The 114,137-nt window shown below is 65.7% G+C and carries 97 protein-coding genes and 3 pseudogenes (2 of these 100 cut by a window edge); 24 read left to right on the top strand and 76 right to left on the bottom strand.

What is annotated here, in order from left to right:
- The 5 genes in view from HPA01S_RS03190 to HPA01S_RS03175 are tightly spaced (at most 25 nt apart) and all read right to left on the bottom strand, a layout consistent with a single transcriptional unit that may run on beyond the window.
- Positions 1-810, bottom strand: the 5' portion of a protein-coding gene (locus HPA01S_RS03190) for an enoyl-CoA hydratase-related protein (protein WP_066266552.1). Its footprint begins 12 nt before the window's first position; the window shows 810 of its 822 coding nt (coding positions 1-810); it begins with the start codon at positions 808-810; its stop codon lies beyond the left edge, outside the window.
- Positions 807-1,352 carry a DUF2889 domain-containing protein gene (locus tag HPA01S_RS03185; protein ID WP_169801494.1) on the bottom strand — a complete coding sequence of 182 codons (546 nt, stop codon included), beginning with the start codon at positions 1,350-1,352 and terminating at the stop codon, positions 807-809. Before HPA01S_RS03185 ends, HPA01S_RS03190 begins: the two co-directional genes overlap by 4 nt.
- Before the next feature lie 25 nt (positions 1,353-1,377).
- Positions 1,378-2,391, bottom strand: a complete 1,014-nt coding sequence (locus HPA01S_RS03180; RefSeq protein WP_306307106.1) for a CaiB/BaiF CoA transferase family protein — start codon at positions 2,389-2,391, stop codon at positions 1,378-1,380.
- Positions 2,391-2,558, bottom strand: a complete 168-nt coding sequence (locus HPA01S_RS23780; RefSeq protein WP_306307105.1) for a CoA transferase — start codon at positions 2,556-2,558, stop codon at positions 2,391-2,393. The genes HPA01S_RS03180 and HPA01S_RS23780 overlap by 1 nt, the downstream gene beginning before the upstream one ends.
- Positions 2,559-2,570: 12 nt before the next feature.
- On the bottom strand, positions 2,571-3,731 hold the full coding sequence (locus HPA01S_RS03175) for an acyl-CoA dehydrogenase family protein (RefSeq protein ID WP_066266547.1): 1,161 nt from the start codon (positions 3,729-3,731) through the stop codon (positions 2,571-2,573).
- Between the two features lie 144 nt (positions 3,732-3,875).
- On the opposite strand from HPA01S_RS03175, the gene HPA01S_RS03170 reads away from it, so the two are divergent.
- Positions 3,876-4,466 carry a TetR/AcrR family transcriptional regulator gene (locus HPA01S_RS03170; protein ID WP_066266544.1) on the top strand — a complete coding sequence of 197 codons (591 nt, stop codon included), beginning with the start codon at positions 3,876-3,878 and terminating at the stop codon, positions 4,464-4,466.
- A 29-nt stretch (positions 4,467-4,495) separates the two neighbouring features.
- Here HPA01S_RS03170 and HPA01S_RS03165 read toward each other — a convergent pair whose 3' ends face one another.
- From HPA01S_RS03165 to HPA01S_RS03135, 8 genes and pseudogenes are all read right to left on the bottom strand, one after another.
- The gene (locus HPA01S_RS03165) at positions 4,496-5,677 is read right to left on the bottom strand and encodes an ABC transporter substrate-binding protein (protein WP_066266542.1); all 1,182 of its coding nucleotides are present in this window, start codon (positions 5,675-5,677) and stop codon (positions 4,496-4,498) included.
- Between the two features lie 40 nt (positions 5,678-5,717).
- Positions 5,718-7,844: a 3-hydroxyacyl-CoA dehydrogenase NAD-binding domain-containing protein gene (locus HPA01S_RS03160; protein ID WP_066266540.1), complete on the bottom strand. Its 2,127-nt coding sequence runs from the start codon at positions 7,842-7,844 to the stop codon at positions 5,718-5,720.
- Positions 7,845-7,878: 34 nt separating this feature from the next.
- On the bottom strand, positions 7,879-9,087 hold the full coding sequence (locus HPA01S_RS03155; RefSeq protein ID WP_066266536.1) for an acetyl-CoA C-acetyltransferase: 1,209 nt from the start codon (positions 9,085-9,087) through the stop codon (positions 7,879-7,881).
- Positions 9,088-9,118: 31 nt separating this feature from the next.
- The gene (locus HPA01S_RS03150; protein WP_066266531.1) at positions 9,119-9,910 is read right to left on the bottom strand and encodes an enoyl-CoA hydratase/isomerase family protein; all 792 of its coding nucleotides are present in this window, start codon (positions 9,908-9,910) and stop codon (positions 9,119-9,121) included.
- Between the two features lie 154 nt (positions 9,911-10,064).
- Positions 10,065-10,796, bottom strand: a complete 732-nt coding sequence (locus HPA01S_RS03145) for an alpha/beta hydrolase (RefSeq protein WP_066266529.1) — start codon at positions 10,794-10,796, stop codon at positions 10,065-10,067.
- A 67-nt stretch (positions 10,797-10,863) separates the two neighbouring features.
- A pseudogene (locus HPA01S_RS23790) lies at positions 10,864-11,082 on the bottom strand (2-hydroxy-acid oxidase); the annotation flags it as partial.
- A 108-nt stretch (positions 11,083-11,190) separates the two neighbouring features.
- Entirely contained in the window at positions 11,191-12,156 is a 966-nt protein-coding gene (locus HPA01S_RS03140; protein WP_066266527.1) for a Bug family tripartite tricarboxylate transporter substrate binding protein, read from the bottom strand.
- Positions 12,157-12,194: 38 nt separating this feature from the next.
- Positions 12,195-12,788: a cupin domain-containing protein gene (locus HPA01S_RS03135; protein ID WP_169801493.1), complete on the bottom strand. Its 594-nt coding sequence runs from the start codon at positions 12,786-12,788 to the stop codon at positions 12,195-12,197.
- Between the two features lie 75 nt (positions 12,789-12,863).
- On the opposite strand from HPA01S_RS03135, the gene HPA01S_RS03130 reads away from it, so the two are divergent.
- Entirely contained in the window at positions 12,864-13,808 is a 945-nt protein-coding gene (locus HPA01S_RS03130) for a LysR family transcriptional regulator (protein ID WP_066266523.1), read from the top strand.
- Here the strand turns inward: HPA01S_RS03130 and HPA01S_RS03125 are convergent.
- The 16 genes and pseudogenes from HPA01S_RS03125 to HPA01S_RS03055 form a co-directional block, all read right to left on the bottom strand.
- Entirely contained in the window at positions 13,777-14,913 is a 1,137-nt protein-coding gene (locus HPA01S_RS03125) for an acyl-CoA dehydrogenase family protein (protein WP_066266518.1), read from the bottom strand. The two genes, HPA01S_RS03130 and HPA01S_RS03125, sit on opposite strands and share 32 nt — an antisense overlap.
- Positions 14,914-14,943: 30 nt before the next feature.
- A complete protein-coding gene (locus tag HPA01S_RS03120) occupies positions 14,944-17,703 on the bottom strand; it encodes a winged helix-turn-helix domain-containing protein (RefSeq protein WP_066266516.1) in 2,760 nt (919 codons plus the stop codon).
- Between the two features lie 114 nt (positions 17,704-17,817).
- Positions 17,818-19,002 carry a lipid-transfer protein gene (locus tag HPA01S_RS03115; protein ID WP_066266514.1) on the bottom strand — a complete coding sequence of 395 codons (1,185 nt, stop codon included), beginning with the start codon at positions 19,000-19,002 and terminating at the stop codon, positions 17,818-17,820.
- A 42-nt stretch (positions 19,003-19,044) separates the two neighbouring features.
- Positions 19,045-20,232: an ABC transporter substrate-binding protein gene (locus HPA01S_RS03110; RefSeq protein ID WP_066266511.1), complete on the bottom strand. Its 1,188-nt coding sequence runs from the start codon at positions 20,230-20,232 to the stop codon at positions 19,045-19,047.
- A gap of 124 nt (positions 20,233-20,356) precedes the next feature.
- Complete coding sequence (locus HPA01S_RS03105; protein ID WP_066266507.1) at positions 20,357-21,514, bottom strand: ABC transporter substrate-binding protein; 1,158 nt, start codon at positions 21,512-21,514, stop codon at positions 20,357-20,359.
- Positions 21,511-21,927, bottom strand: a complete 417-nt coding sequence (locus HPA01S_RS03100) for a nuclear transport factor 2 family protein (RefSeq protein WP_066266505.1) — start codon at positions 21,925-21,927, stop codon at positions 21,511-21,513. The genes HPA01S_RS03105 and HPA01S_RS03100 overlap by 4 nt, the downstream gene beginning before the upstream one ends.
- Before the next feature lie 32 nt (positions 21,928-21,959).
- The gene (locus HPA01S_RS03095) at positions 21,960-23,120 is read right to left on the bottom strand and encodes an ABC transporter substrate-binding protein (RefSeq protein WP_084360423.1); all 1,161 of its coding nucleotides are present in this window, start codon (positions 23,118-23,120) and stop codon (positions 21,960-21,962) included.
- 33 nt (positions 23,121-23,153) lie between these two features.
- A complete protein-coding gene (locus HPA01S_RS03090; protein WP_066266503.1) occupies positions 23,154-24,275 on the bottom strand; it encodes an Rv3169 family protein in 1,122 nt (373 codons plus the stop codon).
- Positions 24,272-24,772 (bottom strand): hypothetical protein, encoded by a 501-nt coding sequence (locus HPA01S_RS03085; protein WP_066266501.1) that lies wholly within the window; start codon positions 24,770-24,772, stop codon positions 24,272-24,274. Before HPA01S_RS03085 ends, HPA01S_RS03090 begins: the two co-directional genes overlap by 4 nt.
- Positions 24,769-25,818: a phosphotransferase family protein gene (locus HPA01S_RS03080; protein WP_066266499.1), complete on the bottom strand. Its 1,050-nt coding sequence runs from the start codon at positions 25,816-25,818 to the stop codon at positions 24,769-24,771. The genes HPA01S_RS03085 and HPA01S_RS03080 overlap by 4 nt, the downstream gene beginning before the upstream one ends.
- 61 nt (positions 25,819-25,879) lie before the next feature.
- Entirely contained in the window at positions 25,880-27,733 is a 1,854-nt protein-coding gene (locus HPA01S_RS03075) for an AMP-dependent synthetase/ligase (protein WP_066266497.1), read from the bottom strand.
- 8 nt (positions 27,734-27,741) lie between these two features.
- Positions 27,742-28,485, bottom strand: coding sequence for an ABC transporter ATP-binding protein (locus HPA01S_RS23435; protein WP_281192869.1), 744 nt, complete (start codon positions 28,483-28,485; stop codon positions 27,742-27,744).
- A 72-nt stretch (positions 28,486-28,557) separates the two neighbouring features.
- A pseudogene (locus tag HPA01S_RS23485) lies at positions 28,558-29,352 on the bottom strand (ABC transporter ATP-binding protein); the annotation flags it as partial.
- A gap of 118 nt (positions 29,353-29,470) precedes the next feature.
- Entirely contained in the window at positions 29,471-30,547 is a 1,077-nt protein-coding gene (locus HPA01S_RS03065; RefSeq protein ID WP_066266494.1) for a branched-chain amino acid ABC transporter permease, read from the bottom strand.
- 4 nt (positions 30,548-30,551) lie between these two features.
- A complete protein-coding gene (locus HPA01S_RS03060) occupies positions 30,552-31,427 on the bottom strand; it encodes a branched-chain amino acid ABC transporter permease (RefSeq protein ID WP_157084881.1) in 876 nt (291 codons plus the stop codon).
- Positions 31,428-31,661: 234 nt separating this feature from the next.
- Positions 31,662-32,819 carry an ABC transporter substrate-binding protein gene (locus HPA01S_RS03055; RefSeq protein ID WP_066266490.1) on the bottom strand — a complete coding sequence of 386 codons (1,158 nt, stop codon included), beginning with the start codon at positions 32,817-32,819 and terminating at the stop codon, positions 31,662-31,664.
- A 344-nt stretch (positions 32,820-33,163) separates the two neighbouring features.
- Here HPA01S_RS03055 and HPA01S_RS22520 point away from each other — a divergent pair.
- Both HPA01S_RS22520 and HPA01S_RS03050 read left to right on the top strand, forming a co-directional pair.
- Positions 33,164-33,331: pseudogene (locus tag HPA01S_RS22520) on the top strand (IS481 family transposase); the annotation flags it as partial.
- A 97-nt stretch (positions 33,332-33,428) separates the two neighbouring features.
- A complete protein-coding gene (locus HPA01S_RS03050; RefSeq protein ID WP_157084880.1) occupies positions 33,429-34,364 on the top strand; it encodes an MBL fold metallo-hydrolase in 936 nt (311 codons plus the stop codon).
- Between the two features lie 12 nt (positions 34,365-34,376).
- Here HPA01S_RS03050 and HPA01S_RS03045 read toward each other — a convergent pair whose 3' ends face one another.
- From HPA01S_RS03045 to HPA01S_RS03000, 10 genes are all read right to left on the bottom strand, one after another.
- A complete protein-coding gene (locus HPA01S_RS03045; protein ID WP_066266488.1) occupies positions 34,377-34,775 on the bottom strand; it encodes a nuclear transport factor 2 family protein in 399 nt (132 codons plus the stop codon).
- 18 nt (positions 34,776-34,793) lie between these two features.
- Positions 34,794-35,216 (bottom strand): nuclear transport factor 2 family protein, encoded by a 423-nt coding sequence (locus tag HPA01S_RS03040; protein ID WP_066266485.1) that lies wholly within the window; start codon positions 35,214-35,216, stop codon positions 34,794-34,796.
- A 7-nt stretch (positions 35,217-35,223) separates the two neighbouring features.
- Positions 35,224-35,676 carry a nuclear transport factor 2 family protein gene (locus tag HPA01S_RS03035; RefSeq protein WP_066266483.1) on the bottom strand — a complete coding sequence of 151 codons (453 nt, stop codon included), beginning with the start codon at positions 35,674-35,676 and terminating at the stop codon, positions 35,224-35,226.
- 32 nt (positions 35,677-35,708) lie between these two features.
- Positions 35,709-36,890 (bottom strand): ABC transporter substrate-binding protein, encoded by a 1,182-nt coding sequence (locus tag HPA01S_RS03030; RefSeq protein ID WP_084360419.1) that lies wholly within the window; start codon positions 36,888-36,890, stop codon positions 35,709-35,711.
- 54 nt (positions 36,891-36,944) lie between these two features.
- Entirely contained in the window at positions 36,945-37,991 is a 1,047-nt protein-coding gene (locus tag HPA01S_RS03025; RefSeq protein ID WP_066266479.1) for a branched-chain amino acid ABC transporter permease, read from the bottom strand.
- On the bottom strand, positions 37,991-38,863 hold the full coding sequence (locus tag HPA01S_RS03020) for a branched-chain amino acid ABC transporter permease (RefSeq protein ID WP_066266476.1): 873 nt from the start codon (positions 38,861-38,863) through the stop codon (positions 37,991-37,993). The genes HPA01S_RS03025 and HPA01S_RS03020 overlap by 1 nt, the downstream gene beginning before the upstream one ends.
- Positions 38,863-40,731 (bottom strand): AMP-dependent synthetase/ligase, encoded by a 1,869-nt coding sequence (locus tag HPA01S_RS03015; RefSeq protein WP_066266473.1) that lies wholly within the window; start codon positions 40,729-40,731, stop codon positions 38,863-38,865. The genes HPA01S_RS03020 and HPA01S_RS03015 overlap by 1 nt, the downstream gene beginning before the upstream one ends.
- A complete protein-coding gene (locus HPA01S_RS03010; RefSeq protein WP_066266470.1) occupies positions 40,724-41,515 on the bottom strand; it encodes an ABC transporter ATP-binding protein in 792 nt (263 codons plus the stop codon). Before HPA01S_RS03010 ends, HPA01S_RS03015 begins: the two co-directional genes overlap by 8 nt.
- A complete protein-coding gene (locus HPA01S_RS03005; RefSeq protein ID WP_066266468.1) occupies positions 41,512-42,303 on the bottom strand; it encodes an ABC transporter ATP-binding protein in 792 nt (263 codons plus the stop codon). The genes HPA01S_RS03010 and HPA01S_RS03005 overlap by 4 nt, the downstream gene beginning before the upstream one ends.
- Before the next feature lie 156 nt (positions 42,304-42,459).
- The gene (locus tag HPA01S_RS03000) at positions 42,460-43,725 is read right to left on the bottom strand and encodes an NAD(P)/FAD-dependent oxidoreductase (RefSeq protein ID WP_066266466.1); all 1,266 of its coding nucleotides are present in this window, start codon (positions 43,723-43,725) and stop codon (positions 42,460-42,462) included.
- A gap of 116 nt (positions 43,726-43,841) precedes the next feature.
- Between HPA01S_RS03000 and HPA01S_RS02995 the strand changes: the two genes are divergently transcribed.
- The gene (locus HPA01S_RS02995) at positions 43,842-44,435 is read left to right on the top strand and encodes a TetR/AcrR family transcriptional regulator (RefSeq protein WP_066266458.1); all 594 of its coding nucleotides are present in this window, start codon (positions 43,842-43,844) and stop codon (positions 44,433-44,435) included.
- An 11-nt stretch (positions 44,436-44,446) separates the two neighbouring features.
- Here the strand turns inward: HPA01S_RS02995 and HPA01S_RS02990 are convergent, their stop codons facing one another.
- The 15 genes from HPA01S_RS02990 to HPA01S_RS02920 are packed head-to-tail and all read right to left on the bottom strand — an operon-like array spanning position 44,447 to position 60,539.
- Positions 44,447-45,664, bottom strand: coding sequence for a CoA transferase (locus HPA01S_RS02990; RefSeq protein ID WP_066266455.1), 1,218 nt, complete (start codon positions 45,662-45,664; stop codon positions 44,447-44,449).
- Positions 45,661-47,334, bottom strand: coding sequence for an acyl-CoA dehydrogenase family protein (locus HPA01S_RS02985; RefSeq protein ID WP_066266453.1), 1,674 nt, complete (start codon positions 47,332-47,334; stop codon positions 45,661-45,663). Before HPA01S_RS02985 ends, HPA01S_RS02990 begins: the two co-directional genes overlap by 4 nt.
- Positions 47,334-48,662 (bottom strand): phytoene desaturase family protein, encoded by a 1,329-nt coding sequence (locus HPA01S_RS02980; RefSeq protein ID WP_066266451.1) that lies wholly within the window; start codon positions 48,660-48,662, stop codon positions 47,334-47,336. The genes HPA01S_RS02985 and HPA01S_RS02980 overlap by 1 nt, the downstream gene beginning before the upstream one ends.
- Positions 48,659-49,570, bottom strand: coding sequence for an HpcH/HpaI aldolase/citrate lyase family protein (locus HPA01S_RS02975; protein ID WP_066266450.1), 912 nt, complete (start codon positions 49,568-49,570; stop codon positions 48,659-48,661). The genes HPA01S_RS02980 and HPA01S_RS02975 overlap by 4 nt, the downstream gene beginning before the upstream one ends.
- Complete coding sequence (locus HPA01S_RS02970) at positions 49,567-50,418, bottom strand: HTD2 family dehydratase (protein ID WP_066266448.1); 852 nt, start codon at positions 50,416-50,418, stop codon at positions 49,567-49,569. The genes HPA01S_RS02975 and HPA01S_RS02970 overlap by 4 nt, the downstream gene beginning before the upstream one ends.
- Positions 50,415-51,944, bottom strand: a complete 1,530-nt coding sequence (locus HPA01S_RS02965; RefSeq protein ID WP_066266446.1) for a 3-hydroxyacyl-CoA dehydrogenase — start codon at positions 51,942-51,944, stop codon at positions 50,415-50,417. Before HPA01S_RS02965 ends, HPA01S_RS02970 begins: the two co-directional genes overlap by 4 nt.
- A gap of 4 nt (positions 51,945-51,948) precedes the next feature.
- Complete coding sequence (locus HPA01S_RS02960; RefSeq protein ID WP_066266443.1) at positions 51,949-52,722, bottom strand: enoyl-CoA hydratase-related protein; 774 nt, start codon at positions 52,720-52,722, stop codon at positions 51,949-51,951.
- A complete protein-coding gene (locus HPA01S_RS02955; protein ID WP_066266441.1) occupies positions 52,719-53,513 on the bottom strand; it encodes an enoyl-CoA hydratase/isomerase family protein in 795 nt (264 codons plus the stop codon). The genes HPA01S_RS02960 and HPA01S_RS02955 overlap by 4 nt, the downstream gene beginning before the upstream one ends.
- Complete coding sequence (locus HPA01S_RS02950) at positions 53,513-54,715, bottom strand: acetyl-CoA acetyltransferase (RefSeq protein WP_066266440.1); 1,203 nt, start codon at positions 54,713-54,715, stop codon at positions 53,513-53,515. Before HPA01S_RS02950 ends, HPA01S_RS02955 begins: the two co-directional genes overlap by 1 nt.
- Positions 54,716-54,718: 3 nt before the next feature.
- Positions 54,719-56,197: a hydroxymethylglutaryl-CoA synthase family protein gene (locus HPA01S_RS02945; RefSeq protein ID WP_066266438.1), complete on the bottom strand. Its 1,479-nt coding sequence runs from the start codon at positions 56,195-56,197 to the stop codon at positions 54,719-54,721.
- Positions 56,198-56,233: 36 nt separating this feature from the next.
- Positions 56,234-57,130, bottom strand: coding sequence for an alpha/beta hydrolase (locus HPA01S_RS02940; RefSeq protein ID WP_066266747.1), 897 nt, complete (start codon positions 57,128-57,130; stop codon positions 56,234-56,236).
- Positions 57,127-57,873 (bottom strand): SDR family NAD(P)-dependent oxidoreductase, encoded by a 747-nt coding sequence (locus tag HPA01S_RS02935; protein WP_066266436.1) that lies wholly within the window; start codon positions 57,871-57,873, stop codon positions 57,127-57,129. Before HPA01S_RS02935 ends, HPA01S_RS02940 begins: the two co-directional genes overlap by 4 nt.
- Positions 57,874-57,875: 2 nt before the next feature.
- Positions 57,876-58,721 (bottom strand): enoyl-CoA hydratase/isomerase family protein, encoded by an 846-nt coding sequence (locus tag HPA01S_RS02930; RefSeq protein ID WP_174525274.1) that lies wholly within the window; start codon positions 58,719-58,721, stop codon positions 57,876-57,878.
- A 31-nt stretch (positions 58,722-58,752) separates the two neighbouring features.
- Complete coding sequence (locus HPA01S_RS02925; protein ID WP_066266435.1) at positions 58,753-59,247, bottom strand: aromatic-ring-hydroxylating dioxygenase subunit beta; 495 nt, start codon at positions 59,245-59,247, stop codon at positions 58,753-58,755.
- A complete protein-coding gene (locus HPA01S_RS02920) occupies positions 59,244-60,539 on the bottom strand; it encodes an aromatic ring-hydroxylating oxygenase subunit alpha (RefSeq protein ID WP_245638556.1) in 1,296 nt (431 codons plus the stop codon). Before HPA01S_RS02920 ends, HPA01S_RS02925 begins: the two co-directional genes overlap by 4 nt.
- A 165-nt stretch (positions 60,540-60,704) precedes the next feature.
- Here HPA01S_RS02920 and HPA01S_RS02915 point away from each other — a divergent pair, with 165 nt between their 5' ends.
- Positions 60,705-61,025, top strand: coding sequence for a 2Fe-2S iron-sulfur cluster-binding protein (locus tag HPA01S_RS02915; RefSeq protein WP_066266433.1), 321 nt, complete (start codon positions 60,705-60,707; stop codon positions 61,023-61,025).
- Between the two features lie 14 nt (positions 61,026-61,039).
- On the opposite strand, the gene HPA01S_RS02910 is transcribed toward HPA01S_RS02915, so the two are convergent.
- From HPA01S_RS02910 to HPA01S_RS02900, 3 genes are all read right to left on the bottom strand, one after another.
- Complete coding sequence (locus tag HPA01S_RS02910; protein ID WP_066266431.1) at positions 61,040-61,921, bottom strand: acyl-CoA thioesterase; 882 nt, start codon at positions 61,919-61,921, stop codon at positions 61,040-61,042.
- A 3-nt stretch (positions 61,922-61,924) separates the two neighbouring features.
- The gene (locus HPA01S_RS02905) at positions 61,925-62,677 is read right to left on the bottom strand and encodes an NAD(P)H-dependent oxidoreductase (RefSeq protein ID WP_066266429.1); all 753 of its coding nucleotides are present in this window, start codon (positions 62,675-62,677) and stop codon (positions 61,925-61,927) included.
- A gap of 206 nt (positions 62,678-62,883) precedes the next feature.
- Positions 62,884-64,296: an aminotransferase-like domain-containing protein gene (locus tag HPA01S_RS02900; RefSeq protein ID WP_066266423.1), complete on the bottom strand. Its 1,413-nt coding sequence runs from the start codon at positions 64,294-64,296 to the stop codon at positions 62,884-62,886.
- Positions 64,297-64,554: 258 nt separating this feature from the next.
- Here HPA01S_RS02900 and HPA01S_RS02895 point away from each other — a divergent pair, with 258 nt between their 5' ends.
- The 6 genes from HPA01S_RS02895 to fahA all read left to right on the top strand — a co-directional run bounded on the left by HPA01S_RS02895 (position 64,555) and on the right by fahA (position 70,154).
- A complete protein-coding gene (locus tag HPA01S_RS02895) occupies positions 64,555-66,189 on the top strand; it encodes a cbb3-type cytochrome c oxidase subunit I (protein ID WP_066266420.1) in 1,635 nt (544 codons plus the stop codon).
- 4 nt (positions 66,190-66,193) lie between these two features.
- A complete protein-coding gene (locus HPA01S_RS02890; protein WP_084360417.1) occupies positions 66,194-66,901 on the top strand; it encodes a cbb3-type cytochrome c oxidase subunit II in 708 nt (235 codons plus the stop codon).
- A complete protein-coding gene (locus tag HPA01S_RS02885; protein ID WP_066266417.1) occupies positions 66,876-67,481 on the top strand; it encodes a c-type cytochrome in 606 nt (201 codons plus the stop codon). The genes HPA01S_RS02890 and HPA01S_RS02885 overlap by 26 nt, the downstream gene beginning before the upstream one ends.
- Positions 67,482-67,580: 99 nt before the next feature.
- Positions 67,581-68,294, top strand: coding sequence for an SCO family protein (locus HPA01S_RS02880; protein WP_084360416.1), 714 nt, complete (start codon positions 67,581-67,583; stop codon positions 68,292-68,294).
- Positions 68,291-68,935 (top strand): DUF1404 family protein, encoded by a 645-nt coding sequence (locus tag HPA01S_RS02875; protein ID WP_174525273.1) that lies wholly within the window; start codon positions 68,291-68,293, stop codon positions 68,933-68,935. The genes HPA01S_RS02880 and HPA01S_RS02875 overlap by 4 nt, the downstream gene beginning before the upstream one ends.
- A 109-nt stretch (positions 68,936-69,044) precedes the next feature.
- On the top strand, positions 69,045-70,154 hold the full coding sequence (gene fahA / locus HPA01S_RS02870) for a fumarylacetoacetase (protein WP_245638555.1): 1,110 nt from the start codon (positions 69,045-69,047) through the stop codon (positions 70,152-70,154).
- 50 nt (positions 70,155-70,204) lie between these two features.
- Here the strand turns inward: fahA and HPA01S_RS02865 are convergent, their stop codons facing one another.
- Positions 70,205-70,606 (bottom strand): hypothetical protein, encoded by a 402-nt coding sequence (locus HPA01S_RS02865; protein ID WP_157084879.1) that lies wholly within the window; start codon positions 70,604-70,606, stop codon positions 70,205-70,207.
- Positions 70,607-71,104: 498 nt separating this feature from the next.
- Positions 71,105-71,848 carry an SDR family oxidoreductase gene (locus HPA01S_RS02860; RefSeq protein WP_066266411.1) on the bottom strand — a complete coding sequence of 248 codons (744 nt, stop codon included), beginning with the start codon at positions 71,846-71,848 and terminating at the stop codon, positions 71,105-71,107.
- Between the two features lie 100 nt (positions 71,849-71,948).
- Here HPA01S_RS02860 and HPA01S_RS02855 point away from each other — a divergent pair, with 100 nt between their 5' ends.
- On the top strand, positions 71,949-72,845 hold the full coding sequence (locus HPA01S_RS02855) for an AraC family transcriptional regulator (RefSeq protein WP_066266409.1): 897 nt from the start codon (positions 71,949-71,951) through the stop codon (positions 72,843-72,845).
- A gap of 133 nt (positions 72,846-72,978) precedes the next feature.
- Positions 72,979-74,379 (top strand): GntP family permease, encoded by a 1,401-nt coding sequence (locus tag HPA01S_RS02850; RefSeq protein WP_066266741.1) that lies wholly within the window; start codon positions 72,979-72,981, stop codon positions 74,377-74,379.
- Positions 74,380-74,468: 89 nt separating this feature from the next.
- On the opposite strand, the gene HPA01S_RS02845 is transcribed toward HPA01S_RS02850, so the two are convergent.
- From HPA01S_RS02845 to HPA01S_RS02810, 8 genes are all read right to left on the bottom strand, one after another.
- The gene (locus tag HPA01S_RS02845; RefSeq protein ID WP_066266407.1) at positions 74,469-76,397 is read right to left on the bottom strand and encodes an FAD-binding monooxygenase; all 1,929 of its coding nucleotides are present in this window, start codon (positions 76,395-76,397) and stop codon (positions 74,469-74,471) included.
- 64 nt (positions 76,398-76,461) lie between these two features.
- Complete coding sequence (locus HPA01S_RS02840) at positions 76,462-77,433, bottom strand: PDR/VanB family oxidoreductase (RefSeq protein ID WP_066266406.1); 972 nt, start codon at positions 77,431-77,433, stop codon at positions 76,462-76,464.
- Between the two features lie 75 nt (positions 77,434-77,508).
- Positions 77,509-78,240, bottom strand: a complete 732-nt coding sequence (locus HPA01S_RS02835) for an ABC transporter ATP-binding protein (RefSeq protein WP_066266401.1) — start codon at positions 78,238-78,240, stop codon at positions 77,509-77,511.
- Entirely contained in the window at positions 78,237-79,022 is a 786-nt protein-coding gene (locus HPA01S_RS02830; RefSeq protein WP_066266399.1) for an ABC transporter ATP-binding protein, read from the bottom strand. Before HPA01S_RS02830 ends, HPA01S_RS02835 begins: the two co-directional genes overlap by 4 nt.
- The gene (locus tag HPA01S_RS02825) at positions 79,019-80,014 is read right to left on the bottom strand and encodes a branched-chain amino acid ABC transporter permease (RefSeq protein WP_066266395.1); all 996 of its coding nucleotides are present in this window, start codon (positions 80,012-80,014) and stop codon (positions 79,019-79,021) included. The genes HPA01S_RS02830 and HPA01S_RS02825 overlap by 4 nt, the downstream gene beginning before the upstream one ends.
- On the bottom strand, positions 80,011-80,886 hold the full coding sequence (locus HPA01S_RS02820) for a branched-chain amino acid ABC transporter permease (protein ID WP_066266392.1): 876 nt from the start codon (positions 80,884-80,886) through the stop codon (positions 80,011-80,013). The genes HPA01S_RS02825 and HPA01S_RS02820 overlap by 4 nt, the downstream gene beginning before the upstream one ends.
- Before the next feature lie 6 nt (positions 80,887-80,892).
- Positions 80,893-81,981 carry a Rieske 2Fe-2S domain-containing protein gene (locus HPA01S_RS02815; RefSeq protein ID WP_066266389.1) on the bottom strand — a complete coding sequence of 363 codons (1,089 nt, stop codon included), beginning with the start codon at positions 81,979-81,981 and terminating at the stop codon, positions 80,893-80,895.
- A gap of 14 nt (positions 81,982-81,995) precedes the next feature.
- Entirely contained in the window at positions 81,996-83,174 is a 1,179-nt protein-coding gene (locus HPA01S_RS02810; protein WP_066266386.1) for an ABC transporter substrate-binding protein, read from the bottom strand.
- Positions 83,175-83,287: 113 nt separating this feature from the next.
- Between HPA01S_RS02810 and HPA01S_RS02805 the strand changes: the two genes are divergently transcribed.
- Positions 83,288-83,734: a MarR family winged helix-turn-helix transcriptional regulator gene (locus tag HPA01S_RS02805; protein ID WP_066266384.1), complete on the top strand. Its 447-nt coding sequence runs from the start codon at positions 83,288-83,290 to the stop codon at positions 83,732-83,734.
- Positions 83,735-83,917: 183 nt separating this feature from the next.
- On the opposite strand, the gene HPA01S_RS22955 is transcribed toward HPA01S_RS02805, so the two are convergent.
- From HPA01S_RS22955 to HPA01S_RS02780, 6 genes are all read right to left on the bottom strand, one after another.
- Positions 83,918-84,142 carry a MarR family winged helix-turn-helix transcriptional regulator gene (locus tag HPA01S_RS22955; protein ID WP_169801492.1) on the bottom strand — a complete coding sequence of 75 codons (225 nt, stop codon included), beginning with the start codon at positions 84,140-84,142 and terminating at the stop codon, positions 83,918-83,920.
- A gap of 793 nt (positions 84,143-84,935) precedes the next feature.
- Entirely contained in the window at positions 84,936-85,991 is a 1,056-nt protein-coding gene (locus HPA01S_RS02795) for an OmpA family protein (protein ID WP_066266380.1), read from the bottom strand.
- Between the two features lie 19 nt (positions 85,992-86,010).
- Positions 86,011-88,296 carry a porin family protein gene (locus HPA01S_RS02790; RefSeq protein ID WP_066266377.1) on the bottom strand — a complete coding sequence of 762 codons (2,286 nt, stop codon included), beginning with the start codon at positions 88,294-88,296 and terminating at the stop codon, positions 86,011-86,013.
- Positions 88,179-89,114 (bottom strand): hypothetical protein, encoded by a 936-nt coding sequence (locus HPA01S_RS22950; protein ID WP_157084877.1) that lies wholly within the window; start codon positions 89,112-89,114, stop codon positions 88,179-88,181. The genes HPA01S_RS02790 and HPA01S_RS22950 overlap by 118 nt, the downstream gene beginning before the upstream one ends.
- 17 nt (positions 89,115-89,131) lie before the next feature.
- Positions 89,132-97,543, bottom strand: a complete 8,412-nt coding sequence (locus tag HPA01S_RS02785) for a DUF7933 domain-containing protein (protein WP_169801491.1) — start codon at positions 97,541-97,543, stop codon at positions 89,132-89,134.
- Between the two features lie 1,006 nt (positions 97,544-98,549).
- Complete coding sequence (locus tag HPA01S_RS02780; RefSeq protein WP_066266371.1) at positions 98,550-99,002, bottom strand: Lrp/AsnC family transcriptional regulator; 453 nt, start codon at positions 99,000-99,002, stop codon at positions 98,550-98,552.
- Between the two features lie 92 nt (positions 99,003-99,094).
- On the opposite strand from HPA01S_RS02780, the gene HPA01S_RS02775 reads away from it, so the two are divergent.
- Both HPA01S_RS02775 and HPA01S_RS02770 read left to right on the top strand, forming a co-directional pair.
- Positions 99,095-99,706, top strand: coding sequence for a LysE family translocator (locus HPA01S_RS02775; RefSeq protein ID WP_066266368.1), 612 nt, complete (start codon positions 99,095-99,097; stop codon positions 99,704-99,706).
- A 253-nt stretch (positions 99,707-99,959) separates the two neighbouring features.
- Positions 99,960-100,190 carry a hypothetical protein gene (locus HPA01S_RS02770; protein WP_066266362.1) on the top strand — a complete coding sequence of 77 codons (231 nt, stop codon included), beginning with the start codon at positions 99,960-99,962 and terminating at the stop codon, positions 100,188-100,190.
- A 108-nt stretch (positions 100,191-100,298) separates the two neighbouring features.
- Here HPA01S_RS02770 and HPA01S_RS02765 read toward each other — a convergent pair whose 3' ends face one another.
- Together HPA01S_RS02765 and HPA01S_RS02760 are read right to left on the bottom strand one after the other, a co-directional pair.
- On the bottom strand, positions 100,299-101,375 hold the full coding sequence (locus HPA01S_RS02765) for an ATP-binding protein (protein WP_157084876.1): 1,077 nt from the start codon (positions 101,373-101,375) through the stop codon (positions 100,299-100,301).
- On the bottom strand, positions 101,372-102,097 hold the full coding sequence (locus HPA01S_RS02760) for a response regulator (protein ID WP_066266360.1): 726 nt from the start codon (positions 102,095-102,097) through the stop codon (positions 101,372-101,374). Before HPA01S_RS02760 ends, HPA01S_RS02765 begins: the two co-directional genes overlap by 4 nt.
- Positions 102,098-102,267: 170 nt before the next feature.
- Between HPA01S_RS02760 and HPA01S_RS02755 the strand changes: the two genes are divergently transcribed.
- Genes HPA01S_RS02755 through HPA01S_RS02740 form a run of 4 tightly spaced genes read left to right on the top strand, consistent with a single transcriptional unit; the run spans position 102,268 to position 109,581 of the window.
- Positions 102,268-103,431, top strand: coding sequence for an efflux RND transporter periplasmic adaptor subunit (locus tag HPA01S_RS02755; protein ID WP_066266358.1), 1,164 nt, complete (start codon positions 102,268-102,270; stop codon positions 103,429-103,431).
- A 17-nt stretch (positions 103,432-103,448) separates the two neighbouring features.
- Positions 103,449-106,598: a multidrug efflux RND transporter permease subunit gene (locus HPA01S_RS02750; protein WP_066266355.1), complete on the top strand. Its 3,150-nt coding sequence runs from the start codon at positions 103,449-103,451 to the stop codon at positions 106,596-106,598.
- Complete coding sequence (locus HPA01S_RS02745; RefSeq protein WP_066266352.1) at positions 106,595-108,055, top strand: efflux transporter outer membrane subunit; 1,461 nt, start codon at positions 106,595-106,597, stop codon at positions 108,053-108,055. The genes HPA01S_RS02750 and HPA01S_RS02745 overlap by 4 nt, the downstream gene beginning before the upstream one ends.
- Positions 108,052-109,581: an MFS transporter gene (locus tag HPA01S_RS02740; protein ID WP_066266349.1), complete on the top strand. Its 1,530-nt coding sequence runs from the start codon at positions 108,052-108,054 to the stop codon at positions 109,579-109,581. The genes HPA01S_RS02745 and HPA01S_RS02740 overlap by 4 nt, the downstream gene beginning before the upstream one ends.
- 460 nt (positions 109,582-110,041) lie before the next feature.
- On the opposite strand, the gene HPA01S_RS02735 is transcribed toward HPA01S_RS02740, so the two are convergent.
- A complete protein-coding gene (locus tag HPA01S_RS02735) occupies positions 110,042-110,263 on the bottom strand; it encodes a hypothetical protein (protein WP_066266348.1) in 222 nt (73 codons plus the stop codon).
- A 394-nt stretch (positions 110,264-110,657) separates the two neighbouring features.
- Here HPA01S_RS02735 and HPA01S_RS02730 point away from each other — a divergent pair, with 394 nt between their 5' ends.
- The 3 genes in view from HPA01S_RS02730 to HPA01S_RS02720 are tightly spaced (at most 57 nt apart) and all read left to right on the top strand, a layout consistent with a single transcriptional unit that may run on beyond the window.
- A complete protein-coding gene (locus HPA01S_RS02730) occupies positions 110,658-112,703 on the top strand; it encodes a TonB-dependent receptor plug domain-containing protein (RefSeq protein ID WP_066266342.1) in 2,046 nt (681 codons plus the stop codon).
- A 57-nt stretch (positions 112,704-112,760) separates the two neighbouring features.
- Positions 112,761-113,300, top strand: coding sequence for a DUF2478 domain-containing protein (locus HPA01S_RS02725; RefSeq protein WP_066266340.1), 540 nt, complete (start codon positions 112,761-112,763; stop codon positions 113,298-113,300).
- Positions 113,297-114,137, top strand: partial view of an ABC transporter substrate-binding protein gene (locus HPA01S_RS02720; RefSeq protein ID WP_066266334.1) — the 5' portion only. The gene runs 179 nt beyond the window's last position; the window shows 841 of its 1,020 coding nt (coding positions 1-841); the start codon lies at positions 113,297-113,299; the stop codon falls past the right edge of the window. The genes HPA01S_RS02725 and HPA01S_RS02720 overlap by 4 nt, the downstream gene beginning before the upstream one ends.

Below are 114,137 nucleotides of genomic sequence, written 5' to 3'. Positions count from 1 at the left end.
GGAACCATCTCGGAATCTGGGCTGGCGTTTTTCGAGGAATGCCCTGACGCCTTCCGCAAACGCAGGCCGATCCGCCAGCGTCATCTGACGGTCGCGCTCCAGCGCCAGTTGCTCTTCGAATGTGTTGTCTTCGGATTGTTCGTAGAGTGCACGAACCTCTTCAATGGCATGGCCGGGCAAACGCGCCAGACGCTGCGCGATGCCCAACGCGGTGCTGGACAGCTCTGCGTCGTCCACGCAGGCCCAGACCAGCCCCCAGTCGGCCGCATCCTGCGCAGACAGCCTGTTGCCCAAGAGCGTCAAACCCATGGCACGGGCGCGGCTCACGGCGCGCGGCAGCACCCAGCTGGCGCCCATGTCCGGCACCAGGCCCAGCGCCGGTGCAAATGGCAGGTAGAAGAATGCGGAGCGCGCTGCGATCACCACGTCCGCGGCAAGTGCCAATCCCACGCCACCACCGGCCGCAGCGCCGTTGACGGCACACACCACGGGAACGCGCAGGCTCCGCAATCCGCTCACCAACGGATTGCCTGCATCAGCCATCATGTCGCCGATGACGCGACCCGTGCTGCGTTCCGGGTCTGCAGGGCGGTCGGGATGGAAGTCCGACAGCCTGGCGCCCGAACAGAACGCCCCGCCGCTGCCGGTCAGGATCAGCGCACGCACCGAGCCGTCATCGCGCACCCGCTCTACCAGCTGCAGGCAAGTCTGCCGCATGGCCACGCTGATCGGGTTCATCTGTGACGCCTCATTCAGGGTCAAGGTGGCGATGCCATCAACCACGTCGAACAAAACGGCGGGTGCACTCATGTCGGGTGTCCTCCGGACTTGCCGGTGTAGCGTTCAGGAAAATGCAGGCGCACGAGCTCCCCATCTGTCTTCAAGGCATGGCAGCCACCGAGTGGTGAGTTGCGGTGCTCGGGCTGATCCGGGTCGGTCACGTCGTCCGCGCCGCTCCACAACATCTGGAAGGCGGTGGTCGCCATGGGCGGCAACAGCTCGGTCAGGTGGGTGCAGCCCTGCTCGGCACGGAACAGGCGCTTGACCACCATGGTGAATCCCGGCTGGATGCGCTGTCCGATCAGGCGGCGGTATCTCTCCGTGATGGCGCCGCAGACCGCGTGCGGCCCATCCACCGTGGTGGCAACAACGTCGCGGATCAGGCGCTCGCGGTCGATGGTCAGGCACACGGTCATGTGATGGATGGCTTCGTGACCAGCCACCGTCTTCTCCTCCAGCTCGATCGGGAACGGCTTGGTGTCGATCAAGGTGCCCACAATGTCGTACAGACCGTCGTCGCGCTCGAAGCCCTCGCAGCTGATGCGGCGCAGATGCACCTGGCGGCGCTTCACGTTGGGCGACCGCGTTCCGGCCATGTCAATCGTGTGCCAGATGAACCACGCCGGCCGCCACCAGTGCGGCGATCTGGGCATCGTTGCGACCGAGTGCACGCAGGATGCCCACGCTGTCGGCACCTATCGGCGGCGCGGAGGGTGGCAGCTCGGTGAGCGTGCGGTCGAAGCGCGGGGCAGGCGCCGGCTGCACCAGGCCACCCTGCTCCACGAAGGTGCCGCGCGCGCGGTTGTGCGGGTGGACCGGCGCCTCGGCCATGCTCAGCACCGGTGCGACGCAGGCATCGGTGCCTTCCAGCACCTCGCACCACTCGTCGCGGCTGCGGCGCAGGAACAGCGCGGCGAGCTTCTGTTTCAAAGCCGGCCATTCGGCGCGCTCCCACTGCTGCAGGAAATGCGGATCGGTGATGCCGCATTTCTCCAGCAGCAGCCGGTAGAACTGAGGTTCGATCGGGCCGATGGAGATGTAGCGGCCATCGGCGCAGGCATAGTTGCCGTAGAAGTGCGCCGAACCGTCAAGGAAGTTGCTTTCCCGCTGGTCACTCCAGAAGCCTTTGGCCTGGAGGCCGTACTGCGCGGCCATCAGCACGGCAGCGCCGTCCGCGATGGCCGCATCCACCACCTGCCCCTCGCCAGAGCGCTGAGCCTCGTAGAGGGCCGCCACCACACCCAGTGCCAGCAACATGCCACCGCCGCCGTAGTCACCCACCAGGTTCAGCGGCACGGCGGGTGCCCGGTCGGCCGGGCCCATCGCGTGCACCGCACCCGAGAGCGCGATGTAGTTCAAGTCGTGGCCCGCGGCTTGCGCCAGCGGACCGCTCTGTCCCCAGCCTGTCATGCGGCCATAGACCAGCCTGGGATTGCGGGCCATACATTCCTGCGGCCCAACGCCCAGCCTCTCGGTCACTCCAGGGCGAAAGCCTTCGATCAGGATGTCGGCCTTCGCGACAAGTTGGAGCACGGTGTCCACCGCGCGCGGGTCCTTCATGTTCAACGCAATCGACCGGCGTCCACGGTCGACCACGCTGTCGTTGCGCATCAACGCCTCCAGCGGGCTGCCTCCAGCGGGCTGCCTCCACCTGGCGTCGGTATCCGGTCCACGCGGATCACATCGGCGCCCATGTCGGCCAGCATCATGCCGGCGAAGGGGCCAGGGCCGATGCCCGCGAGTTCGATGACGGTGACGCCTTGCAGTGGTCCGCTCATGGTGTGCTCACCTCACATGCGCTTGGCGACTTCTTCCAGCATCACCTCGGTGGCACCGCCGCCGATGGTCAGGATGCGTGCGTCGCGCGCCATGCGCTCCACTGGCGTGCCGATCATGTAACCCGTGCCACCGTGCAACTGCAGGCAGGTGTGCACCACCTCCTGCAAGGTCTCGGCGGCAAAACATTTGAGCATCGAGACCTCGCGCACGATGTCTTTTCCCTCGTCGATCATCTGGGCGCACTGGTAGGTGAGCGAGCGCACTGCCGCCGTCTTCGACGCCATCCACGCCAGCTTGTTGCGCACCACCTGCTGGTCCCACAGCGACTTGCCGAAGGCCTGGCGCTGCTTCACGTATTCCACCGTGAGCTCGATGGCGCGAGAGGCCGTGCCGGAACTCAGGGCGCCGATTACCAGGCGCTCGTTCTGGAACGTGCTCATGATGTAGTAGAAGCCCTTGCCCTCCTCGCCCAGCAGCGCGTCGTGCGGCACATGCAGGTCTTCGAGGTAGAGCTCGGCCGTGTCGGACGAACGCCAGCCATGCTTGTCCAGCTTGCGTGCGATCTTCAAACCCGGGTTGCCCTTCTCGACGATGAACAGGGACAGCCCCTTGCTGCCTTTGGCGTGCGGATCGGTGCGCGCGGCCACGATGTAGATGTCGCCGAACACCGCATTGGTGATGAACATCTTGGAGCCATTGATCACCCAGCCATCGTCGGTGCGTTCCGCACGGGTCTTCAGACCCGCCACATCGGAGCCGGCATGCGCTTCGGTCACGCAGATCACGCCGACCTTCTCGCCGGCGCAGGCCGCGGGCAGGTAGCGCTGCTTTTGCTCGTGCGTACCGCGATGGGCAATGTGTCCGACCGACATGTCGCTGTGCACCGTCAACGCCGATGCCACACCCCCGAAGGTGGAACGCGACAACTCCTCGCCCAGCACCAGGGACGACAAGGCGCCCAGGCCACCGCCCCCGTACTCGACCGGGTGGCGCATGCCCAGGAAGCCCATGGCGCCCAGATCGGTGAAGACGTGGCGCGGAATCTCGCCGCTGGCCTCCCAGGCATCTCCATTCGGAACGATGACCTCGTCCACGTAGCGCCGCAGCTGTTCGCGCACCATGCGCAGGTCCTCGTCAACGATGTCGGGCTCACTGAAGTAGGGCAAGGACATGGGGTGGGTCTCCTGTGTATTTTTTGCCAATTATAGTCCGACACGTCGGGTTATTTAAAGTATTTGTGAACAAGCCGGATGGTTGCGCTCAACGGGTACACTCGCCTCGCCAAGGCCGTCCCAACGGCCGCAGAGGGAACAGACATGCCACGCGTGCGATCAGACGACTACGACACCAAGAGCCAGGCCATCATGGACAGCGCTGCGGCGCTTTTCGCGAAGGTGGGTTATCCGAACGCCAAGATGCAGGACATCGCACAAGCCTGCGGCGCGACCAAGTCGATGCTGTACCACTACTTCCCGACCAAGGACGATCTGCTCAACGCCATGCTGACGGAACACCTTGAGCGGGTGATCGCCAGCGTGGACGAGGCGGTGTCCAGTCGCAACCCGGTCAAGGAAAGGTTCGCGGCCTTCGTGCAAGCCTATGCCCAGAAGTCGGCGCAGTCGCGCCGGCGCCACGTCATTGCCATGAACGACGTGAAGTTCCTGCCCAAGGGCCTGCAGACACCGCTGCGGCAACTGGAAAAGAAGGTCTCCGACCAGGTGGCCGACCTGTTGCGCGAAGTGAACCCCGGCCTTCAGGACAACGTGTACAAACCCTACGCGATGATGCTGCTGGGCATGCTGAACTGGACCGACTACTGGTACCGGCCGGGCGGCCCGATGAAGTCGGACGAGCTGTGTGAGCGCATCACGCGCCTGTTCCTGCTCGGCTTCATGGCCGAGAAGTAAGTCGCCTCGGCGCGCGCCTCACACAGGTCTTACTTCTTCATCTGGTCGTAGTCGAGCACGACCTTCCAGCGCCCGTTCTGAAGCTGCGACAGCCGCACCTCGCTGCTGGCCAAGTGGCTCGTGGGCGACCAGTTCATCGCCGGCATGCCGAACATGTCGCTCGGGACCTTGAGCGACTCCAGCGTTTTCGCCAGCGCATCCGTGCTCACGTTCGGGCCGTTCTTCTGCAGTCCCGTCGCCAGCCGGTCGATGATCACGTAGCCGTAGGTCGAGAACACCGTGGGGCTCTCGTTGTAGGCGGTCTTGTACTTGTTGGCCCAGAATCGCAGCGGTTGTGAGGCGTCATCCTCGTAGGGCACCTGCGCCACCATGGTCGAGTACAGGCCATCCATGCCTTTGCCGCCCAGGCGCGGAATCAGGTCGCTGTAGGCCCCCACTGAGGTGAGGAAAGTCGGGTTGTAGCCGAGCTTGCGCGACTCGGCGATAGCGCCCACGGTCTCGCGGATCACCGTGCCGAGCACCACGAAGTCGCAGTTGGCCGCGCGCAAGCGCGCCACCTGCGAAGAAAAGTCGGTCGCACCGCGCTTGTAGGTTGTGTGCTCGGTGAACTCCACGTTGATGCTCTTGAGGCCGATCTCTGCACCCTTCATCACCTCCTGGCCGTAGTCGTCGTCCTGGTACAGCGTGCAGGCCTTGGTGCCATTCTTTTCTTTGTAGAGGCGCGGCGTGGCCCGTGTCATCTGTTCGATGTAGGAGGACACGAAGGCGAACTTGAGCTTGTCGACCGGCTCGTACATGTCCTTGGCGAGCGCCATCGGGAGGAAGTTCATCACGTTCTTCTGCGCCAGCGTCGGCATGGCAGCGTTGGCACTCGCCGCGCCCAGCATGCCGACCATGATGAACACCTTGTCCTGGTTGACCAGCTTCTGCGCCGCCAATACGGCGCGCTTGGGGTCATAGCCGTTGTCCTCCACCCTCAGCGCCAGCTTGCGGCCGTGCACGCCGCCCTGCTCATTCACCTCGGCGATGCGCAGGTTCATGCCGTTGCGCAGGTCCTTGCCGTAACCCGCAAGCGGGCCGGAAAGGTCGAGGATGGTGCCGATCAGCAACTGGTCCTTGCTCACGCCTTGCTGTTGCGCGTGGGCAGGCACGATCATGGCGGTCAGCAGGGCAGTGGCGGCGGCAAGTCGGTTCAAGGTGAGGTGCTTCATGTCTGTCTCCTGTGGGTGGTGGTGGTTCAAGGGCGAGGCCCTAGACCGGGTGGTAGCGGCCGTTCGTTGCGGCCATGTCACGCAGCGCCTGGGGCGCTTCAAATCGCTGGCCATGGCGTTTGGCCAACCGGTCACACTCCGCCACGAAACTGGCGGCGCCCACCATGTCGATGTGGCTGATGGCACCACCCAGCACAGGGGGGAACCCCCAACCCAGCAAGGAGCCGACGTCAGCGTCGCGCGTGCTCACGATGCCTTCGGCCACACAGCGCGCGGCCTCCAGGGACTGCGAGAACATCAGGCGCTTTCGCACCTCGTCCACATCGGGCTGTTCGTCCGCCAGGGGGAACCGCTGCGCCAGGCCGGGCCAGAGCTTCTTGCTGGCGTCGGCCGGGTAGTCATAGAAACCCTTGCCGGTCTTACGGCCCGGGCGGCCCAACTCGTCCACCATGGCAATCAACACCGCGTCCTGCGGTTGTTCGCGGTAGGCGTCGCCCTGGTCGATGCGAGCTTGCTTCATCGCCTTGTGCAGCAGCTCGATCGAGAACTCGTCGATCAGCGCCAGCGGTGGCATGGGCATGCCGGCGAGGCGCCCGGCGTTTTCGATCAGGTTCGGATTGACGCCCTCGGCCAGCATGGTCATGGCCTCGAAGGGGTACATGCCGAAGGCGCGGTTGGCGTAGAAGGCTGGGCAGTCGTTGACCACGATGGGCGTCTTGCGGATGCGCTTGACGAAGTCCATCGCGTGCGCAATCGCAGCCTCTCCCGTCTGCTTGCCACGGATGACCTCCACCAGCGGCATCTTTTCCACCGGCGAGAAGAAGTGCAGGCCCACGAACTGTGTGGGGCGCGACGACACCTCGGCCAGCCCCGTGATGGGCAGCGTGGACGTGTTGGAGGCGAAGATCGCGTCGGCGTCCATGGCGGCCTCGGCTCGGCGGGTCACGTCGGCTTTCACCGCGCGGTCCTCGAACACCGCCTCGATCACGATGCCGCAGCCCGCGAGCTCGGCCATGTCGGCCGTGGCCTTCACGCGCGCCAGGGTCTGGTCGCGCTGCGCGGCGTCCAGGCGGCCTTTGGCCACCTGGCCGTCAAGAATTTTGGCGCCGTAAGCCTTGCCCTTCTCGGCGGCCTCCACGCTCACATCCAGCAGCACCGTCTCCAGACCCGCCACCGAACACACGTGCGCCAGGCCCGCGCCCATCATGCCGGCACCGAGCACCGCCACCTTGCCAAACTTGCGCGTCGGCACGTCTTTCGGGCGGCCTGCAAGCCGGTTCGCATCGCCCATCGCGTAGAACAGCGTGCGGATCATGTTCTTGGTTTCGGGCGATGTGGCCAGGCGCGCGAACTGGCGCTGCTCGATGCGCAGGCCGGTGTCGATGTCGACCTGGCAACCGTCGTACACGCTGGCCAGGATGGCCTCGGGCGCCGGGTACAGCGCCTGCGTCTTGCCCAGCAGGTGGCCCGAGACGCCAAAGAACACCTGCGTCGGTCCCGGCGACTGCGGCGTACCACCGGGGAACTTGTAGCCCTTGGCGTCCCACGGTTTCACGGTCGCCTGCGCACCGTCGGTGAGCAGCCATTGCTTTGCGCGCGCCAGCAGTTCGCCCGCCGGCACGACCTCGTCGACGATGCCCGCTTCCAGCGCCTTCTGCGGCCCGACCTTGCGGCCTTCCAGCAGGTAGGGCAGCGCGGCCTTGATGCCGATCATGCGCGGCAGGCGCTGCGTGCCGCCGGCGGCAGGCAGCAGGCCCAGCGTCACCTCGGGCACGCCGAGCAGCAGCTTGGCATCGTCCACCACAATGCGGCGGTGGCAGGCCAGACAGACCTCCAGGCCGCCGCCCAGCGCCGTGCCGTTGATGGCGGCCACAAAGGGTTTTCCGGAAGTCTCCATGCGGCGCAGCGTGGAGCTCAGCGGGCCGGTGATGTCCATCGACTGCTGCGCGCTCGAGATGGTGCGGATGAACTCCAGATCACCCCCCGCCAGGAGCTCGGGGCGTGCGGAGGTGACGATCACGCCGCGCACCGATGCGTCTGACACTGCGCGGTTCACGGCCTCGTCGAAGGCTGTGATCGATGCCGTGTTCAGCACGTTCATCGGCCGGTCCGCCACGTTCCACGTCAGGGTCGCGATACCGTCCGCGTCCACCTTGTAATCCACCATGCTTGTGCTCCGCAGTTGCTTGTTGTTGTGGCGCTCAGACGCGCTCAATGACCATGACGGAGCCCATGCCCCCGCCCACGCACATCGTGACCACGCCGGTGCTCAGGTTGCGCCGCTCCAGTTCGTCCAGCAGGATGCCGAGCAGCATGCCGCCGGTGGCCCCCAGCGGGTGGCCCATGGCGATGGCGCCGCCGTTGACGTTGACACGGTCGTGCGGCACGTCCAGCACTTCCATGAAGCGCAACACCACGGAGGCGAAGGCTTCGTTGCACTCAAACAGGTCTACGTCGCGCGCATGCATGCCGGCGCGCTTGAGCGCCGCCTGTGCGGCAGGCGCAGGGCCGGTGAGCATGATGGTGGGCTCGGTGGACACGGTGCCGAAGGCGCGCACGCGGGCGCGTGGCTTCAGACCTTGTGCGGCGGCGGCTTCCTTCGTGCCGATGAGCACGGCCGACGCGCCGTCGACGATGCCGGATGAATTGCCCGCGTGGTGAATGTGCTCAATGCCGCCGAGTTGCGGGTAGCGGTGCAACGCGAGTGCGTCGAAGCCCATCTTCTCGCCCTGCACGGTGAACGAGGGTTCGAGCTTGGCCAGCGTGTCCATGCTGGTGTCGCCGCGCACGTGCTCATCGCGCTCCAGGATCACCAGGCCATTGAGGTCGCGCACCGGCACCACTGACTTGCCGAAGTACCCCTCGCGCCAGGCGTGGGCAGCGCGGCGCTGGCTCTCCACAGCGTAGGCGTCTGCGTCCTCGCGGCTGTAGCCGTACAGCGTGGAAATCAGGTCGGCCGAGATGCCTTGCGGCACGATGCGGTTCGGAATGGTGAGCTGCGGATCGGTGATCCACGGGCCGCCCGAGGTGAACATCGGCACGCGCGACATGCTCTCCACGCCACCTCCGATGACCAGCTCCGCCTGGCCCGATTTCACCAGTGCGGAGGCGAAGTTGCAGGCCTCCAGGCCGGACCCGCAGAAGCGGTTGATCTGAACGCCCGGCACCGCTTGGTCGTAGCCGGCAGCGAACACTGCGCTCTTGGCAATGTCGCCACCCTGCTCCAGCACCGGCTCGACGCAGCCGAGGATGACGTCGTTCACCTGCGAGGTGTCCAGTCCCAGTCGGTCGCGCAGCGCCGCCAGCAGCCCCCCGGCCAGGCGGGCCGAAGGCACCTCGTGCAGACTGCCGCTGGTGCGGCCCTTGCCGCGCGGGGTGCGCACGGCGTCAAGAATGTAGGCTTCCGTCATATTGCAATGAATGGTTGTTGAATGGAGCCGCTCAGCACCCCTGGAAAACGGCTTGGCGCCGTTGCTGGAAGGCGCTGATGCCCTCCTTCAGGTCGGCGGTGGAAAACACCTGGGAAAGTTGGCGGCCTTCGTGCGCAAACATGGCGTCGAAGTCACCGCCCTGCAACAGGATTTCCTTCGACAGGCGCAGCGCCTGCGTCGGGCCGGTGCCGATGGCCTGGGCGGCTTTCGCTACCTCCGACGCCAGCGCGTCGCGCGGCACCGCGCGGTTGATCAGACCCAGGCGGGCCGCGTCGGTGCCGCTGAGCAAACGCCCGGTGTAGATGAGTTCGGCCGCCAGCGGAAAACCCAAACGGCTCAACAGGACGTGGTGGGTGCCGCTGTCGGGCACCATGCCGATGTGGCGGAACGGGCTGCCGAACAGCGCACCCTCTTCAGCGAAGCAGAGGTCGCAGCACAGCGCCAGCCCGAAGCCAAAACCGAGCGCTGGGCCGGTCACGGCGGAAATGGTGGGTACGGGCAGCTCGCGAAGCCGGCGACAGAAGGGGCCGACCACGTCGGCGATCATCGCCATCGGGTCGTCAGCCGCAGGGTTGATGGAGCCGATGTCCCAGCCGGCGGAGAACACCGCGCCAGCGCCCTGGATCACCACGCAGCGCGCGCTCGCTGCCAGCGCTTCTTCCAGGAGCGCGCCCAGCCGCTGCACGTCGCTCGCGCGAAAGGAGTTCTTGGGTTGCGCGAGGTCCAGCACCAGGGTGGCGACAGCGCCTTCGGTGTGCAGGGTGATGCCCGTGGCGGGGCGAATTTCGGTGGCAGTAGGCATGCTCGCCACTCTGCCAGCGGGGGTGCTCCGGAATATCGTCGCCTTGGACGATTGGAGCCTGTCACACCTGTTTTTCGTGCCGCGTTGCGGGCCATGCGCATGGCCCGCAACGCAGACGGAAGGGAATGGGTTTCAAAGATTGCGTGAACAGGCCCTAGTTCACGACAAAGCGCACCAGGTCCGCTAGCTGTTCCTCGCCCATGCGGGTGTGCCCCCCCGGATACACATGAAGGCGCCGATCATCGGTGCCCAGCGCGTCGAACAGCTCCAACTGCCCGTCGCGACTGAACAGCTCGTCGTGCCACTTTTGCTGGAACAGGACCCGCGCGCGCACCGCCTTCGCATCGACCCGCAAGCGGGCCGAGTTGACGAAGCTCGTGCCCCACATGCCGATCACCGCGCTGTGGATGCGTGCCGTCTCCCGCGCCAGCAGCGGCAGGCCATAGGCCGTCCCCATGGACAACCCGACCCAGGACACCTGTTCAGGGTGCCACGCGTCGACCAGCTCGTCGATCAGGCCTCTCCAGGCATCGACATGCACTTCGACGTGGTTCGGCTCGTGTTCCCACTTCTCGAAGAACCGCGCACGCACGTCCAGCGGTTCAAGTTTCTCGCCGCGGGCCAGGCGCGCACCGTGCACAGGCCCGTCCAGGGCAACCAGCCGGATGCCCTCTCGCCTGGTGAGCGCGTGCGCCACGTCCCACACGTCAGCGCCTTCCTTGTTGGAACTACCGCCGTGCTGAATGAGCGCGATGCGGGATGGAGCGGCAGCCACCAGCGGCTCGAACACTGCCCCGGTGGCGGCGCCATCCGCCTGTGACCTGGGCACGAAACGGCGGCAACGCACTTGCCCGACCACCTGGGTGTCACCTTGCCAATTCAACATGCCGTCTCCTCTCAATCCAGGCGAAAGTTGGTCCGCTAGTTGAACGTGAGGGTTGACCATATGCGCCGATCCGTTCCACGCGCGCAATCGACATCCCCATCTGGATCACCTCGATGGAGGTGCGCACAGACGCCTCCAGGCTCGCGAACGAGCAAGCAGCCTCAGGCAACGGAAAAAGCGCGCAGCGTGATCTCGGTCGTCACACCCAGGGCTCCTCGCCGCCCACGAAAAGCCGCTTATGGTCGCAGCCTGTGCTGACTTGCTCTCGCGTGCCGGTGCGGATCAAGTTTTTTTGAGGCGCTCCAACTGTTTGTGGGGAACCCCTGGCTGCAGCGTCACCGTGGGGCAACCACCGGGTCATGTCTTCAGGGGCGTTCATGTCGGTTGGCCCGCCTCAGTCCAGGATGATGTGCTTGTCGCGAATCACCACACCCCATTGGCGGGACTCGCGCTGGATCACGGCGGCCATCTCTTGGGGCGACGAGCCGATGGGCAGCGAGGCGAAATCCTGGATGCGCTTCTGCATGTCCGGCAGCATCGTGATGCGCACGAACTCGGCGTTCAGGCGCGTGATGACCTCGGGCGGTGTGCCCGCCGTCGTCCAGATGCCTTGCCAGCCGAGCAGGTTCAGGCCACGTACGGCCTCGTTCATCGCCGGAACGTTCGGCAACTCGGCAATACGTTTCTCCCCCGTCACGGCGAGGGCCTTCACCCGGCCGGATTTCACCATTGGAATGCCGGACGGAAAGGGCTCAATCACCATGGCCACCTGGCCGCTGATCACGTCGGTCATCTGCCCTTGTTTGTAGGGCACGTGGAGGAGCTGGATCTTCTCGCTGTCCTGGATCAGCTCCATGATCAGGTGCGAGGCCGTGCCCGGCCCATAGCTCGCGTAGGCCAGCTTTCCGGGGTTCTTGCGCGCATAGTCGATCATGCCCGCCAGGTCCTGGGCTGGCAGGTTGTTGTTGCCCGCCAGAACGTAGGCGGTGCCCACGGTCTGCGTGACGGGGGCCAGGTCCTTCGTCGAGTCGTACGCCAGCTTGGTGAACAGGTGCGGGTTCATCGTGAATATCTGGTTGTACCCATACAGCAGGGTGTAACCGTCCGGCGGCGCCTTAGCGACCGCCTCCGCGCCCAGGTTTCCGGAAGCGCCCGGGCGGTTGTCCACCACGAAGGACTGGCCCAAGGACTGGCTGAGGTGCTGCGCGTAGAGCCGCGCCAGCACATCGGGGCTTGTGCCGGCCGCTGCGGGCACGATGATGCGCACGGTCCGGCTCGGGTAATTCGTCTGGGCGGACACCGAGCCCAGCGCGAGGGCCGCCAAACTGGCCACCACGGCGGTAAAAAAAAGTTTGATCATGTTTTTTCCTGTTGTCATGGCTTCGAGGGTGCAGGCGGTCACGCCGTGGACGTCTCTCGCTGGAAGATGCCCGCTTCGATCAGCCGTTCGATACCGCCAATGGAAATCTCGGCCGCCGGGGCGGTGCCGCCGATCACGCCCAGCAACAGACCTTCGGTTTCGCCCGCTGGGGCCTCTACACACTCGAAGCGCCGCTGCACGCCCATAGGGAACGCGACAAAGTCCAAGGGCTGAAGGATGACGTGCTCATCGCCCTGGTCGCCTTCCCATTCCAGCTTCCAGACGCCCTTCATCACCATGAAAGTCTCCACTGTGTCGTGCGTGTGCATGAGAACGCCCTTGCCGGGTTCGGCCGCGATGAAGGACACACCGAAACCGGCCGTCAGATGGGACACGTGTGCCTCGGCGCGGTCGCCGAACGGCGAAAACTTGCCTTCTCCCTTGGGCTGGTCAAAGCCCAGCACGTTGTAGAACGCGCGCTTGCAATCGGGCAGCTGCATGTCGGGAAGGCCGGTTTCGCAGCGCCGAAGATCCTGGAAGCGGGCAACGCAAGCCAGCATCGCTTCTCGGGTCGGTTTGACGGAGGGAATAGTCATGTGGATCTCGGCAAGTTCGTTAGACTTCCGATTCAATCAAGATCAGCGGTCCCGAACAATCAAGGGGATGCAATGTGCTCATTGACTCGCCTGGATAGGAACAAACCCTAGGTGAAACGCAGCAACATCAACCTGCTGGTCTGTCTGAACGCCTTGTTGGCCACCCGTTCTGTCACGCGGGCTGCGGAACGGCTGGAGATGAGCCAGTCCGGCATGAGCAACGCCCTGTCACGCCTGCGCGAGCTCACCGGCGATCCGCTGCTGGTGCGTTCCGGCAACGAATTCAACCTGACGGAACGCGCCCAGTCCATCGCACTGAAAGTCCGCTACGGCATAGAGCTGATGGATGAGATCTTTGCCAACGAAGGCCCGCTGGACCTCTTGGAAACGAAGGCCACTGTCACGCTGGCGGCCGCCGACAACATCGGACTCAACTACCTGCCAACCCTGTCGCACCTGCTGTCCGACATGGCACCGGGCTTGGTGCTCAATGTGCGCGCGCCCGACCCAGACCATGTGAAGGAATGGCTCAGCGAGGGCGAGTGCGACATAGCGATCGGCTACTTTCCAGAAGTCCACCCCGATCTGCGTCGCATCTCTCTGTACTCCCAGCCGATGTCGTGCATCACGGCGCGCGGGAGCTGCCCAGACCTGACGCTGGACACCTACATCGAGCGCCCCCACGTTGTGTTCGGCTCGCCCTTCTCGCCGCGCTCGACGCTGGAGCAAACCTTGATCCATGAACTCAAGGCCATCGGGCACGACCGCATCCGCTCCGTTCGCGTGTCGTCGTTGCTGTTGATTCCCTACATCGTCGCGAGCTCACACCACGTCGCCACATTGCCGACCTGGATCTGCGAGCGGTTTTCCGCGCACCTGCCACTCGACATCTGGCCCGTGCCTTTCGCCCTGGCCGACATCGAGACTGTGATGGTCTGGCACGAGCGCACCCACCGCCTGCCGCTGTTCGTGTGGCTGCGGGAGCTCATCCGCAGCATCCCCCCCCCACCGCTGACCCACCAGGCTAGAGATCCCGGGCGATCAGTTCTTTCATGATCTCGTTGGTGCCGCCGTAGATGCGCTGTGCCCGCGCGTCCACATAGGCGCGCGCGATCGGGTACTCGGCCATGAAGCCGTAGCCGCCGTGCAGCTGCACGCAGGCGTCCACCACCTTGCCCTGCAGGTCACTCGTCCAGTACTTGGCCATGGAGGCGGCCTGCGCATCCAGGGTGCCTCGCAACAGCAGCGACAGACAGTGGTCCACGAAAGTGCGGCCGATCTGAATCTCGGTCTTGAGTTCGGCCAGCACGAAGCGGGTGTGCTGGAAGTCGGCCACGGCCTGGCCAAACGCTTTGCGCTCGCGCACGTAGTCCAGCGTCCAACGGTAGGCCGCTTCCGCGGCAGCGATGGCCGAGATGCCAATCTGCAGCCGCTCCCAGGGCAGCTCGCGCATGAGGTAGAAGAAGCCCTGGTTTTCCTCGCCCAGCAGGCTGTCGGCCGGAACACGCACGTTCTCGAAGAACAGCTCACCCGTGTCCTGCGACTTCAGCCCCATCTTCTTCAATGGCTGGCCCTTTCGCACTCCGGGCAGCGTGGTGTCCACCACCAGCAGGCTCACGCCTTTGGCGCCGGCAGCGGGGTTGGTCTTGGCGACCACGATCACCAAATCGCACACGGTGGCATTGGAGATAAAGGTCTTGGAGCCGTTGAGCACATAGACGTCACCGTCGCGCACCGCCGTCGTGCGCACTGCCTTCACGTCGGAGCCCGCACCGGGCTCGGTCATGGCCAGCGCGCCAATGGCCTCGCCTGTCACCATGCGCGGCAGCCAGCGCTGCTGCAGGTGCTCTCCCGCAAAGTGCAGCAGGTAGTTGGTGACGATCTCAGAATGCATGGTGAGCGAGAGGCCGAAGTTGCTGTAGGGCGCAGCCTCCTCCAGCAACACCGTGGAGTACAGCAGGTCGGCGCCCGCCCCTCCCAGGCTCTCTGGCACGGTGGGGCACAGCAGCCCCGCCACGCCGGCGGCCTCAAAGAAGCCGTGCTCGAAGCCGCCACGCGCCTCCCAGCGTTCAATGTTTGGCGCCACCTCGGCCTGCAGGAAACGGCGCACCGTCTCGCGAAAGAGTTCGTGCTCGGGCTGGAAAATCTCGCGTTGCATCATGGGATCTACCTCTGGGGTGGGGTGCGCCGTTCAGGCGAGCCAGCCCGCGCGCCGGGCGACCTGCACGGCCTCCATGCGGTTGCGGGTGTCGAGTTTCACGTTGATGTTTCGCAGGTGGGTTCGGATGGTGGTTTCGGCCACGAACATGCGCTCACCGATCTGGTCGTTGGAAAAGCCTTCCGCCACCAGGCGCAGCACCTGCAGTTCCTTTTTCGTCAGCGCATCGATGGCGCTGGCCGGGGGTAGCACCGCCCCGGCCACAGTGGGCTGAGGCAGCGGAGCCACCGGGGCGCGCAGCAGGCGGTCGAGGAAGGCGATGGGCGCGCCGCCGTCGGCATCGAGCAGGTCGGTTGGCCCACTGCGCAGGTCCTGCAACATCACCAGCAGCAGCGGCCCCTCCACCAGAAAGGCGCGCACATAGCCTTCAGCCGCGCCGAAGCACACGGCCTTGGCCAGCAAACGCATGGCGCGATTGCGCTCGCCCAGCTTGTACTGGGCCTGTGCCAGCACCAGGCGCAACGTCAAGGCGCGGCGCTCGCGTTGGGCGCGCTCGGCCACGTCCAACTCGGCGCGCAGCTCGGCCACCACCTCGGCCGCGTGCCCCGCCTGCACGGCCCAGCGCGCGTGCGTCAGCGCAAGCGTCTCGACCTCGTTGGCGCGCAGCGAGGAGCGGCTCACGCGTGCCCACAGCGCCTTGTCGCCGCAGTGGTCGATCTCGGCGCGTGCGCGGCCCAGTCGGCCTTCGGTCACCAACATGCGCACGCGCTCCAGCCGCGCGCCGGCCACCACGCGCGGCAGTCCATCGCGGTGGCCCAGGTGCTCCAGCTCGGCCAGCAGCTGCAGCGCGTGATCGGCGTCGCCCTGGTCCTGCACGATGCGCGCCATCACCACATGCGCCAGGATCAACTGATCCGGAATGCCCACGTGGCGAATCAGCGGGATGTAGACCGCGAGCAGGCGCTCGGCCTGTTCGAGCTGGTCGGCCTCGAACAGCGCCTCGGCAAACAGCACGCCGGCCATGGCGTTGCCGTTCGTGGTGCGTCCGCCGTCGTGCGTGCCGGCGTTGACCGCCAGGCGCAGGCGCGCCAGCGCCTTGCGCAGCCGGCCCTGCGTGAGATCCACCGCCGCTTCGGCGGCCTCGGAGAGCGTGAAGTTGAAGCTGCTGCGGTGCTCGGGTTGGTGGCTGCGCGCCGCGTCGGCATAGCGCAAGGCCTCGTGGTAGTGACCCGCGATCATCGCAAGGTTGGCCAGAATGATTTCCAGGAAACCACGAACAAAGCTCACGTGGGTGGGCAGCGCGCCGAGCAGCGCCGAGGCCAGCTCGGTGGCTTCGTCGGTGCGGTCGGTGAGCACCATCAAGAGCGGCTTCATCGCAAGGCGGTGTGCCTTTACCTCCTCGCTCGGGTCGGCGCGCTGCTCCAGCCGTTCCAGCAGTGGCGCGGCCGCCAATGGACCGCGCGCGAAACACACGGCCCAGGCGTGCACCACCTGCAGCATGGGGTGTTCGTCGAGCAAGCCGCATTCCAGCAGCGGATCTAGCCAGCGCGAGAGCAGTCGCATGCGGCCCTGGTCGAGCAGGGCTTGCGCGTGCTCGTTCAGCAACGGCAGTGCGGTGCTGACCTCCCCCGCGGCCAGGGCGTGTTCGATGGCCGGCACCGGCCGGCCCTCGCCGAGGAACCAGCGCGCCGCCGAGCGGTGCAGGCCGGGCACTTCGTCCGGGTATTGCCGCAGAAGCAGGGCTCGCAGGAACTCGGCGAACATGCCGTGATAGCGGTAGCCGCTGCCCTCGGGCTGCAGCGGAATCAGAAACAGGTGCGCCTGCTCCAGCGAACGCAGCATGGCCGCGCTGTCCTCGCGGCGGCAGACCAGGTTGCACAGCGAGGCGTTGAGCACGGTGAGCACGCTGGAGCGCAACAGAAAACCACGCACGTCCTCGGTCTGGCGGGCCAGCACGTCTTCCACCAGGTAGTCAACCACGGCGGCGTTGGAGCCGGTGAAGCCTGCGATGAACTGGCCGGGGTCGTCGCGGTGTTCCAGCGACACCGAGGCCAGCCACAACGCCGCCGCCCAGCCCTCGGTGCTGCGGTGCAGGCGCACGATGTCCTCCGTCTCCAGCACCAGTCTGCGGCGCTCGCGCAGGAAGCCCTCGGCCTCACCGACCGAGAAGCGCAGCTGCGCGGGCTCGACCTCCAGCAAGCGGCCGCGCGCGCGCAGACGGCCCAGGCTCAGTTCGGGTGCGCCGCGAGACCCCACGATGAGCTGGGCACCGCGCGGCAACTGGTCAATGAGTTCATTCACCATGCCCAGCGCCACCGGGTTCTGCAGCGCCTCGAAGTCGTCGAGGAAGAGCGCGAACGGTGCCGGGTGCGCCGCCACGTGGTCGATCACCGAGAAGGCCAACTCCTCCAGATTGCCCGCGGGCGCAGCGCGGGCGCGCGCCAGGCCGGGCACCAGCGGTTCAAGCGCAGCGGCCAGCACGGTGAGGAAGCGACCCACGTCGTTGTCCGCGCGGTCAAGCGTGAGCCAGGCGGTCGGCAGGCCGGCTTCTTCGAAACGGTGGCGCACCTGCAGCATGACCGTGGTCTTGCCGAAGCCGGCGGGTGCGCGCAACAACACCAGCCGGGCCGAGCCGGCGTTGAAGATCTTCTCCCCCACCTCGGCGCGCACAATCTCGAAAGCCGTGGGCATTGGCGGGTTGAGCTTGGCCGCCAGCGGTGAGGCGCGCGCACCCTCGTGCACCGCCTGCGTGGCCGTGCTCACCAGTTTCAGTCGCGGGCCTTCGGTCGTCATGTCTCTTGCTTCATGGCTGCGATGCCTTGTGCCAAGACACCGAGGAGCGGGCCTTGTCGGCCCTCAAGTTTCGCCCTCCATTTCACGCGTGTGACACCCAAGGCGACGGGTGGTCTACACCTTGACATACATCGTAACGACACACGCCCCGCCCAGGCCCAGGTTGTGCTGCAGGGCGACCTTCGCGCCATCCACCTGCCTGGCGCCGGCCTGTCCGCGCAGCTGCCAGACCAGCTCGGCGCACTGCGCCAGGCCGGTCGCGCCCAGCGGATGCCCCTTGGAGAGCAGACCACCGGAGGGGTTGGTGACCACGCGACCACCGTAGGTGTTGTCGCCGTCCAGAATGAATTGCTCGGCTCCGCCATCCCCCACCAGGCCGAGGGCTTCGTAGGTGATGAGCTCGTTGCTGGTGAAGCAGTCGTGCAGTTCGACCACGGGCACGTCGGCCGGACCGATGCCGGACTGTTCGTACACGCGCTGCGCGGCACGTCGCGTCATGTCGAAACCCACCAGCTTTCGCATGTCGTTTTCATCGAAGCTGCTGTTTCCATCGGTCACCAGCGCCTGGCCGGCGATGTACACCAGCCGGCTGATCCAGTGCTTCTTCGCGAAGGCCTCAGAACACAGGATCGCCGCCGCGCCGCCACAGCTGGGCGGGCAGCACTGCAGGCGGGTCAACGGATCGAACACGCTCGGCGAAGCCAGCACCTCGTCCAGCGTGAGTGGATCTCGAAAGATGGCGTTGGGGTTGTTCGCCGCGTGGCGCCGCGCCTTCACCGCGATGCGCGCGAAGGTGTCGGCACGCGTGCCATAGAGCTGCATGTGCATGCGGCCCGCACCACCGAAGAGCTGCGCCGCGATAGGTGCGCGTTCGTCGCGGCCCTGCGTGTCCTCCATCACGTCGAGCAGGCGCTGCGAAGGGTCGGGTCGGTCGGTGAAGTGGGCGGTGATGGCGCCGCGCTGCATCTGCTCGAAGCCCACCACCAGCACGCACTCGGCCTCGCCACTGGCCACGGCCTGACGGCCGAGCCATAGCGCGGTGGACCCGGTGGCGCAGTTGTTGTTGACGTTGACGATAGGAATGCCCGTCAAGCCCACGTGGTACGCCGCCGCCTGGCCGCAGCAGGAGTCGCCGTAGACGAAGCCCGCATACACCTGATCGACCACCTGGTAGTCCACCCCCGCGTCGGCCAACGCGGCCTTGATGACCGCCGCACCGAGCAGGGGATAGGTTTCGCTCGCGCCGGGTTTGGTGAAGGGCACCATACCCACACCGGCGACATACACTTTTCGGCTCATCGGAGGTGTCTCCGCACACAGCAACGGGAGGTCATGGGACATCTACTTGAACTGGTCGTAATCGAGCACGATCTTCCAGCGGCCGTTCTGCAACTGTGACAGCCGTGCCTTGTTGGAACCCAGGTGCTGGGTGGGTGTGAACAGCAGCGGCGGATTGCCGAAGATGTCGCTGGGCAGCTCACCTATGGACTCCAGCGCGCGGCCATAGCTGTCGCCCGTGAGCTGCGGCCCGTTCTTCTGCAGACCCTTGGCGAACAGGTCGATCATCGTGTAGCCGTAGGTCGAGAACACCGTGGGCAGGTCCGTGAACTTGGCCTGGTACCGCGCGGTCCAGTTGCGCACGGCCTCCGACGCGTCGTCCGGATACGGATGCACCGCCGTCATGGCCGCATAGAAGCCGTCCATGGCCTTGCCTCCCAACTTGGGAATGAGGTCGGTGTAGGCCGACGAGGGCGACACGAAGGTGGGCGAGAAGCCGATCTTTCGCGCCTCGGTGATGACGCTGACGGTCTCGCGGATCAGCGTGGCCGTCACCACGAAGTCACAGTCGGCTGCCTTGAGTCGCGCCACCTGTGAAGAGAAATCGGTCGCGCCCCGCTTGAAGCTGGTTTTCTCCGCCAGTTGAGCGCCCGCCTTGCGCAGGCCCGCCTCGGCGCCCTGCACCACCTCATAGCCAAAATCATCGTCCTGGTAGATCGCGCAGGCCTTGCGCGCCTGCGTGCTTTTGTAGAGCGGCGGAATGACCGCCTCAAGTTGATCGAAGTACGGCGACAACAACGCGAACTTGAGGTGATCGACTGGCTCGTACATTTCGCGCGAGAGCGACATGGGAAACAGGTTGTAGACCCCCTTGGGCGCCTGCACCTGCATGGCCGCGAGCGTGTGCACCGTGCCGAAGGTGCCGATGACGGCAAACACCTTGTCCTGGTTCACGAGTTTCTGCGCGGCCAGCACGCTGCGCTTGGGGTCGTACCCGTTGTCTTCCACCAGCAGCTTGAGTTTGCGTCCGTGGACGCCACCCTGGGCGTTGATCTCGTCGACCCGCAGCAGCATGCCGTTGCGCAGGTCTTTTCCGTAACCGGCGATGGGGCCGGACAGATCGCTGATGGTGCCGATGACCACCTCGTTGGCGCTGACGCCTTGCGTCTGCGCAATCGACCCGGCGCTGGCCAGGCCGAGTACGGCCGTCAGCACCGCCGCCGCTGTGCAATTCGAAAAACGTTTGCTCATGCTGGCTTCCTCGTGTTGAACCATCACAGCCACGACACTACGCAAGAGGCCGCGTGCCGGTATCGTCGTACCAGACGATTTGATCGGCCCGCGGCCCCGCCCTACCCGCAGCGAAGGCAGGTACTCAATCGACCACCACCCAGCGGCCGTTGCGAATTTGTGACAGCCGAGCGACCTCGCTGCCCAGGCGCTTGGTGGGTGTGAAGGTGAGTTCCCCGGTGCCATACGGTGTGGCGGGCAACGAACCGGTTTCCAGCGCTTTGGTGAAGGTTTCGTTCGTGAGGTTGGCGCCGGCCTTCTGCGCGGCCTGCGCGAACAGGTCGATCACCAAGTAGCCGTAGCTCGAGAACACCGTCGCATCCTCCGCGAACTTGGTCTTGTAGCCGCTCGCAAACCGGCGCAGCTCGGGTGGTCCGCTATCAACATAGGGCTGCTCGACGGTCATGGTCACGTACAGGCCTTCAACGTCCTTGCCGCCCAAGTCGACCACCGCGCTCGAGTACGCGCCCGGGGAACCCAGGAACACCGGTTTGAACCCGAGCTTGCGCGCTTCAGTCATCACGCCAACGGTTTCGCGCACCACCGTGCCCAGCACCACCAGGTCGCAATTGGCCGCTGCCAGCTTCGCAACCTGCGAAGAGAAGTCGGTCGCGCCGCGCTTGTAGCTGGTCTTCTCGACCATCTCGCGCCCCGCCTCTTTGAGGCCGGCCTCGGCACCGCGCAGGATTTCCAGCCCGAACTCGTCGTCCTGGTACAGCGCACAGACCTTCTTCGCGTTGATCTGTTTGGCCAGGCGCGGCGTGTGCGTGCCCAGTTGCAGGAAATACGGCGCGAGAAAGGCGAACTTCAGCGGCGTCGGCGGCTCGTAGACCTCGCGCGCGGACGTGAGCGGGAAGAAGTTGATGACGTTCTTCTGCGTGAGCAAAGGCACGGTGGCCAACGTTGTCGCCGTGCCGATCTGACCGGCCATCAACATGGCGCCGTCGCGGCCGAACAGCTTCTCGGTTGCAAGCACGGCCTTCTTCGGGTCGTAGCCATGGTCTTCCACCAGCAGCGTGATCTTGCGGCCATGGATACCGCCTTGCGCGTTGATTTCTTCGACCCGCATGCGCATGCCGTTCATGACCTGCTTTCCGGGGCCAGACAGCGGACCGGACAGATCTTGCAAGGTGGCTACACGTATTTCGGTCGGCGAGATGCCCGCCACCTGCGCAAAGGCCGGTGCAGCCGACACAGCGACGACGAGCGCCAGCACGAGCCTGGGTAGAGACGGCGTGCTCATTTGTCGGCCCTCACCAGCAGCGACTTGAGCTGCATGCGGTCGTAGTACACGGTGTCGCGCGAGATCTGCTCGCCACGCACCATCAACAGATCCATGCCCTTGGTCATCAGGCGCTCGGTCGATCCATGGCGCCAGACCTCCATATCCCAGAACACCACGAGGCCGTTTTGTCCTTCGAGGCGGAAGTGCTCGTGGATGGTCCAACGCGAATCCCATTCCTGAAAGTACTTCTTCAGGTAGTTGCGCAGCTTCTCGCGGCTGCCGATTTTCACACCCGCGCCGGGTTCGCTGTACTGCACGTCTTCGGTGTAGTACCGCAAGGTGCCTTCGATGTCGCGCTGGTCCCAACAACGGGTCAGCCGTTCGGTCACATCCAGAAGATGTTCAGTGCTCTGCAATTCGGTCGTGCTCATGGGAGTCTCCTTGGCGGTTGGGGAAAGTTGATCTACTCGGCGCTGATCCAGCGTCCGTCCTTGATGCGTGCCATTCGAATGGCGTCGATGCCGATGCGCTTGGTGGGGCTGAAGCTCATCTCTGGCGTGCCAAACAGCGTGGGGGGCAGGCGCGTGGTCTCCAGCGCTTTGACGAAGCTGGCCGTGGTGAGCTGCGGACCGGCAGCACGGGCGGCTTTGATGAAGCTGTCGATCACGAAGTAGCCGTGTGCCGCGAACACGCTAGGGTCGTCCTTGTAGGCAAGCTTGTAGCGCTGCGCCCAGGCACGCAATTCGGCCCCCCCGCTGTCGACGTACGGCTGATCGACGATCACCGTGGCGTACAGCCCTTCGACACTGTCACCGCCGAGTTTCGGCACCGTCGCCGAATAAGCCGTGACCGTTGAGACGAAAGCCGGCCTGTAGCCGATCTTGCGGGCCTCGGTCATCACGCCCACAGTCTCGCGAATGACGGTTCCCAGCACCACCGCATCGCAGCCAGCGGCTGCTGTGCGTGCCACCTGAGAGGAAAAGTCGGTTGCGCCGCGCTTGTAGCTCACGTGTTCCACCAGCGTCTGGCTGGCCGCTTTCAGACCAGCTTCAGTGCCGCGCAGGATCTCCTGACCAAATTCGTCGTCCTGGTAGATCACGCAGACCTTCTTTGCGCTCACCTGCTTGAGGAACGGCGGCATGACCGTCGCAAGCTGGTCGATGTAAGAGGGCATGTAAGCGAAAACCAACGGTTGCGGCGGCTGGTATGCAAGTGCGGTGGCAGAAAGCGGCATGAAGTTGACCGCATCCTTCTGCGCCAGCAGCGGCGCCGATGCCAGCATCATGGCGGTCCCCATCTGACCAACCATCGCGAATATTCCGTCCAGCTCCAACAGCTTCTGCGTGGCTAGAACGGCCTTTTTGGGGTCGTACCCGTGATCCTCGAAATGCAGCTTGAGCATGCGGCCACCAATGCCGCCCTGCGCATTGATCTCACCCACGCGCATCTGCATGCCTTCGCGCGTGTCCTTTCCAGAGCTTGCCAGGGGGCCCGACAGGTCGAGCAGCGTGCCGATGCGGATCTCCTTGTCGCTCACACCACGCGTCTGCGCCGACAGCGGCGCCTGCACCACCACCAGCGCCGTGACGGCGAGGATGGCCTTGGTTCGATTCGTCCATGTCATGTCGTGCCTCCTGGTTGGTCTTGTCAACCGCTCTCACATCGTCGGCAAGTGCGCCACTTCGCCGTACCTTCCATACCCTGCTGATACACCGCATTGCAGTGCGCCATGTCCCGTGCGCTGGCCGTCGCCGATCTCCAGGACCTGGTCGGCCAGCGAACGCAGTTGTGCACGGTCTTGCGTATCGCCCAGGTTCCAGCGGCTGGAGCCCTCGTGCAGCGCACCCCGGTCATCGCCGTGGTTCCAGCCATTCAGGCCGCCGTAGAGGCCGCCCTTCAGGAAGTAGCGACCGGACAGCGAACGCAGCCGAAGAGACAGATGCGACCCGTCCGCGAACCTCAGCAACATCCGCCCACCTGTGACGGATTGGCTGGGCGCCTGCAGATCCCATTGAAGGTCGTGCGCCACCTCTGTGATGGCCACCGGCGCGCGGCCCTGCCCGCGCAGCCAGCTGCGCGAGCCACCGAGGAAGCGCAGCTGACCCGGTGCCTTTTCCTTGAGGAAGAAATGAACCGCCTCGTCCTCGAACTGCAGGCAGGCGAAGGCGTAGAACATCGGCGGGAAACGCGAAGCGTGAGCATCGCCATCGGTGGTCCGCAGCTCGAGCCGGCGGCCCCACGAGCGGTCACGCCCGCCCCAGCAGGTGCTGGCATACAGTTCGAAGCGGCGGCCGTCCACCGAGATCCAGCCGTCGTAGCGCCCCATCTGCACGAAGCGGCTGACGTCCGAGTAGAGCGTGTCGCCCTTGCGGATGATCTCGCGGCCTTCGTCGTTGGGGTCGGTTCGGCCATGGAATATGAGGTCCATGGACAGGCCCGAGGCATTGGGCCACAGCGTGATGCGATGCCGCCCGAAGCCCTCCAGCACCTCGATTCGCAGCGCGCCTGCCTCGGTGTCGAGCGGCCGCTCCCCGGCGTGCCGGGACACCTGGAAATCGAATTGCCGCCCCTCGAACGACACCCCGACGTAGCCGTCGGTCACGCCACGCCCCGGATACCGACCCATGCCCACGTTGAACACGAAGTCACCGGCCGGAACCACGTGACCGGTGTACCAGAAGCGCTCCGTGAACAAGGTAACGCCGGCGTCGTCCGAAGCCGGCTCGTGCAGCGGCGCCGGTGTCTGGTGACCAAAGAGATCGTCTTGCGGCGTGATCATGCGGACTCCTCGGGGCGGACGTTGGGGCCGGTTTCGCGGGTGAGTTTTCCGAGATGGCTGGGCGCCATGAAGCTCAAGTCCACATCAGCGGCGGCGCGGCAATAGCCGAGCAGCCAGCGTTCGAGCGGCGGCACCGCTTCGCCCTGTCCGAATGCCACAAGCTCCGAGACATAGGCGTCGCACTGGTGAATCGCCCGCTCCAGTGCCACGGCATCGGTCGGATCCACCGCGCCACACCATGGTGCCGGCCGGTTCGGCGCCGCCGTGCGCGGCATGGCCGCCAATGCCGCGCGACGCACCTCAAGCCGACGGGCCAGCGGTGCCGGGGACCAGGCGACGGTGGTGGACAGTTGTGTCAGCACCTGCAACATGCTCTCGGCTGCAGCGCGCGCGGTGGGGTCGATCAGGTGCGGCAACAACTGTTCTTCCAGCGTGGTGACCATGGCGGCCATGATCAACGCCGGTGTCTCCGTGCCCAGGCGGCTGCTGTGGTTCATACGCCGCCCTCCAGCGCCTGGGCCAGGCGCGACATGAACATCGGGATGTTGTTGGACAGACAGACCAGCCGCAGGTCCTGCCCACCCGCCAGAAAACTGGACTGCCCGCCGAGGTTGATGGCCACCATCTTGTAGAGCGAGAACACGCGGTAGTAGGCGAGCGCGTCGGGGTCCACCGTCAATCCGCTGGCGGCTTCGTAGCGCGCGATGAACGCGCTGTGCTCCAGCAAGCCGCGCAAGCGCATGTCGGGCAGCATGGCCCAGGCGAGGTCCTCGTGCGGATCGCCCAGGTGTGTCATCTCCCAGTCGAGCATGGCTCTGATGCGCCCTCCGTCGGCCAGAAAATTGCCCACGCGGTAGTCGCCATGAACGATGACGGTGCGTGCCTGCATCGGCGTGCGGCGCACCAGCCATGCCGCCGCGTAGTCCATCAGCGGATAGGGTTTTGGGCTCCACTGGCGCACACGCTCGCGCCAGAACCGGACCTGCTCGCGCCCGGCCGGCGCGCGGGGGTCTTCACCCTGCAGCGTGGACAATCCCCGCGCTCGCCAGTCGACGCGCTGCAGATCGCCCAGCACCTGCGCGAGGTGCTCTCCCACCGGCGCCAGCACGCCCGCATCGGCAATGCCGTAGTCGCGCGTGAACGGGTTGAGTTCGATGCCCTCGACCCGGTCGGTGATGAGGAACGGCGCGCCCAGGATGCGGGCGTCGTCGCTGTCCCAGCGCATCACCGGCACCGGCACCGCCGTGCCGGCCAGCGCGCGCAAAACCACCGACTGCGGGCGCGACGAATACGGCGCCATCAGACCCGCGGGCGATCCGATCTTGACAATGAAGTCCCGTGCGTCGAGTGCATCGCCGCGGCCGGTGTGCAGGGCGAACGCCGCCGTGATCCACGACAGGCCACCGGTGAAACGCCGAAAACCCTCCACGCGCACCGACGTGCGCAGCTCCTGCGTCAAATACGCGCCCAGCCGCGCGACGATGGCCACGTCGCCCAGATCGGACGGCGCGTCCAGCGCGGCGGGTTCCAGCACCTCGGTCATGGCGATGTCCGTGTGTGTGTCGGTTAAAAAAACCTGGCGGCCTCTCTGCCCGCCCTGCGTCTCAGCGGTACATTTCTTCGATTTCCGGTGCGTACTTCTTCTGGACGAAGCTGCGCTTGAGCTTCATGGTCGGAGTGAGTTCGTCGTCTTCGGCCGAGAGCTGCGTCTCCAGCAGGAAAAACTTCTTGATCTGCTCGACGCGGGCGAACTTGCGGTTGATCTTGTCGATCTCCTCCTGGATCAGCGCGCGGATCTCAGGCGCACGGGTCAGGCTGGCGTAGTTGGAGAAAAGGATGTTCTGGTCTTGCGCGTACTTCTCGACGTTCTCCTGCTCGATCATCACGATGGCCGTCAGGTAGGCGCGGCGGTCGCCGATCACCACCGCATCCGTCACGTACGGACTGAACTTGAGTTCGTTCTCCCATTCGCTGGGCGTGACGTTCTTGCCCCCCGCGGTGATGATGATGTCCTTCATGCGGTCGGTGATGCGGAAGTAGCCCTCGGCGTCCTCGGTGCCCACATCGCCGGTGTGCAACCAGCCGTCGGCGTCGATGGTCTCTGCTGTCTTTTCGGGCTGCTTCAGGTAGCCCATGAACACGTTGGGCCCGCGCACCAGCAGCTCGCCCGTCTCAGGATCGATGCGCACCTCGTTGTATGGGCTCTTCGGCCCGATGGTGCCCAGCCGGATGCGGCCCGGTGGCATGGCGGTGGAGATGCCGCACGACTCGGTCTGGCCCCACGCTTCGAGCATCGGAATGCCCAAGGCCAGGTACCAGCGGATCAGGTCCGGTGAGATCGGCGCCGCGCCCGTGGCCATGCAGCGGCAACGATGAATGCCAATGAACCGGCGCACGTTGTTGAGTGATGCCACACCGGCCAGGTAGTACTTGAACTTCATCCACGGGTTCACGGTCTCACCAGCCAGAACGCGGTCGGCCACGGCATGGCCCTGCGCAATGGCCCAGCGGTAGAGCGCCTGCTGCACGGTACCCGCCTCCTTCACCGAAATGGTGACGGCGGAATAGAACTTCTCCCACATGCGCGGCACACCGCCGAACACCGTGGGCGCGATCTCGCGCACGTTCTCGGGCACGGTGTCGGGGTTCTCGACGAAGTTCATCCGCGTACCGGTGTAGATGGACGCATAGAGTCCCACCACGCGTTCGGCCACGTGGCACAGCGGCAGGAAGCACATGCGTTCGTCGCGATCGTCCTGCGGCAGCGTGGTGTTCTGGCCATGCACCACCACCACCAGGCCACGGTTGGAATGCATCGCACCCTTGGGCTTTCCGGTGGTGCCCGAGGTGTAGATCAGGATCGCCAGGTCGTCCGGGCCGCGCACCTCACGCAAGCGCTCGAATTCGCCCTGGTGGGCGCGGTCGTGCGCAGCGCCCTGCTCGCGCAGCGTGTCGAGCGTGATCACCATCGGGTCGCTGAACTCGGCCAGGCCCTTGGGATCGATCAGCACAATTTTGCGCAGCTTCGGCAACTGCGCACGCACTTCGAGCGCCTTGTCCAGTTGTTCTTCATCTTCGACCACCAGCACAACGGTGTCGGAGTTCTCGCAGAGAAACTCCAGTTGCGGCGAGGCGTCGGTTGGGTAGATGCCGCTGGACACACCGGCGGCGCTCAGCACCGCGAGATCCAGCCAGACCCACTCCACACGGGTGTTCGACAGGATGGACACACAGTCGCCGGGTTTCAGGCCCAGCGACGCCAGCCCCATGGACAGGTCGCGGACGATGCCACCCACCTCGCTCCAGCTCCAGCTGCGCCAGATGCCGAACTCCTTCTGCCGCATCATGACGGCCTCGCCGCGCGCAGCAACGCCGGCCCAGAAGATGCGCGAGATGGTGTCGCCCGGCGTCACGATATCTTCGCGAGGCTTGAGATGATCGAGGTTCCAGAGTGCCATGTGCCGCCTCATCTCCAGGTTTTCTTTTTCTTCCAGCGGTGGTCGCCCCGCGCGCCGGCTTCCTTCATGCCGAGATAGAACTCCTTGATGTCGTCCTTCTCACGCAACCGATCGCAGCTGTCGTCCATGACGATGCGACCGTTTTCCAGCACGTAACCGTGGTCGGCCACGTTGAGCGCCATGTTGGCGTTCTGCTCCACCAGCAGAATGGTGGTGCCGAGTTCGCGGTTGATGCGCACCACGATCTCGAAAATTTCCTTGGTCAGGCGCGGCGACAGGCCAAGGCTGGGTTCGTCCAGCAGGATCATCGCGGGCCCTGCGAGGATGGCGCGCGAGATGGCCAGCATCTGCTGCTGCCCGCCCGACAGCAGGCCGGCGTCCTGGCGCGCACGCTCTCTCAGAATGGGGAAGTAGTTGTAGACCACCTCCAGGTCGCGCGCCACCGCGTCCCGGTCGGTCCGCGTGTAGGCCCCCATCATCAGGTTGTCGTGCACCGAGAGCAGCGAGAACACCTCACGCCCCTCGGGCACATGCACCAGGCCACGCTGCACGATGAGTGCCGGGTCGCGCGCGGTGATGTCTTCACCCTGGAAAACGATGCTGCCTTTGGCCGGGTCGATGATGCCCGAGATGGTCTTGAGAATGGTCGACTTGCCCGCGCCATTCGAGCCAAGCACGGTGGCGATCTGCCCCGGCTGCACCTGCAGGCTGATGCCTCGGATGGCCTTGATCGGGCCATACGCGCTCTCCACGTTGTTGAGCTGCAGACTGGAGTGCAGGCGGGCTGGCGCCACAGGCTGGGCGGTCGCGCATGCCTTCACCTCCGCCGTGCGGCGCAGCGACGCCACGTTGTCCATGGTGCCGAGATAGGCCTCGATCACGCCCGGGTCGGCCTGGACCGCTGCCGGATCACCAAGCGCCAGCACCGCGCCCTGATTCATGGCCAACACGCGATCGGACACCTTGGAGACCAGCCCCATATCGTGCTCGACCATCAGTATGGTGATGCCCAGGTCGCGCCGGATGTCTTCGATCCAGAAAGCCATGTCGCCGGTCTCTTCCACATTCAGACCGGACGATGGCTCGTCAAGCAGCAGCAGTCGCGGCTCGGTGCACAGCGCGCGGCCCAGCTCCACCACCTTGCGCACGCCATAGGGCAACCCCGCTACGTGCGCATCACGGTAGTGGTGCAGCTCAAGCAGGTCGATGATTTCTTCCACCTTGCGGCGTGTCTGGCGTTCGGCTTCGCGCACCTTTGGCAAGAACAGCATCTCGCTCCACACGCTGGTGTTGCGCCGGATGTGGCGACCGATCAGCAGGTTCTGCAGCACCGTCGCGTGCTCGAACAGCTCGATGTTCTGGAACGTGCGCGCAATGCCAAGGTTGGCCACGCCGTAGGGCGCCACGACGTCCAGGGGCTGTCCATCGAATTCGATCGTTCCGCTCGTGGGCGTGTAGATGCGGCTGATCAGGTTGAACACCGTCGTCTTGCCCGCTCCGTTGGGGCCGATGAGGGTGAACACTTCGCCTTGTTTGACGTCGAAGCTCACGTCGTTGACGGCCAGCACCCCGCCAAAGCGGACACTGAGGTTGCGTGCAGAAAGCAAAGGCTGGCTCATACGATGGCAACCTTGGCGTGAACGGATGTCCATTCACGAACGCTGCGGAACTGGCTTTGACAGGCCACAGGCATTGCCCCCCTGAAGGGGCGGCGCGAAGCGACGCGGGAGTGTTCCATCATTTCAAGCGCTCCGACTTGGCATAGGACTTCTGGCGCCGGAACATGCCGCGCCGGTAGAAGGGATAGAGCTCCAGCCAGGTGCGCAGCTTGAGCCAACGGCCGTAGAGTCCCATGGGCTCCAGCATCACGAAGGCGATCAGCACCGCACCGTAGACCACGTTCTGCAGCCCTGCGGCCTGCGCGACGGCCGTCGGCAAATAGTCCTTGGCCAAGGAGATCAGTTGCGGCATGCCGATCAGAAAGATGGCGCCGAAGAACGCGCCATGGATCGAACCCAGACCGCCGATGACCACCATCAACACCAGGTCAATGGACTGCACCAGACTGAACTGATCGGGCGAGATGTACTGCATCTTGTGCGCGTAGAGCGCGCCGCCCAGACCGGCCAGCGCCGCCGAGATGGCGAACGCCAGGAACTTGTAGCGGGCCAGCTGGATACCCATGCTTTGCGCGGAGATCTCAGAATCGCGGATCGCGACGAAGGCACGTCCGGCCGGCGCACGCAACAGGTTCAACACCAGCAGGGTGCTGAGCACCACGCACAACAGACACAGGAAGTAGAGGCTCTCCGTCGACGCCAGCGGCTTGCCGAAGACTTGCGCCGAGACCACCGACTTGCCCGCATTGCCACCAGTCACGCTTTCCCAACGCGCCAGAACCTCCTCGACGATGAAGCCGAATGACAGCGTTGCGATGCCGAGGTACATGCCCTTGACGCGCAATGCAGGCAACCCCACCACCACACCCACCGCCGCCGAGAGAAACATCGAGCAGACCAGGCTGAGCGGCAACGGCCAGCCGCGCGCGGCGAGGTAGGCCTCCGTGTAGGCGCCCACACCCATGAAGGCTGCGTGGCCGATGGAGAACTGCCCGGTGAAGCCGGCCAGCAGCATCAGGCCGACGGCCACGATGGCATAGATGAACACGAAGGTCAGTTGCGCCAGCCAGTATTCCGGCAGCGCCCAGGGCGCTGCCAGCAAGACGAGCATCAGCAGCGAATACCAGAAGAGATGCCCGCCATGCCGGGCCAGATTCATGTCCTGGTCGTAACGGGTTTTGAAGATGAAGCGCATCGGGTCAGACTTTCTTGCGGGCGCGATCGCCGAAGAGCCCGGTGGGCTTGATGGCGAGCATCAGCAACACCACGGCGTAGGGGATGACGTCCTTGAATCCCTCGGGCAGGTAGAAGCCTGACAAGGACTCCACCACGCCGATGATCAGACCGCCGACGATGGCGCCCGGCAGGCTGCCGAAGCCGCCGACGATGGCAGCGGGAAACGCTTTCAGGCCGATGAAACCCATGTTCGCGTGCACGAAGGTCACGGGCGCCAGCAGCAGGCCCGCCACGGTGGCAACGGCTGCGGCCAGGGCCCACACCAGTCCGTTGAGTCGTTGCACCGGAATTCCCATGTAGTAGGCCGCCAGCTGGTTCTGGGAGGACGCCTGCATGGCGATGCCCACCCGCGTGAAGCGGAACAACAACCACAACACGCCGCACAGCAACGCCGTGGCACTGATGACCACCAGCTGCTCGGCACCCAGCGTGACTGGGCCCAACGACAGCGTCGCGCCCTTGTACGGTACGGGCAGCGAATGGGTGTCGGTGCCAATGCCGGGCACCATGGTGACGGCCCCGCGAATGACGTAGCCCACACCAAAGGTCAGCATCACGATGGAGAACTGCGGCTGGCCCAGAACCGGGCGGATGATGGCGCGCTCCAGCAACAGACCCAGCAGCGCCATCGCCACGATGGCCGCGAGCGCTGCCAGCCAGAACGGCCAACCGAAAAAACCCATGCCTGCCAGGCCCGCGAAGGCGCCCAGCATCATCAGGTCGCCCTGGGCGAAGTTGACGGTCTCCGTCGCCTTGTAGATGAGGACGAACCCCAGCGCAATGAGGCCGTATACACAGCCTTGCGCGATGCCCGCCACGATGATTTGAAGGATCAGCAACCCGGTCTCCATCCGCGGCCCTGCGGTGCAGTGCACGCCGGGCATCTTTTATGGGCCCACGCAGGCTGTGCGCGGGAAGTTGCACTGATGGTAGGAAGCGGGTTGCTCTGGAATATCGTCCTATCCGACGAATCCATGCCACCGCATGCCGCGGCCAAAAAAAGAGCCGACGCGAAAGCGTGCGGCTCTGTGAAACCCACGCAGCGGGGCACTGCCCCGCCGCATGGGAGAGAACTACTCCACCGACTTGTAGGTCGCGGCGGCGGGGTCTGCCTTGAGCAGGAACAGCTTGGGCGCGGCCAGGTGGTTGGTGGCGGTAAAGCCGATCGGGGTCATCGCGCCGGTCTCCAGGTTGCTCACCTTGGCCAGTTCGGCGTTGGTGCAATCCCAGGTCAGCGCCTTGCCGCAACGCCCGATGGCGTCGAACAGCGCGCGCGTGGCGGCGTAGCCGGTGTAGGTGTAGCGGTTCACCTTGGCCATCTCTTCGGGGCTCAGGTATTTGCCGATCTTTTCGGTGAAGGCTTTGCCTTGCGGCGAGCTTTCCAGGTACACGTAGTCGACCGTGTAGACGTTCTCGGCCGCCGCGCCCATCATCTTGGCGCTGGCGGGCACGCGCGACACGTAGGTGACGCCGACGGGAATCTTGTGGTTGATGCGTTCCAGCTCCTTCACCATGGTGACGTTCTCGCCGAGCACGCCGCCGGCTATCAGCACCTCTGCACCCGCCTGCTTCACCTTCAAGATCTCCGACGAGAAATCGGTCTGGCCCTTCTTGTAGATCTGCGTCGAGACCACCTGCAGCTTCTTCGCCTTGACCGCGCGATCAAAGCCTTCGCGTACGTTCTCGCCATAGTCGTCGTCCTGCGAGATCAGCGCCCACGTCTTGCCGGGGTAGCGGTCGGCCATGCGGGCCACCAGCTCCTCCACGGCATTGGACATGTCGTAGCCGACGGCGAACACGTTCTTGATGGCCGGCTTGTAGAGGCCCTCGTAGGTGGTGATGGGTGCCATGGCCGGCAGGCCAGTCTGCTGGATCAGCGGCATGGCAGCCTGCGCCTGCGCGGTGCCGGAGACCGATGTCAGGGCAAAAACCTTGTCGCTGTTGATCAGCTTGCGCACACCTTGGATCGTGCGCGAAGGCACATAGCCGTCGTCTTCGGAGATCAGCCGCAGCTTGCGCCCGTTGATGCCACCAGCGGCATTCGCTTCGGCAACCGCTGCCTTCACGCCCAGGTTGTGGGCCACGCCCAACAGCGCCGGCGGGCCGGTCAGCGGCAGGATGTCGCCGAGAACAATTTCCGCGTCGCTCACGCCCTGCTGCGCGCTCACCCCGGTACACGCGCCCGCGCACAGCAACGCAAGCGCAGCGAACTGGCCAAATTTCCGTTTCATGTTGTCTCCTTTTTGGTTGAGAGGTAGCTCCGTCACCAGCGTCCTCGGGGGCACGTGTCATGACACAAGCACTGCTTGTGAAGCGTTGCAACGCCAATAGCCGAATCGATGATAAAAATCCAAACGCCGTGGGAAATCGTCCGATCCGATGAGATGCCACGAAATCCCGGCACCCAAGGCCTGCATGGGAGGCGACTCCGGCCCCGGGTCCACAAGCCAGTCATGAGCGAACGCTCAGCGGACAGGCCGCGATGGCCTCTTCGACTGACGGCCCGATCTTTGAACCGCGACGGGTACGAACTGCCGCAACTCCGTCCACCGTGAGGAACCCCTGAGAAAAGATCATGGATGCCGTACGAGCTGCTGCCGCACACGGCGTGGCTGCGCCAACGGCCAGGCAGTGGCTTGGTCGCTACCTGGGCAGTGGCGAGGCGGCTCTTGCCGAGGCATCATCCAAACCCGCACGCTCCCCGATGCGCATCGACGCAGCCAAGGCCTTGCTCATCGTCGAGTTTCCGACTTGTCAGCCTGTTTATTGGGCAGACTTGGGGCTCATATCCGCATGAACCCCAATTCAACCTCGGAAAAACCACGTGGAAGAACCCCGTCATGACCTTGCATCCGCAACCGCTCCAGCTCTTTGACACACATGGCATGCCAGTGCATGGCCTCCGGCTTGGCTGCGTGGACATCCATCTGGGTGACAAATGCGGCAAATTTCCGGATGGCAACCAAGTGCTTGTGCGAGGGAGCGCAACAGCCGCTTTCGACACGCCCATGATGTCCAACCGAATCCCCGATGTCCTGGCATCTGCAGACATGGTCATCCTGGGCCACGTGCACGAGGACCATACGGCGGGTCTTCACCTCCTGCCCGAGACACCGGTCTATGCACCGGAAGGTGACATCAACGCGCTTCGATCTCTGGAGGGGCTCGCCCGCCACTATGGCTACGCGGATGGCATTGCGCACACCATGGCGGCGAGGGCGCAAACGGACTTCCACTACATGCCAAGACCCGATGCGCAGAGCTACGCGGACCAGACAACATGGGATCTTGGCGGCGTTCAGGTGCGTGCAATCCACATGCCGGGGCACACGGCAGGCCACTCGGTGCTGATGATTGAACCTCTGGACATCGCCTTCATTGGCGACATAGATCTATCCAGCTTCGGCCCGTACTACGGAGACGCTTGCTCGAACCTCGGGGATTTCCGGAGAAGCCTGGCAGCTATCGAAAGCCTGCCGGCGCAGGCGTGGATCACCTCACACCACAAGGGCGTCGTGACAGATCGTGCCAGTTTCCTGGCACTGCTGAGCCAATTCCGCGGCGCCATCGACAGGCGACACGAGGCCATTCTGGCCGCCATCCGCCAGCGCCCGTCGACGCTGCAAGAACTCGTTTCCGCGCGTTTTGTCTATCCGGTCCATTTCAACGATGTGTTTGTCCCAAGCGTGGAATCCCGGGTGATTTCCCAACACCTCGAAGAGATGTTGGCAGCCCAGCTGGTGCATCAGACGGACCACGTTTTCCACGCCAGTTGAACCCCCCTGTTCCTACAGCTGAACCTTCATCAAGTCTGCCAGCACCGTGGTCTCCATGTATGCCTCGTCACGACAGAGCTGATTGCCGCGCACCATGCAGATATCCATGCCGCGAACCCGCCTGGAGGGTCCACCCTCGCGCCGTTGGATGACGCAATCCCAGAGGACCGCCTGCCCATCCTGGCCTTCCAGGCGGTACTCCTCCGTCACCACAAACTGCATGTCCCAGCGCTCAAAGAACTTGCGCAAGTAGCGGCGAAGGTTGGCCTTGCCGATGATTCGCTTCCCCGTCTTGGGGTCGCAATAGATCACGTCGTCGGTGTAAGTGTCGAGCGTGGCCTCCAGGTCGAGGGTGTTCCACATATCAATACAGCGGCGCGTCGCGCTGAAGATTTCTTGGTCTGTCAGCATGCTCGAATTCCTTCCGGCTCAAGCGGTGTTGACCGTTGACACCAGCAACTGGTCGAGCGACGCAAGATCCATGTAGGACTCATCGCGGCGAATCTCCCCGTCCTTGAAGACGCAGATGTTCATGCCACGCTGCATCACGATTTGATCACCGGGTGAGCCATCGTGCAGTCGCCGGCGCACCGCGCACTCCCAAAGCACGATGGCGGCGTCCTGGGCCTCGAGGCGGTGTTCTTCAAGAACGGCGAAGCGCAGGCAAAAGCGGTCGAAGAAGGCGGAAAAATGCGCGGACAGTGCCGCCCTTCCCTTGACGCCAGTGCCTGTCTTCGTGTCCCAGTATTCGGCATCCTCGCTATACAGCGGCATTACCTGAGCGATATCACCGGTTTCATGCGCCGCGAAACGTTGCGTCAAAAGCTTGCTGATTTCTTTGGTCGGCAACATGCTGCCCTCAGGATTTTTTCCAGTTGGCGATCCAGAGCGCCGAATCCCAATAGTCAATGTGCTGGAGGATCTTTCCTTCTTTGTTCACCTTGGCATACGTGACGCCATCCACGGAGAAAGACGATCCGTCCTGCGGTGAAATGCGGTCGTGAAAGCGCATGGCCTTGGGGCCGTCGTACTTTCCTTCCCACACCCATTCGGCTGCGAATCCATCAGCGCCTTTGATGATGCTGGTAAACCTCACGGTGCATTCCGGCGAGAACCCGAAGTAGACGCGCATGAAGCGCTTCATCTGGTCGGGACCCTGGATCACCACCCCCGAGGCCTTGTCTATATATTGGCCCTCCGGTGCGAAATACTGCAGCAAAGTGTTGGTGTCACTCCAGGCCGCACCATACGCGGCGATGTAGTTGGGGTCATCGAAGCTCACGATGTTGGATTTTTCACTGGTAGCGCTCATGGAATTTCCCCTCAATGAAGATAGGACATGGATCAAGGCTGTGCTGGCTTGAAGCTACGGGTGCTGTAGACGCCCTGCATGATGATGGGCTTTTGCGCCGAGTAGTGGGACGTTGCACTGAACGAGATTGGCGCCATGACGCCCGTGTCGAAATCGCGCAGCTTCTCCAGCTGGTCAATGGCACAAGCCCATGTAACGCTGTCACCGCAGCGGCGGATGGATTCAAATATCGTCTTGGTGCCGGCGTAGCCCGTCAACGTGAAACGATTGAACTTCTTGAAGTCTTCTTCTGACACCAGACTCTTGACGCGCTCTACAAACGCCACACCTTTCGGCCCGGTTTCCGCTTCCACATAGTCTGCGTAGTAGATCCCATCGCTTGCTGGGCCAATCAATTCAAGCGTTGCGGGATAGCGCCCCACATAGAACCCACCGGTAGGCACTTTGGTGCCCATGCGTTCGAGCTCCTTCACCATCGCCACGGTCTCGTTGACAATGCCACCGGCAATCAAGATCTCCCCACCCGACTGTTTGAACTTCGTCATCTCCGAAGAAAAATCCTGCTGTCCCCGGGCGTACTTTTGCCGGGATACGACGGTCAGTGCATTGGCCTTCACCGCCCTCTCGAAACCCTCACGCACCAACTCGCCCGACTCATCGTCCTGCGACACGATGCCCCATTTCTTGCCGGGATACTTCTTCGACATGAACGTTGTCAGGTCTGCGATAAGAACGTCGTATGCCTGCCCGATCTGAAACGTATTCTTCTTGTACGGCTCGTAGTATTGCTTTGCAAACCCCATGACATTGAAGGTCAGAACGCCCGTCTGCTCAATGACGGGCAACGCAGCAATACTCTGGTTCGCACCCGACACAGTGGTGATCGCAAAGACCTTGTCGACGGTGGCGAGCTTGCGCACGGCCTGCACTGTTCGTGACGCCACATAGCCGTCGTCTTCGGTGATGAGTCTCACCTTGCGGCCATTGATGCCCCCGGCAGCATTCACTTCCGCGATGGCCAGGCGCACACCCAAGTTGTGCGCCATGCCGGCGACAGCGGGAGGCCCCGTCAAGGGCATGACGTCCCCGATGAGGATTTCAGTGTTTGAAATTCCCTGTTGTTGCGCCCATGCGCCAGATGAAACTACAAGAGATATTGATGCAATGGCGGCGGCGAGCTTCGCCTTTTTCCAATGCGTGTGCGTGTTTTTCATGAGGTTGTCTCCTTGTTTGGCCAAAGCCACCAACTTGCAAACGAAGATTTCATTTCAATATCGCAATGGCCAGAACGTCCACATATGACGGACGTCGTGCCACATGCCGTACAGGCCACGCGGATCCAGTCGCAGGAAGGCGATGATTGCGACCCCATACAACATGCTTTTGATTTCGTGCGCGCTGGTGGTCATGAGATCCGTGAGACGCCCACCGACAACGCTGAATAGCGCCGTCGTGACTTCCGGCAACAGCACAATGAAAACCGTACCCAAGACGGTCCCAAGCACGGAGCCCAGACCACCCACGACAAGAATGGCCAGCGCTTCAATGCTCAAGAGAAACGGGAAGCCCTCGACGGTGACGAAACTCACATACATCGCCATCAGCGCTCCTGCAATGCCGGTCATGGCGGAAGCAATGACAAAGGCCGTCAGCTTGTAGCGCCAGAGGTTGATGCCCATGGCTTGCGCCGCGATGTCGTTGTCGCGGATCGCAATCATGGCCCGCCCTGCCCGCGTTCGGCGAAGATTCAGCGTCGCGAACAAGGCCAGCACGGCAATCAGCAGGCAGAACCAATAGAGCGCCTGGTCGGTCTGCAAGCTGACACCCAGAATCTCGGGGCGCTGAATCATGATGCCGCGACCAGCGCCTGTGAAGTCACCACCGGCCATGATGGCTGCATTCACGATGAATGAGAATGCCAGCGTCGTGATCGCCAGGTAGAGCCCTTTGAGGCGCAACGAAGGAATTCCGACCAGCAGTCCGGCGAGTGCGGGGACGATGGCCGACATCAGCAGCGCCAGCAGCGGCGGCATGCCAAACCGCGTCACTCCGATCGCATAGGAGTAGGCACCCAACACGAGGAAGCCCACGTGACCCAAAGAGATCTGCCCGGTGAAGCCTGTGAGCACTGTCAGTCCGAGCGCCCCAACGAGCGTGAACAGGATCACCGTCAAGTGCGACAGCTGATATGCGCTCAACAGATAGGGCGCGACGATCAGCGCCACAACCAAAGCCATCGACCAGCCTCGAACCAGATTGGAGTCTGTGAGAGCCGTGAGCTCTCCAAACCGTTCCTTGAAGAATCCGCTTCGCATCAGACCCTCTCTATCTCTTTTTCGCCAAACAGCCCGAAGGGTCGAACCATCAACACGACCAGAATCAGCAGGAAGCCCGCAACTTCTTTCAGCGTCGAAGACACATACCCTCCAACAAGGTTCTCGAAAACGCCAATGATCAAACCGCTGGCGCCAGATCCGAGGACCGAATCAAAACCGCCCAGCACGGTCGCGGGAAACGCTTTCATACCGACCGCATACAGCGTGGGGGACAGGTTGTAGATGATCGCGAACAGCACGCCAGCGATGCCCGCAAGCGCCGACGACGCAGCCCAAGCAACGGCCTGTACTTTTGCGGTGGACACGCCCATCAACCTGGAGGTCTTCTCATCTGCGGCCACCGCGCGCATCGCGATACCAAAGCGGCTGTGCTTGAAGAAGAACCAGGATCCCGCGATGGCCACGAGCAGCATCACGATGACCATTACCTGGCTCACCCGGATGCCAATGTCGGCCACGCGAATGACCGCATCAGCCTCCCCTACGTCCAGTCGGTGTGGGGATGCGCCCCAGATGATCATGACCACGGACCGGAGAACAACCGCCAGGCCCACCGTCACCAACACCGCCGAGAACACAGGCTCTCCGAGCATGGGTCTCATGACCAGGCGCTCCACCAGAAGCCCCAGAGCAATGCCGATCAGGATCGCAGCGATAGCCACGGAGAAAGCGCCAGTTCCGAAGGTGGTACTCACCGTCCATGCCGAATAGGCGACCACCATGCCAATTTCACCTTGGGCGAAGTTGACGATCCCTGTGGCCTTGTAGATGACGGAGAAGGCCATCGCGATCAGGCCGTAGATGGCCCCAACCGCAAGGCCGGAGATGACAAGTTCCAGAAAGTACTGCATCACGCTGCTCCGTAGATCTGAACGAGTTCCTTGGCGAACTTCTTGTTCACAAGGCCCCTGCGTACTTTCTGCGTGGCGGTCAGTTCGCCGTCATCCTGATCCAACTCCTTCTCCAGAAGGACGAACTTGCGGATGTTTTCGACCCGGGAAAACCGCCCATTCACATCGGTCACGATGCCGTCAATCAGCTCTTTCACAGCCGGTTCAGCGGTGAGCGATTTGAAGGTGGTGTATGCGATGTCGCGCTCGCTGGCCCAACGGCCCACGGTCTCGAAATCGATCTGTATCAGCGCGCCCAGGAAATTCTTTCCTTCCCCGACCACGATGACTTCACGCACGTAAGGACTGTCCTTCAACGCGTTTTCAATTTCGGACGGCGCAATGTTCTTCCCGCCACTCGTGATGATGATGGCCTTCTTGCGGTCCACCACGACGATCTCGTCGCCGCGCGTTTCGACAATGTCGCCCGATGCCAGCCACTTGTCTCGCGACAACACGTTGTCCGTGGCAGTCTGGTCGTTGAGATAGCCGTGGAATACGCCCGGTGACTGGATAAAAATCTCGCCGTCGTCACCCAGCTTCCATTCACTGCCACGAAGGGCCGGCCCGCAGTTGCCCGCGACCCAAGGTCTGTCTTGCCTTTGTGCGAACGCAAGCCCTCCTGACTCTGTCAAGCCGTAACCCTGACTGACGGGTAGCCCGATGATTTCGAAGAACCGCAAGGTTTCGGGCGAGACCGCCGCCCCGCCGCAGAGTCGACTGTGCGATCGATTGAGCCCCATGTGACGCTGCATGCTGCGAAACAGCACGACGTAGATCAGCCACCATTCCATGGTCTCGAGCGGTGTTCGTGTGCCGCCTCGCGCGGCCTTCGCATCGGACAGCACGCGCCCGCGGCGCATCCCCCAAGCAAACGTCTTTCGTTGCAACCAGCCCGCTTCGCCGATTCGGAAGGTGAAGTTTTGCTGCAGCTTCTCCCAGATTCTCGGTACACCCAGGAAGAAGGTGGGCGCTATTTCGCGGATGTTGTACGAGACGGTGTCGATGGATTCGGCGAAGTTCATTCGACCACCCAGGACCAAGTGCATGATCATCCCGTAGCACCGCTCAGCCGCATGGCAGAGCGGCAAGTAGCACACGGACTCGTACGGCCGGTTCAGCATGCCGACCGCTTCGGCATAGGCGTACGCAGAGTAGATGAAGTTCCTGTGCGAAAGGCGTGCGCCCTTCGGTGGCCCCGTTGTGCCAGAGGTGTACACAAGAATGGCGATCTCGTCGGGAGACAGGTCCTTGATCGATGCCTGAAGGCGAACACCAGCCTGAGGGTCTTCAATCAGTGCGTCTCGTCCCAATTGCATCAAGCTTGCAAAGCTGGCTGGTTTGCCAGGCTCGTAGTTCCGCAGGCCTTTCATGTCGACACAGAAGACGTGCTTCAGGTCCGGCAGCCCGTCGTTCTGGGCGACGGCTTCCAGGACCTTGTCGACCTGCTCCTGGTCACCGCAGATGGCGACACGTGCACCGCAATGCCGCGTGATGTATTGCAGCTCGGGCCACGGGTTGGTTGGGTATATCCCAACTGTTTCAAGGCCCAGCATTTGCGCACCCACATCCGCGTACAGCCATTCCTGCGTGTCCTCGCTCGCGATGACGATGCGGTCGCCACGCTTGAGACCGAGCTTTTGCAATCCCAGGGCAACCAGCTGTGAACGATCATGGTATTCAGCCCACGTCACACATTGCCAGATGCCGAACTTCTTCTCCCGCAAGGCAGTGACGTTTCCCTTCACACTGGCCCAGTGGGCCAGCACCGCCGGGATGGTGCAGTCGCCTCTGATCAGCGCTTCGGGCGTCATGTGTTCTTCAAACATGCCCGCCCCCCTGATCGCCCAGATACGCCTGAAGAACCGCTGGGTTTGCGGCCACTTGCGCTGGTGTTCCTTCTGCAATCAAGGTGCCGAAGTTCAACACATAGATGTAGTCCGACAGATCCATGACCACCTGCATATCGTGTTCGATCATCAAGACCGCCATGCCAAACTCGTCCCGAATGTCCAGCGTGAAACGCGCGATGTCTTCTTTTTCCTCGCGGTTCATCCCCGCCACGATTTCATCCAGGAGGAGCAGCTTGGGCTCACAGGCGAGCGCTCGGCCAAGTTCCACACGTTTCTGTTGACCATACGAAAGCGTGGAGACGGTCTTGTCGCGCAGCTCCTCGATCTCCAGAAATTCGATGATCTGCTCGACCTTCTCGCGCGCGGCGATCTCTTCCTTTGCGGGTCGACCCAGATAGAACAGCGACTCCAGCACCGAGCTTCGAAGATGGATGTGACGGCCGATCAAGAGGTTTTCCACCACGGTGCCGTGCTTGAAGAGCGCCAGGTTCTGAAAGGTGCGGCCAATGCCCAGGCTGGCGAACTGCGACGTGCGCAAGCCCGACGTGCTGGCACCGTTGAAATCAATGTGGCCTTCGTCGTGCGGAAGAATGCCGCTGATCAGGTTGAACAAGGTGGTCTTGCCGGCCCCGTTTGGTCCGATGACGCTGCATATCTGGCCAGGCAGCATCTTGAGCGACACACCGTTCACGGCCTTCAGACCACGAAACGATTTTGAGACCTGCTTGACGTCCAGGATGGGATGGGTGGAGATGGTCATGACAGCCACCTCTTGCGGCGCTTGTAGTGCTTGATGTCACGCATGCTCATGCGGCCTTGGTCCGCATTGATGCCGAGGTAGAACTGCTGGACGTCCGGGTTTTTCTTCAGCGACGCCGAAGAACCGTCCAACACGACGCGGCCGTTTTCCATGATGTAGGCATAGTGGGAAACCGTCAGTGCCAAGCTCGCGTTTTGCTCCACAAGCAGGATGGTCAACCCGCGCTCTTCGCGCAACTTTTGAATGGCAGCGAAGATTTCTGCAACCACTTTGGGAGCGAGACCCAGAGATGGCTCGTCGAGGGCCAGGAGCTTCGGCTTGCTCATCAACGCGCGTCCGATAGCGACCATTTGCTGCTCGCCACCCGACAGATAGCCAGCAATTTGAGTCCGGCGCTCAGCCAAGCACGGGAACAGGCTGAACACATAAGCCCGCGTTTCTTCTGCTGAGGCCTTTTCCTGCAAATGCGCACCAACGGTGAGGTTCTCGTCGACCGTGAGTGAAGGAAAGAGCTTGCGGCCCTCTGGCACCTGCACAACGCCGGACCGCACCATCTGATCTGCGGACGACTTGGTGACGGCGCTCCCGCCAAAGACGATCTCGCCCTTGGCAATCTCACCGTCTTCCGCATCGAGAATCGCCGAAATTGCCTTGAGGACTGTTGACTTCCCCGCTCCGTTGGAGCCCAGCAATGCGACGATCTGACCAGATGGCACCGTGAGTGACACGTCACGAACGGCCTCGATAGCGCCGCCGTAGACGACTTTTATGTTTTGTAGCGCCAGCATGGGTGGCGCACTGGATTCGGGTCTATGCATGGTCTGGAAATTCGGTTCCGTATCGATCTCGACAGCCAGGATGTACCGTTCGTTTTCACTCAATTATTAGACCGTCCCGTCGGTCTAATAATTGAGTGATTATCCAACGCGTATAGCCCTGTCTACTTAGGAATTACCCTTGGTCAAAGCATTCGTGCTGAGCGTTTCTGCAAGAGGAATGGCAAGTTCCGACAACATGCCAGGATCGACCTCCACTCGCGCGGCTACGGCCCTCTTGGCCAGCATGAAGTCGGCCGGGCGGTTCACGGCATCCACCGCGATCAGGCGGCCTTCGCGCAGGTAGAACGCACAGAAGCTGCGGTCGGCGATCGCGCCACGCACCACGCAGGTGTCGTGCCCATCGGCTAGACCGGCCATCTGCAGCTTGAGGTCGTACTGGTCGGACCAGAACCAAGGCACAGCGTGGTTCGGCCGTGGTTTGCCACACAGCCACCCGGCCGCAGCGCGCGCCTGCTCCAGCGCATTGGGCACCGACTCGAGCCGCACGCGGCGCCCATACAACGCACTGTCGTGCACGGTGCAGTCGCCGGCGGCAACAATGTCGGGGTCCGACGTGACCGAGTGTTCGTCCACCACGATGCCGCCCTCCACCCGCAGGCCCGCGGCAACGGCGAGCTCGGTATCGGCCAGCATGCCGATGCCGACGATCACCACGTCGGCGGGCAGGCGCTCACCGTTGCCGCAGAGCACGGCATTGGCAGCGCCGGTGGCATCGCGCTCGATCGCCGCCACCGAGGCATTTGTGCGCACATCGACACCCGCCTCGCGGTGCACCGATTCGTAGAACGCGGACAGCGCGGCTCCGGTCACGCGGGCCAGCACGCGCGGCTGGGTTTCGAGCACCGTCACCTGCGCGCCCAGCTTGCGCGCTGACGCCGCCACCTCCAGGCCCACATAGCCCGCGCCAATGATGACCACGCGCGCACCCTCGCTCAAGCTGCCCGCGATGGCGAGCGCATCGGCTTGCGTGCGCAGGCTGAACAGGTTCGGCGGTGCCGCCCCTTCCATGCCCGGTACCGCGAGTAACCGCGCACGACCGCCGGTGCACAACGCCAGCTTCGCATAGGACTGGGAAGCGCCGTCGTCGAGCAGCACCTCGTGCGCAGCGCGGTCGATGGCGCGCACGCGCACACCCAGCTGCAAGTGAATGTTCGACGCATCGAACGCGGTAGCCTGGCGCAGCGCGAGCGAGTCCACGTCGGAGGTGCCGCACAGAAAGGCCTTGGAAAGTGGTGGTCGGTGGTACGGCAGGTGGGGCTCTTCACCGAGCAGCACGATGGGGCCGGCCCAGCCCTGCTGGCGCGCCGAGAAGGCCAACTCGACGCCTGCGTGACCTGCACCGATGACCAGCAATGTCTCTGGGGTATCCATGCTTTCCCTATGTCGGATGTGGGGCGTCGAGACCTATAGTCCGTCTCGTCGGTCTAATATAGAAGGGAAACGCAAGACATGCAACAGGGCAACTCCGGACGCGGGGGAATTTCTCGATGACGCGCGTGCGAGCCAATGACTACGAGTTCAAGAAGCAAGTCATTCTGGACAGCGCGGTCGCGCTCATTGCGCAAAAGGGTTTCGACGCCGCCACCATGAGCGACGTCGCCGCCGCATGCGGCGCCTCCAAATCGCACCTGTACCACTACTTCGCGAGCAAGGAAGATCTGCTGTACGTGATCGTCAAAGAGCACATCACCGAGCAGGTCGCGGTATTGACGGCCATCGTGAACGAGCCCACGCCCCCGGGCGAACGCTTCAACCGCTTCGTGGGGGCCTTCGTGCAGGAGGGCGCCAAGTCGCGCAACCACCACCTGGTGCTGATGAACGACATCAAGTTCCTGCCCCCGGGTCAGCGCGAGGATGTGCGCAAGCTGGAGCAGGAGCTGATGAGCCTGATGGTCTCCCTGCTGCGCGAGATCAACCCCGAGCGCATGGCCCAGGCGAAAGTGAACTCGGCTTACGCCTTGCTGTTGTTCGGCATGGTGATCTGGACCTTCACCTGGTATGAGAAGACCGGTGCGATCTCGCCTGCAGAACTGGCCGAGCGCATTTCCGACCTGTTCCTCGACGGCTTTCGGCGCGGTTGAGGACGCTCCATTTATCGCCCGACCACACCCCGATCGCACATCGCGCCGTACTGCGCCTGTGTCACGCCCAGCAACTCGAACAGCACCTCGCCTGTGTGCTGGCCCAGCGTGGGCGCCACGCTCGCCGGGATGCGTTCCATGGCCGAGAAATTCAGCGGCAGCGCCGCGGCCAGGTACGGGCCGACGCCCGGCTGGTCGATGGTGCGGAACATCGGGTTGGCGGTGGAGCAGGCCTCGTCCTGCGTCACCAGTTGCGTGAGCGTCTGATAGCGCCCCCAGCAGGCGCCCTGCTTCGTCAGCGCCGCGGCCGCTTGCTCAAACGTGTGCCGGTCCATCCATGCCCTCACCAAGGCGCCGAGTTCCTTGCGCGCCTGGAAACGATGGCCCTCCAGATCGAGGTTCAATCCCAGCCGCTCGCCCAGCGCCTGCACCGCGTCCGTCAAGTCCATCGCCTCGCAGATCGACTGCCATTGCTTGAGCGTCAGGCCCACGACGATCAGGCGCTCACCGTCGGATGTCGTGAAGTCGCGGCCGAAAGCACCGAAGAGTTCGTTGCCATGGCGCTCGCGCTGCTGCCCCAATTGGGCCTCGGCGATCAACCCCAGGTGACTGACCGTGGCCAGGGCCACGTCTTCGAGCGGCAGCTTCACGTGCTGGCCCTGCCCCGTTTTCAAGCGATGGCGTTCTGCGGCCAGCAGGCCGACGGCCGCCATCTGGCCGGTGACGAGGTCCCATGCCGGCAACACATGGTTCACCGCTTCGTGGGTGGCTGCACCCCGTTCATCGCCCGTGATGTACGGAATGCCGACACGCGAGTTGATGGTGTAGTCCACCGCCGAGCCACCGTGCCGGTCGCCCTGCACGGTGAGCTGGATCAAATCGTTGCGCCGCGCCTTGAGCTTGTCGTGGTCGAGCCAGCCACGCGCGGGGAAGTTCGTCAGCAGCATGCCCGCGTCTTCCCCTGGTGCGGTGATGAGCGCCATGGCGATCTCGCGCGCTTCGGGTTGGCTCAGGTCCAGCGCCACCGAGCGCTTGGACTTGTTGAGGCCGCACCAGAACAGGCTGACATCGTCCTTGGTCACCGGCCAGCGTTTGTGGTCCAGGCCGCCGCCGAGCGCGTCGATGCGGATCACGTCGGCGCCCATCTGTGCCAGCGTCATGCCGCCCAGGGGCGCGGCCACGAAAGCGGCTGCTTCGATGACCCGCATGCCGGAGAGAATGGATTTCATGGTGAGAGTGCGTCTTCCAGCAGGCTGCGACCGATGACCTTGAGGGCCAGGGTTTCTTCCGCGCCCTCGAAGATCGAGAGCACGCGCGCGTCGACGAAGTATCGGCTCACCGCGCTCTCTTCGGCATAGCCCATGCCGCCGTGCAACTGCAGGGCGTCGCGGGTCACCATCTCGGCGGAGCGGCAAGCCAGCAGCTTGACCAGACTGGCCTCCATGCGTCCGCCACCGGCGTTGAGTTGTTCGGCGATCGCATAAGCCAGCGTGCGGCAGGCCGCCAGGCGTGCGGCCATGCGCGAGAGCCTGGCGAGCGTGAGCGCGTAATCCTGCAGCGGCGCACCGAACACCTTGCGGTCGGCGGTGTAGCGCATCGAGGCGCGCAGCGCTGCACGCATCACACCGCAGGCGCGGGCCGAGGTCTGCATGCGTCCGCCCACCATGCCGGCCATGGTGAAGTAGAAGCCCTTGCCGAGCCCCTCGGCGCCACCGATCACGTTGGCGTCGGGCACGAAGAAGTTGTCGAAGGCCAGATCGAACGAGTGCATGCCGCGATACCCGATGGTGGGAATCGCCTTGCCACTCAAGCGGCCGCCTTGTGCTTGCTGGAAGTCGAAGGCGTGGCCATCGTACGAAGGCTTCTCAACCAGCAGCACGCTCAGCCCCCGGTACCCGGTGGAGCGGTCAGGGTCGGTGCGAGTGACCACCATCAAAAGCCCGGCCTTGCCGGCGAAGGTGCACCAGGTCTTGGCGCCGTTGAGCAGCCAGCCGCCTTCGGTGCGCGTGCCTTTGAGCGCCAGGCTGGCCACATCCGAGCCGTAGTCGGGTTCGGTGATGGCGATGGCACACAAGGGGTCGCCCGCCGCGATGCGCGGCAGCCAGGTGGCTTTCTGTTCGTCCGTGCCACCGCTGATGAGTGCGCGGCTCAGAATTTCGGGGCGGGTGATCAGGCTGCCGGCTGCGGCCAGCGAGGCCTCGGACAGCGCTTCGGTCACGACCACCATCATGGTCGCGTCTTCACCTTCGTTGGGACCGGTGCCGCCGTGCGCTTCCGGAATCGAGAGGCCGAACACGCCCATCTCCCGCATCGGCTGCAGCAGCGATTCGGGCACGGTTTCGTCGTGCCGGTGAATCGCCTCGGCCTGCGGCGCCACCACGTCGGCGGCAAAGCGGCGGAACGCGTCCTGCGCCATCGCCACCGAATCGTCGAGCACCACGCTGCCCAGTTCCACCCCGTCACCGGCCGCCACCAGCGCACGGCCGGCCGCGGTGAGCGCCTGCGCTCCGCAGGCAGCGCTGCGCAGCGTCGCCCAGGCGGCATCGGCACCCAGGTTCTGCAGGGGCCACAACGGCAGTCCGAGTTCAATGTACAGCGCCTCCAGGCGCGGCAACAACGCGGTGATGGCATCTACCGCGAAGATCAGCGCCAGCCGCGACTGCAGCGCATCGCTGGCGGCACCGAGCCGCGCAAGCGCGGTCTCAGCGGCAAGCAGGTCGGCGCTGGCCCAGGCGATCTCGAAGGTTGCCACCTGTTGCTCATCGAGAAGCGCACCGTCCAGCTTTTCATTGGGGGCGCATGCCTGCGCCAGCGCCGCGACGCTGCCTTCAAACAGCGGGCGCAGCCGCGCCAGCAGCACCCGTGCGTGGTCTACCTGCTGCGTCAGCCCTGCATCCATTACGCCACCACCTCCAAAGGCGCGGCGTTCAGATGGGCTTCGGCCTGGCGCGCGGCCTCGCGGCCGGTGTAGGCGCAGGCCTGAGTGCCGCCGTCGCCATAGTCTTTCACCGCATCGCCCACGTGCCACAGGTTGACCAGCGGTGTGGTCTGCGGCATGTCGAAACCGGCGCAGGAACGCTGGGCCGGCCAACCGTCGCGCATCACGCGCACCGACAGCATCTTCGCTTGGTCGAAGCCGGGGAATTCATCGCGCAGATCCTGCAGACCGGCCTCGATTTCGGTCTTCTCGTCGAACGGCCCGATGGCGGGAATGGGCACCGCATAGGCCACGTACTGGTACCAGCCAGCGGGTGCGAGTTCGGGGCAGGTGGCCGTGAGTTCGCCCATGTTGCACAGGCGGCGCGTCTTGCCGAAAGTGACCAGGCCGGGTACGTCGATCAGGCGTTTCTGGGTCGCGAAGTTGATGACGATGTTTGCGGAGGGCTGCGGCACGCCGTGCGCCTGCTGGATGTACTCGGCGCCGAAGGCTTCGCCGCCAGGCAAGTCGACCGTGGCGCGCGGGCCGATGTTGCTGATCACCGTTCGCGCGTGCACCCGCGTGGCCACGCCGTCTTTCATCACGGTCACGCCAGTGGCAGCACCCGCTTGCGTGTGCAGCTCCGACACCGGTGCGCCGAGCCAGATCTCGCCGCCGGCTTTGCGGATGCCGTCGGCCAGGTCGTTCCACAAGCCTACCGTGCCGCGCGGGCAGAAGCCAAAACGCTTGAACGCGCCCTTGACCGCGAAATACGTGAGGAATGCGCGTGCGGGCACCTCATCGGCATTGGCCGCGAAGATTGCCGCACACAGGTTGCGAAAGATCGCGTGCACGGTGTCGTTCTTGGTGTACTGCGCCAGCCACTCCTTGGTGGTCATCTTGGCCTCGGGCAAGTCGCCTGCGCGGGCGTCGGCAAACTTGGTGCCGATCTTGGCGGCCTGTTTGGTGAAGGTGCCCAGCAGCATGCCCCAGCCGCCCTTGGCGACATTGATCACCTTGCCGTCGATGCGGAACACCGTGGCCGGGCTCGGCTCGCGCACGTCCAGCGGCACATTGAGCAGGTTGAAAGTCTCCTCGAAAACGCCGCCCAGCTCGATGGCGATGGCGCCGATGTTGACGGTGAAGCCGTCGATCTGTTCACTGGAGGCGCGGCCGCCCACGCGGTCCAGACTCTCGACGACCAGCACCTTGCGGCCAACGGCCACCAGGCGCGCTGCCGCGCTGAGGCCACCGGCGCCGGCGCCGATCACGACCGCGTCGTACACGGCAGGGGTTGTTGTTGTATTCATGGGTTTGTCTCCTGTTGGGTGGAAAGGGCGGCGGTGGTGGTGGCGCGGCGCAGGGTTTCCCGCGCACGCAGCACCACCGGCAGATCGACCATCTTCGAGCGGTACTCGGCCGCACCTCGGCCCTCGCGCGCGGCGGCCTCGAAGGCCTCGACGGCACCACGTGCGTTTTCAAGGTCCTCGGCCGAGGGCGAGAAGCCGACGTTCATCACCGCCACCTGCGCGGGATGAATGCACAGCCCGCCCACGAAGCCAAGCTGACGCGCCAGGCGGATGGTCTGCGCGAAGGCGTCGGTATCGCCGTAGTCGGCAATGGAGCCGGGAAATCCGAACGGAAGGATGCCGGCGCGCCGGCAGGCGAACAGCACCAGTTGGTTCGGCAGCATCAGCGCCTCGCGCACCGGCGTCATGCCGGCGGAGGCGGAAAAGTCCTCGGGGCCGAGCATCATGCCGAGCATGCGCGGCGTGCAACGCGCGATGGCGTCGAGCTCGGGCAGGGCCATCACGTCCTCGATCAGCGCGATCAGCCGCGTGTGCCCGGCGGGCAGGCCGCGCTGCGCCTCCAGGCCGTCGATGCGGCGCGCCACCTGACGCACGGTGGCGGCATCGTTCACCTTGGGCAGCACCAGCGCGCTCACCGATGGGCCAATGGCGGCGTCGATGTCGGGCGCGGCCATGTCCCAGGGCTGGTTCACGCGCACCAGCACCGGCGTGCCACGCGCCGCAATGGCCGCGGCAGCTCCCGGCACGGCGTGGCGCGCCTGCGCCTTCTGCGCCAGCGGCACGCTGTCCTCAAGGTCGAGCACACAGGCGTCGGCGCCGCGCGTGTGGGCGCGATCAACGAAGCGCGGCACGTCGGCGGGCACGAACAACATGGAACGCCAGATCGGGTCGTTGTGCATGGCGTTCATCCCAGCGTGGCCCGAGCCGTCATGCCGACCTGTCCCAACGCATCCTGCGTCCAGAGGTCAACCGCATCCCCGTTGGCGGCGGCGCAGAGCTGCAGCGTGTCCGTGTCGAACGCGGGGCGCAGCGCGCGAAAACTGAAAGAGCGAACCGGTACACCGGGGCGGCCTCGTTGCAACAGGTCGAGCAGCGCGGTGGCCAGCAAAGGCCCGTGCACCACCAGCGCGGGGTAGAACTCTTCATGCACCGCGTAGTCGCGGTCGTAGTGGATGCGGTGGCCGTTGTAGGTGAGCGCGGAGAAGCGGAACAGCAGCGCGGGATCGGGCTGCAGCGTGGCCGTCCATTGCGCGGCTTGAGCGGCCTTCTTCCCCGGTGGCAGGGGCGCGGGTGCGGTGGCGGCCTCGCGGTAGACGATGTTCTGCTCTTCGCGGATGCAGCTGCGGCCGTCCTGCTCCAGCAGGTGGTCCACGGTGACGAACACCAGCGGGCCGCTGCGCCCTTCCTTCAGGTCGACGCTGCGCACGGTGGAGCGTTTGCGCGCGACGGCGCCCAGGCGCAGCGGCGCATCGCACTGCACGGTGCCGGCGGCCCACATGCGGCGCGGCAGCGGCACCGGCGGCAGGAAGCCGCCGCGCAGGGGGTGGCCGTCCACGCCGGTGGCGGCGCGCGCGGGCGTCTCCAGGAAATACAGCCAGTGCCAGGGCAGCGGCAGCGCCTCGCCCACGGTGGGTGGCGCGGCGCGGTCGAGCAGGCCGCTCAGGGCCGCGGAGGGAAAGGGCTCCAGCGTCTGCTCGGCCAGCTGCTCGCGGCCGACCCACTCGCGAAGATGTTCGATGTTGATGGTTGTTGTCATGCGCGCGCTGCCTCGGGCGTGAGCAAAGACACGCCCAGCGCCACGCGCCGCACCAGCCAGGGGCTGGGTCGGTAGCGTGGGTCGCCGGTCTGCGCTTGCAGGGTGCGCAGGATCTCCAGGATGCGCGCACCGCCGATGCGGTCGCCCCAGGCCAACGGGCCGTGCGGGTAGCCCAGACCGAGTTTCACCGCGTCCTCGATGTCGGCCACGCTGGCGATACCGCGCTGCGCAATCTGCGCCGCGATGTTGACGATGGTGGCCAGCACGCGTTGCGCGATGAAGCCGGGGCTGTCGTTGATGACGGTGACCGCCACACCGTCGGCCGCCAGCAGCGCCCAGGCACTGTCGCGTGCAGCGGCCGAGGTGAGCGCGGTGAGCATGAGCGTGCGCCGCAAGGCCAGCGGCACCATCGGGTCGAGCGCCACGGTGCGCGTGGCATCCAGACCGAGGCTGGCGGCAGCGTGGCTGGCGTCACCGCCCCAGGGCTGCACGAAGCACACGTCCGCGCGCGCCGCGTCATCGGTGAGCGCGACGCCCGCGCTGTCCATCAGTTCGGCCAAGGCCGCGCGGCCACTGGCCTGCGGATCCACCCACACGGACAGGCCGGCGGACAACGGTGGCACGGTGCGCGGTGGTGCGGCGCGCCGCGTGTCACCCTCGTAGGTGTACCAGCCCTCGCCGGTCTTGCGGCCGAACAGGCCCGCCGCCACGCGCGGCGCCACCAGCGACGATGGCCGGAAACGCGGCTCATGCTGGAACTGTTCGTAGATCGAGGCCATCACCTTGCTCGACACGTCCAGGCCGGTGAGGTCGAGCAGCTCGAACGGGCCCATGCGAAAGCCCACGGCTTCGCGCAGCACGTCGTCCACATCGGCCGGGGACGCGGCCTGCTCTTCCAGCACGCGCAGGCCCTCGGTGTACAGGCCACGCCCGGCGTGATTGACGAGAAAACCCGGCTGGTCCGCCGTTACCACCGCGCGGTGGCCGGCGCCGTTGACCAGATCGCTCAGGGTCTGCACCGTCTGCGGCGAGGTGCGCAGCGCGGCGATCACTTCGGCCACCTTCATCAAGGGCACTGGGTTGAAGAAATGCAGACCGGCCACGCGCGCCGGGTGGCGGCAGGCGGCGGCGATGTCGGCCACGGTGAGCGAGGAGGTGTTGCTCGCCAGCACGGTGTCTTCGGCGACCACTTCTTCCAGCGCGCCAAACAGCTGGCGCTTGACGGCCAGGTCTTCCACGATGGCCTCGATCACCACGTCGCAGCCGGTCAGATCGCCCATCCCGGCACACGCCACGACGTTCGCACGGATCGCCTCGAAGGCTTCGGCACTGAGCCGGCCCTTGTCCACGCCACGGCCAATCATGCCGAGCGCGAATTCCACCGCCTTGGTGGCGGCACCGGGCGCCGCGTCGAAGCAGCGCACGCGATGGCCCGCCTGCGCAAACAGCTGCACGATGCCACGGCCCATGGCGCCAGCACCCACGACGCCCAAGGTGAGCGGCTTCACGTTGATGGGGGTAGTCATGGCGTCATTGACCTTTGAAGTCAGGCTTGCGTTTGTCGAGGAAGGCGCGCATGCCTTCGGTCTTGTCGGCGGTGTCGAACAGCAGCAGGAACTCGCGGTTCTCCAGCGCCAGCGCGCCATCCAGTGGCAGGTCGGCGCCCTGGCGCAGCACATGGCGTGTGGCTTTCACGGCCTTGGGCGGCATGCGCGCGGCCTTGCGCGCCAGCTCAGCGGCGCGCTCCAGCGCTTTCCCGTCCTCTGCCAGTTCGGCCACCAGGCCAAGCTGGTGGGCGCGCTCGCCGATGATCATTTCGCCCGTGAGCAGCATCATGGAAGCCACCTGCTTGCCGAGCGTGCGCACCAGGCGTTGCGTGCCGCCCGCGCCGGGCATGATGCCCACCGCAAGCTCGGGCTGGCCGAAGCGCGCGCTGGCGTCGGCCACGATGAAGTCGCACATCATGGCCAGCTCGCAACCCGCACCCAGCGCGAAGCCGCTCACCGCCGCGATGGTGGGCTTGCCACAGCCGGCCACCGGCGCCCAATACTGTCCCAGGTCGATATCGGCCACGTCCTGAGCGCCCTTGTCCACCAGCAGGTTGAGGTCGGCACCCGCAGCGAACACACTGCCGCCACCGGTGATGACGATGGCGCGCACGGCCGCATCGGCATCGAGTGCGCGCACCGCCTCCGCGATGGCTGCGCGCATCGTCAGGTCGAGCGCGTTGCGCTTCTCCGGCCGGTTGAGCACCACCGTGCCCACCGCACCGTCGCGCCGCAGCAGAACGGCTTCTTCGCTCATCGTTTCACTCCTGGCCGTGCCACGAAATCGGCACTGCGCTTGTTCACATAGGCGTCGTGCCCTTCGACAAAATCCTCGCCGAGCAGGCAGACGGCCTGGTCTTCTTCCTCGCGCGCCAGTTCCTCAGCGAGCGTGGTCGATGGGTGGTTCAGTCGTGCTTTCATGCGAACGAATGCCTCGCGCGGCAGCAGGGCCAGCTGGGCGGCCTGCGCCAGGGCGGCGGGCATCACCTGCGCGTCGGCCACCAGCACGTCGGCCAGGCCGATGCGATGCGCCTCGGCGCCGCTCACCGGCGCACCGTCGCTCAGGATGCGCCGCGCCACCGGCAGGCCCACCCGGCGCGGCAGTGTGAGCAGTTGCCCCCAGTCGGGAACCAGGCCGAGCTTGAGGAAGGGGAACAGGATCTTCGTGCTCTCGCCCACCACGATGCGGTCGCCCATGAGTGCGAGGCCCACGGCCGCACCCGCGCCGATGCCCTCGATGGCGCTGACCACGGGCGCACCGGCCTCGGCAATCAGCTGGCACAAAGTGTGGATGTGCCGCATGCGTTCGCGCGCCTGCGCTTCGCTGAGGCCCACCATGCTGGGTACGTCGCCGCCAGCGGAAAACACACCTTGTGCACCACCGAACACGATGGCACGGACCGAGGCATCGCCCAGCAGCGCGGCCAATGCTTCGGTGAGCTGCTGGCGCACATCGAAGTCGATGGCGTTGCGTTTGTCGGGGCGGTTGATCAGCAGCCGCGCCACGTGCAGCGCGGGACGGTCCACCAGTACCACGGCGCCCGTCATCACACGCCCTCAAGGCCGACGATGGAGACCGAGCACACGTTCTGCGACGGCTGGCCGCCGAGGTTGTGGGTGAGGCCGATCTTCGGGTCCTTGAGCTGGCGCGGGCCGGCGCGGCCCTGCAGCTGAAGGTACATCTCGTACAGCATGCGGATGCCGCTGGCGCCGATGGGGTGGCCGAAGCATTTGAGACCGCCATCGATCTGGCAGGGAATGGCGCCGTCGGCATCGAACTTGCCATCGAGAAAATCGCGCACCGCACCGCCCTCTTCGGACAGGCCCAGGTCTTCCATGGTGACCAGCTCGGTGATGGAGAAGCAGTCGTGCACCTCGGTCATGCTGATCTCTTGCGCCGGGTTCCGGACACCGGCTTCGGCATAAGCCTTGCGCGCGGCAATGCGGGCTGTGTGCACGTAGCTGCCGTCCCACTCGTTGGAGTGCATTTCCCAGCCGTTGGACACCGCGAGCTGAAGCGCCTTGAAGGTGACGAGGTCGTGCTTGCCCAGCGAGCGCGCGATATCGGGCCGGGTGACGATCACCGCCGCCGCGCCGTCGGACACACCGGCGCAGTCGAAAAGGCCCAGTGGCTCCGCGATGATGGGCGCCTTGAGCACCTGCTCCTCGGTCACCGCCTGGCGGAAGTGCGCCTTGGGGTTCTTCGCGCCGTTGGCGTGGCTCTTGATCGACACGCGCGCTATCGCGCGTTTGAGCAACGCAGGGTCGACGTTGTGCTTGCGCTGGTAGGCCGAGGCCAGCTGGGCGAAATTGGCCGGGGCCACCGCGTTGGGGTACCACTGCGGGATGTAGGTGCCCACGGCCGAAACCGGCAGGCCACCGTAGCCGGTGTCTTTGAGCTTCTCGGCACCGAGCGCGATGGCGATGTCGCAGGCGCCGGCAGCCACCGCGTACACCGCGGCGCGGATCGCTTCGGAGCCACCGGCGCAGAAGTTTTCCACCCGCGTCACGCCGATGTTGGGCAGGCGCAGCGCGATGCCCATGGGTGTGCCGCCACGGCCGGTGCCCACATCGTCCATGTGGGTCGAGAACCAGGCCGCGTCTAGCTGCTCGGGCGAGATGCCGGCGTCGACCATGGCCTCGTTGTAGGCCTCCACCATGAGGTCTTCCGGGCTCGCGTCCCAGCGTTCGCCGAACTTGCTGCAACCCATGCCGAGAATGGCAACTTTGTCCTTGATGCCGATGGGCATGGCTTACTCCTTCGATGCGGTTGTGTCGACGCCAGACGCCACGGGCGTGGCTTTCCAGAAATAGCGCGTGAAGCCACGCAGCTCGTCGATGTCCTTGATGCGGAAACTCATCTCGACCTCGGTACCCGAGGCGACGTCGCCCTTGGCCACGTCGGTAAATTCCATCAGGATCCGGCCGCCGCCGACAAAGTCGACCTGGCCGTACTGGTGGGGCGGCGCCCGGTGAAACGAGAGCGATTCGGCCGACCAGCTCAACACCTGCCCGCGGCGCTCTGCGAGCTTGTGCGGCTTCTGCGTGTCCTGCAGCGGCTTGCCCTGGTCATACGAGATGCGCGAAGGTGGGAAGTGCACAGCGCCCGTGACCTCGCAGCGCCCGGCCACCAGGCCCAGGATGGCGGTGCGGTGCCGGTAGGCGGTGCTGAGCGCGGTCTTGCGGTCCTGCTCGCCGCGCATGCCGCGCTCCAGCCGCAACTGCTCGCGGAACGAGAGGAACTTGGTGTAGTTCTTTTCTTCCACACCGCGCGCGAGCCAACCCGACACGCCCCGCGCGGGACGGAAGGCCTGAATGGCCTGCGTCACGCGCAGCACCACCGCTTGCGCCCCGCTGCCAAACTGCGCCAGCAAAATGTGCTGCCCGGGTTGCGCCCGCTCCAGAACCGCCGCCAGCATGAGCAGCGCGTGCGGTGTACCGGTTTCACCCACCGTGGCGGCGAGCGAGTCTGCAATGGCCTCGGCGCGGATGCCGCAGACCTTGGCGAGTTGTGCATCCATCTTGGCGAAGGTTGTCGGGAAGATGAAGTGGTCCACCGCAGCGGCTTCCACGCCCGCTTTCTGCAGAGCGGACGCAATGGCGCGCGGGCCGAGCTTGCCGATGCCTTCGTCGCGCACCCAGCGTTCTTCCCAGTGGTAGTCGATCTCTTCACCAGCCATGCGGAAGTGGTCGACGAAATCCACCGTCAGGGTGGCTCCTCCGAGGTATTCGGCAATCACGTTCTCGCGTCCGATGGTCAGCGCGGCAGCGCCGTCGCCATAGTCGAGCTCTTGTGGGCTGGCGGCGCGGGTCTTGCGGTGGTCGGTTGCAATCACCAGCGCATCGCCGTCACGCGCGTTCACCCGGTCCACCGCGCCCGCGAGCGCGCTCAGGGCCGCACCCATCGAACCACCAAGGTCGCTGGCTTCCACGCCCTCGCCCAGGGTGAGCGCCTCGCTCACAACGGCAGCGTTGAGCCGTTCGGCAAACGGCAGCGTGCTGGAGACCAGCTGCAGGCAGCGAATGTGTCCGCGGTCGTCGCCCGCGCCCAGGCAGTCGCGTGCCGCGGCCACGGCCATGGTGATGCTGTCTTCGTCCCAGTTGGCCATGGACCGTGTGCCTTTGCGGCCGGCGAATTGCGGTGCGTACCACGCATTCGCCTGTGCCACCGCCTGGCGGCTCAGGCGCAGCCGGGGGATGTAGCTGCCGTATCCGGTGATGCCTGCTGTCATGAGTCTCTTGCTCCAGTGGTGTGGGGCGCGTGCCCGTCAGGTGGCGGCGAAGTGGCGCCGCAGGAAGCGGCCGATGTCGTCGATGGCCGTGCGTGCTTCGGGCAGCTCGGCCGGGAATTGCTGGAAGACGTGGATCATGTGGTCCCACACCTGCAGGGTGGCGTCCACACCTGCTTCCCGCGCCCGCGCCACAAAGTCGCGCGAGTCGTCGAGCACGGTTTCGCGGTCGCCGACCTGCGCCAGCAACGGCGGCAGGCCTTTCAGATCAGCGAACAGCGGCGAGACCAGCGGGTCTGCCGCATCGCCGCCCTTGCCCAGGTAGTTGCGGGCCATGGCCACGATCATTGGGCGTTGGTGAATGGGGTCACTGTCGGCGCGCGTGCCGTAGCTCGCCCCCGAAGCCGTGAGATCGGTCCAGGCCGACATCAGCACGGCGGCGGCCGGCAAGGCTTTGCCGGCATCGCGCAAGCGCAGCAGCAGGCTCAGCGCCAGGCCGCCCCCGGCGGAGTCGCCTGCAAGGGCGATGTGACGCGACGCATGGCCCTGGTCGATGAGCCATTGCCAGGCCGCCGCGGCATCGTCCAGCGCCGCGGGGTAGCGGTGCTCGGGCGCTAGCCGGTAGTCCACGCCGAGCACACGGCAGTTGGCGGCGGCCGAAAGACAGGCCATCAGCTCGCGGTGCGAGACCAGCGAGCCGACCTGAAAGCCGCCGCCATGAAAGTAAAGCAGCACACGTGCGGTATCCACGTTCGGCGCGCTGACCCATTGCGCGCGAACGCCGCCGGCATCCACGTCTTCCAGGCTTGCATTGACGGGCACGCTGCCGAACAGCGTGTCCCAATCCTGGCGCATCTGCGCCACGGTGGTGTCGCGCGTCCAGCTGCCATAGACCTTGCGCACGCGTTCGATCACGCCATCCACGCGCGTGCTCATGCGCCACACCCCATGCCGCCAGACACGCCCAGCACTTCGCCGGTGATGAAACCAGCTTCATCTGACGCCAGAAAGGCCACTGCGGCTGCCACTTCTTCTGGAGTACCCAGCCGGCCGGCCAACGTGGCGCCGGTCATGCCTTGCAGCAGCTTGTCGCCACCGTGCTCCAGCGCCTGCCGCAGCAAGGGGGTGTCGATCGGGCCAGGTGCGATCACGTTGGCCGTGATGCCCTTGAGGCCGTTTTCGCGTGCGATGGATCGGGTGAAAGCGATCACGCCGCCTTTGGCGGCGGCGTACACCGCGCCACCGCGCGATCCCAGGCGACCGGCCTCGGAGGCAATGTTGATGACGCGACCAAATCCTTTGGACTGCATGGTCGGCAGGGCCGCGTGCGTGGTGGCGAAGACCGACTCCAGGTTGATGGCAATCAGGCGGCGCCATTCTTCCGGTGTGGTGCGGGTGAAGAACGCATGCTGGTCCACGCCGGCGTTGTTCACCAGGATGTCGAAGGGTCCGAGGTCTGCAATGGTGATGGCCACCTGCGGGAGGTCGGCCACATCGAGCTTCACGGCACGCGCACCGATTTCTTGCGCCAGCGCCTGGGCAGCATCCATGTCCAGATCGGCAATGGTGACCTGCGCACCATCGGAGGCCAGGCGGCGAGCGATCGCCGCGCCGATGCCCTTGGCGCCACCGGTGACGAAAGCCTTGCGCTCCGCCAGGGATGTGGGAGAGTTGTCCATGCTCAGCGCCCCTTGAAGTTGGGTGTGCGCTTCTCGATCACCGCAGACAGACCTTCGCGCGCATCGGCCATACCGGAGAGTTGGGCTTGCATGCGGTTCTCTTCGGGCATGCACGCGTCCACGCTGGACCCGAGGCCGTTCCAGAGCAGGCGCTTGGTGCCGGCCAGTGCCGCCGGTGCGCCCCTGGCCAGCTGGCGGGCCAGCGAAAAGGCTTGTTCCAGCAGCTGATCGTCCGCCACCACCCGGGTGATGAGTCCCATGTCCAACGCTTCTCCGGCGCTGATCACCGGGTTGAGCATCAGGATTTCCGTCGCTTTTCGCAGCCCCACCAAGTGGGTGAGCGTGACCGACACGCCGGCATCCGGCACCATCGCCACGCGCGTGGCGCCGGCCAGAAACTTCGCGGACGTGCCTGCAACCACAAAGTCTGATGAACACACCAGGCCCATGCCACCACCGCCGGCGGCGAACCCATGCACCGCACTCACCACAGGCGCGTCGAGCCGCATCATCATGGACGCCACGATCTGCAGGTAAGAGGTGGCCGTTCGGATGTAGTCCGGCAAGGCTTCACCCTTGGACAGAAACGTGTGCACGTCACCGCCAGCACAGAAGTTCCGTCCCTCGCCAGTGATCAGCACCGCGCGCACGCGGCCATCGCCATGCATCCGGACCATCACCTCGTGCAGGCCTTTGAGCATGTCCATGTCCAGCCCGTTGGCTGCATCGGGTCGGTTCAAGCGTACGTGGGCCACACCGTCGGCGTGCAGCGACAGCAACGCCGGACCTGCCTCGATCAGCATCTCTGGTGGCGGGGCGTTCTTGTTGTCGGTATGTTGGTCAGCCATGCATTTGTCTCCTGAGGGGCCGGTCTGCGGGCTAGATCAGGAAGGCCATCGAATACAGCGCGGTTTCGTTGTTCACGAGCACCACCTTCTTGCGGGCCATGCGCAGCGACTCGCCCTCGCGGCGCAGGATGTACTCGTTTCGAGATGCCCAGACGACATCACCCCGCACGGACGACTCGAACACCATGGCGTTGGATGTGACCAGCATCTCACTTCCCTCGTGCTTGAGGATCTCGACGTTGGAGACGACGCGACGCAGGCGCGACTGCGGTGTCTGGCTGAAACGCTTGCCGGTGTGAAACTGCCGGATCCGCATGGAAATGCGCGAGCGGTTGTCGTAGATGATCGACATTTCCTTTTCTGGGTCGCCGCCTTCGCCGTTTGCCGGAATCCAGTAGACGCCGTCATCCGTCCAGAGCGCCTCCCATTCGTCGTACGCATGGTCGTCCTGGTAGCGTGCCTCGCGGTAGATGAACTGCATGACCTCGTCCAGCAGTAAGCGGGCATCCTGTGCCAAAGAGCTCATGCGGCCTCCATCAGGGACTTGTAATGGCGCCAGATGCCACGTGACGGGGTTTCGTCGGTAGCATCGCCAATGCGGTAGCCGTTCTCGTCGAGGCGTTCGCGGTGCTTGCCGCGCCCGAGGTACAGCCATTCAGGGTTGCTGGCCTGCACACCCAGCTGGGTGCGCTCGTACATGGCGGCGTCGTCGGCGAGCAGGAACCCCGCCGGCCCGACCGATCCCATGGTCTGCTGGCGCAGGCGGCGGTTGATATCGGACGCACCCTTGAACTGGATGGCCGTGACGTGCTGCACGGTGTGGTCCACCGAGAGCGGTTGCAGCACAAAGAGTTGGATCTCGGCAATGAACAGGTTGGGAAAAATCATGATGTGCGGCGTGCCGTCGATCATGATTTCGCGCGCCTTGTCGGGACCGTAGGCGGCCTCCATCTGCGCCACGTACGCGGGCAGCTTCTCTGCGGTGGTGCCGAACCAGCTCAGCGGCACACCGCGCTTGCGGAACTCGGGCCGCAGGTCGTTTTCAGTGTGACCTTTGCCGAAGTCGCGCGAGACGGCGGAGGAATCGCTGTCGTACAGCGTGCCGATGCCGCTTTGTGCCACTTCGAAGATGGAGGCGTGCACGAAGGACGGGTGGTAGCCGTCGGTCTCGTTCTCGACCAGGAACTTCCAGTTCGCCTTGACCTTGTGCTTGAGGTAACCCGCGGTCACCTCGACCTCGCCCTCGGGCGAGTTCTGGCACAAGGCATCGATGGCGGCGGCCGCGGCCCCGAGGTGCTCCAGCAGCGACTCGCCCTCTTCCGCGAACGAGCCGAACACGAAGCCGCGGTGCGAGGCCACGCGCGCCACCTTGCCGAGGCCCAACTCGGAGCGGTCGGCGCCTTCGTAACCGGACGGAAACGGATAGCCGCGCAGGGCGCCGTCATTGCCGAACGTCCAGCCGTGATAGGGGCAGGTGAAGGAGCGGGCGTTGCCCTTCTCCGTCATGCAGACGCGGTTGCCGCGGTGCGGGCAGCGGTTGTGCAGCAGGTTGATCTTGCCGGACTTGTCGCGAGTCATGAGGATCGGCTCGGGGCCGATCGACTTCATCACGAAGTCGTTGGCGTTGGGCACCTCACTTTCGTGCCCCACGTACACCCAGGTGCGGTACCAGATCTTTTTCAGCTCGGCCTGGTAGATCGCGGGGTCGGTGTAAAGAGACCCATGCACGTGGTTGTCGCGGACGAGATCGTCCCAACGCGGGGCCGCACTGCCCGCGGCCACCGGTGCGATGGGAATCACATGGGTGCAATTGCTCAAGGTGTATCTCCGTGGTGTCAGGGGCATGCACTGGGGGGCCCTGTGTTCCCCTGCCGCCAGGCAGGTGAGGGTTGTTTACCGTCTCTGACGGTGAAATAATAGTCCGACGAGACGGTCTATGTCAAGACATCGATCACCGATCCACTTCCAAAGGAATTTCCGCCCATGCCCATCGTCACCTTTATCGACCACGACGGCACCCCTCACCGCATCGACGCGCCCAACAAGCGCAGCCTGATGCAGATCGCGGTAGACAACGGTGTCACCGGCATCCTGGGCGACTGCGGCGGCTCGTGCAGCTGCGCCACCTGCCACGGCTACATTGACACGGCCTGGGCGCCCCGGCTGCCGGCCATCTCAGAGACCGAGGCTTTCATGCTCGAAGGCGTGCCGGAGCCTCGCGACACCAGCCGGCTGTGCTGTCAGTTGCGCATGAGCCCGGAGCTGGACGGGATCGTGGTGCACCTGCCGGCCGAACAGGTCTGAGCGGCAGGCTGCGCCTAGTCCGTGTAGGCCATGAGGCACTCTTGCGTCATCGTGGCCAGGTGGCGGCCCTGCAGGTCGTGCACCGAACCGATCGACAAGCCACGCCCCGCCTGCGCGCACGGGCTGATGGCCTCCACGTGCAGCCACTGGTCGGCACGCACCGGGCGATGCAGCCACAGTGCGTGGTTCAGGCTTGAGATGTAGAGCTTGCGCCCGTTCAAGTCGCGCAGGTGCAGCCCGAGCGCACTGAAATTGAGCCACCAATCCGACAGGTAGGCAAACGCCGCTGCATGAAGGCGAGGATCGTCCGGCAGGCTCTGGCTGGTGCGCATCCAGAAGCGGAAGCACCCGTTCATCTGCGCCTCAGCCAGCTGCTGGGACGCGTTCGGGATCCGGAACTCGACGCCCGGTTTGCGATCCTGCGAGTACCCACCCAGCCGCGTGATGTCCCCGATGCTGGCCCGATCGACTTCGTCGAACCCGGGCAGGTCTTCGGGCCGCTCCCCCCGGGGTGCACTGGTGGGGCTGGCATGGGTGGGCGCGTCCAGTGGAGGAGCGCAGGTCACCTGCGCATCCAGCACGGTGCGTCCGTTGCCTTGGGTGCCTCGCACATTGCGCGAGCTGAACCGCTTGCCGTCCTGCAGCGGAGTGACATTGAAATCCACCGGCTCATCGGGCATCGCCCCCTTCAGAAAGAGAAACTGCATCATGGTTGCGTCGCGGCCTTCGGGGGCCTCCAGCAACGCGGCCATCATGGCCTGACCCAGCAGCTGGCCGCCGTACGAACGGCCATTGAGATTGGCGTCGCCATGCCGACTGCGCCAGCGCCCGGGGCCGGTCGCCCCCAGTGTCAGCAAGGCTTCGATATCCAGTTCGTTCCAACCGGAGCGGTGCATGCGTCAAGCCTTCGTCGAGTTTCGACGGTGGCCAGCGGTGCGCGGCTCCACGTCGGGCTTGAGCCGCCAGTCGGGACCGAAGTCGGCCAGAGGATGAGAGGGCATCACCGGCTCGTGCTCAATACCGCGCAGCCGCGCTTCGTACGCATCCAGCTGCGCATGCCGCTGGGCGTCATCGATGAATTGAATGGAGAAGCCCACAAAAGGCTGCAAAACCTCCAGTCCGGCGTAGCCGAAGGTGCCGTGCTGCAGGTGCCACAGGATGACGTCGCGCTGGCCGAGCAAGCCATCGGGCGCCATCATCTCTGGGAAGCATCCCGTGGTGAATGCCAGCATCGCCTTGCGCCCCTTGAGCCCCCCATTGTCGAATCGCATGCCACCGGCGCCGTAGACCGTGCCATTGACAAACACCCGGTCGATCCAGCCCTTCATGATGGAGGGCACCGAAAACCACCACAGCGGAAACTGAAGGATCAGCAGATCGCATGCCTGCAGCTTGTCAATTTCAGTCTGGATGTCCTGCACAAAGGTGTGGCGCTGCGAAGACTGCTTCTGCTCACGGTCGTACTGCAGTGCGTCGGGGAAACGGCGCTCGGTAAAGTCACCCCCCGTCGCCACGGGTTGGAAGTCCATCTCATACAGATCGGACACAACCACCTGGTGGCCACACGACTGCAAGGTCTGGACGGAGCGCTCGAGCAGCGCTCTGCCGAAGGAACGCGGCTCCGGATGCGCGTAGACGATCAAGACGTTCATTGCAAGGTTTTTAAAACAATCGACGGCGCAAATAATACACCGACCTGTCGGATTATTATTTGATCCGTATGCGAATCCAAGTACGCGCCATCGGGTGCTACCTGCACTGGACTGCTCCCGGACCAGGAGCAGTCCTCTGTTGCCGACAGCGCTGGGGTGGCCGGACAGAGAGCGATGAGGCCTATCGATTGAAGCACGGCATCACGCTAACTCTCCGCCACCAGCTTGCCCAGCGTGGCGAGCGCCTGCTCGCTGCGCGCATCCCAGGCATGGCCGTAGTTCAGGCGCAGGCAATGCGTGTACGAGTGTTTGGCCGAGAAGATGGGGCCGGGTGCGACGCTGATGCCCAGTGACAGGGCGCGGCGGTGGATCTCCAGCGCGTTCACGTGTTCGGGCATCTCCACCCACAGGAAGTAGCCGCCGGTGGGGCGCGTGGCGCGTGTGCCCTTCGGAAAGTAGTGGCCCACGGCCTCGGTAAACGTGGACTGTTGCGTGGCCAGCGTCTGGCGCAGTTTGCGCAGGTGCTTGTCGAAGCCGCCGCGCTCCAGGTAGGTGGCCAGTGCCAGTTGCGCGGGTGCCGATGCGCTCAGCGTGGTGGTGAGCTTTTGCCGCGCCACGGCCTTGGCGTAGCGGCCCGGTGCGGCCCAGCCGATGCGGTAACCCGGCGCCAGGCATTTGGAGAACGACCCGCAGTGCATCACCAGGCCCTGCGTGTCGAAGGCCTTGGCGGGCAGCGGGCGCTTGGCGCCAAAGTAGAGCTCGCCGTAGACGTCGTCTTCGATCAGCGCAATGTCGTGTTGCGTGAGCAATGCAACCAGCGCCTGCTTCTTGTCCTCGGGCATCAGGCTGCCCAGCGGGTTCTGGAAGTTCGCCATGAGCCAGCAGGCCTTGGGTTGGTGGCGCACGATGGCGCGCTCCAGCGCAGCCAGGTCGATGCCTTCGCGCGGATGCGTCGGCACCTCGATCACCTTCAGCCCCATGCGCTCGAGCGCCTGCAGTGCGCCGTAGAAGGTGGGCGATTCGACGATCACCGAGTCGCCCTGGCGGGTAACGGCGGCCAGGCACAGGTTCAGCGCTTCCAGCGCGCCGTTGGTGATGACGATCTCGTCGGTGTGCACATGCACGCCGTAGGCCAGGTAACGCAACGCAATCTGCCGGCGCAACGCCGCATTGCCGGGCGTGAGGTCGTCCACCGTGGTCCACGGGTCCAGCGTCTGCACGCTCGATGCCATCACCTGGCCCAGGCGCGCCATCGGAAACAGCAAGGGGCTCGGAAACGCAGAGCCAAAGGGCACCACGTCGCGCGACATGCTCGCTTCGAGCACGTCGAACACCCGCTCGCTGACGTCAACCGCGGCGGAGTCGTCGGCCGGTTGTGATGCCAGCTCGGGCTCGGGCGGCACGCGGCGCACACCCGCCGACACGTAGTAACCCGAGCGCTCGCGCGCCCGGATCAGGCCACGCGCTTCGAGCAGGTAGTAAGCCTGGAACACGGTCGAGGGGCTGACGCCGCGGCTGGCGCTGGTGTGGCGCACCGAGGGCAGGCGGTCGCCGGGCCGCAGAACGCCGGTGCGGATCGACTCCGTCATGTCTTCGGCCAGGGCCTCATAGCGCTTCATGAAAACACCCCTCTATGGATCGCCATGGAAATCATCTGATGTGGTTTTTTCACCCATTGGACCAAATGCCCCATGTGCATTGGTTGCGGATAGTCGGCCCATAGCTTATCGCCTTGCAACGCGTCATAAATTCCAAAACTGATATGGTTTTTTCCAACACAACTGATTCTTAACCATCTGATCCATTTTGCCTACGATGCCCGCTGATCCACGCACGGCGGCCCAGGGGGGCCGCGTGCGACTGCGACGAGGAATCCCATGAACCCCACCGGCCTCTTACTGGCTACTTTCATCTTGTCGATCGCGGGCCTGTTCGCGTTCATCTGGTCGCTGCGCAAGGGCCTGTTCGATATCGAATCCTCGGGCGCGCGCACCATCTTCTCGCCCGGCGAGATTGGCCAGCCCGAAGAGCCCGCCGCCAGCGCCGCGCAGGCGCGCGAGCTGCAGCAGATGGCCGCACCCCATACCGAGCCCGGCCAGGTCGTTGCACCTGCCGACCTGGCCGAGCGCGAGGCCGCCGACCGCTCCAGCGCCTTCCCGGCCTTTGTGCTCATCGCCTGTTCGGTGGTGTGGCTGCTCGCCGGGTCTGCCGCGGGGCTGCTGAGTTCGCTCAAGCTGCACTGGCCCGACCTGTTGACCGACCAGGCCTGGCTGTCGCTGGGCAGGCTGCGCACGCTGCACCTCAATGCGGTGGCCTACGGCTGGGCGCCCATGGGCCTGCTGGGCCTGTCGATCTGGATGCTGCCGCGCCTGCTCAAGACGCCCATGCTGGGCGGGCGCCTGGCCATCGTCGGCACGCTGATCTGGAACGCCGGCCTCGTGGCCGGCCTGGGTGCGCTCGCCATCGGCGTGAGTGCCGGCATGGAATGGCTCGAAATTCCGTGGCAGATCGGTGGCCTGTTCGCCGTCGGCGGCATGCTGATCGGCCTGCCCATGGCGCTGATGCTGCAGCGCCGCCAGGTGCACCACCTATATGTGTCGGTCTGGTACATGGGCGCGGCACTGTTCTGGTTCCCGACGCTCTACATCGTGGCCAAGATCCCGGGCCTGCACTTCGGCGTCGAGCAGGCGACGATGAACTGGTGGTACGGCCACAACGTGCTGGGGCTGTTCTACACGCCGCTGTCGATTGCCTGCGTTTATTACTTCCTGCCCAAGGTGATTGGCCGGCCGGTGCGTTCGTACAACCTGTCGCTGCTGGGCTTCTGGACGCTGGCCTTCTTCTACGGCCAGGTCGGCGCGCACCACCTGATCGGCGGGCCGATTCCCGAGTGGCTGATCACGCTGTCCATCGTGCAGAGCGTGATGATGATCATCCCGGTGGTGGCGTTCTCGATGAACCAACACCTCACACTCAAGGGCCATTTCAGCGCACTCAAGCACTCGCATGTGCTGCGCTTCATCTTCTTCGGCGCGGTGATGTACACCATCACCTCGTTGCAGGGTTCGGCAGAGGCACTGCGTTCGGTGAACGCCGTCACCCACTTCACGCACTTCACGGTGGCGCACGCCCACCTGGGCATGTACGGCTTCGTGTCGATGGTGATCTTCGGCGGCCTGTATTTCGCGCTGCCGCGCATCCTGGATGTTCGCTGGCCCAAGCCCGCGCTGATCAGCCTGCACTTCTGGCTGGTGGTGGCCGGTTTTGCGGTCTACATCGTGACGCTGAGCATTGGCGGCATCCTGCAAGGCCTGATCCTGCTCGACCCGGCCCGCCCCTTCATGGACTCGGTGGCCGTCACACTGCCCTGGCTGCAGGGCCGCTCGATCGGCGGCGCGCTGATGACGCTGGGCCACCTGGTCTTCGCCTGGCACTTCGTGCTGATCACCGCACGCTCGGGCGTGCTCATCCACGCGGACCGCGCAGCGCTCCGCCCCACCGCCGCCACCTGACACCATGGAAAACGAACTCAAACTCGTCAGCGGGGCCATGGTCACGCTGTCGCTCGCCACGGCCGCCATGATCGTGGTGCCCTTCCTGCAACTCAAGGACGAGCCCGCGCCTCCTGCGCTCAAGCCCTACACCAGCCAGGAGTTGCGCGGACGCGCGGTCTACATGGGCAATGGCTGCATCGCCTGCCACACGCAGCAGCCCAGCACCACGGGCGCCGGCATTGCCGACGCGCAGCGCGGCTGGGGCCGAGCCTCGGTCGCTGCCGACTACCACTACGACAGCCCGCCGCTGCTGGGCACCATGCGCACCGGCCCCGACCTGTTCAACATCGGCGTGCGCCAGCCCAGCGCCGACTGGCACCTGGGCCACCTGTTCCAGCCACGCGCCTACGTGGCGGGCAGCAACATGCCGGCCTACCGCTTCATGTTCGAGATCAAGAGCGAAAAAACCCTCGACAAGGGTGAGCGCGTGGTCACGCTGCCGCCCGGCACCGTGGGGCCTGGCGACATCGTCGTCGCGCGCCCCGAGGCGCTGGATCTGGTCGCGTACCTGCAAAGCCTGCAGCGCGTCTATCCGGTGCTGACCCCGGCGCAGGCCGAAGCCGCCACCGAGCGCCTGCCCGCCGCGCGCCAGGGCAGCGCCCTGCCCGACGATGCCGCCCCCGATACGCCCACAGGAACTTCCGATGCCGCAGCCCCTGCAAACCCGTAACAGCGAACACGCCGACCCGCACGAGCAATACAACCCGGTGCCGCGCGTGGTGCTCGGCCTGGTGCTGGCCCTGGTCGTCTGGGCAATCGGCTACATCGTGCTCGCGCGCCCCGACGGCATGGCCGGCCTGGGCGACCAGCGCGTGCCCGTGGCGCTGGCACCCAACGAGGCGGCTTCCGGCGCCACCGTCAACGGCGGGCAGCTGTTCGTTGCCAAATGCCAGGCCTGCCACCAGGCCAGCGGCCAGGGCCTGCCGGGCGTGTTCCCTCCGCTGGCCGGTACCTCGTGGGTCACGGGCGCGCCAGAGGCGCCGATGCAGATCCTGCTGCACGGCATGAACGGCGCCATCGAGGTTGCCGGCACCTCCTACAGCGGCGCCATGCCCGCCTTTGGCGAGCAGATGAACGACGCCGAAATCGCCGCGCTGCTCACGCACATCCGCAGCCAATGGGGCAACGCCGGTGCCGCGGTCGATGCCGCCGCCGTGCAGGCCGCGCGCCAGGCCTCGGCCGAGCGCACCGAACCCTGGAACGGCGCCGACGAGCTGCTCACGTTCCTGGGCATGGAAGCGCCCCGGTGATGCGGCTCATGCCACAGATGGTGATGGGGTCCTGGCGCGGGTGTGTGCCGGGTTTGCGCACGTCGACCGACCACCGCACAAGCACATCCGGTTGTTGACATGCCTGGATGCCAGCCCCGCCCATCGCGCACCGCGAGCCTCGCCGCGCCGGATGCCACAGTGCACGGCGGGCACTGGCGCAGCGCGCTCGCGGCGCTGTGTATTGCGGCGCTCGCGCTGGCCTGTTTTGCCGGCGTCACGCAGGGCTTTGCCGCCATCACCTCGGACGGCGTGCGCCGCGCCGACATCGCGCGCCAGCCGCGCACCCTGCCCGACCTGGGCCTGGTCGACGCACTCGGCCAGCCGCTGTCGCTGGCCGACTACGGGCAGGCGTCCGAGGCCTTGACCTTCGTCACCCTGCTCTACGTGCGCTGCCAGTCCGTTTGCCTGACGAGTGCGGCCGGCCAATCGTGGCTGCAGGCCGAAATCCGCGCGCGCCAACTGCAGGGCCGCGTGCGCCTGCTCACGCTGAGCTTCGACCCGGCCAACGACACGCCCGAGGTGCTGGCCCAACACGCGCGGCGGCTGGACGCCGAACCCACGCTGTGGCGCTTTGCCAGCCTGCGCGCGGTCGACGACCTGCCGGTGCTGCTGCAACTCTTCGGCACCGTGGTGCTGCCCGACGGGCTGGGCGGGTACTCGCACAACGCCGCGCTGTTCCTGATCGACCACCAGGGGAAACTGGTGCGCGCCTACGACGTGGACCGGCCCGACATCGCACTGGCCGACGTGCTGCGTGGCTTGTCCGGTGCGCGGGGCGCACCCGGCGCATGACGCGGCGCACCCGCCTCGGCACCGTGGTGCGCGACGGCCGCACCCCCGCTGTGTTGCTGGCCGCGCTGGCGCTGCTGCACCCGTGGATGGAGGCCACCATGGCGCGGCACATGGGCCTGCAGTTGCCCCTGCTGTTCGTGCTCGGTTGGTGGGCGGCGCGCTGCGCCGGCCCACGCCTGGTTCGGGCGCTGGCGGCCTGGAACGCGCACGGTGCCAACGGCCTGTTTGCGGCGCTGTGCATCACCAGCCTGTGGATGCTGCCGGCCGCGCTCGACCATGCGGTGCTGCACGCCGGCATGGCGCTGGCGAAAGTGATCAGCATGGTGCTCGCCGGCCTGCTGGCGGGCTTGTCCTGGCCCGCCGCCAGCCAGGTGCTGCGCGCGTTCTTTGTGCTCAACGGCTTCTGGATGATGCTGGCCGCCGGCCTGCTCTACCAGGAGGCTCCGCAGCAGCTGTGCAGCGTCTACCTCAGCGACCAGCAGGGCGCCGCGGGGCGCGCACTGGTGGCATGGGCCACCGTCGGCCTGGTGGCATGGATGGCGCAGCTCGCCTGGTACCTGCAAGCCCAGGCCGCGCGCGAAAACGCCGATGCCAGCGCAGTGTTGCGACGACCCATTGAGCCAGCCCGGCACGGGCCATAACTCGCCCGGGATTTCCGCCGCATCCCAAGACGCGCACGGCTCGGCAAGCGCGTTTGCCTCTGCAGTGGCTTCGGGCCCGCCACGCCGCACGTCACGCACGCGCTCCGCGATGTCGAAGCCGAGCCGGGCCAGCCCCATCATTTCAACAACAGGCTTCTGCCTGTGCCTGTGCCTGTGCCTGTGCAGGCGCAGCGCCCCCTGCATCAGCCCGCGCGAAGCGGAGTTCAAGGCCGCGCTGCGTCCGCAGAGCGGCGTGCGCATGGGCATGCCCTTCGACGTGGGTGACTACACCGACTTCTACACCGGCATCCACCACGCCACCACCGTGGGCAAACTGTTCCGGCCCGACAACCCGCTCATGCCCAACTACAAGTGGGTGCCCATCGGTTACCACGGCCGCGCCTCGACACTGCGCGTCAGCCCCGATGCCTTCAAGCGCCCGCAGGGCCAACTGAGCGCGGGCAACGGCAGCGCGCCCACGCTGCAACCCACGCGGCGCCTGGACCACGAGCTGGAACTCGGCCTGGTGATCGGGCAAGCGAGCCAGCAGGGTGAGCCCATCGGTATCGAAGACGCCGAGCAGCATCTCTTCGGCATCGTGTTGCTCAACGACTGGAGCGCGCGCGACATCCAGGCCTGGGAGTACCAGCCCCTGGGCCCCTTCCTCGCCAAGAACTTCGCCTCCACGCTCTCGCCCTGGATCGTGACCATGGAAGCCCTGGCGCCATACCGCCAGGCCTTCACGCGTCCTGCGGGCGATCCGGCACCCCTGCCCTACCTGGACTCGGCCGCGAACCGGAACCAGGGTGCCATCGACGTCGCGCTGGAAGCCTGGGTGCAGACCGCCGCCATGCGCGCCAGCGGCCACGCGGGCGAGCGGCTGAGCCGCTCGAATTTCACCGATGCGTACTGGACCGCTGCACAACTGGTGACCCACCACACGGTCAACGGCTGCGACCTGCGCCCGGGCGACCTGCTGGGCACGGGCACGCTGTCGGGCGCGGCGCCCGAACAGGGCGGCTCGCTGCTGGAACTCACGCAAGGTGGCCAACAGCCCCTGACGCTGGCCAACGGCGAGACCCTGGGCTTCCTCGCGGATGGCGACACCATCATCCTGCGCGGACACTGTGAACGCGAGGGCTACCGCCGCATCGGCTTCGGAGAATGCCGGGGCACCGTCCTGCCACGGGACACCGCGGCCAGCGCGACAGGCAACTGACGCTCCCCGCGCCCGCGCCGCAGGCCCGGGCCGGGCCGGGCGTCGCACCCCTAGGACATCTGGCGGCTTTCCGGTTGCCATCCCGACATGCGCTGGTCCTTGGGTGTGTCGTCGGGTTGTTCCTTCACGAACCGGCGCCGCTCGCGCTCGCGTTGCGGGTCTTCGATGCCCTGCGCTGCCTTGTCGGCCGGTGGCGCCAAGGTCTCGCTGAGCGGCCTGCCCGGCGCCATGCGCTCGCGTCCAGGCCCATGCGGTTTGGCAGCCGGTGCCGGCGGGATGTCGGTGAGCTCGATCCAGTGCGAACCTTCTCCGAACCGGTCGTTGCCGGCCTTGCACAGTAAGCGCAAGTTGTCGGCCTTCTCCTTGTCCACGATGACCCACGTGGTGCAAGAGTGCGTTTCGCGCTTCATCAAGCGCACATGGTTTTCCCAGCAGAGTCTCATTCGGAACATGCTTCCTCCTGCGGATCACACGAACTCAACGAAGTCGGGGACAAATTTATAGCGCAGCCGCCAGCGGAAAGAAAGTCCCGCCACGCCGGCTTTTCGCCGACCCGCGAAGAATCGAATTCCTCCATTGAAGGCGTGGTTTTTCAGGTGGCTTCAAGCCTGCCCGCTCGCTTGGCTTCGCCTCACCGCGGGCGATGAGACGACACCGGAAACCGCGAACTGGCGCGCTGCAACTCTTGTCGTCGTGCGCCATGGCGCAAGGGTTTTGAGTGCGGGTCTGCCAGGCCTTTCAGCTGGTTTTCTGCAACTCTCACAGAAAAAATTGCACACAGCTGGGGTGGTCCATCGCTGCAGCCGCAACGTCTCAGGCCACATCGGTCTTCATTGAAGCGCACCCTTGCCGCCCTCGAATGGCACCGAACAGGCCAGGTCACCGCCGGTGTAAAGGCAGCCCGAAGGCCCTGAGCAATCCGCCGGCCTCGCCCGCAGGTGGTGCCGGACTCAACTGGCCCCGGCCAGCGCCACCGCATCCGCGCCGGCCGGATAGTGCAGTTGCCCCGACACATCGGTCGCCGCGCGCCAGATGGCTTCCGCCACGTCTTGCGGATGTGTCACGTCACCGACCTGGCCGAAGGCCGCAAACACACTTTGAGCATAGGCTGCATAGGGCTCGGTGATCAGGCCTTGCATGCGCGCGCCGCCGTTCTCGGTAAAGCGCGTATCCGGGCCGTAGCCGGGCTCGATCAGCCGCACACGAATGCCGAAGGGCCGCAGTTCGTGGGCCAGCGAGGCGGTGAAGCCTTGCACAGCGGTCTTGCTGGCGGTGTAGGCAGCCACCAGCGGGAACGGCGCCAGCACCGTGCTGGAGGTGACGTTGATCACAGCGCCCGCACCGCGGTGGCGGAATTGCGGCAGCACGGCATGCACCATTGCCATGGTGCCGAAGGTGTTGGTTTCGAACAGTTCACGCACGGTGTTCAGGGGCGTGGCCTCGAAGGCGCCAAGTGCACCGATGCCGGCGTTGTTCACCAGCACGTCAATGGGCCCGGCCGCCTCGACGGCGTTGGCGATGCTTTGCGCATCGGTGACGTCCAGGGCGAGAACGCGCAGGCGCTCCGAGCGGGGCAGCAGATCTTCGCGCGGCTTGCGCATGGTCGCAACCACGTTCCAGCCACGGTCGAGGAAGTGCTGCGCAGTGGCCAAGCCGTAGCCAGACGAGCAACCGGTGATGAGGATGGTGTTCATGAAGGAATGGGAGGTATGTGTTGAGGAGCCCCAACGATATCGACGAGGAATAGGACTATCTACAATCAACAGTCCGTAAAAAATTTGTGTAAATCCTGAAATGGTGGATCCACTCTCTGAAGTCATCGCGCTGCTGGAGCCCGGCTCCGTGCTCTCCAAAGGCATCAGCGGAGCCGGGCGCTGGGCGGTCCGGTACGCGAAGTTCGGTCAGCCGAGCTTCTGTGCCGTGCTCGAAGGGGCATGCCTGCTGGCCGTCGACGGCGAAGAGCCGATCACGCTGCAGACGGGCGACTTCGTGCTGCTGCCCGCCACGCCGGGCTTCACCATGTCGGGTTTCAAGCCAACGAGACCGAAGCAGCTGGACCCTGCGGCCGAGGCGGGGCGCTCGGCCGAAGTGCGACACGGGCGGCAGGATGGCCCTCCCGACGTGCGCTTGTTGGGCGGCTACTTCGTCTTCGACTCGCCGGACGCGGCGCTGCTGGTCTCCCTGCTGCCACAACTGATTCACGTGCGCTCAGAACCCCGTCTGGCCACGCTGGTGCACATGGTGGGCGAGGAGTCCCAGCAGCAGCGCTCCGGCCGCGAACTCGTGTTGTCGAGACTGGTGGAATTGCTGCTCATCGAGAGCCTGCGTTCCACCACCGGAGCCAGCGCCTCTCCGGGTCTGCTGCGCGGCCTGGCGGATGCCCGCCTGGCAACGGCCATCCGCCAGATGCATGCCCGCCCCGAAGAAACATGGACCGTCGAGCAACTGGGGCGCGAGGCCGCGCTGTCGCGTTCTGCCTTCTTCGAGCGCTTCACGCGCGCCGTGGGCATGCCGCCGATGGAATACCTGCTGTCATGGCGCATGGCGCTGGCCAAGTCGCTGCTGCGCACGGGGAAGCAAGGGATCGCCGATGTGGCGGAGCGCGTGGGGTATGGCTCGGCCAGCACGTTCAGCACGGCGTTCAGCAGACATGTGGGGATGGCTCCGGGAAGGTATGCGCGTATGGGATGAGCGGCCCCCTGCATGGCGCCGTGCAGGTGCGCCATCGCCCTGCACGATCGCCGTCACCGCGCAAGCCTGTGCATCGACACCCACCAGGGCCCTGCTAGAGTCCCCGTCTTTGCACGCAGGAGTACTGGGGATGATGGGAATGCTGGCGATCGTGGTGTCGCTGTTGTTGTTGATGTACTTCGCGTACCGCGGCGTCACGGTGCTGCTGCTGGCCCCGCTGATGGCCGCGCTGGCGGTGGTTCTCTCGGGTGACATGGCGCTGCTGCTGCCGATCTACACCCAGACCTTCATGCCCGCGCTGGCCAACTATGCGATGGCCTTTTTGCCGATCTTTCTGCTCGGCGCGCTGTTCGGCCAGCTGATCGCCGACTCGGGCGCCGCCCACACGCTGTCGGCCTGGATCGTGCGCGTGGTGGGACAGCGCCATGCCGTGGTGGTGGTCGTGGCCGCTTGCGCGCTGTTGACCTACGGCGGTGTGTCGCTGTTCGTGGTGGCGTTCGCGGTGTACCCCATCGCCAAAGACCTGTTCCGCGCGGCACACATTCCCAAGCGGCTGATCCCTGCCTCCATCGCGCTGGGCTCGTTCACCTTCACCATGACGGCGCTGCCCGGCACGCCGGCCATCATCAACGCCATCCCGATCAAGTACTTCGGCACCAACGCGTTCGCCGCACCGGGCCTGGGCCTGATCGGCGCGGCCATCATGGCCGGCGGCGGCCTGTGGTGGCTGCAGTCGCGCGTGGCGGCGGCGCGGCGCGCTGGCGAAGGGTATGGCCAGCATGAGGACGACGCGCAGGACGCGGCGCCGTCCGGCAAGGTGGCCGGCAACGCCACCCTGCCGGTCTGGCAGGCCCTGCTGCCGCTGCTGCTGGTGGTGGGCATCAACGCCCTGTTCACCTACGTGGTGTTCCCGGCCATGGACCTGGGCTTCATGGTGGAGGCCTTCCCCCACCTCAACACCGCCACCAGCACCGGCCTGTGGTCGCTGATCGTGGCACTGGCCGTGGCCTGCACGGTGCTGGTGCTCATGCGCCTGCGCCATTGGGCAGACCTGAAGGCCAGCGTCAACAAGGGCGTGTTCGGCTTCATGCTGCCGCTGTTCAACACGGCGTCCGAGGTGGGCTACGGTGCGGTGGTCGCCAGCCTGGCGGGCTTTGCCATCATCAAAGAGGCGGTGCTGAACGTGTCGCCGCACAACCCGCTGATTTCCGAAGCCATCGCCATGAACATCCTGGCGGGCATCACGGGTTCGTCTTCGGGCGGCCTCAGCATCGCGCTGGAGGCGCTGGGCGCCGACTACCTGCGCATGGCCGAAGCGGCCGGCATCAACGCCGAACTGCTGCACCGCGTGGCGGTGATGGCGGCCGGCGGCATGGACACGCTGCCGCACTGCGGCGCCATCATCACGCTGCTGGCCATCTGCAAGCTGACGCACCGGCAGTCGTACCTGAACGTGGCGGCGGTGACGATGCTGTTTCCGCTGACGGCGCTGGTGGTGGTGATCGCGCTGGGAACCGTGTTCGGGAGTTTTTGAGGGGGGCGCTTGGCCCCGCAGACGGAACATGTGCCCACACATGCTCCTACTGCGTGGCCGGCACCTCACCGGCGCCGAGAGGCCAGCGATCAGACCGGGGTCATGAACGCATTGAAGAACGCGGCCAGCTCTGCGTGCGCCTCAAGGGGCAGCACATGGGCGATGTACTGGTCCGGGCGCACCACGACGAGCGCGCCGCTCTCCCGGTGGATGCCACGCAGGTCAAACACATCCATCCCCGGCTTCGGATCGGGGCTGAACACCTTCTCGTAGTCGTGCAGGGCCAGGCGTCCCTTGCGCGGAAACAGCAGCGTGGGCATCGAGGTCACATCCAGGCCCTGATGCGGCTGCTGGAAGATGGCGCGCAGATCGAACACGCTGTCCAGATCATCACCGGGGCGCGTGAACCTGCGCAGCGGCGAATCGGGCGCAGTCTCCAGATAACGGCACAGCCCGCCGAGCCCGCTTTCGGCTGAGGCGACACCGCCCGCCCCGGCGAAGGCATACAGGCGCCAGCGTCCATCCGCCTTGCCGGCATGGCCGAGGTGCACCGGCCGTGCGTCCGACACGCGGACCACGGGCGCCGAATGGAAACGTGTACCGACCACGAAGCCCCTGGCCAGGTGTTGGTGCCCGGCATCGCCGCAGATGATGGACGGCCGGTAGTGCGTGCCCATGCCGGCGGTGAAGCGGCCGTGCTGTTCGAAGTACCGCTTGAACTCGGCCGGATCGACACCGCCCTCGGGCAGGCCATCGGCGCCCTGCCGGGCCCGGTCGCTGAACATCTTCGCCCACTCGCGGTCGAAGTCGATCAGCTCTTGTGCAACAGGCTGGCGCTCCTGGGAGTAGGTGTTCAACAAGCCGGGGGCGGCCTGGCCCTTCAGCACCGCGGCCAGCTTCCACCCCAGGTTGAAGGTGTCCTGCATGGAGAAGTTCATGCCCTGCCCGGCTTTCGGGCTGTGCGTGTGGCAGGCGTCTCCGGCGATGAACACGCGCGGTGTCTGCGCCGGGGTGTCGCCGGTACCGGCGGCATCGTCATACCGGTCGCAGATGCGTTGTCCGATCTCGTAGACAGACCACCAGGGCACCTCCTTCACCTCCAGCTTGAAGGGGTGAAGAATGCGTTGGGCCGCCGCTATGAGCTGCTCCAGGCTGATGTTCCGGTTGGCCACGCGCTCGTCTTCTGCCAGCTTGTCCATCTCGACATACAGGCGCACCAGGTAACCGCCTTCGCGGGGAATGACCATCAGGTTGCCATGCAGGGACTGCACGGCGGACTTGAAGCGGATGTCCGGAAAGTCGGTCACGGCGAGCACGTCCATGACGCCCCACGCATGGTTGGCCGAGTCGCCCACCAGCTGCAGGCCCATGGCTTTGCGCACCGCGCTGCGGGCACCATCACAGCCGACCACGTAGCGCGCCCGCACGGTTTCCACGCCCACCACCTGCCCGCCCTGCAGCCGCTCCAGGCGCACGGTGACGGGATGGTCTGCGGCCGATGCGTCCACGTCCAGGCTCAGGAAGCGGCGTGCATAGTGCGGCTCCAGGCGGGTGGGTGAGTTGCGCATGAGCTCCAGGTAAAAATCGTGCACGCGCGCCTGGTTCAGCACGACATGGGGAAACTCGGACAACCCGTCCTCGGTGTCCTGCACACGCCCATGGCGCTGGATGAGTTCCGGTTGCGCCGCATCCGGCTTCCAGAAGGTCACCTCGTTGATCCAGCACGCTTCCTTCAGCACCTTTTCACTGAAGTTGAAGGCCTCGAACATTTCCATCGTCCGGCAAGCGATGCCATCGGCTTGCCCGAGCTGCAACGGGCCTTCCTTCTGCTCGACGATGCAGGTCCGGATGCCATCGAAGCCGGCCAGCTGCGCAGCCAGGGTGAGGCCCGCAGGACCGCTGCCCACGATCAGCACGTCGACTTCGGCCGGCAGCGTGGCCGCGTCGTGGGTGGAACCAGGGGCGGCGTCCAGGATGAGGGGATCGCCAGGCCGAAAGCCATTCAGATGGAATTGCATGGTGCGTCAGAAGAAAAGAGAGGGCTGTAAGAGAACAGTTTCAGGGATTCCGGGATGGGGCGGTTCAAAGGTCGAGGACCAGGCGCGCGCTCCTGGATCTGGAACAACACGGCAGGAACTGGTTGTAGGCGGCCTGCTCGTCGGGCGTGAGGTACATGTCCCGGTGGTCCGGTTCGCCCTCCAGCACACGCGTCAGGCAGGTGCCGCACACACCCTGCTCGCACGAGGTGGCCACAGGAACGCCGGCGGCGGCCAGGGCCGCGGCCACGCTCTGGTCTGCGGCCACCGGAATCACGCGGCCGGAGCTGGCCAGCTGCACTTCAAAGCCCCCATCGTCGGCCTTCCTGATCGGCTCGGCGCTGAAGAACTCGCTGTGCAGCTGATGTTCGGGCCAACCCGCCTGGCGCGCCGCAGACAACACGGCGTCCATGAAGCCTTTGGGCCCGCAGGTGTACAGGTGCACGCCACTGGCGGGCGTTTGCAGCAGGCCCGGGATGTCCAGCTTCTGCTCGGCGGCGCCATCGTCAAAGTGAAACGCGACCTGCTCCGCAAAGCGCGCGCCGCGGATGCGTTCAACGAACGCCATGCGCTCGCTGGAGCGCGCGCAGTAGTGCATGCTGAACGGCTGGCCAATGGCGGAAAGCCGTTCGGCCATGCACAGCAGCGGCGTGATGCCGATGCCGCCCGCCAGGAGAAGAGACGATTCGGCCGCGTGCGCCAGCGGGAAATGGTTCTTCGGCGCGCTGATGGACAACGCATCGCCCAGGTGCACCGCACCGTGCATGGCGCAGGAGCCGCCCCGGCCACCCGCGTCCTTCAAGACCGCGATCTGGTAGCGGTGGGATTCCACCGGGTCGTTGCACAGCGAGTACTGGCGCACCAGGCCGTTGGGCAGAAACACATCCACGTGCGAACCGGCCGAAAACGGCGGCAGCGCAGCGCCATCCTCGGCCACCAGGTCGAACAGGGCGATGTCGAGCGCAGCCATCGACTTGCCGGCAACGCGGACCCGAAGTGCGGGGGGAGACGAGCTCATCATTCAAACATCAAAAAATGAGGACAAAGGGCAAAGGCGCAAAGGCGCAAAAGCGCGAAGGGAGCCCGGCGGATTTCAACTGGCATGGCGCGCGTCGCTGTGGCCTTTGGCGAGGCCGATCAAGGCGTCCAGTTTCTCGCGGTTGTCCAGTAGCTCCTGCGCGCGGCCGTCGAAGCGCACCGAACCCTGGTCCAGCACCACCGCCTGATCGCTGACACGCAGAATCGCCTGTGGGTGCTGCTCCACGACGATGGCAGACACCCCCTCCTCCCGCGTGATGCGCCGGATGGCTCTCAGCAGCTCTTCCACGATGATGGGCGCAAGCCCTTCAAGCGGTTCGTCGAGCAGGAGCACGCGCGGGTTGAGCACCAGCGCACGGCCCACCGCCAGCATCTGCTGCTCTCCACCCGACAGCTGCGTGCCCAGGTTCGTCTTGCGTTCCGCAAGGCGCGGGAACATCTCGTACACGCGCGCCGGTGTCCACCGTCCCGGGCGGGCCACCGCAGTCAGGTTCTCGTGCACCGTCAACGACTTGAAGATGTTGCGCTCCTGGGGCACCCAGCCAATGCCTGCCGCCGCACGCTGATGCGACGACAGACCGTGCAGCGCCTTGCCCGACAGGCTGATGCGTCCACCATGCTGGCGCGTCGCGCCCGCAAGGGTGTCGATCAGGGTGGACTTGCCCACGCCGTTGCGCCCCAGCAGGGCCAGCGTTTCGCCCTCCTTCAATGCGAAGGACACGGCATGCAGCACCACCGCCTCGCCGTATCCGGCCGACACCTGGTCCAGTTGCAGCAAGACACTCATGCGTGCTCCTCTTGGTCTTCGTCCTGGTCTTCTTCCTGGGCGTGGCCCAGGTACACCTCGGCCACGCGAGGATCGTGCGCAATCTGATCGGGCGTTCCCTCCGTGAGGACACAACCATTGACGAGCACCGTCATGCTGCGGGCGAAGCTGAACACGAGGTCCATGTCGTGCTCGATCAGGAGCACGGACACATCCTCGGGCAACGAGGCCACCGTGCGCAGAATCTCGTCGCGCTCGCCGGCGGGCACACCGGCCACCGGTTCGTCCAGCAGCAGCACGCGCGGCTCGCAGGCCAGGCCGATGGCGATCTCCAGCAGCCGGCGTTTGCCATAAGGCAACTTCTCCGTGACCACGTGCGCCACCTCTTCGAGATGGAACTGCTGCAGCAGGCGCTCGGCCTTCCGGACCACGAATCGGTCCCGGCCCAGCGGCGCCCAGAAGCTCGCGCCCTGCCCGCTGTGCTGCGCGACCACCAGGGCGAGTGTCTCCAGGGGCGTCATCGACGGAAACAGCTGGTTGATCTGAAAAGTGCGCACCAGTCCGCGCCGCACACGCTCATGCGGGGGCAGCCGGGTGATGTCGCGGCCTTCCAGAACGATCCGGCCCTCGGTCGGATCCAGCACCCCGGTCAAGAGGTTGACGAGCGTGGTCTTGCCCGCGCCATTGGGGCCAATGAGCGCATGGCGGGCACCCCGTTCAAGCTGCAGGTTGACGTTGCCCGTGGCGGTGATGCCACCAAACCGCTTGACCAGGCCCTCTGCGGCCAACACCACGTCCGTCATGCGCCACCTCCCGCCGAACCGGCTGGCCGCGCCACGATGGCCTGCCAGGGGCGCACCAGGCGCTCACGACCGACGACGACCAGCACCACCAGGAACAGGCCCAGCCAGAACGTCCAGTACTGGGGCGTGATGCCCGAGACCACCACATGCAGGCTCTTGAACACGATGGCGCCGAGCACGCCGCCGTACAGCCATCCCACACCACCGATGACCAGCATCAGCAGCACGTCGGCGGACCGATGGAACTCGAACACATCCAGCGAAGCGAACGCGGTGGTTTGCGCCAGCAGCGCCCCCGCCGTGCCGGCCAGCGCCGCGCCCAAGGTGTAGATGGCCGTGAGCCGCGCGTTGACGGGGATGCCGATGGCCGTGGCACGCAGGCGGTTGTCGCGAATGGCCTTCATGGACTGGCCGAATGGCGACGCCATGACGCGGCGCACGAGCAGGAAGCCGATGAACAGGACCACCAGGGCGTAGTAGGCGGCGGTGCGGCCAGCGAGGTCGAACTCGAAACGCCCAAGCACCGGCGCCATCACCACACCCTGCAGGCCATCGGCGCCGCCCGTGAGCCAGTCCAGCTTGTTCGCCATTTCAAGCAGGATCAGCGATGTGCCCAGCGTCACCATGACGCGGGTGAGATCGGTTCCGCGGTGGATCGTGAAGCTGGCGACAAAGCCCAGCAGCAGCGCCGGCAAGGTGCCCATCAACAACCCCAGGGCCGGGTCCGGGTGCACATGCTTGGCAAACAGCGCCGCGGCGTAGGCACCCAGGCCAAAGAAGGCCGCATGGCCCAGCGACACGATGCCCGCGTAGCCCAGCACCAGGTCGAGCGAGACGGCGAACAGCGCAACGATCGCGATCTCGCTGATGGCGGGGGCGTGCTGCGGCATCAGCAGCGGAGAGGCAAACGCCAGCCCCCACAACACGAACTCCCACCCCCGCCACCGGGAAGAACGGAGCAGCGCCTTCTGCGCCATGGAAACCCCGCTCATGCCGACCTCCCCTGCCGCACGAAGAGGCCGTTGGGGCGCCAGAGCAGGAGGGCGATCATCAGCGCATACACGATGAAGGCGCCCATCTTGGGGATGTAGTACTTGCCCGCCACGTCGGCCACGCCGAGCAGCAGAGCGGCCAGCAACGGCCCGGTGATGGACGACGTGCCGCCCACGGCCACCACGATCAGGAAATAGACCATGAACTTCAGCGGAAAGGTCGGGTCGAGCCCCAGCACTTCCGCACCGAGTGCGCCGCCCAGGCCCGCCAGACCCGAGCCGACCGCGAAGGTGGAGAGAAACACCACGTTCACATTGATGCCCAGGCCGGCGGCGACACGCTGATCGTCCACCGCGGCACGCAAGCGGCTGCCAAAGCGCGTGGACGTCAGCATCCACTGCAGCGCCAGCGTCACCGCCGCGCACACCACGATGATGAACAGGCGGTAGTGGCCCATGGCCAGGGTGGCGCCGTCGGTGCCGATCTCGATGCGGCCCAGCAGCCAGTCCGGCAACTGCACGTTCTGCGGCGAGGAGCCGAAGTAGTAGTCAAAGCCGGCCACGGCCATGAACACCAGGCCGATCGAGAACAACACCTGGTCCAGGTGGGTTCTGCGGTAAAGGCGCCGGTACAGCGTGCCTTCCAGCACCGCACCCAGCGCGGCGGCGACCAGGAAGGCGATGGGCAGGCACAGCAGGAAGGGCATGTCGGCACGCTGCAGCAGCAGGACCGTGGTGTAGCCGCCCACCATGGCAAAGGCGCCGTGCGCAAGGTTGATGAAGTTCATCAAGCCCATGGTCACGGACAGGCCCACGGCCAGGACGAACAGCAGCATGCCGTAGGCAAGGCCGTCAAACAGAATGGTCAACATGTGCGCCTACACCATGGCCAGTTCTGGCGTTGTGTCGTCGATCATCAGCTGCGGGCGGTAGACGAAGTTCGGGTCTTCGCTCTCCTTCTTTACCAGTGCCTCCAGCATCCGGCGCGCGCGGATCGGGGCTTCATCCACCTTCAGCGCAACACGCGGCACCGGTCCGCCGAACTTCTCCATCTGGGACTGCTGAATCTTGAGGACCACCGCGTCTTCGTCGAAGGTCTGCTCGATGGCCTTGCAAACCGCCTGCGTCAAGGCTTCGTCACCCAGGCGCTTGTTGCGTGCGACAGACCAGAAGTAGTGGGTGGTCTTTTCGGTTTCGGGGGTGAGCAGGTGCAGCACATGGCTGCGATAGGCGCCGTCCGGAGAACTGCCCACCGGATACACACCAAAGTCGGTCATGCAGATCGATGGCGCGAGGCCCACGGCGGTCTGCCAGCGGTTGATCTTGCCCTGGTGTTCCAGCAGCATCGCGAAGAACGGTGGCGCATCGATGTTCGGCATCTCGCGGTGCGCATGCAGCAGGCCCTCGCCCTTCACCGTGACCTTGACCGGGTAGTTCGGAATCACCTCCTCGTCGTCCTGGCCGATGGTGCGCAAGTGCACCCAGCTTTCGTGGCCGAGGTCCATCAGGTTGTCCACTGACAACTGGAAACTGGCCTCGACGTGGTGGTAGCCCCTCGATGGCGTCCATGCCGGATGGTCGTTCCAGCGGATGTCGGGCACAAGCTCGGGGGCGGCCAGCTCGGGCTTGCCCATCCAGATCCAGAGCAGGCCATGGCGTTGCACCAGGGGATAGTTGCGCACGCAGGCCTGTGTCGGGATATGCGTCTGTCCGGGCGCCAGGGTACAGATGCCGGTCACACCAAACCGCATGCCGTGGTACGCACACTCCAGCTCGTCCCCGACGCGCTTGCCGGCGGACAGCGGCATCAAGCGGTGCGGGCACATGTCCTCCAGCGCGGTGATTCGGCCATCCGAGTGCCTCATCATGACGACCGGCACACCCAGAAAAGTGCGCGCCACCACCTTGGCATCGTCCAGCTCGTTCTGGAAACCTGCGACGTACCAAGCGTTCTTCAACCAGCTCATTCTGTTCTCCTTGCTCAGTTGCCGCGGCCCGGGTCGCGCACAGCCTTCATGACATCGAACTCCACGTTGTAGAGCTCACCATCCTTGCGCTCCACGCGGCGGATGTAGACGTTCTGGACGATGTCGCGCGTCTGTGCGTCGATCTCCACGGGGCCACGCGGGCTGTCGAAGGACTGCCCCTTCATCGCATTCAGCAGCGCTTCTCCGCCTTTTCCTTGCGTGGCCTTCAGTGCGTGCACAAGAACCCGCATGCCGTCGTAACCCGCCACGGCCATGTAGTTGGGCCGCTTGCCACCATTGGCCTTCTTGAAGGCTTCGACGAACGCCTGGTTTTCTGGCGATGGATGCGCAGCGGAGTAGTGATGGGAGGTGACCACACCCATTGCCACGTCACCCATGTCGTTGAGGATGTCGTCCTCGGTCACGTCGCCCGTGCCAATCAGCCGGATACCGGCCTTGTCCAGCCCGCGCGCAGCGAACTGCTTCATGAACTGGGTGCCCACCCCCGCCGGCAGGAAGACGAAAACGGCGTCGGGCTTCTCATCCCGGACCTTCTGCAGGAAAGGCGAGAAGTCAGGGTTGCGCACCGGCACCCGGATCGCCTCTTTCACCACGCCGCCGCGCGCCTCGAAGCGCTTCTTGAAGGACACCTCGGCATCGATGCCCGGGCCGTAGTCGCTGACCAGCGTCACCACGTTCTTGATGCCGTTTTTGGGCGCCCACTCGGCCACGCCGACCGAGTTCTGGGGCAAGGTGAAGCTCACCCGAACGAAATACGGCGACGCGTCGATGACGCTGGAAGTGCCAGCCGACATGACGATGGCCGGCGTCTTGCCCTGGGTGGCAATCGGTGCGACGGCCAGCGCCAGCGGCGTGAGCACGAAACCGCCAAGCACATCCACCTTGTCATTGACGACCATCTCCTGCGCCATGCGCTTGGCCTGGTCGGGAACGCCACCGTCATCCTTGATCACGAACTCGATCTTTCGCCCGGCCGCAACGTCGCCATGCTGGGCGAGATAGAGCCGCGCACCCGATTCGATCTGCTTGCCCGTCGAAGCGAACGGTCCCGTCAACGAGAGCACCAGACCCACCTTGACCGGTGCGGTCTGGGCCTGAGCAGGCAACAGCGTGCTGGAGACCACCAACCCGGCCGCGATGGCCAGGTGGTGCAAACGGAGTCGAATGTTCATGGGGTTCTCCTGTGTGTCGGAAGAAATAAGAAGAGTACTTAACTTCAGTGTGCTGAACTTCAGTATAAGTCTTTTCAGGACCCATAAAATGAGGACTAACCCCAGGGACCGCCATGAAACGCAATTCGCACCTTGAAGTCGACCTCAACGATCTGCCCGGCCATTACGCGCGGCGCATCCACCAGATCGCGGTCGCCCTCTTCACGCAGGAAATGGGAGACATCAACGTCACCCCGGTGCAGTACTCCTCGCTGCAAGCCATCTGCAAGTCACCCGGCATTGACCAGGGCACGCTGGCGCGCACCATCGGGTTCGACACCTCGACCATCGGGAGCGTGATCGACCGTCTCGAGTCAAGGGGTCTGGTGAGGCGCGAGGTGTCGCCAACCGACAAACGCGTTCGTCAGGTCACGGCCACGGCCGAAGGGGAGCAACTGCTGGCCAAGGTGGTACCACCCATGTTGCGTTCGCAAGCGCTGTTCCTTGAACCGTTGCCACCCAAGGATCGCAAGGAACTCATGCGGCTCATGCACAAGCTCATCGAGGCGCACGCCGCCTAGGGCATCGGCTGCGAGCTCGAATCGTCAGCTTGGCATTGGCCCTGTCGCCGATTCGGCATTGCTCGGAATCAGCGGCCTCCGACGCCTCCGGGATCGCTCTTGAAGCACAGCTGCTTTCAATCGCTTCAAACTGCTTGGGCCGGCGAGGCGCGTTTCACAGCACCAGACGCCAGCACCCGGAGTTCAAGGCGCCCGGTACTTCGTCACCTTTTTGAGCAGGCGAAAGAGCGATGCCCGTTCGCAGTCAGAAAGGTGCTCAAGGAGTTCGCGTTCCATATGGTCGGCGACCCGACCGGCTTCTTCGACAAGTGCGACGCCCTTACTGGTGAGCGCAATAAAGCGTTTGCGCCTGTCGTCTTCACTGGGCGTGCGCGTGATCAAGCGACGCTCATCCAGCTTGTCGAGCACCAGCGTAAGGCGGGGAGGCACGACATCCAGAGATGCGAAAGCAGGGACGCCGCATCACGGCGGGAAGCGTCGGTGGCTTTGACGGTAGGGGCGGTTTTGGTCACGGGTGGGAGTGCCGCATGCGATACGGCAAAGTGAAGTAGCAAGCTTGCCGCCACAGCCCGAGCGCGGCCTGCCTTTTTGCGCGTTCAGTATGAACATGCGCGACCAGGAGGCATTGCACAAGGCGCGTTCGCCGAAATCACCGCCCAGATTCTCTCCGTGCTCGGAGTGGAGCCCTCTCGAAAAACAGAACCATGTGGCAGCAGATATCGCCCGCGGCCGGCGTCTCTTCGTCTTGGTCGAGGCCGCGCTCGTCGCTTGGCCAGCCATGAGCGGTTGAGCTCGAAGAACGCAGGGCGCGTAAAGGGGTTGGTGATGGCCAGTGCACTGGCACCCAATTTTTTCAAAACCACAGGCGCACCGACCGGGCGGGCGCCGAAGGCCAGAGGAGCGGTTTCATACCACTGGTTTCACATGGGACGCGGCTCGGGGCATTGCGCGCGCAAGTGTCCAATCGCGAGATCTCCAGACGCACGGGCCTGGTTCGCAACACCGCAAGAAAGCACCTGCGGGCGGGTGATGAAGAGCCGCGCCATGCCAGGTGCGCGCGCTCTTGCATGTTCGATGCCTATGCCGACCGGCGCTCCACCTCGCTGCCAATCAAGGCCACAAAGTCACTGCAGACAGCGGCTCAGCTTGAGGTGGCGCAGGCAGCCCAGCCGCTGCCCCGCCAGTTGATTCGCTGCAGCGCTCAGCGCTTCACCACGGTGCCGCGAATCTCGACTTCCACGCGGCGGTTGTCTTTCAGGCAGTCGATCAGCTCGCGGCGGGACAGATTGTCGGCGCACTGGCGCACGGGCTCACTCGCGCCGCGTCCTTCCACTGCGAACAGCGAAGCATCCAGCCCACGCTGGACCAGATGGTCGCGCACGGTGGTGGCGCGCTTCAACGACAGGCGCTGGTTGTAGCCGGCATCGCCCAGACGGTCGGTGTGGCCCACGAGAACGATGCGCTCGATGTTCTGCAAATTCTTGACGCGTGCTGCGATCTGGTCGAGCCGCGCGCGGCCGTTGGCACCCACGTCCTGGAGGTCGGATCGGTCGAAGGCAAACACCGCGTCGGTGGCGATCACCAGGCGCTCCACCACCCGTTCGGTCACCACCGGCGCCGGCACGGCCGCCACCGGGGCCGCGGCGGGTGCGGCGCAGTTGGCCTGATCGGCTTCCATGCGCGCGGCCATGGTTTCCGCCATGCCGATGTAGGGATTGGCGTGGCGCCAGCCGCCTTCTGCGTACTCGTGGCCCATGGCCACCAGTTGCACCTCAAGGCATGCGGCCTGCGCCGCGACACAGGACGCGCCCGCACCCGTGCGGCCGCGCTCGGCACGCGCCCACAGGTCGTCGCGCAGCTTCACGGCGCCGCCGATCAAGGGGGTGCTCACCGCCGGTGTCTCGCCCTTCTCCAGCGCCTCCACCAGCTTGACCGATTCGGCCAGGGCCTCGCCGATCACCGGGCCGCGGTCGTTCTCATGGTAGTTCTGCCGTGCCATGTCGAGCCAGCACTGCGCCTTGGCCCATGGGTAGCTGGTCACGGCCACGCGGCCGTCTTTTTGCAGTGCGGCCAGGCGGTTCTGCACGGATTGCATGGCCCGGTGGTCGCTGCGCTGTGCCTCGTCGGTGGAGCGTGCGGCTTCTGCAAAAGGCGGCACGGCGCCGGGTGCGCGGTCGGTGGCGCGCGGGTCGGTGACGGCGCAGCCCGTCACGACGGCGGCTGCCAGGAGGGACAAGAGGAAACGTGGTGCGTTCATGGGATGGTCTCGCAACAGATCAAGGACGGGCGACGGAAGCCATCGGGCTCAGCGCGCGGTTGGTTTGGGGATCGGAGCCCCGGAACAAGGTCTCGTCGAACTTGAAACGCAGCCGCAGGTACACGCCCTTGCGGGTGTACGACGCGCCGGTCAGTTCGTCGTCGCGGAAGCCGCGCACGTTGTAGCCGACCGAGACCCACAGGTTGGACTTGATGAGGTAGCCGGCTTCGACACCGACCGAGTCCTGGCGCGCATTGCCTTGCGGGCTCCACATCATGTGGTACTGCATGCCCACGTCCCAGCGCTCGGACAGGTCCCAGGTGATCCGGCCGCCAGCCAGGTAGGCGGTGTAGTTCGACTTCACGCCACCCGGGAACTGCTCGTTCACCCGCTTGCCCGCGAGCCGCCCGGTGAGCCACCAGGGGCGGCTGGGGTGGTAGTCGGCGTGCAGCGATACGGCGTGCGAGGTGCGGCGGTAGTCAACGCCGGGGTTCTCGTCCTTCTCGGCACGCAGCTCGTACAGGCCGAGTGCGTTGACGCGGTTCAGGTCGGTCTGGCGGTAGGCCGCGCCGATCTGGAAGCGGTCTTGCCACTGGTCATAGGCGTCGGCGCGGCGCGCCTGCTGCAGCGAGAGGGTGTTGCGCGCGAGGAAGGACCAGTCGCGGTCGATCTTCACCGTGGTGCCCAGCGTGGAGAGCCAGGCGTCGTGGCGGTTGTCGCGCCGCCACTCCAGCCGGCCGGTGGCGCGCCAGTTGGGGTCGTAGCTCAGCTCGACACCGCCGGTGATGGCCGTGGCCGACGTTGCCTCGCCGGCCAGCGCCTTCTGGTGCTCGATGCTCGCGCTGTAGCGCACGCCCTCGGCCACACGGAAGGTCTGGCGCAGACCGATGGCGTTGACCGCGTCTTCACCCGAGATGGCGTCGCGCAGGCGGTACTCGTTGAAGATCTCGCCGTCGCGGATGGTCTCGCTGGAGAGGCCGGCGACGAGTGCGGTTTCGCGCCCGTCCACCGCCAGGCCGTTGACGCCACCCAGACCGTCGGACACCTCGGCGCGGCCATAGGCGCGGAACTGCTCGTTCAGTCGGTAGTCCGCCCCGAGGGTGATGCGGTGGCCGCCCGAGTTGGACACGTCCTGCTCGTATTCGCCGAGCACGGTGAGCCGGTCGGTGAGCTGGCCTTGCGCGTTGATCGACAGCGCGTCGTAGCTGCGCGTCTGGCCGGGTGTGGCGGCGAACAGCGGGGCGTTGACCTGGAAGGGCGTGAAGCCGGCGTTGCCACCGATGTTCACGCCGGAGGCGGACGATGCATTGGGCACGCCACCGTCATCGCTCACGTGGCGCAGGCCCACGCCCACCACCCACTTCGGCGTGAGCTGGTACTGCGCACCCACATAGGCGGTCTCGCGCACCGCTTCGATGTTCTTGTCTTCGGAACGCATGGCGTCCACGCGCAGCGACCAGTCCTCCGTCATCTTCCATGTCGCCACGGCGCCGGCTTCCGCACGGCCGCCGTTGTAGGAAGAAGAGATGTTGTGGAACTCGCGGTCGGTCTCGCCGGCCCACAGGCGGGCATCCAGCGTCTCGCCCTGGTGGCGCAGTTCAACCCGCGCGCCATCGCCCTTGCCGCTGTCGCCCAGGGCCTGCCGGTCGGAGCGTGCCACTTCCACCAGTGCCCAGCTTTGCGCACCCAGGCGCAGTGTGGCGTTCAGGCCGCTCAAGGTGTAGGGGTTCGCCGGATCTTGCGATTCGACGTAGCTGCCGCCGATTTCCAGCGCCGGCGTGATGCGCCAGCTGCCATCCACGCCACCCAGCCAGTACTTGGGACCGCCCTGCTCCACTTCGTAGGTGACGCGCACCGACATCGGGTTGAGGTTGGCATCCACCGACGGGATCGGCGCACGGAACACGATGTTGCCCGCGAAGGGCTCGAACTCGTAGTCCACGAACCGTGTCATGGGATCGGTGCGCAGGATGATGGACGGTTGGTTGCGGTCGCGCGTGAGGATCTCGACCTTCTCCGAACCCGAGATGCCCTCGCTGCTGGAGAGCCGGTACGGGCCGGACACGCCACGGGCGGGCTGTTCGTCCACCACCTGGGCAACGTTGTCGCGCACCACCCAGGCGTTGGCCTCGAAGGTCTCGCCCTCGTGGTGCAACTGCAGGCCCGAGACCGAGCGGTTCATGCGGCTCAGCTCGCGCGCAGGGCCGCCGGTGCCGGTGTTGAAGTCGCCGAAGAGCACGAAGGACTGTCCCTTGTCCACGCGCACGTAGAGGCGCTGGCGCGACTGGGCGTCGAAGCCGCGCAACGACGAGCGCCGTAGATCGGGTAGTACTGGTCGGGCTGGATGTCGCGGAACAGGCGGCCGCGCGATTCCTTCTCGGAGTCGTAGGCCAGCGTGAGCAGCGTCTCGCCCTTGACCACGCCCTTCAGGAAGAACGCGGTGCGTGCGCCGATGGAACCCTTGCCGTTGTCGAAGCTGTTCGTGTGGCGCTTCAGCTCCAGCTCGAAGCCATCGTCTTCGCGCGCCGGGCTGATCTGGGAGGCCTCCAGGCGGTTGAGGTTGATGGTGCCTTCGACCACACCGACTGCGATCATCGGGCGGCGCTCGGCGACCATGCCGACGTTGCCACGCACCACCACGTTGCCCGACTGCACCTGCAGTTCGGCATCGCCCGGTTCGTAAGAAGCGACCAGCTCGACCACAGCTTCACCACCCCGCACGGAGGCGCGCAGCGACTGGCGCGGTGGCTCATCGATGGCCGCGCCCGGCAGGCGCACGCGCCCCCGATTGGTGCTCACCGTGACGTCGGTTGGCGTGGTCACGGCGTTGCCGTCGCGGTCGAAGAGGCGCAGCTTGAGCAGCACCACCGAGCGGCCGTCGGCGTGCACCTGGTCCTGGGCCACTTCAAGCACCAGCTGCCCGCTGTCGGCCAGGCTGGCGGCGCGCCAACTGGCGGCCAGCGGCAGTGCGGTGGTGGGCTCGGGCAAGGCCGTTGCACCCGGTCCGCGCGCCGGATCGCTGCCCATCTCCATGGGCTTGAAGCGCGGGTCGATGGTGCCGCTCTGCGCGAGCGCCATGCTCAGCGGCAGAAGCAGCAGAACGGAGGTGATTGCAGGTCGCATGGGATGACGGACGTGTTTCATTTCGCACCTCCCACGCGAGCCGGTGGGCCCGAACGGAATACGCGCGGTGGCGAAGTTTTGGGATCGATAACCGGGGCGACGATCTGACCCAGGCGACGGCGGTTCTCCACCTGCTCCAGCACGGCGGGTGCGCAGCTGCCTTCGATGAAGTCGGCGCGGTGCAGCTCGCCCAGCTTGAGATCGAGGAACAGGCTTCCGGCATCGAGCGCATTGCGGTTGCTGCTGGTCACGAGTTGGCTGCCGTCAGGTAGCGTGGTCGGGTCCACGCGCAGCACCGAGGTGCGCGCGGGCAGGCCGCAGATGCTGTACTTGCCTTCGCTGTCGGACACCAGATGGGTGCCGTCCTGCAAATACATGCGCACCCCGGGGATGCCGACTTCTTCAGCGTCCTGGATGCGGTTGCCGTTGCAGTCCACGAACACCTTGCCCATGACGCAGGCTTCCTGGAAGAACACGCCGCTGGTGATGCGGATGCGGGCTTCGGCGCGGTTGGACGACACCGTGACACCGCCCACGGTGCCTTGCGCCAGCGCGCGGTTGATGCCGTCGCCCTGCTGTGCACCCACACCGACACGCACGCGGTAGGTCACCGTCACCGGTGTGTTCGCGGCGAAGCTGCCGATGGCGAAGTTCAGCACCGGGCCGGGCGAACCCGCGGGGTCGGCCACGAGCACGCCGTCCTGCATCACCGTGCCGGGAATCAGGCGCAAGCCAGCGGGCAGATTGTCGGTGATCGTCACGTTGGTGGCCGGGCCGTTGGGGCTGAGCACACGCAGCGTGTACTGCACCGAGTCACCGATTTCGACCACCGTGCGCATGGCCTGCTTCTGCAGGAACAGGGCACCACCGGCAAACGGTTCCAGCGGGATGTGGTTGTGCAACACATCGGGCATGCCCGGCGCCAGGTTCAGGCGCAGGTAATAGGTCGTGGGCTGCGAGCCGCGCGGTGCGTCGGCCTGGGCCTGCACCAGGTAAGGCGTGGAGCCCGATGGCGTGAGCACGCCCGCTGCCGGCGGAATGGAAGCGCTCGGCGCGGGTGCGTAACCCGGTGCCGTCGCTTCCAGGCGGTACTCACCCGAGGGCGCACCCGGCACCAGCAGGAACTGGTAGAAGCCTTGCGGGCCGGTCACCATCTGGGCGCAACCGCCCACCAGGGTGTAGCTCGCGCCACCCACCAGCATGGTCGCCGGGTTGAAGCCGGCCGGGCCGCAGAAGCGCACCGAAGAACCGTCCACCGGGTTGCGGGTGTTGGCGTCGTAGATGACGCCCGTGGGGTCGAGCGGCAAATCCTGCTGCACCATGTTCGCGCCCGCGGCAAGCGTGACGGCCAGGTGGTCGCGCGAGCTGGCCAGGCGCGAGTTGGTGTCGCCACTGGAGTTCTGCGGCGTGCCGTAGGTGAGGTTGTTCGCCGGGTCGCGGAAGGACACCTTGTAGTCGCCGGGCACCAGGCCGATCACACCGTAGGCGCCATCGCTGCCGGTGCGGAACAGGCTGCGGCCGTCGGGCATGGTGACGCAGCCGTTGGTGCTGTTGGGCGGCGCGGCGTGGCAGGCCACGGTGGTGCCGGCGCTGTTGACCACTTCCACGCCCCAGTCGGGGATCGGCTCGTCGTTGGCGTCACGCTGGCGGTCACCATTCTTGTCGCGCCAGACGAAGCCCGAGAGCGCAGCCGGCAGCTCCGAGAGCGGCACGCCGGTGGCGTCGAGGCCCGCGGTCTGGTAAGAGGTTTGCGGCACGCTGCCCGGCGGGATCACGCCCGTGGGCGGCTGGCGCGGACCGCCGGTGGGCGTGGTGTCGTCCACCGCGTCGGTGCGGATGCCCAGCGGGCCGGCCGTGGCCTGGTTGAAGCGCGTGGTGGTGGCGCCGGCCGTGACAAGCACGGGCACGTCAACCGCCACCCAGGCGCCGGCCGGCAGGAAGGCCGAGCCCAGCAGGTCACCGCCAGCGGCGCCGGTGAAGCCGGCATTGGGCGTGAACACACCGCCGTTGCCACCGCGGTGGGTGATGGCGGGCGCGCCGGTGCGCGTCATGTAGTCCGGCAGGGTGTCGCGCACGTCCATCGTCACGGGGTGCGGCGTGTCGTTCTGGTAAATGATCTGCCAGTTCACTTGCGCGCCGGGCGAGATGCCCACGGCGGCAGGTGGCGAGACGATGAACGCCGACTTGTAGCCGAACACGCCGTGGCCCAGGGTTTCACCAAAGTTCGCCTGCAGCGCCGCGCCGGGGGTGGCGTTGAAGCTGAAAGCCATGGTTTCCACCGCGCCACCCAGTTCGCCCACGGCACCGGCGGTGCCACCGGTCACGGGGCCGGGCGTGTTGGCCACGCTGGTGTAGCCCAGCGGTTGCGTCTGGCGCACGGTGTAGTTGCCCGGCGGCAGGCCGGTGAAGCTGTACAGGCCGCTTGCATCGGTGGTGGTGTAGCGCGTGATGGCGTTGCCGAACGCGTCGGTGCCCACCAGACCGATGGTGTTGCCGGGCAGGCCCACGTCGGTGCCGTTGAACTGGCCGTCGAAGTCGCGGTCTTCGTACACGCGCCCGCCGATGCGGATGTCGGACACCAGCGGGAAGTTGTGGTTCGCCGTGCTCTGGTCCGCAGTCAGCGTGATGTTGGAAATGCTGGCGGGTGCCACGCCGGGTGCACTGGCCGTGCCGTTGGGCGTGCCGGCCAGCGTGCCCGCGCTGGTGATGCCGTGCGTGGTGCCGGACGGCAGCGCTGGCATGACCACACGGTAGTTGCCCGCAGGCAGGCCGCTGAAGCTGTACGCGCCGTTGGCGTCGGTGCTGGTGCTGACGATCAGGGCGTTGGTGGCCTGGTCGTACAGCTCGATGCGCTGGTTCGGCACGGGCAGGTCATCGCCCGTGAACGGGCCACCGGTGTTGTCGGGGTCGAAATACACGACGCCGGTGATCTGGCTGCCGGGCAGCGTCTTGGTGAAGTGGTTGTTCACCGATTCGGTCTGCGGGCCAGCCAGGTTGATGCCGGTGATCGCAGGCACGGCCTGGGTGCCGCCCGCGCTGCCGCCAGTGCTGCCGGGCCACGCCAGTGGCGCCAGGCTGTTGTTGAAGCCGGCCGGTGGCGCGCAGGTGGTGCAGGTCACCGTGTAGCTAGTGCCCGGAGGCACGTTGCCGAAACGGTATTCGCCATTGGCATCGGTCGTGGTGGTGAGCGTGACCGGGTTGCCGTTGAGGTCGTTGCCGGTCAGCGTCAGCGTTTGCGGCAGGTTGTTGGCGCCGGGCGCACCGTTGCCCACACCGGCATCGCTGCCGTTGAACTCACCATCGCCGTTGCGGTCGACGAAGATGCGGCCGCTCACGCTGCGGTCGCTGGTGAGCTCACCGAAGTTGTTGGCGGTCGAGTGCGCATTGGATGGCAGCACGATGCCTTCCACACGGCTGGTGCCGGCGGGATAGGTGTAGGTGCCATGCGAGAAAGCGGGCGCGTTGTTCGAGCCTGTGCCCGGCGTACCGGTGGCGCTGCCCGAGCCCAGCTGAGTCACGGTGCCGGCGCTAGTGATGCCGTTGACGGTGCCCGCCGGTTGCGTGCCCTGCGTGATCACATAACCCGGGCAGGTCGGCGCGTTCAGCGGGCTGCAGCTGGGGCGCAGGCCGCTGAAGGCGTAGTCGCCACTGGCGTTGGTCGTGGTGGTGAGATGGACCGCCTGGCCCAGATCGTCCAGGCCGCTCAGCATGATCGGCACACCGGCGATGCCGGGCTCGGTGCCGTTGGGCACGCCGTTGTTGTTGTCGTCGCGGTACACCTTGCCGGTGATCTGCGAGGGGATCAGTTCACCGAAGTTGTTGCCGATCGAACTCGCCACGTTGGCACCCACCAGGTCAAGGCGGATTTCGCTGCGGCGCGAGATGTTGTCCGCGTTGCTGTGGTTGGGTGTCGCCACCTGGCCGGTGCCGCCCGTGATGCTGGCTTCGTCCCTGGTGTCTGGCAGCACCACCCGTCCCTGGAAGCTGCCGCTGCCGGGGTTGAGTGCCGGGGAGCCGGCGGGCGAGGTGTTCTGGCCGATGGCATCCGAACCGCCACGCAGGTAGCGCACGGTGTAGTTCGAACCTTCGGTGGTGGAGTCTCGCAAGCCGCTGAACACGTAATAACCGCCGGCGTCGGTGGTGGTCTTTTGCAGCACCACGCTGTCGAACGCGCGGATCAGGCTCACCTGCTGGCCCGCCAGCGGCGTTTCGCCGGCGTTGTAGACGCCGTTGTTGTTGGCGTCGAGGTAGATGCGACCCGAGATCGAGCCCAACGGGCTGACCACCAGCGAGGCCTCGGCGGGCGTGGGGCTGCTGCCCGCATCGGTGCGCAGCGCGCCGGCCAGGATCACGTTGGGATAGGTGCCGGTCGCGGCAGCGGTCACGTTCACCGAGATCGTGCAGCCTCCGGTCGGGATGCTGGCGCCGTTGGCATAACTCACCCGCGCTGCACCCGCTCCGGCGGTCACAGCCCCCGGGCAGGTCTTGGCGACGCCCGGCGTGGGCGCGACCACCACACCGGCGGGCAAGGTGTCATCCAGTGCCTGCAGCAGCGTCTGCGGCGTCGCGTTGTTGTTGCTCAGGGTGATCGTCAGGCGCGACACCTCGTTGGGCGCAATGGTCGGCGGCACGAAGGTCTTGGTCACCGTGGGCGGCTCCAGCACACGCACAGGTGCGGTGGCCGGATCGGTGTTGCTCACACCCTCGTTGCTGGTGATCGCACCCGTGGGAATGGTGTTGGTGTACAGGCCCGGGATGTTCGACACGGTGTCGAACGCGAAGGTGCACGAGCCCCCCGCCGGCACGGTGGCGCCCGCGATCTGCGCACTGGCCGCCGACGGCACGGCGCTCACGGAACCGCCCGTGCAGGTGGTCGCCGGGTTGGGCACCTGCGCCACGAACAGGCCGGTGGGCAGGTTGTCGCGCAGCGACACGCCCGTGAGGTCCATGGTGGCGTTGGGGTTGTTGATCGTGACCGTGAGGCGGTTCGGCGTGCCGGTGGCCACGGGCGAAGCGGCGAACGCCTTGCTCACGGTCGGCGACTGCAGCACGTGCAGCGTGGCACGCGGCCCCGGCTGCGGGTTCGTGACAGCGCCGTCGTTCGCCACCACGGTGCCGCCAGGAATGATGTTCACGTAAGCGCCGGCCACCGGCACGACGACGTGGACGCGCACCTCGCATGCGCTGGGCCCTGTGGGCAACTGCGCACCGCGGAACGAGACCTTGTCACTGCCGCCCACGGCGGTGACCACCGCGCCTGCGCAGGTGGTACTTGTGTTGGCCGGCGTGGCCACCACCATGCCCGAGGGCAGGTTGTCGGTGGTGGAGATGTTGGTGAGCACCTGCGCCAGCGAGTTGCGCACGCGGATCACCAGCAGCGCGGGCTGACCCGCCGCGACAGCGGGCGGCTCGAAGTGTTTTTCCACACCCAAGCCCGCGAGTGCCGCGAGGTTGGCCGTAAACGGCGAGGCGTTGGTCACGCCCTCGGTGTTGGTAACCGCACCAGCCGGCAAGGTGTTGTTGAGCGTGCCGACGGCCGAGGAGGTGACGTCGACCTCGACGGTACAGGTGGCGTTGCCCGCCAGGCTGCCGCCGCCGAGCGCCACACTGCCACTGCCCGGCGTGGCGGTCACGATGCCGCCAGGACAACTGGTGGCCGCGTTCGGCACCACGCCGACGACCATGCCGGTGGGCAGGTTGTCGGTGACCGCCATGTTGGTCAGCGCGGTAGCGCTGGTGTTGGCGATGCTGATGGTGAGGCGCGAGACACTGCCCGGACCGGCAATGGTGCTGGGCGAGAAGGCCTTGGTGAGGTTCACCGCACTGGTGACCTTGTTCAACTGGGCCGTGGTGGCCACCGTGGTGGCCACGCCGCCATCGGCCGTGACCGCACCGGGTGCCAGCCTGTTGACCGAAGGCGTACCGGTGGTGGTGATGACGTCGAACAGGAAATCACACGTGCTGGTGCCGCCGATGGTCACGCCGCTGATGGCCGCGGTGTCGCCGCCCGGCGGCACGTTGAACACCACGGGGCCGGCGCAAGTGGTGCTGGCGTTGGCAGGGGTGGCGATCGTCAGGCCGGTCCCGACGAGCGGGTCGGTTGCCCTCACGCCCGTGAGCTGCCCGGTGCCCGTGTTGCCCAGCGTGATGCGCACGCGGCTGGTGCCGCCGACCTGAACCGGGTTGGTCAGGAAGGTTTTGGCGACCGTCAACGCCGGCAGGTATTGCAGCGTGGCGGTGCTGGTGTTGAGGTTTCGGATGGTGCTGCCAGGCACGTTGGCCACGGTGCCGGTGGCACTGACAGTGGCGCCCGCGTTGCTGCCGTTGTAGGCCGGGATGCTGTTGCTGTGCGTCGCCACGTCCCCGCCGACGACGGTGACGCGCACGCTGCACTGGCCGGGCGCAAACGGGGCGGTGCCGGCGCGTGGCGGCAACGTACCGCCGCTGAGCGTGAAGCGGTCGCCGCCAGGGTTGGCTGTGACGGTACCGCCGCAGGTGGTGCTGGCGTTGGCCGGGTTGGCCACGCGCAGCGCCGCGGGCAAGGTATCGGTGAAGTTGAGGTCAGAGAGCGCCGAGAAGTTGTTGTTGGTCAGCTCGATCTGCACCACCGAAGGCGTGCCCTGGAAGCGCGTGCGATTGACCACACCGTCGAAGGTCTTGGTGACCACCAGCGGGTTGACCGCCGTGAGGCTCACCGAACCGGCCGTGCCCGTGACCGTGCCGTTGCCCGCGGTGAAGCTGTTGTTGGTGAGCACCGTGTTGGGGGCTGCCGTGGCGGGCACACGCGCGGTGAAGTTCACCACGCAGGTGGTGCCGCCTGCAGCAGCGCCCGGGAAGCCGAAGGTGAAGGTTGGCGCGGTGACCAAAGGCGCGGGCAGGGGTGCCGAGAAGGCGCAACCGCCGGTGATGGTGGGCGTGATGCCGCCGTTACTGGCATCGACGTACACCATGCCTGCCGGCAAGGTGTCGGTGAAGCTCACGTTGATTTGCGGCGTGATGCTGAACGAGGTGACTGCCACCGAGAAGGTGGCCACGTCGCCGGGCGCGACTGTCGTCGGGCTGAACGTCTTGGCCACTGTGAGCGCGTTGTTGCGCACGTCGACCGACGCCGAGCTCTGCGGCGAGACAAAACCCTGGGCGTTGTTGACCGCGTTGACCGGCAGCTGGTTGGTGTGCACACCGGTAACGGTGGACCTGACATTGAACTCGATGCGGCATTCACCACCGGCTACGACAGTCGCATTGGAGAGCACGAAGCCCTTGTCCACGCCACCGTGGGAGCCGGCCACCAGGACACCCGCGCCGCAGCCGCTGAGGTTGGCCGCCCCAATGGAACCTGCGTTTTCCAGCTCGGCCGGCCATGCGCCACCCACAAGGTCGCTCAGGCCGACGATGGTCAATGGGTCTGCGCTGTTGTTGCCGATGCGCACTGTCATCAGCGAGTTGGCACCCGCCGTGAGTGGCGTGACCGAGAAGCCCTTGCCCAGCGTGATCGGACTGTTGACCGTGATGTTGGTGTTGACCGCGGGCGACACCAGGCCGCGCGTGTTGCCCACCGCACCGGCAGGCAATGCATTGGTGCCGGCCTGCGAGGCAGAACCCGGAGGCAGAACGCCCATCACTGTGAACTGCATGTTGCAGCTGCCGCCCGCGGGAATGGCACCGCCGGTCAGCGTGACGCTGCTGGCCGCAAAGCCCAACGTGCCGCCGCAGGTGTTGCCGAGCACAGCGGTGGCCCGCAGGTTGGCCGGCAGGTTGTCGGTGAAGGTCGTCAACGGGATGTTGACGCCCGCGTTCGGGTTGTTGAAGGTGATGGTGGCGGTGCGCGAAAGGCCTTGCGTGAGCGGTTCGCTCCCCAGGTCTTTGGACACCCCCGGCAGCAGCAAGGTGTTGACCAGCAGGCTCTGCTCCGCCGCCGACACCGCGTCGGGCGTGAGGTCGGTCGGGTTGATGACGTTGTTCCAGGTGCCGCCGCCGGTGTAGGAGGTGATGTCGAAGGCGATCGTGCAGGAGCCATCCACGCCACCGGCGTAACCCGGAATGTTGAAACCCGAGATGGTGATGCTGTCGCCGCCCGGTGCGGGGCTGAAGGCCGCACTTGTGCAGGTGCTGCTGGGCGCCACATAGCCAGGATGGCCCGCCGGGTACAGCCGCAGTTGCGCAGGCAGGTTGTTGACCAGCTGCGCGCCGTTTTCCTGCGCCGAGTCGTTGCTGACGGTGATCGTCAGCCGCGTTCGATCGCCCACGTAGATGGTGCTGGTGCTCAACGACTGCGAGACAACCAAAGAGGCCTGGGCCGATGTGGCGGCGAGAACCGTGCCCACCAACGCCAGAGCCGGCAGACGCAAAGCGCGCAGCGCGGTCACCAACACGGCGCCGGCTCGCACGCCCACACACGCAGCTGCGCCACGCGAAATCAATCGAGTCATGGTTTCCTCTTCAGTTGGCAGGTTCCCCCGCCGTTGGCCTTGCACACCCATGGCCGGGAGCCGGCTGTGCTCGACAGCTCCGGACTCACGAGCCCCCACGTGAAGGCGCTTTTAGTTACAGGTCGCGACTATAGGGTCTGTTGCGACCTACCATCAAACTTTCACATGATTAAGTTCATTTTTGTTGTGAATTTAACAAAACAAGAAATCACACCAGGCAATTCTCAGAGCAAGTTATAAAAAATATGTTTGATTTATATCAACAATTTTTTAAATAGTAGACCAGAAGCCAAGCCAGCTTGATGTGAAGCACCAAAATGGGGCCTTTGATTACATCAATAATTGTTAATAATTTGTTAAAAAAAACACTCTGCCCGTCGCTCTTCAACCTCCGTGCGAATCGCTCAGTTTTGTTACATTTTCCAGAATGAATCGGCGACGAGCCACGACTCAAAAGGGCCCCAGCGGTAGCGATGCAGGCGATAGAGAAACCGCGGATCCAGTCCATCGCGGGGTGCATGGAGCGAAGTGACACCAACGCTCTGCCGGCTTGGAAGTGGGCTTGCTTGTGCGCACGATGTGCCTGAGCTTGTTGCGCCATCGACGCGTCGGAAAGCAAGGCAAAGGGCTGGCGACGTGCGCGCCGGGCGGCTCCTTCTCGATGCCCTCTACCCGCTCGACGCGAAGCGCTGCAACAACTCAGCTCTTCGCGCCGTTGGATGGCCGAGTCTGTGATGGCGGATGAAGCCTCAATGCGGCCCACGCTGCGGGGTCGGCTGGAGCACTTGAAGTGCGCGCCGAGCACCCGCTCCAATCCGCCCTGCGGGTGATCAAGTAGTGCTCGTCGTTGCTGATGCCGACGTGTGGCGCACGTCGTCCAGCGTGAAGATCCTCAACTCGACCACACAGAAGAACCGCCGCGAGCAGGCAAGGTGCTGCGGGCCGGTCGAACACCCTGGAAAACAGCCCCAGCCTCACCGTCTGCCGACTCAGGAGCTCGAAAAGATCAGGGCCGGCGCAGCCCGCGCCGGAAGATCGGTGTGGACATGACGATGGCCGTGCGGGTCTCGCCCCAGCGGTTGATGTCGCCCAGAAAAGACTCCAGCGCAGACATGTTCACCACGGCCACGCTCATCATGTAAGAGTCGGCGCCCGTGACGTGGTGGCACTCCAGCACTTCGTTGCGCGCACGCAGGGCCTTGAGGAACGCCTGCTTGTGCGGCTGCCCGACGGTGATGCCGATGAGGGCCTGGATCGGCAGCCCCACCTTGGCGGGATCGAGGTCGGCATGCACACCCCGGACGACGCCGGCCTCCTGCAGGCGCTTCAGCCGTTCGGCTGTGGCCGCGATGGACAGGCCAGCCGCCTCGGCCAAGGTCTTGAGCGGGGCACGGCCATCGGCCTGCAGAGCCTGAAGCAGTTTCCAGGCCTTGTCGTCCAGCATGTGCGTTTCGGTCATGTGCTTCATTGTCCGTAAAAACAATGGCGCATTGCACCGGCGGCCAGAACAATCGCCTTCAAAGCAGCGACCGGCGTACCTACGATGGCCGCATGCAACTGCTTGACGTCTTTCTCCCTTCGCTGCTGATCGGCCTGTCGATCGCCGCACCGGTCGGCCCGATCGGCATCCTGGCGATCCAGCGCACGCTGGACCACGGCGCGCGCGCCGGGCTGGCCACCGGCCTGGGCGCCGCCACCGCAGACGCGGTCTACGGCGCGCTCGGGGCCTGGGGCGTGCACTGGTTGATTCAGATGCTGGTCGCAGTTCGCGTGCCGCTGGCGCTGGCGGGCGCCGCCTTTCTTCTGTGGATGGCCTGGAAGATCGCGCGTGCCCCTGCGGCGAGGCACGCTGCCGGCGCGGGGCCGGTGCGCAGTGGCTGGCAACACTTTGCGAGCACCTTCGCGCTGACGCTGGCCAACCCGGCCACGGTCCTCTCGTTCATTGCGATCTTCGGTGCGATGGCCGGCCGCGTGGCGGTGTCGGCACCGGCCACGATGGTGGCGGGTGTGTTCCTGGGATCTGCTGGGTGGTGGGTGTTCCTGAGTGGCGCCGTCGGCTTGTTGCGCGAACGTTTCGACGCCGGCTGGCATCGCCGGATCAACCTCACCAGTGCCGTTGCATTGGCGGCCTTTGCGGTGTGGCAGATCTTGGCGGTGCTTTGATTCGCCGGCCACCTTGCACCATCACCCGCGTCTGCCCGGCTCTCTCTTCTTTGTCCATTCAAGACACCTTCTGCGGTACCCCTCAAGCATGCAGGCAGCCGCCTCCGCACGACACGAAAGTACGCTCATCTGAGCCGATTTCGCGGCAATGTACCCGGTGAAGCGGAGCTTCTTTTGCGCTGCCTGATGCCGGAGGTGGATATTCCCTGACGGGCGAACCGCAACCGAAAAAGCGCGGCACAATCGCCCGACGATGACCCCCCAAGATTTGCAAGACCAAGAGCTGATGATTCAGGCGCACGAATGGAGAGCACGTGCACTGCGCGGCGAAAAACAGGCGCGTGGCATCGCGCATGCGCTGGAGCGCGAAATCCGCCGCCGTTTCCCTTCACCGTCGAACGACACGGTGTATGACACGCTGGATCTGCGTCCGCTCGAGCAGCGGCGAGAAGCCGCCCAGCGACCTGCATGGAAGTTCTGGTAGACCCCATCGGTATTTTTTGCTGAGCCGCAGCGCTCGCGTTCGACACCCATCACGGCCAGGCCAGGTAGCCGCCTCCGGCGACGGCGGACGTACGAGGCCGAACACACGCTAAGCCGAACCCTCGCCCATCGCTGGCCATTGCAAGGTGAAGACGGTTCCACCGGCGGCCGATGGTCGGCAGAGAGCACAACCACCATGGGCCTTGGCGATGGCTTCGACCACCGCGAGGCCAAGGCCACTGCCCCCGCTGCTTCGGGCCCGCGAGGGGTCTCCGCGGCGAAAGGCCTCGAACACGAAAGCAGCGAGGTCCGGTGACAAACCGGGTCCGTCGTCCTCGACACTGAGCGAACACAGGCCGTTCTCCAGGTGCGCGCGCACGCGCAAGGCGCCGGGCTGCGCGTGCTTGAGTGCGTTGTCCAGCAGCGCCATGAGCGCCTGCCGGATGCGGATCGCGTCGCACACGACCGGTATCGGCACATCCCCGTCGATGTGCAACTGAAAGCCGCGCGCCGCCAGCCGGGTGGCAAAAGCCTGCACGACGACCGAGACTTCCCGCATCACGTCGGTCGGCGCCAGATCGAGCTCCAGGTGGCCGCTGTCGTTGAGGCTGAGCACGCGCAGGTCTTCGATCAGCCGGTTGAGTCCGTCGACCTGCCGCAGTAGACCGTTGAACAGTTCGGCATCAGGTGAAAAAACGCCCTCGGCCAAGCCCTGCAGGCGCCCGCGCAGGATGGTGACCGGCGTGCGCAGTTCGTGGGCGATGGCGGCATTCCAGAACTCCCGCTCGCGCGTCACGCTTTGCAGGCGTTTGGCCATGTCGTTGAAGTCGTGCACCAGTTGCGCCGTTTCGCCCTGGGCATGTCGATCCAGCGTGGCGCGGGCCTGCAGATTGCCCTGGGCGATTTCCCGCAGGCTGTGGGCCACCGAATTCAACGGGGTCAGGATACGGCGGGAAAGCCGCACGGCCACCCAGCCCGCCAGGGTCAGCGCAGCCAGGGTCGTGCCGCCGATCCATGCCAGCTCGACGCGCGATGGCATCCAGTTGTCGGAAATGCTGCCCGGCAAGTACGCCATGGCCAGCGCATAAAAAACGTAAGAGCCGACCACCGAGAGCAGGATCACACCCAGCACCATCGCGCTCAGCGACAGGACGATCTGCCGGCGCAGCCCCGGCGAGGTGCTCAAGCCCCAGCCCCGAAGCGGTAACCCACGCCGCGCACGCTCTCGGGGGTTCCGGAGATGCCCAGGGTTTCCAGCTTTTTGCGCAGCTTGCTGATGTGGCTGTCCACCGTGCGCTCCAGCGTGTCGCCTTCGGGCAGACAGTTGGCGAGCAGTTCTTCGCGGCTGAGCACGCGCTTGGGCGCGCGCATGAGGGTGGTCAGGATCCTGAATTCGGTGAGCGTGAGTTCCAGGGCATGGCTGCGGCCGTTCTGCTGCACCGTGGCTTCGTGGTGGTCCAGGTCGAGCTGGCAAGCACCAACGCGCAACAAGCGGGCCGCGGCGCCGCTGTCGACCTTCACCCGCCGCAACACCGCCAGAACCCGTGCGACCACCTCGGCCGCGTTGAAGGGCTTGACCACGTAGTCATCCGCGCCGATGCGCAACCCCATCAGCTTGTCAATGTCCTGGTCGAGCGCGGTGAGCATGATCACCGGTGTCGTGCCGCGATGGCGGATCTCGCTGAGCACCTGCCAGCCATCCATCAGTGGCATTTGTATGTCCAGCAGCACCAGATCGGGCTTGAGGGACAGGTGTTTTTCCAGCGCGTCGCGGCCGTTGGACGCATGCACCGTGCGCAGCCCGCTGCGCTGGAGATACGCCGCCAGGATCTCGGCGATCTCGGTCTCGTCCTCCGCGATGAGGACCAAGGCGTCGGTACGTACCGGGGTATGTGAGGGGGTAGGCAAGTTCAAGAGGGGGGGGTGCGATGTGCGGGGCTCTCTCGCCCTGTGTCGAAATCCATCTTACCTCCACACAACGTCGAATCAACGCCCATCGGACGCGGCCAGACTCCCGCTCTCCGGGCCTCCCGCCCTCTTTCGAAAAGCGGCGCAACATCCGCAGGTTCACTGAAGACATGTGCACTCCACATCGCCAGCGTCACGCTGTGCTGGCCGGGCTCCTGGCCCTGATGCTGTCCGGCTGCGGCCCCTCCCCAAAGGCAGAAGAAGCGGAGCCACCGGTTCGCGTGTCCGCGCTGACGCTCGAGCCGGTCGAACTGACTGTGCACGAAGACCTGCCTGGCCGCGTTGCGGCCTTGCGCACGGCGGAGATCCGGCCGCAGGTCAGCGGCATCGTGCAGAAAAGGCTGTTCGAACAAGGCGCCGAGATCAAGGCCGGCGCGCCGCTGTTCCAGATCGATCCCGCCGCCTTCAAGGCCGATGCCGAGACCGCCGCAGGTGCGCTGCAACGCGCGCAGGCGGTGCTGGCACGCGCCCACCTGCAGGCCGATCGGCTGGCGCCGCTGGTGCAGGCCGACGCCGTGAGCCGGCAGGTGTTCGACGATGCCCAGTCGCAACGCGCGCAGGCCGCCGCCGAGGTGGCGCAGGCGCAGGCCGCGCTCGCGCGCAGGCAGCTCGACCTGCGGTTCGCTACCGTGGACGCCCCGATCTCCGGGCGCATCGACCAGGCCCTGGTCTCCGAGGGCGCCTTGGTCACACCAGCGAACAGCATGCCGATGGCCACGATCCAGCAGATCGATCAGGTCTATGTCGACGTGCGGCAGTCGGCGGCCTCGCTGGAGCAACTGCGGCACGCCGTGGACGGGCGCCAGTCAGCGGGCAGCGGCATGCCCGTGCAGATCCTGGCCGGCAGCGACAAACCGCTGGGCACCAGCGGACGCCTGCTGTTTTCAGGCATCAACGTCGATGCCGGCACCGGCGACGTGCTGCTGCGTGTGCTGGTCGACAACCGCCAGCGCCAGTTGCTGCCCGGCATGTATGTGCTGGCCCGTGTGCCGCGTGCCCACTACCCGGCAGCGCTCACCGTACCCCAGGAGGCCGTGCGCCACCGCGGCGGTCGCGCCAGCGTGTGGGTGGTCGATGAACACCAACACGCGCGGCAGGCCGCGGTCGAGCTGGGTGAACTGGTGAACCGCCACTACCGCATTGCTTCCGGCCTGGAGGCCGGGCAGCAGGTGGTGATCCAGGGCCTGGAGCGCCTGGATGAGGGCAAGCCGGTTGAAGCGCATGCCTGGCAGAACCCCACGACGGCAGGGGCCGCGGACCTGGCCTCACGCTGAGCGCGGGAAAACACGCCATGCCGCAGTTCTTCATTCACCGCCCGGTGTTCGCCTGGGTGATCGCCGTGTTCATCGTGCTGTTCGGCGTCATCGCCATCCCGCAGTTGCCGATTGCACGTTACCCCTCGGTGGCGCCACCGTCGGTGGCCTTGTACGCCACCTACCCGGGCGCTACGCCAAAGACGCTGAACGATTCGGTGGTCAGCCTCATCGAGCGTGAGCTCTCCGGGGTCAAAAACCTGCTTTACTTCGAGTCTTCGGTGGACACCTCGGGCACCGCGCAGATCACCGCGACGTTCAAGCCGGGAACCGATCCCGAACTGGCGCAGGTGGATGTGCAGAACCGGATCAAGGCAGTGGAGCCGCGCCTGCCGCAAGCGGTGCGGCAGAGCGGCCTGCAGGTGGAGTCCGCCGCGTCCGGCTTCCTCATGATGGTCGGCATGACCTCGCAGGATGGCCAGTACGACGAGGTCGCCCTGAATGACTACCTGGCGCGCAACATCGTGCCGGAACTGCGGCGCGTCGAAGGCGTGGGCCGGGTGCAGCTGTTCGGTGCCGAGCAGGCCATGCGCGTCTGGGTCGACCCGGACCGGCTGACCGCCTACGGCCTGACCATGGCCGACCTGGCGCAAGCGATTGAACAGCAGAATGCGCAGATCGCACCGGGCCGCCTCGGCGACGACCCGGCGCTGCGCGGCCAGCGCCTGACGGTGCCCCTGACCATCGAGGGCCAGTTGTCGACGCCCGAGCAATTCGCGGCAATCGTGCTGCGCGCCGGCGCCGATGGTTCGAAGGTGGTGCTGCGCGACGTGGCCCGGGTCGAACTCGGCGCGCAGTCGTATGCCTTCTCCAACCGCGAGAACGGCGTGGCGGCGACCAGTGCCGCCATCCAGCTGTCACCGGGAGCCAATGCCATGCGCACCGCGCAAGCGGTGCGAGACCGATTGACCGAGCTCACGCCCAGCCTGCCTGCCGGCATGGCGTACTCCGTTCCCTTTGACACCGCACCGTTCGTGAAGATCTCCATCGAGAAGGTGGTCTACACCTTGTTCGAAGCCATGGCGCTGGTGTTCCTGGTCATGTACCTGTTTCTGCAGAACGTGCGCTACACCCTCATCCCGGCCATCGTCGCGCCCATCGCGCTGCTGGGCACTTTCGCGGTGATGCTGGTGGCTGGCTTCTCGATCAACTCGCTGACCATGTTCGGCATGGTGCTGGCCATCGGCATCATCGTGGACGATGCCATCGTCGTGGTGGAGAACGTCGAACGGTTGATGGACAGCGAAGGGCTCTCGCCCCGCGACGCCACCGTCAAGGCCATGAAGGAGATCACCGGCGCGGTGGTCGGCGTCACCCTGGTGCTCACCGCCGTGTTCATTCCCATGGCGTTCGCCTCGGGGTCGGTTGGCGTGATCTATCAGCAGTTCACGCTGTCGATGGCGGTCTCCATCCTGTTCTCGGCCTTCCTGGCGCTGACGCTGACGCCCGCGCTGTGCGCCACGCTGTTGCGCCCGATCAAGACCGATCTGCATGGCAAACGCGGTGGTTTCTTCGGCGCCTTCAACCGGGGCTTCGAACGGCTGACGCGCGGCTACGCATCGGGCGTGGGCGGCATGGTCGGGCGCAGCGGCCGGATGATGGCGGTGTTCGCGGTGATCTGCGGCGTGCTGTTCTTCGCAGCGCGGCAATTGCCCTCGTCGTTCCTGCCGGAAGAAGACCAGGGTTACTTCATGACCTCTATCCAGTTGCCGACCGGCGCGACCAGTGAGCGCACGCTCGAGGTGGTCAAGGCATTCGAGGCACATGTGGCGTCCCGGCCGGCGCTCGAATCCAACCTGGTGGTGCAAGGGTTCAGCTTCTCGGGGGCAGGTCCCAATGCAGCGATGGCCTTCACCATGCTCAAGGACTGGGACCAACGCCACGGCGCCACGGCCTCCGGCGAGGTCGCCCGGGTTCAGCAAGCCATGGCGGACACGGTCGAGGGCACGGTCATGAGCCTGATGCCACCCGCCATCGATGAACTCGGCACGTCTTCGGGCTTCACGCTGTACCTGCAGGACCGCGCCAACCGGGGCGAAGCCGCGCTGCAGGCCGCGCAGGCGCAGTTGCTCAAGCTCGCCGCGCAGAGCAAAGCCGTCAGCGACGTCTACCCCGATGGCCTGCCGACGGGTGAAAGCATCCGGCTGGACATCAACCGCCAGAAGGCCGAGGCCATGGGCGTGTCCTTTGCCGCCGTCAGCAGCACGCTGTCCGCCGCCATGGGTTCGCTGTACGTCAACGACTTTCCCAACGCCGGGCGCATGCAGCCCGTCATCCTGCAGGCCGACGCACCCGCCCGCATGCAGCTCGACGACATGCTGGGCCTGCGCGTGCGCAATGCCGCGGGCGGCATGGTGCCGCTGCGCGAACTGGTGAGCCATTCCTGGAGCGAATCGCCGCAGCAGTTGATGCGCTTCCAGGGCTTTGCGGCGGTGCGCATCGCCGGTGGCGCCGCGCCCGGCGTGTCCAGCGGCGACGCGATGGCCGAAATGGAGCGCCTGGCCGCGCAGTTGCCCCCCGGCTTTGCGGTGGCGTGGACCGGGCAGTCGCTGCAGGAGCGGCAGTCGGCCGCGCAGGCACCGCTCTTGATGCTGCTGTCGGCGCTGGTGGTGTTCCTGGTGCTGGCGGCGCTGTATGAGAGCTGGTCAATTCCGCTGTCGGTGATGCTTGTCGTGCCGCTGGGCCTGATCGGTGCGGTGGCCGCGGTCATGCTGCGCGGCATGCCGAACGATGTTTTCTTCAAGGTCGGCATGATCACCATCATCGGACTGTCCGCAAAGAACGCCATCCTCATCGTGGAGTTCGCCCGGCAATTGCATGCTCAGGGCATGGGCCTTGCCGAGGCCGCAGTGACCGCAGCGCGCCTGCGCCTGCGCCCGATCCTGATGACCTCTCTGGCCTTCGCCCTCGGTGTGGTGCCGCTGATGCTGGCGTCCGGTGCCAGCGCGGAGACACAGCACGCCATCGGCACCGGCGTGTTCGGTGGCATGGTCAGCGGCACGCTGCTGGCGGTGTTCTTCGTGCCGGTGTTCTTCGTCGCCGTGATGGGTTTGCAGGAGCGCGTTGCCACATGGCGCGCGCGCCGCACCAGCCCCGCAGCACGGCACATGGAGAAGGAGCCCACATGAAGCGTCTGAGCATCCTGCTGCCGCTGGCGCTGTTGTCGGCCTGCAGCCTGACGCCGCACCTGGAACGCCCCGCGCTGCCCGTGCCGGCGGCCTTCCCCGCGCTGCATGGTCACGTGTCGCCGGGCACCACCACCGCACACGCAGCGCAGACGGGCTGGCGTTCGATGTTCGGTGACGCTGCCCTGCAGCAGCTGATCGAACTGGCACTGGAGCACAACCGGGACTTGCGGCTCGCCGCACTCAACGTGCAGAGCGTCCAGACCCAATACCGCATCCAGCAGGCGCACCGGCTGCCGGCCGTGGTGGCCGAAGCCTCGGCCAGCCGCGAGCGCACCGCCGTGGGCAGCGGCACGGTGGGTACCCCCACGGCGGTGTCGCAACAGGTAGGGATGGGTGTGGGTATCAGCGCCTTCGAGTTTGACCTGTTCGGCCGCGTGCGCGCCCTGTCGGACGCGGCGCTGGCCCGCTACCTCGCGAGCGAACAAGGACGGGCGGCGGCGCAGATCGCGCTCGTGGGCGCGGTCGCCGATGCCTTCTTCGCGCAACAACTGGCCCGCGAACAGCTGCAACTGGCCGAGCAGACGCTCGCAGACTGGCGCCAGTCCCTGGCGCTGGTGCAGTTGCTCAAACAGGCGGACCAGAGCAGTGGCCTCGATGTCGCGCAGGCCGAGGGCCAGGTGGCGAGTGCCGAAAGCGAGCTTGAAGCCCGCCAGCGCACCCTGGCACAAGCGGGCAACGCCTTGCAGCTTCTGGTGGGCCGCGAACTGCCTGCCGACCTGCCAGCGGCTACGCCGTTGGAGCGCCAGTCCGTCGCCGCGCAACTGTCATCGGGGCTGCCTTCAGACCTGCTGCTCGCCCGGCCCGATCTGCAGCAAGCCGAGCAGATGCTGGTCGCTGCCAACGCCGACATCGGCGCGGCTCGCGCGGCTTTCTTCCCGAGCATCTCGCTCACTGCGTCGTATGGCTTTGCGAGCCCGTCGCTGGGCGGCCTGTTCGACGCCTCGCGCCAGGTCTGGCGGTTCGCGCCGCAGATCGCACAGCCCCTGTTCCAGGGCGGCCGGCTGCGCAGCGAGCTGCGCCTGGCCGAGCTGCGGCGCTCCGAAGCGATTGCGCAGTACGAACGCGCGATCCAGATCGCCTTCCGCGAAGTGGCCGATGCCCTGGCCGCCCGCGCCACCCTCGGGCGCCAGGTGGCCGCCCAGTTGCGGGCCGTGGACAGCGCGCAGCGCCGGCTCGGGCTGTCGGAACTGCGTTACCGCGCCGGCCTGGATGGCCGGCTCGAATGGCTCGACGCCCAACGGCAGGCCTACGCCGCGCGGCAGGCGCTGCTGGAGTTGCGGCGTGCCGAAATCGGCAACGCCGTGGCGCTGTACAAGGCCCTGGGCGGCGGCATGCGCGCGCACGATGGTGGCGCGGACCCTGCGCTGGCGAGCACCCGTACCATCGATCCACCATGACCGCCCTCCCACGCCTTCCTCGCCGCTGGTGGATTCTTGTCGCCGTGATGCTGGCCTTTCTGCCGGTGGTCATCGACATGACGATCCTGCACATCGCCATCCCGTCGCTCACCGTGGCGCTGGGGGCGTCGGGCACCGAGGTGTTGTGGATCATCGACATCTATCCGCTGCTCATGGCCGGTCTGCTCGTGCCCATGGGCACGTTGGCAGACCGGGTGGGCCACCGGCGCGTGTTGCTGACCGGCCTCACCATCTTCGGCTGCGCTTCATTGCTGGCCGCGTTTGCCCCGAGCCCGGCCCTGCTGATCGGTGCGCGGGTGCTGCTGGCACTCGGTGGCTCGATGATCATGCCGTGCGTGCTGGGCCTGATCCGCAAGACCTTTGAAGACGAACGCGAGCGCGCGATGGCGCTCGGCCTGTGGGGAACGGTCGGTGCGGCGGGTGCCGCGCTCGGCCCGCTGGTGGGCGGAGCCCTGCTGGAGCACTTCTGGTGGGGCTCGGTCTTCCTGATCAATGTGCCCGTCATGCTGGTGGTGGCACCCGCGGTGTTCCTGCTGCTGCCGCGCCATGAGGCCACCTCTGCCGGACACTGGGCCTTCGGCCAGGCGCTGCTGCTGATCGCGGGTGTCATCGCGGTCGTGTACGGCATCAAGTCCGGCGTTGCCGGCACGCATGCGTGGGCGGTGACGCTGCTCGTGCTGGGCGGCGGGTTCTTGTCCCTCGCGGTTTTCGTGCGCCAGCAGCTGCGCTCGCCAACGCCGATGCTGGACCTTGCGCTGTTCTCGCACCCGGCGATCCTGGCCGGCATCATCATGGCGGTGGTGGCCATCGGCGCGCTGGCCGGCGTCGAGCTGACTCTGGCGCAGGAGCTGCAATACGTCCTGGCCAAGAGCCCCCTGCAAGCGGGCATCTTCATGGTGCCGATCATGGCGGCGGCGGCGCTGGGCGGGCCGCTGGCGGGTCACCTGTCCAACCTGTTCGGCCTGCGCGCGGTGGCCAGCCTGTCGCTGGTGGTTTCGGCGGTGGCGCTGGCTTTTCTGGCTTTCGCAGACCTGCACAACCCGGGCTTGGGCGTGCCGGCCATGCTCGCATTGCTCGGGCTGGCGCTCAGCATCGGGCTCACCGCGTCGTCCATCGCCATCATGGGTTCGGTCGAGGCGGAGAAAGGCGGTGCCGCGGGTTCGCTGGAGGCCACGGCCTACGAACTGGGCAGCGGCCTGGGCATCACCTTTTTCGGTGTGTTCATGTCCAGCGTGTTCAGCCGCACGGTGGTGTTGCCGCCAGGCCTGTCACCGGCGCAGGCCGAGCGCGCCGCGCGTTCCATCGGCGACAGCCACGTGGTGGCCCAGGCACTGGGCGCAGACCAGGCCGCAGCGCTCATCGATGCCGCGAGAGCGGCCTTCTCGACCACGCATTCGGTGCTGCTGGCCACCTCGGCCGCGCTGATCGGTGGTCTGTCGGTGGTCGTGTTCGTCATGCTGGGCCGCTACCGCACCGGCGGGGAGCCGCAGGCCACGCCCGAGTAAATCGCTGCCGCGCGGCAGCGCGGGCATTGCCAATGGATGCGGCTGGCACCGTATTCGCACCACTGCCTGTTTGGCAGGCACCGCCCCGCAAGCCACGCCAGACAAGGCTTGTGCGGGTTGTGCACGTGCTTGTCCACAGCCTTGCCCACGGAAACAAGGGACAAACCTCGGCCCTTCTCCGGTGCAAGAGGGTCGGCACCTAGCGCCCCAAAAAGCGAAACCCGCCGAAGCGGGTTTCTGGAAGATGGCGTCCCGATATTTTTCTACCCGTCGGGACCGGCGGGCATGGGCAAATTCTAGGCGCCGCATGTGTCAAGCAAACGAATATTTTTGTGCGGTTTTGCCCAGAAAACCGGCTTGCATGGAGGCCAACGCCGGGTCTTCGCCGTACGGGTGCCGCGTGGAACACCGGCCAGGCCAGGCCGCCCCCGGCGCACAGGCGAGATCTTGCCGAGGGCCTTCAGTAGCCGCTCAACACGCCTTCGGCGTCGAGCGAAGGTGGGCGCAGCAGGTCGTTGTCGATGCCCATGATGGCACTCGCCCGTTCAACCGCCTGCCACAGGGCCGCCGGCATTTTCAGAATCTCGTCGGGTGATTCGGCCTGTGCAATCCAGGCGCTGATCTGCTGGTGCTGGTCGGGGGTCAGCAGGGCCAGGTTCAGCATCTCGTCAATGGTTTTCATGTGATGGGCAAGCAGGTCCGGGCCTGTGGGTCTTTGGGCTTCTTGGTGCCTTGGGCGTTGCGTCCGCGTCGTGCGGGATGTGAGCCGAGCATAGTGCAGTCGGCAACCCGGTCCCCAGCGGGTGGCGCGCCCGGCGCCTCTTGCCGCGTGGGTGGTGAGACCCATGAACCGGCGCACACGCTGCAGGTGCCGCCTTGCAGGAGCACCACGCACAGCACGCGTTCGCGCATGCGCACTGCACTTCCACAACAGCCACAGCCACAGCCACAGCCGAACGGCGCCGGGCGCACTTCAAAGCCCACGTGCAAGCAAACGTTCGTTATGTTTTACTATATACATCGCTCGATACCGACAACAAAGCGCTCAGACACGCGCAAACAAAGGAAGACAGACGATGAAGAAGAAGTGCTTGCTCGCCGCCCTGCTGGCTCAGATAGGGGCCGTTCCGGTGGCCCTGGCGCAGCCGCAGACCGGTGTGTTCACACTCGGTGAAATCAAGATCAGCGCCCCCGGCTCGGACGCCGCGCCCACCGGCAGCGTGGTGCTGGAAGGTGAAACCCTGCGCGAACAGAACCGCGAAACCGTGGGCAGTGCGCTCGACCTGGCACCCGGCGTGAGCCTGGGTTACGCCGGGGCACGCGGTGAACAGGTGGTGTACGTGCGCGGCTTTGACCGCCTGCAGGTGCCGGTGTATGTCGACGGCATCCCGACCTACATTCCCTACGACGGCCGCATCGACCTCGCACACTTCACCACCTTCGACCTCTCGCGCATCGAGATCGCCAAGGGTTTCTCTTCGTTGATCTACGGCCCCAACGCGCTCGGTGGTGCGATCAACCTGATCACACGCCGCCCGGTCAAGGCCTTCGAGGGTGAGGTCGGCATGGGCATCGGCCTGAGCGACGGTGGCCGCATGAACAACCACCGCGTCTACACCAACCTCGGCGGCAAACAGGAGAACTGGTGGTACCAGGTGGGCGTCTCGCAGCTCAAGACCAACAGCTTTGACCTGCCCGACAGCTTCCGCCCGCGCAACGTGCAACAGGGCGAAGGCCGCCGCCTCAACAGCGCGCGCCAGGACGACAAGCTCAGCTTCAAGATCGGACTCACACCCAACGCCAGCGACGAGTACGTGTTCGGTTACCTGGACCAGCGCGGCGAGAAAGGCCAGCCCACCTACGCCGGCACGCTGCCGCTGACCGGCAGCGGTTCCGGCATGCGCGCGCGCTGGTGGCAGTGGCCCCAGTGGGACAAGACCAGCACCTACTTCACCAGCAGCACCCGCGTGGGCGAACACGTGCTGCGCAGCCGCGTGTACCACGACACCTTCAAGAACACGCTGGTTGGCCACACCTACACCAACGGTGTTGTGCGCGGCGTGGCCACGGGTTTCCCGAGCCGCTACGACGACGACTCCACCGGACTGTCGGTGGAGGGTGACTTCCGCCTCGGCAGCCAGAACCGCCTGCAGGTGGCATACCACCTGAAGGACGATGTGCACCGCTCGATCGATCCGGGCAAGCCATGGACTTTCTTCAAGGACCGCACGCAGTCGCTGGCGCTGGAAAACACCTACGCCATCAACGACCGCCTGAGCCTGGTGGGCGGCGTTTCGCACACCACACGCAAGAGCCTGGCCACGCGCAACTTCGGCACCAACGCGGCATCGCCCACGGTGGCCACGCTGTACAACGAGCCGGGGGGTGACGACAGCGCGGCCAACGCGCAGATCGGCCTGTTCCAGAAGGTCGGCACGGACGGCCAGGTGCGTGTGACGCTCGCCGACAAGAGCCGTTTCGCCACCATGATGGAGCGTTACTCGACCCGCTTCGGCACGGTGATCCCGAACCCCGACCTCAAGGCCGAACGCGCGCTGCACCACGAGATCGGTTATTCGGGCCCGCTCGCCGGCACCGGCTGGCTGATCGACACCGCGGTCTTCCACAGCGAAGTTCGCAACTCCATCCAGACCGTGCGCATTCCCCAACAGGCCGGCTGCAACAACGCCACCTGCGACCAGCCGCAGAACGTGGCCAAGGCACGCAACACCGGCCTGGAAGTCGGCCTGCAGGGTGACGTGGGCCCGGTCGGCATCAGCGGCAACTACACCTTGCTGCAACGCAAGAACCTGAGCGCGCCCGCCGTGCGCCCGACCGACACGCCGAGCCACAAACTCTTCCTGACCGCCAACTGGAAGATCAACGCGGCCTGGGATCTCGGCGCCAGCGGTGAAGCGACCTCCGAGCGCCTCTCCTCGTCGGACGGCAGCCAGGTGGCCCGGGGTTATGCGGTGTATCACCTGAAAGCGGGTTATCGTTTCGCCAACCACATGCGGGTGGAAGCGGGCGTGCGCAACCTCTTCGACCGCTTGTACGAACACAGCGAGGGTTATCCCATGGCCGGGCGCAACTACTTCGTCAACCTGAACGTGCCCTTCTGAAACCGCGGCCTGCACGGCACACCGTGCAGGCGCTTCCCCACACAAGAGGACCCCACCATGCAATTGCCACTGGCCGCGATCGTGCACGACGAACCCGGCATCGCCAACCAGTTGCTGAGCGACTTCGCGGCGCGAACGCGTGCCCAGGGCTGGCGCGTGCGCGGCCTGGTGCAGAACCCCGAGCCGGCCGAGCGCTCGGTCTGTTACCACCACATGGAGCTGATCGACATCGAGCTCGGTGAGCGTTACCTGATCTCCCAGAACCTGGGCAGCGGCTCCAGCGCCTGCTGCCTGAACCCGGCCGGGGTGAGCGCCGCCAGCGTGGTGCTGCGCCGCGCACTGGACGAACAGCCCGACCTCATCATCGCCAACCGTTTCGGTGTGCTCGAAGCGGAAGGCTCGGGCCTGGCCGACGAGATCGCGGCCGTGGTGCAGGCCGGCATCCCCTTGATCACCGCGGTGGCGCGCCGCCATCAGCAGGCCTGGGAACACTTCTCGGGTGGCTGGGCACTGGCCCTGCCACCTGAGGCCGAGGCACTTGATGCGTGGTGGCACACGCAGTGCAGCGCACTGCAGACCGCGAAAGCCGCGCCATGAAACGCCGCCAGTTGCTGGCAGCGGCAGCCACCCTGCCCTGGCTGCCATGGGCGGGCGCCGCCGCGCCCACCGAGTCCCTCATCTCGCGCTACGGCCGTGCGGTCAAGCCGAATCCACAACGCGTGTTTGCCGCCGGGCCGCCGGCCGCGGTGCTGCTCGCCGCGCTGGTGCCAGACCGCCTGCTGGGCTGGCCGCAGAACCTGCCGCCGGAAGCGCGCGCCATGCTCGCCCCCGAACTGGCCCGGCTGCCCAGCACCGGCAGGCTGTCGGGCCGCGGCAGCACGGTGTCGATCGAAGCCCTGCTCGCCTTGCAGCCCGACCTGATCGTCGACGCCGGCAGCGTGGACGACCACCACCGCTCCGCCGCCGAACGCATCGCCCGGCAGACCGGCATTCCGTATGTGCTGGTGGACGGCCGCATCGGCCAGAGCGCGCAACAGCTGCGCGAGACCGCCCGGCTGCTGGACGCAACCGCGCGCGGCGAAACACTGGCGGCCCACGCCGACGCCGTGCTGGCCATGGCACAACAACAGCGCGAACAGCAGCGCGCCGCGCCACCACGGGCCTACCTTGCGCGCGGTGCCGACGGACTGGAGACCGGTTGGGCCGGCTCCATCAACGCCGAGCTGCTGGCGTACGCCGGCGCGCACAACGTCGCCACCGCAGCCGGTGCGTCCGGCGTCGGACGTGTCTCCATGGAACAGCTGCTGGCCTGGAACCCCGACGTGATCTTCACGCAGCAAGCCGGCCTGGCCGAGCGGTTGCGCGGCAACGCCGGCTGGCGTGGCATCAACGCGGTGCGTGAAGGCCGCGTGTGGCAGGTGCCGCACCTGCCCT

The organism is Hydrogenophaga palleronii NBRC 102513, assembly GCF_001571225.1.
GTDB lineage: Bacteria > Pseudomonadota > Gammaproteobacteria > Burkholderiales > Burkholderiaceae_C > Hydrogenophaga > Hydrogenophaga palleronii.
This window is presented reverse-complemented; position numbering and strand designations above follow the sequence as displayed.

What these genes read in the sequence shown, in the direction of transcription:
- HPA01S_RS02730 (WP_066266342.1), top strand. Translation starts at nt 110,658, where the DNA reads ATGAAGAAGAAGTGCTTGCTCGCCGCCCTGCTGGCTCAGATAGGGGCC.
- HPA01S_RS03085 (WP_066266501.1), bottom strand. Translation starts at nt 24,772, where the DNA reads ATGAACCACAGCAGCCGCCTGGGCACGGAGACACCGGCGTTGATCATG.
- HPA01S_RS02820 (WP_066266392.1), bottom strand. Translation starts at nt 80,886, where the DNA reads ATGTTGACCATTCTGTTTGACGGCCTTGCCTACGGCATGCTGCTGTTC.
- HPA01S_RS02960 (WP_066266443.1), bottom strand. Translation starts at nt 52,722, where the DNA reads ATGAGCGAAGAAGCCGTTCTGCTGCGGCGCGACGGTGCGGTGGGCACG.
- HPA01S_RS03145 (WP_066266529.1), bottom strand. Translation starts at nt 10,796, where the DNA reads ATGTTGAATTGGCAAGGTGACACCCAGGTGGTCGGGCAAGTGCGTTGC.
- HPA01S_RS02735 (WP_066266348.1), bottom strand. Translation starts at nt 110,263, where the DNA reads ATGAAAACCATTGACGAGATGCTGAACCTGGCCCTGCTGACCCCCGAC.
- HPA01S_RS03140 (WP_066266527.1), bottom strand. Translation starts at nt 12,156, where the DNA reads ATGATCAAACTTTTTTTTACCGCCGTGGTGGCCAGTTTGGCGGCCCTC.
- HPA01S_RS02740 (WP_066266349.1), top strand. Translation starts at nt 108,052, where the DNA reads ATGACCGCCCTCCCACGCCTTCCTCGCCGCTGGTGGATTCTTGTCGCC.
- HPA01S_RS02805 (WP_066266384.1), top strand. Translation starts at nt 83,288, where the DNA reads ATGAAACGCAATTCGCACCTTGAAGTCGACCTCAACGATCTGCCCGGC.
- HPA01S_RS02900 (WP_066266423.1), bottom strand. Translation starts at nt 64,296, where the DNA reads ATGAAGCGCTATGAGGCCCTGGCCGAAGACATGACGGAGTCGATCCGC.
- HPA01S_RS03115 (WP_066266514.1), bottom strand. Translation starts at nt 19,002, where the DNA reads ATGAGCCGAAAAGTGTATGTCGCCGGTGTGGGTATGGTGCCCTTCACC.
- HPA01S_RS03000 (WP_066266466.1), bottom strand. Translation starts at nt 43,725, where the DNA reads ATGGATACCCCAGAGACATTGCTGGTCATCGGTGCAGGTCACGCAGGC.
- HPA01S_RS02725 (WP_066266340.1), top strand. Translation starts at nt 112,761, where the DNA reads ATGCAATTGCCACTGGCCGCGATCGTGCACGACGAACCCGGCATCGCC.
- HPA01S_RS03095 (WP_084360423.1), bottom strand. Translation starts at nt 23,120, where the DNA reads ATGACATGGACGAATCGAACCAAGGCCATCCTCGCCGTCACGGCGCTG.
- HPA01S_RS03105 (WP_066266507.1), bottom strand. Translation starts at nt 21,514, where the DNA reads ATGAGCACGCCGTCTCTACCCAGGCTCGTGCTGGCGCTCGTCGTCGCT.
- HPA01S_RS03165 (WP_066266542.1), bottom strand. Translation starts at nt 5,677, where the DNA reads ATGAAGCACCTCACCTTGAACCGACTTGCCGCCGCCACTGCCCTGCTG.
- HPA01S_RS02890 (WP_084360417.1), top strand. Translation starts at nt 66,194, where the DNA reads ATGGAAAACGAACTCAAACTCGTCAGCGGGGCCATGGTCACGCTGTCG.
- HPA01S_RS03065 (WP_066266494.1), bottom strand. Translation starts at nt 30,547, where the DNA reads ATGCGCTTCATCTTCAAAACCCGTTACGACCAGGACATGAATCTGGCC.
- HPA01S_RS03170 (WP_066266544.1), top strand. Translation starts at nt 3,876, where the DNA reads ATGCCACGCGTGCGATCAGACGACTACGACACCAAGAGCCAGGCCATC.
- HPA01S_RS02830 (WP_066266399.1), bottom strand. Translation starts at nt 79,022, where the DNA reads ATGACGGACGTGGTGTTGGCCGCAGAGGGCCTGGTCAAGCGGTTTGGT.
- HPA01S_RS02835 (WP_066266401.1), bottom strand. Translation starts at nt 78,240, where the DNA reads ATGAGTGTCTTGCTGCAACTGGACCAGGTGTCGGCCGGATACGGCGAG.
- fahA (WP_245638555.1), top strand. Translation starts at nt 69,045, where the DNA reads ATGTCGAAGCCGAGCCGGGCCAGCCCCATCATTTCAACAACAGGCTTC.
- HPA01S_RS02995 (WP_066266458.1), top strand. Translation starts at nt 43,842, where the DNA reads ATGACGCGCGTGCGAGCCAATGACTACGAGTTCAAGAAGCAAGTCATT.
- HPA01S_RS02865 (WP_157084879.1), bottom strand. Translation starts at nt 70,606, where the DNA reads ATGTTCCGAATGAGACTCTGCTGGGAAAACCATGTGCGCTTGATGAAG.
- HPA01S_RS03160 (WP_066266540.1), bottom strand. Translation starts at nt 7,844, where the DNA reads ATGGTGGATTACAAGGTGGACGCGGACGGTATCGCGACCCTGACGTGG.
- HPA01S_RS02915 (WP_066266433.1), top strand. Translation starts at nt 60,705, where the DNA reads ATGCCCATCGTCACCTTTATCGACCACGACGGCACCCCTCACCGCATC.
- HPA01S_RS23780 (WP_306307105.1), bottom strand. Translation starts at nt 2,558, where the DNA reads ATGAGCGGACCACTGCAAGGCGTCACCGTCATCGAACTCGCGGGCATC.
- HPA01S_RS02855 (WP_066266409.1), top strand. Translation starts at nt 71,949, where the DNA reads ATGGTGGATCCACTCTCTGAAGTCATCGCGCTGCTGGAGCCCGGCTCC.
- HPA01S_RS03100 (WP_066266505.1), bottom strand. Translation starts at nt 21,927, where the DNA reads ATGAGCACGACCGAATTGCAGAGCACTGAACATCTTCTGGATGTGACC.
- HPA01S_RS02860 (WP_066266411.1), bottom strand. Translation starts at nt 71,848, where the DNA reads ATGAACACCATCCTCATCACCGGTTGCTCGTCTGGCTACGGCTTGGCC.
- HPA01S_RS02785 (WP_169801491.1), bottom strand. Translation starts at nt 97,543, where the DNA reads ATGACTCGATTGATTTCGCGTGGCGCAGCTGCGTGTGTGGGCGTGCGA.
- HPA01S_RS02925 (WP_066266435.1), bottom strand. Translation starts at nt 59,247, where the DNA reads ATGAGCTCTTTGGCACAGGATGCCCGCTTACTGCTGGACGAGGTCATG.
- HPA01S_RS03030 (WP_084360419.1), bottom strand. Translation starts at nt 36,890, where the DNA reads ATGAAAAACACGCACACGCATTGGAAAAAGGCGAAGCTCGCCGCCGCC.
- HPA01S_RS02885 (WP_066266417.1), top strand. Translation starts at nt 66,876, where the DNA reads ATGCCGCAGCCCCTGCAAACCCGTAACAGCGAACACGCCGACCCGCAC.
- HPA01S_RS03025 (WP_066266479.1), bottom strand. Translation starts at nt 37,991, where the DNA reads ATGCGAAGCGGATTCTTCAAGGAACGGTTTGGAGAGCTCACGGCTCTC.
- HPA01S_RS03150 (WP_066266531.1), bottom strand. Translation starts at nt 9,910, where the DNA reads ATGCCTACTGCCACCGAAATTCGCCCCGCCACGGGCATCACCCTGCAC.
- HPA01S_RS02895 (WP_066266420.1), top strand. Translation starts at nt 64,555, where the DNA reads ATGAACCCCACCGGCCTCTTACTGGCTACTTTCATCTTGTCGATCGCG.
- HPA01S_RS02965 (WP_066266446.1), bottom strand. Translation starts at nt 51,944, where the DNA reads ATGACTACCCCCATCAACGTGAAGCCGCTCACCTTGGGCGTCGTGGGT.
- HPA01S_RS03110 (WP_066266511.1), bottom strand. Translation starts at nt 20,232, where the DNA reads ATGAGCAAACGTTTTTCGAATTGCACAGCGGCGGCGGTGCTGACGGCC.
- HPA01S_RS03035 (WP_066266483.1), bottom strand. Translation starts at nt 35,676, where the DNA reads ATGAGCGCTACCAGTGAAAAATCCAACATCGTGAGCTTCGATGACCCC.
- HPA01S_RS03050 (WP_157084880.1), top strand. Translation starts at nt 33,429, where the DNA reads ATGACCTTGCATCCGCAACCGCTCCAGCTCTTTGACACACATGGCATG.
- HPA01S_RS03120 (WP_066266516.1), bottom strand. Translation starts at nt 17,703, where the DNA reads ATGACGACCGAAGGCCCGCGACTGAAACTGGTGAGCACGGCCACGCAG.
- HPA01S_RS02825 (WP_066266395.1), bottom strand. Translation starts at nt 80,014, where the DNA reads ATGAGCGGGGTTTCCATGGCGCAGAAGGCGCTGCTCCGTTCTTCCCGG.
- HPA01S_RS02990 (WP_066266455.1), bottom strand. Translation starts at nt 45,664, where the DNA reads ATGAAATCCATTCTCTCCGGCATGCGGGTCATCGAAGCAGCCGCTTTC.
- HPA01S_RS03020 (WP_066266476.1), bottom strand. Translation starts at nt 38,863, where the DNA reads ATGCAGTACTTTCTGGAACTTGTCATCTCCGGCCTTGCGGTTGGGGCC.
- HPA01S_RS02775 (WP_066266368.1), top strand. Translation starts at nt 99,095, where the DNA reads ATGCAACTGCTTGACGTCTTTCTCCCTTCGCTGCTGATCGGCCTGTCG.
- HPA01S_RS02930 (WP_174525274.1), bottom strand. Translation starts at nt 58,721, where the DNA reads ATGGCTGACCAACATACCGACAACAAGAACGCCCCGCCACCAGAGATG.
- HPA01S_RS02945 (WP_066266438.1), bottom strand. Translation starts at nt 56,197, where the DNA reads ATGACAGCAGGCATCACCGGATACGGCAGCTACATCCCCCGGCTGCGC.
- HPA01S_RS03010 (WP_066266470.1), bottom strand. Translation starts at nt 41,515, where the DNA reads ATGACCATCTCCACCCATCCCATCCTGGACGTCAAGCAGGTCTCAAAA.
- HPA01S_RS03125 (WP_066266518.1), bottom strand. Translation starts at nt 14,913, where the DNA reads ATGATGCAACGCGAGATTTTCCAGCCCGAGCACGAACTCTTTCGCGAG.
- HPA01S_RS03075 (WP_066266497.1), bottom strand. Translation starts at nt 27,733, where the DNA reads ATGGCACTCTGGAACCTCGATCATCTCAAGCCTCGCGAAGATATCGTG.
- HPA01S_RS02795 (WP_066266380.1), bottom strand. Translation starts at nt 85,991, where the DNA reads ATGAACGCACCACGTTTCCTCTTGTCCCTCCTGGCAGCCGCCGTCGTG.
- HPA01S_RS02770 (WP_066266362.1), top strand. Translation starts at nt 99,960, where the DNA reads ATGACCCCCCAAGATTTGCAAGACCAAGAGCTGATGATTCAGGCGCAC.
- HPA01S_RS03090 (WP_066266503.1), bottom strand. Translation starts at nt 24,275, where the DNA reads ATGATCACGCCGCAAGACGATCTCTTTGGTCACCAGACACCGGCGCCG.
- HPA01S_RS02955 (WP_066266441.1), bottom strand. Translation starts at nt 53,513, where the DNA reads ATGACGGGCGCCGTGGTACTGGTGGACCGTCCCGCGCTGCACGTGGCG.
- HPA01S_RS02975 (WP_066266450.1), bottom strand. Translation starts at nt 49,570, where the DNA reads ATGAACGCCATGCACAACGACCCGATCTGGCGTTCCATGTTGTTCGTG.
- HPA01S_RS02880 (WP_084360416.1), top strand. Translation starts at nt 67,581, where the DNA reads ATGCCTGGATGCCAGCCCCGCCCATCGCGCACCGCGAGCCTCGCCGCG.
- HPA01S_RS03155 (WP_066266536.1), bottom strand. Translation starts at nt 9,087, where the DNA reads ATGACGGAAGCCTACATTCTTGACGCCGTGCGCACCCCGCGCGGCAAG.
- HPA01S_RS02780 (WP_066266371.1), bottom strand. Translation starts at nt 99,002, where the DNA reads ATGACCGAAACGCACATGCTGGACGACAAGGCCTGGAAACTGCTTCAG.
- HPA01S_RS02980 (WP_066266451.1), bottom strand. Translation starts at nt 48,662, where the DNA reads ATGAATACAACAACAACCCCTGCCGTGTACGACGCGGTCGTGATCGGC.
- HPA01S_RS02905 (WP_066266429.1), bottom strand. Translation starts at nt 62,677, where the DNA reads ATGAACGTCTTGATCGTCTACGCGCATCCGGAGCCGCGTTCCTTCGGC.
- HPA01S_RS22950 (WP_157084877.1), bottom strand. Translation starts at nt 89,114, where the DNA reads ATGCGACCTGCAATCACCTCCGTTCTGCTGCTTCTGCCGCTGAGCATG.
- HPA01S_RS02850 (WP_066266741.1), top strand. Translation starts at nt 72,979, where the DNA reads ATGGGAATGCTGGCGATCGTGGTGTCGCTGTTGTTGTTGATGTACTTC.
- HPA01S_RS02840 (WP_066266406.1), bottom strand. Translation starts at nt 77,433, where the DNA reads ATGAGCTCGTCTCCCCCCGCACTTCGGGTCCGCGTTGCCGGCAAGTCG.
- HPA01S_RS02940 (WP_066266747.1), bottom strand. Translation starts at nt 57,130, where the DNA reads ATGAGCACGCGCGTGGATGGCGTGATCGAACGCGTGCGCAAGGTCTAT.
- HPA01S_RS03180 (WP_306307106.1), bottom strand. Translation starts at nt 2,391, where the DNA reads ATGCGCAACGACAGCGTGGTCGACCGTGGACGCCGGTCGATTGCGTTG.
- HPA01S_RS02755 (WP_066266358.1), top strand. Translation starts at nt 102,268, where the DNA reads ATGTGCACTCCACATCGCCAGCGTCACGCTGTGCTGGCCGGGCTCCTG.
- HPA01S_RS02815 (WP_066266389.1), bottom strand. Translation starts at nt 81,981, where the DNA reads ATGAGCTGGTTGAAGAACGCTTGGTACGTCGCAGGTTTCCAGAACGAG.
- HPA01S_RS02910 (WP_066266431.1), bottom strand. Translation starts at nt 61,921, where the DNA reads ATGCACCGCTCCGGTTGGAACGAACTGGATATCGAAGCCTTGCTGACA.
- HPA01S_RS02745 (WP_066266352.1), top strand. Translation starts at nt 106,595, where the DNA reads ATGAAGCGTCTGAGCATCCTGCTGCCGCTGGCGCTGTTGTCGGCCTGC.
- HPA01S_RS02750 (WP_066266355.1), top strand. Translation starts at nt 103,449, where the DNA reads ATGCCGCAGTTCTTCATTCACCGCCCGGTGTTCGCCTGGGTGATCGCC.
- HPA01S_RS02985 (WP_066266453.1), bottom strand. Translation starts at nt 47,334, where the DNA reads ATGGATGCAGGGCTGACGCAGCAGGTAGACCACGCACGGGTGCTGCTG.
- HPA01S_RS03080 (WP_066266499.1), bottom strand. Translation starts at nt 25,818, where the DNA reads ATGACCGAGGTGCTGGAACCCGCCGCGCTGGACGCGCCGTCCGATCTG.
- HPA01S_RS02950 (WP_066266440.1), bottom strand. Translation starts at nt 54,715, where the DNA reads ATGCCCATCGGCATCAAGGACAAAGTTGCCATTCTCGGCATGGGTTGC.
- HPA01S_RS02970 (WP_066266448.1), bottom strand. Translation starts at nt 50,418, where the DNA reads ATGACAACAACCATCAACATCGAACATCTTCGCGAGTGGGTCGGCCGC.
- HPA01S_RS03040 (WP_066266485.1), bottom strand. Translation starts at nt 35,216, where the DNA reads ATGTTGCCGACCAAAGAAATCAGCAAGCTTTTGACGCAACGTTTCGCG.
- HPA01S_RS03175 (WP_066266547.1), bottom strand. Translation starts at nt 3,731, where the DNA reads ATGTCCTTGCCCTACTTCAGTGAGCCCGACATCGTTGACGAGGACCTG.
- HPA01S_RS02810 (WP_066266386.1), bottom strand. Translation starts at nt 83,174, where the DNA reads ATGAACATTCGACTCCGTTTGCACCACCTGGCCATCGCGGCCGGGTTG.
- HPA01S_RS02845 (WP_066266407.1), bottom strand. Translation starts at nt 76,397, where the DNA reads ATGCAATTCCATCTGAATGGCTTTCGGCCTGGCGATCCCCTCATCCTG.
- HPA01S_RS02875 (WP_174525273.1), top strand. Translation starts at nt 68,291, where the DNA reads ATGACGCGGCGCACCCGCCTCGGCACCGTGGTGCGCGACGGCCGCACC.
- HPA01S_RS02935 (WP_066266436.1), bottom strand. Translation starts at nt 57,873, where the DNA reads ATGGACAACTCTCCCACATCCCTGGCGGAGCGCAAGGCTTTCGTCACC.
- HPA01S_RS03005 (WP_066266468.1), bottom strand. Translation starts at nt 42,303, where the DNA reads ATGCTGGCGCTACAAAACATAAAAGTCGTCTACGGCGGCGCTATCGAG.
- HPA01S_RS03045 (WP_066266488.1), bottom strand. Translation starts at nt 34,775, where the DNA reads ATGCTGACAGACCAAGAAATCTTCAGCGCGACGCGCCGCTGTATTGAT.
- HPA01S_RS03015 (WP_066266473.1), bottom strand. Translation starts at nt 40,731, where the DNA reads ATGTTTGAAGAACACATGACGCCCGAAGCGCTGATCAGAGGCGACTGC.
- HPA01S_RS03055 (WP_066266490.1), bottom strand. Translation starts at nt 32,819, where the DNA reads ATGAAACGGAAATTTGGCCAGTTCGCTGCGCTTGCGTTGCTGTGCGCG.